General features: G+C 69.8%; 99 protein-coding genes, 1 tRNA gene, 2 rRNA genes and 2 pseudogenes (1 of these 104 running past the window's edge). 57 read left to right on the top strand and 47 right to left on the bottom strand.

Annotated features, from left to right (window positions below; all coding sequences use genetic code 11):
- Positions 1 to 11: 11 nt before the first annotated feature.
- The 3 genes from OV427_RS22020 (at position 12) to rrf (ending at position 3605) form a co-directional block, all read left to right on the top strand.
- Positions 12 to 84, top strand: a tRNA-Ala gene (locus OV427_RS22020).
- A 280-nt stretch (positions 85 to 364) separates the two neighbouring features.
- Positions 365 to 3328: ribosomal RNA gene (locus OV427_RS22025) — 23S ribosomal RNA — on the top strand.
- A gap of 160 nt (positions 3329 to 3488) precedes the next feature.
- Positions 3489 to 3605, top strand: a 5S ribosomal RNA gene (gene rrf, locus OV427_RS22030).
- Positions 3606 to 3755: 150 nt separating this feature from the next.
- On the opposite strand, the pseudogene OV427_RS22035 reads toward rrf, so the two are convergent.
- Positions 3756 to 4700, bottom strand: a pseudogene (locus tag OV427_RS22035) (quinone oxidoreductase family protein); the annotation flags it as partial.
- Positions 4701 to 4987: 287 nt separating this feature from the next.
- On the opposite strand from OV427_RS22035, the gene OV427_RS22040 reads away from it, so the two are divergent.
- Positions 4988 to 5431 (top strand): hypothetical protein, encoded by a 444-nt coding sequence (locus tag OV427_RS22040; RefSeq protein WP_267858112.1) that lies wholly within the window; start codon positions 4988 to 4990, stop codon positions 5429 to 5431.
- 3 nt (positions 5432 to 5434) lie between these two features.
- On the opposite strand, the gene OV427_RS22045 is transcribed toward OV427_RS22040, so the two are convergent.
- Positions 5435 to 5635, bottom strand: a complete 201-nt coding sequence (locus tag OV427_RS22045; protein WP_267858113.1) for a SlyX family protein — start codon at positions 5633 to 5635, stop codon at positions 5435 to 5437.
- A gap of 67 nt (positions 5636 to 5702) precedes the next feature.
- On the opposite strand from OV427_RS22045, the gene OV427_RS22050 reads away from it, so the two are divergent.
- Positions 5703 to 6002 carry a hypothetical protein gene (locus OV427_RS22050; protein ID WP_267858114.1) on the top strand — a complete coding sequence of 100 codons (300 nt, stop codon included), beginning with the start codon at positions 5703 to 5705 and terminating at the stop codon, positions 6000 to 6002.
- 20 nt (positions 6003 to 6022) lie between these two features.
- On the opposite strand, the gene OV427_RS22055 is transcribed toward OV427_RS22050, so the two are convergent.
- The 3 genes from OV427_RS22055 to OV427_RS22065 form a co-directional block, all read right to left on the bottom strand.
- Entirely contained in the window at positions 6023 to 6934 is a 912-nt protein-coding gene (locus OV427_RS22055) for a tetratricopeptide repeat protein (protein WP_267863460.1), read from the bottom strand.
- A 159-nt stretch (positions 6935 to 7093) separates the two neighbouring features.
- Positions 7094 to 7438 (bottom strand): hypothetical protein, encoded by a 345-nt coding sequence (locus tag OV427_RS22060; RefSeq protein WP_267858115.1) that lies wholly within the window; start codon positions 7436 to 7438, stop codon positions 7094 to 7096.
- A gap of 70 nt (positions 7439 to 7508) precedes the next feature.
- Complete coding sequence (locus OV427_RS22065; RefSeq protein ID WP_324289979.1) at positions 7509 to 7925, bottom strand: hypothetical protein; 417 nt, start codon at positions 7923 to 7925, stop codon at positions 7509 to 7511.
- A 205-nt stretch (positions 7926 to 8130) separates the two neighbouring features.
- Here OV427_RS22065 and OV427_RS22070 point away from each other — a divergent pair, with 205 nt between their 5' ends.
- Positions 8131 to 8382: a hypothetical protein gene (locus OV427_RS22070; RefSeq protein ID WP_267858117.1), complete on the top strand. Its 252-nt coding sequence runs from the start codon at positions 8131 to 8133 to the stop codon at positions 8380 to 8382.
- 141 nt (positions 8383 to 8523) lie between these two features.
- On the opposite strand, the gene OV427_RS22075 is transcribed toward OV427_RS22070, so the two are convergent.
- The 4 genes from OV427_RS22075 to OV427_RS22090 form a co-directional block, all read right to left on the bottom strand.
- Positions 8524 to 9363, bottom strand: a complete 840-nt coding sequence (locus OV427_RS22075) for a hypothetical protein (protein WP_267858118.1) — start codon at positions 9361 to 9363, stop codon at positions 8524 to 8526.
- Complete coding sequence (locus OV427_RS22080) at positions 9360 to 10112, bottom strand: hypothetical protein (RefSeq protein WP_267858119.1); 753 nt, start codon at positions 10110 to 10112, stop codon at positions 9360 to 9362. Before OV427_RS22080 ends, OV427_RS22075 begins: the two co-directional genes overlap by 4 nt.
- A complete protein-coding gene (locus OV427_RS22085) occupies positions 10109 to 12319 on the bottom strand; it encodes a TonB-dependent receptor domain-containing protein (RefSeq protein ID WP_267858120.1) in 2211 nt (736 codons plus the stop codon). The genes OV427_RS22080 and OV427_RS22085 overlap by 4 nt, the downstream gene beginning before the upstream one ends.
- Positions 12320 to 12527: 208 nt before the next feature.
- On the bottom strand, positions 12528 to 12923 hold the full coding sequence (locus OV427_RS22090; protein ID WP_267858121.1) for a hypothetical protein: 396 nt from the start codon (positions 12921 to 12923) through the stop codon (positions 12528 to 12530).
- A 197-nt stretch (positions 12924 to 13120) separates the two neighbouring features.
- On the opposite strand from OV427_RS22090, the gene glpD reads away from it, so the two are divergent.
- Positions 13121 to 14818 carry a glycerol-3-phosphate dehydrogenase gene (gene glpD / locus OV427_RS22095; RefSeq protein ID WP_267858122.1) on the top strand — a complete coding sequence of 566 codons (1698 nt, stop codon included), beginning with the start codon at positions 13121 to 13123 and terminating at the stop codon, positions 14816 to 14818.
- A gap of 228 nt (positions 14819 to 15046) precedes the next feature.
- Positions 15047 to 16834 carry a S8 family serine peptidase gene (locus OV427_RS50585; RefSeq protein WP_324289980.1) on the top strand — a complete coding sequence of 596 codons (1788 nt, stop codon included), beginning with the start codon at positions 15047 to 15049 and terminating at the stop codon, positions 16832 to 16834.
- 92 nt (positions 16835 to 16926) lie between these two features.
- Here OV427_RS50585 and OV427_RS22110 read toward each other — a convergent pair whose 3' ends face one another.
- Entirely contained in the window at positions 16927 to 17406 is a 480-nt protein-coding gene (locus OV427_RS22110; protein ID WP_267858123.1) for an anti-sigma factor family protein, read from the bottom strand.
- A complete protein-coding gene (locus tag OV427_RS22115; RefSeq protein ID WP_267858124.1) occupies positions 17403 to 18017 on the bottom strand; it encodes an RNA polymerase sigma factor in 615 nt (204 codons plus the stop codon). The genes OV427_RS22110 and OV427_RS22115 overlap by 4 nt, the downstream gene beginning before the upstream one ends.
- A gap of 275 nt (positions 18018 to 18292) precedes the next feature.
- On the opposite strand from OV427_RS22115, the gene OV427_RS22120 reads away from it, so the two are divergent.
- Together OV427_RS22120 and OV427_RS22125 are read left to right on the top strand one after the other, a co-directional pair.
- On the top strand, positions 18293 to 18787 hold the full coding sequence (locus tag OV427_RS22120) for a hypothetical protein (RefSeq protein ID WP_267858125.1): 495 nt from the start codon (positions 18293 to 18295) through the stop codon (positions 18785 to 18787).
- Positions 18788 to 18996: 209 nt separating this feature from the next.
- On the top strand, positions 18997 to 20226 hold the full coding sequence (locus tag OV427_RS22125) for an acyltransferase family protein (RefSeq protein ID WP_267858126.1): 1230 nt from the start codon (positions 18997 to 18999) through the stop codon (positions 20224 to 20226).
- 85 nt (positions 20227 to 20311) lie between these two features.
- On the opposite strand, the gene OV427_RS22130 is transcribed toward OV427_RS22125, so the two are convergent.
- Complete coding sequence (locus OV427_RS22130) at positions 20312 to 20605, bottom strand: FruA-associating protein, FapA (protein ID WP_267858127.1); 294 nt, start codon at positions 20603 to 20605, stop codon at positions 20312 to 20314.
- 117 nt (positions 20606 to 20722) lie between these two features.
- Entirely contained in the window at positions 20723 to 22795 is a 2073-nt protein-coding gene (locus OV427_RS22135; RefSeq protein WP_267858128.1) for an ATP-binding protein, read from the bottom strand.
- A gap of 241 nt (positions 22796 to 23036) precedes the next feature.
- Between OV427_RS22135 and OV427_RS22140 the strand changes: the two genes are divergently transcribed.
- The 4 genes from OV427_RS22140 (at position 23037) to OV427_RS22155 (ending at position 28596) form a co-directional block, all read left to right on the top strand.
- Positions 23037 to 24599, top strand: a complete 1563-nt coding sequence (locus OV427_RS22140) for a bifunctional 3-(3-hydroxy-phenyl)propionate/3-hydroxycinnamic acid hydroxylase (protein ID WP_267858129.1) — start codon at positions 23037 to 23039, stop codon at positions 24597 to 24599.
- Positions 24600 to 24695: 96 nt separating this feature from the next.
- Entirely contained in the window at positions 24696 to 25094 is a 399-nt protein-coding gene (locus OV427_RS22145) for a BlaI/MecI/CopY family transcriptional regulator (protein ID WP_267858130.1), read from the top strand.
- Complete coding sequence (locus OV427_RS22150; protein WP_267858131.1) at positions 25091 to 26707, top strand: M56 and MltD domain-containing protein; 1617 nt, start codon at positions 25091 to 25093, stop codon at positions 26705 to 26707. The genes OV427_RS22145 and OV427_RS22150 overlap by 4 nt, the downstream gene beginning before the upstream one ends.
- Positions 26708 to 26922: 215 nt before the next feature.
- Positions 26923 to 28596: a metallophosphoesterase gene (locus OV427_RS22155; protein WP_267858132.1), complete on the top strand. Its 1674-nt coding sequence runs from the start codon at positions 26923 to 26925 to the stop codon at positions 28594 to 28596.
- A gap of 4 nt (positions 28597 to 28600) precedes the next feature.
- On the opposite strand, the gene OV427_RS22160 is transcribed toward OV427_RS22155, so the two are convergent.
- Both OV427_RS22160 and OV427_RS22165 read right to left on the bottom strand, forming a co-directional pair.
- A complete protein-coding gene (locus tag OV427_RS22160) occupies positions 28601 to 29950 on the bottom strand; it encodes a S41 family peptidase (protein ID WP_267858133.1) in 1350 nt (449 codons plus the stop codon).
- A gap of 85 nt (positions 29951 to 30035) precedes the next feature.
- Positions 30036 to 30536 (bottom strand): MarR family winged helix-turn-helix transcriptional regulator, encoded by a 501-nt coding sequence (locus OV427_RS22165; RefSeq protein WP_267858134.1) that lies wholly within the window; start codon positions 30534 to 30536, stop codon positions 30036 to 30038.
- Positions 30537 to 30665: 129 nt separating this feature from the next.
- Between OV427_RS22165 and OV427_RS22170 the strand changes: the two genes are divergently transcribed.
- Entirely contained in the window at positions 30666 to 32102 is a 1437-nt protein-coding gene (locus tag OV427_RS22170; protein ID WP_267858135.1) for a glycoside hydrolase family 43 protein, read from the top strand.
- 87 nt (positions 32103 to 32189) lie between these two features.
- Here OV427_RS22170 and OV427_RS22175 read toward each other — a convergent pair whose 3' ends face one another.
- Positions 32190 to 33080, bottom strand: a complete 891-nt coding sequence (locus OV427_RS22175; RefSeq protein WP_267858136.1) for a LysR family transcriptional regulator — start codon at positions 33078 to 33080, stop codon at positions 32190 to 32192.
- 76 nt (positions 33081 to 33156) lie between these two features.
- On the opposite strand from OV427_RS22175, the gene OV427_RS22180 reads away from it, so the two are divergent.
- The 10 genes from OV427_RS22180 (at position 33157) to OV427_RS22225 (ending at position 45297) form a co-directional block, all read left to right on the top strand.
- On the top strand, positions 33157 to 35370 hold the full coding sequence (locus tag OV427_RS22180; RefSeq protein WP_420718273.1) for a DPP IV N-terminal domain-containing protein: 2214 nt from the start codon (positions 33157 to 33159) through the stop codon (positions 35368 to 35370).
- A gap of 387 nt (positions 35371 to 35757) precedes the next feature.
- Complete coding sequence (locus OV427_RS22185) at positions 35758 to 35883, top strand: hypothetical protein (RefSeq protein WP_267858138.1); 126 nt, start codon at positions 35758 to 35760, stop codon at positions 35881 to 35883.
- A 544-nt stretch (positions 35884 to 36427) separates the two neighbouring features.
- Positions 36428 to 36652 (top strand): hypothetical protein, encoded by a 225-nt coding sequence (locus tag OV427_RS22190; protein ID WP_267858139.1) that lies wholly within the window; start codon positions 36428 to 36430, stop codon positions 36650 to 36652.
- A gap of 100 nt (positions 36653 to 36752) precedes the next feature.
- The gene (locus OV427_RS22195) at positions 36753 to 37574 is read left to right on the top strand and encodes a vWA domain-containing protein (RefSeq protein ID WP_267858140.1); all 822 of its coding nucleotides are present in this window, start codon (positions 36753 to 36755) and stop codon (positions 37572 to 37574) included.
- A 66-nt stretch (positions 37575 to 37640) separates the two neighbouring features.
- On the top strand, positions 37641 to 38141 hold the full coding sequence (locus OV427_RS22200; RefSeq protein WP_267858141.1) for a sigma-70 family RNA polymerase sigma factor: 501 nt from the start codon (positions 37641 to 37643) through the stop codon (positions 38139 to 38141).
- Entirely contained in the window at positions 38138 to 38890 is a 753-nt protein-coding gene (locus tag OV427_RS22205) for a hypothetical protein (protein ID WP_267858142.1), read from the top strand. Before OV427_RS22200 ends, OV427_RS22205 begins: the two co-directional genes overlap by 4 nt.
- On the top strand, positions 38887 to 40419 hold the full coding sequence (locus OV427_RS22210; RefSeq protein WP_267858143.1) for a caspase family protein: 1533 nt from the start codon (positions 38887 to 38889) through the stop codon (positions 40417 to 40419). Before OV427_RS22205 ends, OV427_RS22210 begins: the two co-directional genes overlap by 4 nt.
- A gap of 67 nt (positions 40420 to 40486) precedes the next feature.
- Positions 40487 to 42304 carry an Ig-like domain-containing protein gene (locus tag OV427_RS22215; protein WP_267858144.1) on the top strand — a complete coding sequence of 606 codons (1818 nt, stop codon included), beginning with the start codon at positions 40487 to 40489 and terminating at the stop codon, positions 42302 to 42304.
- Between the two features lie 111 nt (positions 42305 to 42415).
- Positions 42416 to 44230, top strand: a complete 1815-nt coding sequence (locus OV427_RS22220; protein ID WP_267858145.1) for an Ig-like domain-containing protein — start codon at positions 42416 to 42418, stop codon at positions 44228 to 44230.
- A gap of 146 nt (positions 44231 to 44376) precedes the next feature.
- Positions 44377 to 45297: a hypothetical protein gene (locus OV427_RS22225; protein ID WP_267858146.1), complete on the top strand. Its 921-nt coding sequence runs from the start codon at positions 44377 to 44379 to the stop codon at positions 45295 to 45297.
- Positions 45298 to 45347: 50 nt separating this feature from the next.
- On the opposite strand, the gene OV427_RS22230 is transcribed toward OV427_RS22225, so the two are convergent.
- Positions 45348 to 46301 carry an MBL fold metallo-hydrolase gene (locus OV427_RS22230; protein WP_267858147.1) on the bottom strand — a complete coding sequence of 318 codons (954 nt, stop codon included), beginning with the start codon at positions 46299 to 46301 and terminating at the stop codon, positions 45348 to 45350.
- An 89-nt stretch (positions 46302 to 46390) separates the two neighbouring features.
- On the opposite strand from OV427_RS22230, the gene OV427_RS22235 reads away from it, so the two are divergent.
- The gene (locus OV427_RS22235; protein ID WP_267858148.1) at positions 46391 to 47275 is read left to right on the top strand and encodes a LysR family transcriptional regulator; all 885 of its coding nucleotides are present in this window, start codon (positions 46391 to 46393) and stop codon (positions 47273 to 47275) included.
- Between the two features lie 6 nt (positions 47276 to 47281).
- On the opposite strand, the gene OV427_RS22240 is transcribed toward OV427_RS22235, so the two are convergent.
- Entirely contained in the window at positions 47282 to 47614 is a 333-nt protein-coding gene (locus OV427_RS22240) for an ArsR/SmtB family transcription factor (protein WP_267858149.1), read from the bottom strand.
- Between the two features lie 56 nt (positions 47615 to 47670).
- Here OV427_RS22240 and OV427_RS22245 point away from each other — a divergent pair, with 56 nt between their 5' ends.
- Complete coding sequence (locus OV427_RS22245; RefSeq protein ID WP_267858150.1) at positions 47671 to 48153, top strand: SRPBCC domain-containing protein; 483 nt, start codon at positions 47671 to 47673, stop codon at positions 48151 to 48153.
- A 66-nt stretch (positions 48154 to 48219) separates the two neighbouring features.
- Entirely contained in the window at positions 48220 to 49041 is an 822-nt protein-coding gene (locus OV427_RS22250; RefSeq protein ID WP_267858151.1) for an SDR family oxidoreductase, read from the top strand.
- Here the strand turns inward: OV427_RS22250 and OV427_RS22255 are convergent.
- From OV427_RS22255 to OV427_RS22265, 3 genes are all read right to left on the bottom strand, one after another.
- A complete protein-coding gene (locus OV427_RS22255; RefSeq protein WP_267858152.1) occupies positions 49029 to 50240 on the bottom strand; it encodes a hypothetical protein in 1212 nt (403 codons plus the stop codon). The two genes, OV427_RS22250 and OV427_RS22255, sit on opposite strands and share 13 nt — an antisense overlap.
- A 2-nt stretch (positions 50241 to 50242) precedes the next feature.
- On the bottom strand, positions 50243 to 52879 hold the full coding sequence (locus OV427_RS22260) for a TonB-dependent receptor (protein WP_267858153.1): 2637 nt from the start codon (positions 52877 to 52879) through the stop codon (positions 50243 to 50245).
- A 65-nt stretch (positions 52880 to 52944) separates the two neighbouring features.
- Positions 52945 to 53346 (bottom strand): hypothetical protein, encoded by a 402-nt coding sequence (locus tag OV427_RS22265; protein ID WP_267858154.1) that lies wholly within the window; start codon positions 53344 to 53346, stop codon positions 52945 to 52947.
- Positions 53347 to 53504: 158 nt separating this feature from the next.
- Between OV427_RS22265 and OV427_RS22270 the strand changes: the two genes are divergently transcribed.
- Positions 53505 to 54710, top strand: coding sequence for a murein transglycosylase A (locus tag OV427_RS22270; protein WP_267858155.1), 1206 nt, complete (start codon positions 53505 to 53507; stop codon positions 54708 to 54710).
- On the opposite strand, the gene OV427_RS22275 is transcribed toward OV427_RS22270, so the two are convergent.
- Positions 54697 to 55149 (bottom strand): OsmC family protein, encoded by a 453-nt coding sequence (locus OV427_RS22275; protein WP_267858156.1) that lies wholly within the window; start codon positions 55147 to 55149, stop codon positions 54697 to 54699. The genes OV427_RS22270 and OV427_RS22275 overlap by 14 nt on opposite strands.
- 268 nt (positions 55150 to 55417) lie before the next feature.
- Here OV427_RS22275 and OV427_RS22280 point away from each other — a divergent pair, with 268 nt between their 5' ends.
- Both OV427_RS22280 and OV427_RS22285 read left to right on the top strand, forming a co-directional pair.
- Positions 55418 to 56497: a 2-oxoglutarate and iron-dependent oxygenase domain-containing protein gene (locus OV427_RS22280; protein WP_267858157.1), complete on the top strand. Its 1080-nt coding sequence runs from the start codon at positions 55418 to 55420 to the stop codon at positions 56495 to 56497.
- A gap of 45 nt (positions 56498 to 56542) precedes the next feature.
- Complete coding sequence (locus OV427_RS22285; protein ID WP_267858158.1) at positions 56543 to 56872, top strand: DUF2845 domain-containing protein; 330 nt, start codon at positions 56543 to 56545, stop codon at positions 56870 to 56872.
- 13 nt (positions 56873 to 56885) lie between these two features.
- Here the strand turns inward: OV427_RS22285 and OV427_RS22290 are convergent, their stop codons facing one another.
- Both OV427_RS22290 and OV427_RS22295 read right to left on the bottom strand, forming a co-directional pair.
- Complete coding sequence (locus tag OV427_RS22290; RefSeq protein WP_267858159.1) at positions 56886 to 57572, bottom strand: hypothetical protein; 687 nt, start codon at positions 57570 to 57572, stop codon at positions 56886 to 56888.
- The gene (locus OV427_RS22295) at positions 57562 to 58812 is read right to left on the bottom strand and encodes a hypothetical protein (protein WP_267858160.1); all 1251 of its coding nucleotides are present in this window, start codon (positions 58810 to 58812) and stop codon (positions 57562 to 57564) included. The genes OV427_RS22290 and OV427_RS22295 overlap by 11 nt, the downstream gene beginning before the upstream one ends.
- Before the next feature lie 88 nt (positions 58813 to 58900).
- Between OV427_RS22295 and OV427_RS22300 the strand changes: the two genes are divergently transcribed.
- The 4 genes from OV427_RS22300 (at position 58901) to OV427_RS22315 (ending at position 64393) form a co-directional block, all read left to right on the top strand.
- A complete protein-coding gene (locus OV427_RS22300; protein ID WP_267858161.1) occupies positions 58901 to 60103 on the top strand; it encodes an FAD-dependent monooxygenase in 1203 nt (400 codons plus the stop codon).
- A gap of 157 nt (positions 60104 to 60260) precedes the next feature.
- Complete coding sequence (locus OV427_RS22305) at positions 60261 to 62921, top strand: ADOP family duplicated permease (RefSeq protein ID WP_267858162.1); 2661 nt, start codon at positions 60261 to 60263, stop codon at positions 62919 to 62921.
- Positions 62922 to 62963: 42 nt separating this feature from the next.
- Positions 62964 to 63332 carry a PadR family transcriptional regulator gene (locus tag OV427_RS22310; RefSeq protein ID WP_267858163.1) on the top strand — a complete coding sequence of 123 codons (369 nt, stop codon included), beginning with the start codon at positions 62964 to 62966 and terminating at the stop codon, positions 63330 to 63332.
- Between the two features lie 68 nt (positions 63333 to 63400).
- Complete coding sequence (locus OV427_RS22315) at positions 63401 to 64393, top strand: hypothetical protein (RefSeq protein ID WP_267858164.1); 993 nt, start codon at positions 63401 to 63403, stop codon at positions 64391 to 64393.
- An 11-nt stretch (positions 64394 to 64404) separates the two neighbouring features.
- Here the strand turns inward: OV427_RS22315 and OV427_RS22320 are convergent, their stop codons facing one another.
- The 5 genes from OV427_RS22320 to OV427_RS22340 all read right to left on the bottom strand — a co-directional run bounded on the left by OV427_RS22320 (position 64405) and on the right by OV427_RS22340 (position 70419).
- The gene (locus OV427_RS22320; RefSeq protein ID WP_267858165.1) at positions 64405 to 65973 is read right to left on the bottom strand and encodes a serine hydrolase; all 1569 of its coding nucleotides are present in this window, start codon (positions 65971 to 65973) and stop codon (positions 64405 to 64407) included.
- Between the two features lie 138 nt (positions 65974 to 66111).
- Complete coding sequence (locus tag OV427_RS22325) at positions 66112 to 67605, bottom strand: hypothetical protein (RefSeq protein ID WP_267858166.1); 1494 nt, start codon at positions 67603 to 67605, stop codon at positions 66112 to 66114.
- A gap of 120 nt (positions 67606 to 67725) precedes the next feature.
- Complete coding sequence (locus OV427_RS22330) at positions 67726 to 69060, bottom strand: thioredoxin domain-containing protein (RefSeq protein ID WP_267858167.1); 1335 nt, start codon at positions 69058 to 69060, stop codon at positions 67726 to 67728.
- Positions 69061 to 69163: 103 nt separating this feature from the next.
- The gene (locus OV427_RS22335; protein WP_267858168.1) at positions 69164 to 69940 is read right to left on the bottom strand and encodes a zf-HC2 domain-containing protein; all 777 of its coding nucleotides are present in this window, start codon (positions 69938 to 69940) and stop codon (positions 69164 to 69166) included.
- Positions 69937 to 70419 (bottom strand): RNA polymerase sigma factor, encoded by a 483-nt coding sequence (locus OV427_RS22340; RefSeq protein WP_267858169.1) that lies wholly within the window; start codon positions 70417 to 70419, stop codon positions 69937 to 69939. Before OV427_RS22340 ends, OV427_RS22335 begins: the two co-directional genes overlap by 4 nt.
- A 270-nt stretch (positions 70420 to 70689) precedes the next feature.
- On the opposite strand from OV427_RS22340, the gene OV427_RS22345 reads away from it, so the two are divergent.
- The 4 genes and pseudogenes from OV427_RS22345 (at position 70690) to OV427_RS50810 (ending at position 73884) form a co-directional block, all read left to right on the top strand.
- Complete coding sequence (locus OV427_RS22345) at positions 70690 to 71952, top strand: caspase family protein (protein ID WP_267858170.1); 1263 nt, start codon at positions 70690 to 70692, stop codon at positions 71950 to 71952.
- Positions 71949 to 72728, top strand: a complete 780-nt coding sequence (locus OV427_RS22350; protein ID WP_267858171.1) for a hypothetical protein — start codon at positions 71949 to 71951, stop codon at positions 72726 to 72728. Before OV427_RS22345 ends, OV427_RS22350 begins: the two co-directional genes overlap by 4 nt.
- Positions 72725 to 73549: pseudogene (locus OV427_RS22355) on the top strand (putative Ig domain-containing protein); the annotation flags it as partial. The gene OV427_RS22350 and the pseudogene OV427_RS22355, both read left to right, overlap by 4 nt.
- Before the next feature lie 182 nt (positions 73550 to 73731).
- Positions 73732 to 73884, top strand: coding sequence for a putative Ig domain-containing protein (locus OV427_RS50810; RefSeq protein WP_420718274.1), 153 nt, complete (start codon positions 73732 to 73734; stop codon positions 73882 to 73884).
- Between the two features lie 13 nt (positions 73885 to 73897).
- On the opposite strand, the gene OV427_RS22360 is transcribed toward OV427_RS50810, so the two are convergent.
- Positions 73898 to 75256 carry a hypothetical protein gene (locus OV427_RS22360; RefSeq protein WP_267858173.1) on the bottom strand — a complete coding sequence of 453 codons (1359 nt, stop codon included), beginning with the start codon at positions 75254 to 75256 and terminating at the stop codon, positions 73898 to 73900.
- Positions 75257 to 75443: 187 nt separating this feature from the next.
- Here OV427_RS22360 and OV427_RS22365 point away from each other — a divergent pair, with 187 nt between their 5' ends.
- Positions 75444 to 76040 carry a hypothetical protein gene (locus tag OV427_RS22365; RefSeq protein WP_267858174.1) on the top strand — a complete coding sequence of 199 codons (597 nt, stop codon included), beginning with the start codon at positions 75444 to 75446 and terminating at the stop codon, positions 76038 to 76040.
- Positions 76041 to 76110: 70 nt separating this feature from the next.
- A complete protein-coding gene (locus OV427_RS22370; protein ID WP_267858175.1) occupies positions 76111 to 76338 on the top strand; it encodes a hypothetical protein in 228 nt (75 codons plus the stop codon).
- A gap of 14 nt (positions 76339 to 76352) precedes the next feature.
- Here the strand turns inward: OV427_RS22370 and OV427_RS22375 are convergent, their stop codons facing one another.
- Complete coding sequence (locus OV427_RS22375) at positions 76353 to 76955, bottom strand: CDP-alcohol phosphatidyltransferase family protein (RefSeq protein WP_267863462.1); 603 nt, start codon at positions 76953 to 76955, stop codon at positions 76353 to 76355.
- 404 nt (positions 76956 to 77359) lie between these two features.
- On the opposite strand from OV427_RS22375, the gene OV427_RS22380 reads away from it, so the two are divergent.
- The gene (locus OV427_RS22380; RefSeq protein WP_267858176.1) at positions 77360 to 78364 is read left to right on the top strand and encodes a DUF4846 domain-containing protein; all 1005 of its coding nucleotides are present in this window, start codon (positions 77360 to 77362) and stop codon (positions 78362 to 78364) included.
- A 114-nt stretch (positions 78365 to 78478) separates the two neighbouring features.
- Here OV427_RS22380 and OV427_RS22385 read toward each other — a convergent pair whose 3' ends face one another.
- The 4 genes from OV427_RS22385 to OV427_RS22400 all read right to left on the bottom strand — a co-directional run bounded on the left by OV427_RS22385 (position 78479) and on the right by OV427_RS22400 (position 82522).
- Entirely contained in the window at positions 78479 to 79534 is a 1056-nt protein-coding gene (locus OV427_RS22385; RefSeq protein WP_267858177.1) for a fatty acid desaturase family protein, read from the bottom strand.
- Positions 79535 to 79838: 304 nt separating this feature from the next.
- Complete coding sequence (locus OV427_RS22390) at positions 79839 to 81134, bottom strand: cytochrome P450 (RefSeq protein WP_267858178.1); 1296 nt, start codon at positions 81132 to 81134, stop codon at positions 79839 to 79841.
- A gap of 456 nt (positions 81135 to 81590) precedes the next feature.
- Positions 81591 to 82001 carry an STAS/SEC14 domain-containing protein gene (locus OV427_RS22395; protein ID WP_267858179.1) on the bottom strand — a complete coding sequence of 137 codons (411 nt, stop codon included), beginning with the start codon at positions 81999 to 82001 and terminating at the stop codon, positions 81591 to 81593.
- 104 nt (positions 82002 to 82105) lie between these two features.
- Positions 82106 to 82522 (bottom strand): STAS/SEC14 domain-containing protein, encoded by a 417-nt coding sequence (locus OV427_RS22400; RefSeq protein WP_267858180.1) that lies wholly within the window; start codon positions 82520 to 82522, stop codon positions 82106 to 82108.
- A gap of 159 nt (positions 82523 to 82681) precedes the next feature.
- Between OV427_RS22400 and OV427_RS22405 the strand changes: the two genes are divergently transcribed.
- The 3 genes from OV427_RS22405 to OV427_RS22415 all read left to right on the top strand — a co-directional run bounded on the left by OV427_RS22405 (position 82682) and on the right by OV427_RS22415 (position 85849).
- On the top strand, positions 82682 to 83968 hold the full coding sequence (locus tag OV427_RS22405) for an ABC transporter substrate-binding protein (RefSeq protein WP_267858181.1): 1287 nt from the start codon (positions 82682 to 82684) through the stop codon (positions 83966 to 83968).
- Positions 83969 to 84164: 196 nt separating this feature from the next.
- On the top strand, positions 84165 to 85043 hold the full coding sequence (locus tag OV427_RS22410) for a carbohydrate ABC transporter permease (protein WP_267858182.1): 879 nt from the start codon (positions 84165 to 84167) through the stop codon (positions 85041 to 85043).
- On the top strand, positions 85040 to 85849 hold the full coding sequence (locus OV427_RS22415) for a carbohydrate ABC transporter permease (RefSeq protein ID WP_267858183.1): 810 nt from the start codon (positions 85040 to 85042) through the stop codon (positions 85847 to 85849). The genes OV427_RS22410 and OV427_RS22415 overlap by 4 nt, the downstream gene beginning before the upstream one ends.
- Before the next feature lie 4 nt (positions 85850 to 85853).
- Here the strand turns inward: OV427_RS22415 and OV427_RS22420 are convergent, their stop codons facing one another.
- The gene (locus OV427_RS22420) at positions 85854 to 86321 is read right to left on the bottom strand and encodes a hypothetical protein (protein ID WP_267858184.1); all 468 of its coding nucleotides are present in this window, start codon (positions 86319 to 86321) and stop codon (positions 85854 to 85856) included.
- 3 nt (positions 86322 to 86324) lie between these two features.
- Positions 86325 to 86717, bottom strand: a complete 393-nt coding sequence (locus tag OV427_RS22425; protein WP_267858185.1) for a hypothetical protein — start codon at positions 86715 to 86717, stop codon at positions 86325 to 86327.
- Between the two features lie 159 nt (positions 86718 to 86876).
- On the opposite strand from OV427_RS22425, the gene OV427_RS22430 reads away from it, so the two are divergent.
- The 3 genes from OV427_RS22430 to OV427_RS22440 all read left to right on the top strand — a co-directional run bounded on the left by OV427_RS22430 (position 86877) and on the right by OV427_RS22440 (position 89817).
- Positions 86877 to 88415, top strand: a complete 1539-nt coding sequence (locus OV427_RS22430) for an endo-1,3-alpha-glucanase family glycosylhydrolase (RefSeq protein WP_267858186.1) — start codon at positions 86877 to 86879, stop codon at positions 88413 to 88415.
- A gap of 132 nt (positions 88416 to 88547) precedes the next feature.
- Entirely contained in the window at positions 88548 to 89228 is a 681-nt protein-coding gene (locus OV427_RS22435) for a class I SAM-dependent methyltransferase (protein ID WP_267858187.1), read from the top strand.
- 163 nt (positions 89229 to 89391) lie between these two features.
- Complete coding sequence (locus OV427_RS22440; protein ID WP_267858188.1) at positions 89392 to 89817, top strand: hypothetical protein; 426 nt, start codon at positions 89392 to 89394, stop codon at positions 89815 to 89817.
- Here OV427_RS22440 and OV427_RS22445 read toward each other — a convergent pair.
- Together OV427_RS22445 and OV427_RS22450 are read right to left on the bottom strand one after the other, a co-directional pair.
- Positions 89807 to 90478 carry an SDR family oxidoreductase gene (locus OV427_RS22445; RefSeq protein ID WP_267858189.1) on the bottom strand — a complete coding sequence of 224 codons (672 nt, stop codon included), beginning with the start codon at positions 90476 to 90478 and terminating at the stop codon, positions 89807 to 89809. The two genes, OV427_RS22440 and OV427_RS22445, sit on opposite strands and share 11 nt — an antisense overlap.
- Positions 90479 to 90509: 31 nt before the next feature.
- Positions 90510 to 91718 (bottom strand): phospholipase D-like domain-containing protein, encoded by a 1209-nt coding sequence (locus OV427_RS22450; RefSeq protein ID WP_267858190.1) that lies wholly within the window; start codon positions 91716 to 91718, stop codon positions 90510 to 90512.
- A 165-nt stretch (positions 91719 to 91883) separates the two neighbouring features.
- On the opposite strand from OV427_RS22450, the gene OV427_RS22455 reads away from it, so the two are divergent.
- The 3 genes from OV427_RS22455 to OV427_RS22465 all read left to right on the top strand — a co-directional run bounded on the left by OV427_RS22455 (position 91884) and on the right by OV427_RS22465 (position 96922).
- Complete coding sequence (locus tag OV427_RS22455; RefSeq protein ID WP_267858191.1) at positions 91884 to 92405, top strand: DUF2378 family protein; 522 nt, start codon at positions 91884 to 91886, stop codon at positions 92403 to 92405.
- Positions 92406 to 92492: 87 nt separating this feature from the next.
- Entirely contained in the window at positions 92493 to 96035 is a 3543-nt protein-coding gene (locus OV427_RS22460) for a serine/threonine-protein kinase (protein WP_267858192.1), read from the top strand.
- Positions 96032 to 96922 (top strand): methyltransferase domain-containing protein, encoded by an 891-nt coding sequence (locus OV427_RS22465; protein WP_267863463.1) that lies wholly within the window; start codon positions 96032 to 96034, stop codon positions 96920 to 96922. The genes OV427_RS22460 and OV427_RS22465 overlap by 4 nt, the downstream gene beginning before the upstream one ends.
- Here OV427_RS22465 and OV427_RS22470 read toward each other — a convergent pair.
- The gene (locus OV427_RS22470) at positions 96859 to 97284 is read right to left on the bottom strand and encodes a DUF4267 domain-containing protein (protein ID WP_267858193.1); all 426 of its coding nucleotides are present in this window, start codon (positions 97282 to 97284) and stop codon (positions 96859 to 96861) included. The two genes, OV427_RS22465 and OV427_RS22470, sit on opposite strands and share 64 nt — an antisense overlap.
- Before the next feature lie 145 nt (positions 97285 to 97429).
- On the opposite strand from OV427_RS22470, the gene OV427_RS22475 reads away from it, so the two are divergent.
- On the top strand, positions 97430 to 98356 hold the full coding sequence (locus tag OV427_RS22475; RefSeq protein WP_267858194.1) for an AraC family transcriptional regulator: 927 nt from the start codon (positions 97430 to 97432) through the stop codon (positions 98354 to 98356).
- On the opposite strand, the gene dapB is transcribed toward OV427_RS22475, so the two are convergent.
- Entirely contained in the window at positions 98353 to 99111 is a 759-nt protein-coding gene (gene dapB, locus OV427_RS22480; protein WP_267858195.1) for a 4-hydroxy-tetrahydrodipicolinate reductase, read from the bottom strand. The genes OV427_RS22475 and dapB overlap by 4 nt on opposite strands.
- Positions 99112 to 99373: 262 nt before the next feature.
- On the opposite strand from dapB, the gene OV427_RS22485 reads away from it, so the two are divergent.
- From OV427_RS22485 to OV427_RS22495, 3 genes are read left to right on the top strand one after another with little or no spacing between them, the layout of a single operon-like run.
- A complete protein-coding gene (locus OV427_RS22485; RefSeq protein ID WP_267858196.1) occupies positions 99374 to 100756 on the top strand; it encodes an SAF domain-containing protein in 1383 nt (460 codons plus the stop codon).
- Between the two features lie 52 nt (positions 100757 to 100808).
- Positions 100809 to 101546, top strand: a complete 738-nt coding sequence (locus tag OV427_RS22490; RefSeq protein WP_267858197.1) for a 2OG-Fe(II) oxygenase — start codon at positions 100809 to 100811, stop codon at positions 101544 to 101546.
- 53 nt (positions 101547 to 101599) lie between these two features.
- Positions 101600 to 102511, top strand: coding sequence for a glutaminase (locus tag OV427_RS22495; RefSeq protein WP_267858198.1), 912 nt, complete (start codon positions 101600 to 101602; stop codon positions 102509 to 102511).
- Between the two features lie 9 nt (positions 102512 to 102520).
- On the opposite strand, the gene OV427_RS22500 is transcribed toward OV427_RS22495, so the two are convergent.
- The gene (locus OV427_RS22500; RefSeq protein WP_267858199.1) at positions 102521 to 103888 is read right to left on the bottom strand and encodes a hypothetical protein; all 1368 of its coding nucleotides are present in this window, start codon (positions 103886 to 103888) and stop codon (positions 102521 to 102523) included.
- 366 nt (positions 103889 to 104254) lie between these two features.
- Here OV427_RS22500 and OV427_RS22505 point away from each other — a divergent pair, with 366 nt between their 5' ends.
- A complete protein-coding gene (locus OV427_RS22505) occupies positions 104255 to 104635 on the top strand; it encodes a hypothetical protein (RefSeq protein ID WP_267858200.1) in 381 nt (126 codons plus the stop codon).
- A gap of 17 nt (positions 104636 to 104652) precedes the next feature.
- The gene (locus OV427_RS22510) at positions 104653 to 105180 is read left to right on the top strand and encodes a hypothetical protein (RefSeq protein ID WP_267858201.1); all 528 of its coding nucleotides are present in this window, start codon (positions 104653 to 104655) and stop codon (positions 105178 to 105180) included.
- Between the two features lie 27 nt (positions 105181 to 105207).
- Here the strand turns inward: OV427_RS22510 and OV427_RS22515 are convergent, their stop codons facing one another.
- From OV427_RS22515 to OV427_RS22535, 5 genes are all read right to left on the bottom strand, one after another.
- The gene (locus OV427_RS22515; protein ID WP_267863464.1) at positions 105208 to 106035 is read right to left on the bottom strand and encodes an SDR family NAD(P)-dependent oxidoreductase; all 828 of its coding nucleotides are present in this window, start codon (positions 106033 to 106035) and stop codon (positions 105208 to 105210) included.
- A gap of 15 nt (positions 106036 to 106050) precedes the next feature.
- Complete coding sequence (locus tag OV427_RS22520; protein WP_267858202.1) at positions 106051 to 106821, bottom strand: lysophospholipid acyltransferase family protein; 771 nt, start codon at positions 106819 to 106821, stop codon at positions 106051 to 106053.
- Entirely contained in the window at positions 106818 to 107786 is a 969-nt protein-coding gene (locus OV427_RS22525) for a 3-oxoacyl-ACP synthase III family protein (protein WP_267858203.1), read from the bottom strand. The genes OV427_RS22520 and OV427_RS22525 overlap by 4 nt, the downstream gene beginning before the upstream one ends.
- Positions 107783 to 109696, bottom strand: coding sequence for a cyclic nucleotide-binding and patatin-like phospholipase domain-containing protein (locus OV427_RS22530; RefSeq protein ID WP_267858204.1), 1914 nt, complete (start codon positions 109694 to 109696; stop codon positions 107783 to 107785). The genes OV427_RS22525 and OV427_RS22530 overlap by 4 nt, the downstream gene beginning before the upstream one ends.
- 98 nt (positions 109697 to 109794) lie before the next feature.
- Positions 109795 to 112120, bottom strand: partial view of an efflux RND transporter permease subunit gene (locus tag OV427_RS22535; protein WP_267858205.1) — the 3' portion only. The gene runs 836 nt beyond the window's last position; 2326 of the gene's 3162 nt are visible here — the last part of the coding sequence; the start codon falls outside the window, past its right edge; the stop codon is at positions 109795 to 109797.

Consider the following 112120-nt stretch of genomic DNA (forward strand, 5'->3'; position numbering starts at 1 on the left):
GGTGGTTTTCCGGGGCTGTAGCTCAGCTGGGAGAGCGCCAGCTTTGCAAGCTGGATGTCGTCGGTTCGATCCCGATCAGCTCCACACGTTTTTTCCCAGTCAGTAACGGGAAGCGTTCTTTGACAAGTGCATACGAAGGGTAAGTTCAATTTCTGCTGAGAGAAGTTCTCGCAGAGGATTGGCCATGCCAGGTGCGATGGAGCCGGGAGGCTTCGACGTACCGACAGAGCGGGCCAGTCCCATCAAGTGCTGAATCAAATTAGAAGAAGAAGTCTTCCGGGCCTGCTGCGAAGAGCAGGGGTCTGGGCCTTGGTTTCGAGTTTCAACAAGTCCGCCGAGAGGTGGGCCTGAAAGAGATCAGGGCAAGTAAGCTACTAAGGGCGTGCGGTGGATGCCTAGGTGCCAAGAGGCGATGAAGGACGTGGGTGGCTGCGAAAAGCTCCGGGGAGCTGTCAACCGAGCGTTGATCCGGAGATGTCCGAATGGGGAAACCCAGCACTGCGAATAGCGGTGTTACCTCCAACTGAATAAATAGGTTGGCAGGAGCTAACCAGGGGAAGTGAAACATCTCAGTACCCTGAGGAAGAGAAAACAACGAGTGATTCCCAAAGTAGCGGCGAGCGAAATGGGAGAAGCCCAAACCGTTGCCACGCAAGTGGCTGCGGGGTAGTGGGTCCACGGTAGGACTTTGACTTGCTAGCGGAAGCCTCTGGAAAGGGGCACCAAAGAGCGTGATAGTCGCGTACGCGAAAGCGAGTTGGAGCTGAGTGGGTTACCCAAGTAAGACGGGACACGTGCAATCCTGTCTGAATCCGCCGGGACCATCCGGTAAGGCTAAATACTCCTTGGCGACCGATAGTGAACTAGTACCGCGAGGGAAAGGTGAAAAGAACCCCGGTAAGGGGAGTCCAAAGAACCTGAAACCGCATGTCTACAAGCAGTCCGAGCACTACGGCGCAAGCCAGTGCGAGGGCGTACCTTTTGCATCATGATTCGGCGACTTAATATACGTAGCGAGGCTAAGCCGATAGGTGGAGCCGGAGCGAAAGCGAGTCCTAAAAGGGCGATTCAGTTGCGTGTATTATAACCCGAAGCGGGGTGATCTACACATGGCCAGGTTGAAGTGCGGGTAACACCGCATGGAGGACCGAACTCATGAAAGTTGAAAATTTCTGGGATGAGCTGTGTGTAGGGGTGAAAGGCCAATCAAACTCCGTGATAGCTGGTTCTCCCCGAAAGATATTTAGGTATCGGCTCGGGCAATTCAATGCCGGAGGTAGAGCACTGGAACGGCTAGGGGTCTCACCAGATTACCAAACCGTACCAAACTCCGAATGCCGGCAATTGTTATCCCGGGACGCAGTCAGTGGGTGATAACGTCCATTGGCAAGAGGGGAATAACCCAGACCGACAGCTAAGGCCCCCAAATCTAGTCTAAGTGAACACTAGAAAGGATGTGGCAGGTCATTGACAACCAGGAGGTTGGCTTAGAAGCAGCCATCCTTTAAAGAAAGCGTAATAGCTCACTGGTCAAGACAGGCCGCGCCGAAAATGTAACGGGGCTCAAGACTAGTGCCGAAGCTTCGGGTCATGCGTAAAGCGCATGGCGGTAGGGGAGCGTCCCAGTTGCAGCGAAGGTCGACTGTAAAGGCGGCTGGAGCGACTGGGAGTGCTGATGCCGAAATGAGTAGCGATAAAGGGGGTGAGAAACCCCCTCGCCGTAAACCCAAGGTTTCCTGGGTCAAGTTAATCTTCCCAGGGTTAGCCGGAACCTAAGCCGAGGCCGAAAGGCGTAGGTGATGGAAAGCAGGTTAATATTCCTGCGCCATCTTGTGAGCGTTGAACTAAGGGAGGACGGAGAAAGCTAGGCGAGCTGACCGGTGGTTGTGTCAGTCTAAAGGCGTAGGGGTGTCGCGTACGATTAAAGGCGCGGCAGCTATCCCCGAGACCCCATGGCGCCCCGTAAGGGGTAAGTCGCTGATGCTCTGCTTCCAAGAAAAGTCCCGTAGGGAGCTCATAGGGTGTCCGTACCGCAAACCGACACAGGTGGGTGAGGAGAAAATCCTAAGGCGCTTGAGAGAACTCTCCTCCAAGGAACTAGGCAAATTTCCACCGTAACTTCGGAAGAAGGTGGGCCTCTGGTAGGTGTAGGCGTACAGCCGAAGCCGAGAGAGGTTGCAGAGAAATGGCGGTAGCGACTGTTTACCAAAAACACAGGACTCTGCGAAGGCGACAAGCCGACGTATAGGGTCTGACTCCTGCCCGGTGCTGGAAGGTTAAGGGGATTCGTCAGCCGCAAGGCGAAGCGATGATCCGAAGCCCCAGTAAACGGCGGCCGTAACTATAACGGTCCTAAGGTAGCGAAATTCCTTGTCGGGTAAGTTCCGACCTGCACGAATGGAGTAACGACTTCCGCGCTGTCTCGGAGAGGGACTCAGCGAAATTGAAATAGCTGTGCCGATGCAGTTTACCCGCAGCAAGACGGAAAGACCCCGTGAACCTTTACTATAACTTGACAGTGACACTAGGGATTGACTGTGTAGGATAGGTGGGAGCCTTTGAAGCCGGGCCGCTAGGTTCGGTGGAGGCAACGGTGAAATACCACCCTGTTGATTTCTGGTGTCTAACCATGTCCCGTCATCCGGGATTGGGACACTGTCTGGTGGGTAGTTTGACTGGGGCGGTCGCCTCCCAAAAAGTAACGGAGGCGCGCGATGGTTCCCTCAGCCCGATTGGAAACCGGGCGGCGAGTGCAATGGCATAAGGGAGCTTGACTGCGAGAGAGACATCTCGAGCAGGTGCGAAAGCAGGTCATAGTGATCCGGTGGTCCTGAATGGAAGGGCCATCGCTCAACGGATAAAAGGTACTCCGGGGATAACAGGCTTATCTCCCCCAAGAGTTCACATCGACGGGGAGGTTTGGCACCTCGATGTCGGCTCATCGCATCCTGGGGCTGGAGCAGGTCCCAAGGGTTTGGCTGTTCGCCAATTAAAGCGGTACGCGAGCTGGGTTCAAAACGTCGTGAGACAGTTTGGTCCCTATCTGCTGTGGGCGTAGGATACTTGAGAGGCTCTGACCTTAGTACGAGAGGACCGGGTTGGAGGCACCGCTGGTGTACCAGTTATCTCGCCAGAGGTATCGCTGGGTAGCCATGTGCCGATTGGATAACCGCTGAAAGCATCTAAGCGGGAAACCGACCTCAAGACCAGGTATCCCGGGCGCAAGCCCCTGAAGACCCGTCGAAGACTACGACGTTGATAGGCCGGGTGTGTAAGCGTGGTAACACGTTGAGCTAACCGGTACTAATGGGTCGAGCGGCTTACTTTCCCCGTTCTCTTCCATGCCTCCTTTTGGGGCGTAAGGGACTCGGGGCCAAGGCCGAGGCTCGAGTGCGAAAGCACTCGCCCGGAAGACGCTTCTAAACAGGCACGGCGAGACTTCTCGCAGAGAATTGAAACTTACCCTTTGTATGCACTGTCGCTTGTTTTCCGGTGGCTATGTCGGAGGGGTCCCACCCGTTCCCATCCCGAACACGGAAGTTAAGCCCTCCAGAGCCGATGGTACTTCGCGGGAAACCGCGCGGGAGAGTAGGTCGCTGCCGGATTCTTTTTGAGAACCCCCGTTGCCCTCGTGGCAACGGGGGTTTTCTTTTTTTGGCGCGTCCGCCTTCCGGCTCTCCGCGCCGGCCGGGGCCCGCGGACCTGCCGCGAGCCCCTGGGCCCCACCGCGCCTGCGGCACGCGGAGCACCACCTTGCCCACCGTGCTCCGGCCTTCCAACTGGCGGTGGGCCTCGGCGGCGTCGGCCAGGTCCAGCACCAGGCCCGCGCGCACCCGCAGCCGGCCTTCCGTCAGCTCCGCTCGCAAAGCCTCACGGGCGTGGCGCTGCAGCTCCGGCGGGTGGTTCGTGCGCAGCCAATAGGCGCTCACCTTCAGGGATTTCTCATACAGCGACTCCACGTCCACCGGAGGCGGCGCACCACTCGCGCTGCCGTAGCTCACCAGGTGGCCGAAGACCGCCAATGAATCCAGGCTGCTCTTCCAGGTGTTCGCGCCCACGGAGTCGAGCACCAGCTCCACCCCGCGGCCTCCCGTCAGGGCGTGTACCCGCTCCGAGACATTGCTTTCGCCATACAGGATGACTTCGTCGGCTCCGAGCTCTCTTGCGAGCCGGGCCTTGGCCTCCGTCGACACCGTTCCAATCACCCGGGCTCCCACGCCCTTCGCGAGCTGCACCGCGAGCAGGCCCACTCCGCCCGCGGCCGCGTGGATGAGCACGGACTGCCCCGCGGACAGGTGCCCCATCGTGTGGATGAGGTGCCACGCCGTCAGTCCCTGCACGAGGAGTCCGGCGCCTTCCTCGAAGGACACGCGCTCGGGAAGCACGAGCAATTCCTGCTCTGGCACCGTCACCCGCTCCGCGTAGCTTCTCGCCGCCAGGGCCACCACGCGCCGACCCAGCCAGGCCGAGTCCACTCCCGGGCCCACAGACTCCACCACGCCCGCTGCTTCGCTCCCGAGGATTCGCGGCAGGGGCACCTTCGCGTCGTACAGCCCCCGCCGGCGCTCGGTGTCCGCGAAGTTCACTCCCGCCGCGTGGACCCGGATGCGCACTTCCCCGGGGCCTGCCACCGGCTCCGGCACTTCCTCGAGACGAAGGACCTCGGGCCCGCCCACCTGATGATAACGAATGGCTTTCATGCGACGTCTCCTGATGGCGTCCCGCTGCCTAACGTCCGACGGTGGCACTCGCCCTGCTCGTGCGGCACGTCGCTGACACCTCGCGAACCTGCACCGCGCCGACGAAGAGCCGCGCTGTTTCTCGCGGCTCGAAGCCACGCTGTCCGTTGAGAGTGTCCCCCTTCCGTTGCGACTGGGTGTCCGCCGCGGAAGTTCGCGTTTCACACATGCTGAAGCCACTGTGTGGCTGGCCTCGCTGCTCGCGGCTTGATTGAGTGGCGCTCCCCCGTCACTCAGGAGCCTCTTGCATGAAGCTGCTTCGTCCCTGCCTCGGCGGCCTGCTCGCGGTCGGTCTGTTCTTCGCCCCCATGACTTCCGAGGCCGCTGCCGTCCGCGTCGGGCTCGGCGCCGACTACTGGATTGATGAGAGCGCCGCCTTCAGCTTCACCCTCGGCGTCGAGGGACGCATCACGGGCCCGCTCTCCGTTGGCGCGCGGTTCGGCGCGACGCTCATCACGGACGGCAATGACGTCGGCATTCCGCTCGACCTCTACCTGCGCGCCAACGTTGCCAGAAGCGTCTACATCGAGGGCATGGCCGGACCGTGGATTGTCTTCGGCCGCAACGACGAGTTCCGCGCCCACGCCGCCTTCGGCTTCGGCCTGCAGGGCAAGGCCGCGAGCATCGGCATCGAGGTCGGCTACCTCGAACCCAATCCCGTCATCGGCCTGCGCCTGGGCTACAAGTTCTGAGCCTCAGTAGTGCGGTGGACGCTCCTGCTGCCGGGCGTCCACCAGCCCGGGGTCTCCCGCCAGCTTCTGCTTGAGCACCTCCACCTCCGCCTTCAGCGCGGAGATGACCTTCTGCTGGTCGTACAGCACGTCGCTCAGCTCCTGCAGCAGGTCCTGCTGCTGCATGTAGCGAAGCTCCAGCTCGGCAATGCGCTTCTCGTCCATGGGTGGCTACCCTTAACCCGGAGCGGCCCCTTGCGTCCCCTCCCCGCGCCACCCATCTGTCCATGCCATGAACGTCCAGGAATACCTCCAGCGTGCGCGTGAGCTCCTCGCCCGGGGACAGCCCGAGCTGGCCGAGTCCGCCCTCAGCGATGCCATCGACGCCGCGGTCGCCGCCGAGGACATCGTCCTCCTCACCCGGGCCCGCTTCGCCCTCGGTGAGCTGCTCTTCCAGCAGGAGCGCGACGACGAGGCGCTCCCCTACCTGCAGGCAGTCGTCCGCACGGAGCGCGTGGATGGCTCCGTCGACACCGAGGTGAAGGCCTCCGCGCGGATGCTCCGGCAGATTCGCGGCACCGAGCCTCGCTGAGCCGGCTCAGGCGCGTCGAATCAGGGGATGCTGCAGGACTGACGGATGAGCTCCGTCCTTCCCGAGAAGCGACGCTCCAGGTCCATCCGTGTGAGCCGTGCGTCGTTGATGCGCCGCTGCTCGAGCTGCATCGCGCACAGGGCCGCGAGTGCCTTGGGGTCGCTCAAGTCCAGCCGGTCCGCCTGGCGCAGGGACTCCTCGGCCGCCTCCGTGTTTCCCTGCCGGTACAGCGCGAGCCCCAGCTCGAAGTAGCCGATGCCCAGCCTCGGGTCTTCCTCCACCGCCTTGCGGAAGAGCTTCACCGCGTCCGCGTCCCGCCCCTCGCGCGTCCACACCCGGCCCTGCTCCACCAGCAGCCGGCCTCGCGGGAGCTGTCCCGCGAGCTCCTTCAGCACGGACATCGCCTCGTCCCCGTGCTTCGAGGCACTCAGCAGCCTCACGTAGCGCAGGCCGATGACCGCATCCCCCGGCGCCTTGCCGTACGCCTGTCTCAGTGACTCAGCCGCTCCCGCCACGTCGCCGTCCTGCTCCTGGAAGTCGGCTCGCAGCAGGTCCGGCCGGGCGTCCTTCGGTGCCACCTGTGCCGCCCGCTCCAGCGAGGTGCTCACGCAGCGCTCCATCCGCTCCACGTCACAGATGCGCGCCAGCAACAGCTGCGTCTCCAGGGCGCTGGGGTCCCTGCGCTCCGCCTCCTGCGCGAGCTCGTGGGCTTCGGCCGGCGCTCCGTCCAGCAGCAATTCCGCGGCCTCGCGCAGCTCCGCGGGCGTGGCCTTCGGGTGTTGCCGAAGCGGCATCAGGAACTGCACCCGCTCCTCCGCGCTCGTCGCCGCGCGGGCGATGGCCAGCTCCTGCTCGGGCATGTTCCTGGGCAGGAAGAGCGGGATGAGGTGGATGAGCAGGGCGACGCCACACACCACCAGGATGCTGCGCATCCCCCGGTCCAGCCTGCGCCGGTGCTGCTCTCCGGAGCCTCGCGGGTCGGCCCCTGTCGTCATCGACGGATTGTCCACGCGGCCCCTCCTCCCTCGCTGCCAGACCTCTTCCATGCCTCACCGAAGAGGCCTCCGCCATCGCTTCCCGGGCGGGCCTGTCTACACCGCCCGCAGCCGCGGCCGCAGCCCCGAGGGCAGCTCCAGGCCGCAGCTCCAGCACAGCTCGAAGTTCCCCGGGTTCTCCTCACGGCACTTCGGGCACTCCACGGAGCGCTCCGACGCCTCCTGGTTCTCCCGCAGCTCGGCGAGCAGGCCGCGCGCCTGCTCCAGCTCGTGCGGCCACAGCCACAGCTCCACCCACGTCTCGCCGCTGGGAATCTCCCCACTCAGCGGAGCGAGCGATTCGCCGCGCACCTCCACCGACACCCCCACGGCCTCCAGCGCTCCCGCCAGCAGCCGCGCTTCTCCCACCGTGCGATGCACGGAGAACTGCACGCGCTTCATCCCCCTCTCATCACAGAACACCGCGCCCCCGGCAACCCCACCTGGACCTACGTCCAGGCTCGTCCGCCGGCTACTCCTCCTCGCGCAGCTCGTGCGGCCAGACGACGTGCGCATGCCTGGGCGCTCGCGTGTGGAGCTCCGCCGTCAGCAGCGCGTCCATCTCCGCGAGTAGCGCGTCGTACACGGGGCCTGCTCCGCGCGCGGGGAGCTGCTCCGTCGCCAGGCGCACGCGGGGGGCCTCGTCCTCGAAGGCGAGCGTCACGGCCAGCCCCTCCGGTTCGCCTTGCGGCACCATGACCGCGGGGACCGGGTCTCGTCCGGCCGCCTCGAGCAGCGGGCCCAGTCTCCGGGCCTCGTCCTCGGTCAGGGCGCGCTCGGTCACCACCTCGCCCTGCTCCAGCACCTTCAGCAGCTTCAGTCCTTCCAGCCGCAGCGCCTGGGCGCCCGTGTTGGTCCGGCCATTGCGTTCATAGGTCACCATCCTCACGCGTCCATCACCTCCTCGGGCACGAGGTAGGCACCCCGGCTCGCGGCGGCATCCGGGCCCACCTCCGTCACGTCGCGCCCGCACCCGCCGGGCGTGCGTTTCCCGACAAGCGCGCGGGCCCTCCGGCCGAGTGTGCCTCCCTCGCGCGCTCCCTAGTTTGCGGCCCTCCCCTGGCACTCTCGCCAGGGGCTCCCGAGGTAGGTCCATGAGCAAGGACAGCGGCAAGACCCCCAACGATCAGCGTTCCGACAGCAAGAACCCCAACAACCCCGCGCAGAAGGCGTCGCAGGACAATCGCTCCAACCAGATGAACCCGAACAACCCCCGCCACTCGGGCAACACGTCCGACGGCAGCGGCTCGGGCGGCTCGGGCGGCTCCGGTGGCTCCGGTGGCTCGGGCGGCTCCGGTGGGACGCCGGGCCAGGGCAACAACTGGGGCGGCAACAAGAAGAGCTGAGGTCCGCTCCGTCTCTCCGCAACAACCCCAGGACCGGGGAGGTCGGCCCCAGGTCCTGGCTCCTGGCGCGGTGAGGCTCGCGGCGCTCCCTGCCGCGCTCACCGCGCCAGCGTGTTTCCTCCCGCTCCTGTCAGGGGCGGCTCAGCGGGCTCGGGGGCTGCACTCGCCCTCGCCGCGGTAGTGGCCCACCGTCCGCACCAGCGCCGTCACGAAGTCGCGCAGGTTGCGCACGCTGCCCACGCCGCCGGTGCCGTACCGGTCCGACGGCAGCTCGGTCAGGTCCACCGCGGCCAGCTCCTCCAGCGTGATGTCCCCGTCCGCACCGACGATGCCCAGCTTGTCCGCGTCGGCCAGCGCATCGAAGCGCATCTTCGCGCTCGGCGACTGCAGGTCGTCGAAGAAGAGGTGGTCACCGTGGATGGTGAGCTCCACCTTCTCCTCGCCGCCGTCCGGCACCGTGACGCCCTCGCCGAGGTCCGGATTCTCACAGTGCTCGTACACGGTGTTCGTGGGGAAACCCCAGGCGAAGCGCTTCGTCACCGAGCCCTTCGTCGCCGTGCCCTGCACGAAGACGGAGTAGCCGCCCGTCTTCATCATCGTCACGTCCTGCGCGTCCGCGTTGCCCGCCACCGCCTCCGGCCAGGGCGCAATCGCATAGCTGACGTGGTCCCAGTCCTTCGACGCCAGGTCGGTGAAGGTCTCCACCACCACCGGTCCGGGCTTGTGCACGTCGAACACCTTCGACTGCCCCTGCTGCGCGGCCGTCTCCTCCTCCGTGGCCACCTTCACCTCGCCGAGCATCACCAGGAACTTGTCGTACTTCACCGTCCAGCCGTCCACGAAGCCGGCCCCGCCTCCCGTGGCCGCGGGGATTTGCTTCTCGATGTAGTCCTCGCCGTACGTGGTGAACGTGACGGTGCCCTTGCCCTCGCCACACGCGGCCAGCCCGAGGAACGACAACCCCAGCATCCAGTTCTTCATTGCGCGGCTCCTTCTTCCCACGTCACGACGTAGGTGGTGGTGTCCTCCACGCCGCGCACCAGCGCGTTCTGCGCCTGGCTGCCAGCGGGGAACGTGTAGACGCCGTCCGCGTCCGGGTCGGTCGCGGTGGCGAAGTCGATACGGCCCAGCCACGTCCCCAGGTCCACGGCGATGCGCACCCGCCCGGCCTCCATCCCCAGGGACTTCTCGAAGCGGACCCCCGCCACGGGCGCCGGCAGGTCCGCCACCGCGTCGAAGCGCACCGCGCCTCCGTCCGCGTTGCGCGCCGTACCCCGCACCCGCACCGCGTGGCCACCCAGCGCACCCGCCGCATCCGTCGACGCAGTGGGCGTTGCGAGCGTCAGCTCCAGGGAACCGTACTCGCCCGTCACCGCGCTCGCGTCTCCGAGCGGCGCTCCTGTCAGCAGGTCGACGGTGGCGGTGGTCAGCACCTCGCCCAGCGCGTCTCCCGCCACGTAGTGCCCCGGGTGCGCCTGCGCCGTGCCGCCGATGAGCGAGTACCAGTCGAAGCGCGGCGCGCGCCGGGACAGCAGCACACGGCCATTGAAGAAGCGCACCGGACCCACGGACGCGTGCGCGGACTCCAGCGTCACCGTCCAGCCCCGCTCGTTGGCGCCGCTGGGAAGCGTCCCCGTCAGCTCGACGGGAAAGGTGCGGCGCTCTGCTTCGCTGCCGCAGCCGCTCAGGGCGAGGGCGAGCGCGCCCATCAGCACGTGTCTGCGAATCACAGGTGGACCTCCAGGGTGAGCGAGGCCATCCGTGGCGACCCCGCGGTGAAATGTCTCGCCGGCACGAGGCTCGGCACGGACTCCGGGGCGAAGCGGGAGCTGTAGACGAACTCGCCGTCGCGCCAGCGCGCGTCGAGCAGGTTCTTCACCTCCAGCCGCAGGCCCAGTTCGCCGCGCCTCACCGCCGTGTACGCGTCCGCGAGGAACACGGTGCGGCTGCGCTCGTCGAAGGGCAGCGGACGCGGGCCGAGGAACGTGAGCCCCGTGCCCACGGAGAACGTCGCATTCGTGCCGCCCAGCCAGGCCCACGTCACTGGCCGCTCCCAGCCCACGTCCGCGCGCGCCACCAGCGGCGCGAAGTAGGGGAGCAGCGTGTCCGTCGCCGTCACGTATGCGTGCGCCACCGTGGCACTCAGCGCCGTGACGAGGCCGCGCACCGGCCTCGCCTGCACCGCCGCGGAGACGCCCGAGCGCAGCGTCTCGCCCGTGTACACGGTGCTGCCCACCGCGTGGTCGAAGAAGAAGTCGTTGGCCACCTGCGAGCCGAAGAGGCTGACCTGCGCGGCCCAGTGCTCGCCGTCGCGGCGCGCGCCCAGTTCCGCGCCCTTCACGGAGACGAACGGGGTTCGCTCTCCTTCCGCCAGGCTCCGTGCCTGCGGGGAGCGGAAGCCGTCACCGTAGCTGGCGAAGAGGCGCCACGTGTCCGGGTCGTCCCCGAGGGCGTACTCCACGCCCGCCTTCGCGCCCAGGTGCATGCCGAAGGCGCTGCGAGCGTAGCCGCGCCCGTCGTAGAAGCGCGGGTCGCTGAAGGCGAGCGCGTCGAAGACCTCCACGCCCAGCGCGTCGGCGCGTCCGCCCAGGCGCAGCGCCCAGTGGCCCAGGGCCATGCGCGCCTCCGCCCAGCCCCACACGTCCGTCTGGGTGATGCGCGCGTCCACCTCGTCCGAGAAGAAGGTGCCGTCCGACTCACGGTAACGCCGTTGCGTCTGCTCCACGCCGTCGCGCCGGGCTCCGAGGCCCAGCTCGAGCGCGACGGGGCGGCCGAACGCCGTCACGTTGCGGCGGTGCTCGGCGCGCGCGCCCAGGGTGGTGCCGTCGTTCGTCTGCTCCAGCCCGTCTCCGCGGTCGTCCACGCGGTAGCCGGTGAAGTTGTTGCGCAGCCGCACGTCCGAGAGGATTCCGAAGACCTCCAGCTTCGTGCGCCCCTTGCCCGTGCGCGGCAGCTCGAAGCCCAGCAGGAGCTGATGCCGCGTCACGGTGCCGCCCTGCCTCGTGGTGGAGGGCGAGAAGAAGGTGCTGCGGCCCGCGAGCAGGTCGTCCTCGCGCACCACACCCGGCGAGTCGAAGCGCGTGACGTAGCTGCCACCGAGCGCCCTCACCATGAGCCCGTCACCCAGCTTCGTCGTCGCCTGCGCGAGGAGGGACGCGCGCCCGTAGCCGCGCTGCGCGCCGTAGCCGTTGCCCTCGCCCAGCTCCACCGCGGCGAAGGTGCCCTCGTCGTCTCCCGGGCGCACGGTGACGACGAGCCTCCGCTGGCCGTACTGCCCCAGCGTGCCCGCGAGGTGGACGCCGGGCTCCTCGACGCCCAGGTCCATGCGCACCGTGCCGGCGACGGCGAAGTCTCCCTGTGAAGCGCGGTAGGAGCCCTCCGTGACTTCGAGCGCGCGGACGACCTCGGGGATGACGAAGTTGGTGTCCGCGTAGCCGAGCGCGTGGATGTGGCTCACCTCGTTCACCGGCAGGCCGCCCACGTCCAACTCCACGTCCTGGCCGTGCAGTGCATCGAAGCCGCGCAGGAAGAGCTGGTGCGCCTTGCCCTCTCCGCTGTGCTGAGAGGCCACGAGGCCCGGCACCGCGCGGAGCAGGTCCACGGCGCTCGTCCTGGGCGCCGCGTCCAGGATGTCCCGGCCGAGCGTCACTTCGGAGGCGCTCTGCGTGGGACGGGTGCCTCGCACCACCGTGGAGGGGGCCTCCGGGGACTTCGCGGTGGAGGACTGCGGCGGAGGCTCGGAGCCCGCGGGTGGCGGCTCCGAGGGCGTTGGCCCGCTGTTGTCGGAAGCCCCGGTGTCAGCCGCCTGCACGCCCACGGGGGGCTCGGCCCCGGGTCGCTCCGCCGGAGGCGGGGCCTCGGAGGCACGTCCTCCCTCCGGGGGAACGACAGGGGACACGGCGAGGACACACGCCGACAACGCGGTAACGAAGAGCACGGGCACGCAATGACAGACAGCGGCGCAAAGACACGTCCCGGGGACTCACGCGCCCGTGGACACACCACGGGGCACGCGTCTCCCCGGTGGACGGCTCCACCGGCAGGACGGATACACGGCACGGACGAAGGCACAGGCCCGCAGGCGCCGCTTCGACCGCGCGACACCTACGCTCCTGGATGCACTTTGGATGTCTGGCCCCGCGCGACTACGGGCCCTGCGGCATCGCCGTCAGGCGCGGCGCCGAGCCCGGTGCTCGCGACGGCCCTCGCGAGACTTCCGCGAACCACGACACCCCCCGGACGCGCGGCGCTTCCACCACCGTCCAGGAGGCCGCCAGCGCGTGCAGGTGCTCCACCGCGCCCGCCGCGTGCTGGTGCCCGCCCGGCCCATGGCCCTTGCCCGGTGCCCGGTCCTCCGGCACGTCCCGCTTCGGGCCGTGCGAGTGCGCCCGCTCACCCGAGCCATGCACGTGGACGTGCGGCCGGCCGCCACCGCCACCGTGCCCCACCACCGCGTGCACCACCGGCGCGACGGCGAGCCCGTACACCAGGACCATCAGTCCCAGGCACGCCAGGTCTCGTCGGTCATGACGGTTCAGCACGGGGCTCGGGCGGGGAGGGAAGGGGTGGGGCGGCCGCCTCCTAGCCGTCTTCCCCAGGACACGCAAGGCCGCCTCCCCCGTGAGCTGACCCTTCTTCAACACCCGCAAGCCCTCGCGAGCCATACGCGGTGTATCACTCTTGACGCGGCGCATTGAATTCCACTGCCGTGTCGGTGCCGTGGCATTAAACTCTCTCCGTGCGTTCCGAATCCGCCGCGCTCCTCGAACCTTCATCCGAGGCCGAAGTCCCTTCGCCTCCGCCCCGCGCGGACCGCCTGCGCGCCCTGGGCACGCAGGAGTTCGACCTCCTCATCATCGGCGGAGGCGTCACCGGCTCCGGCTCGGCTCGCGACGCCGCGCTGCGCGGGCTCAAGGTCGCCCTCATCGAGCGCGAGGACTTCGCGAGCGGCACGTCCAGCCGCTCGTCGCGCCTCATCCACGGCGGCCTTCGCTACCTGGAGCACGGCCACCTCGGGCTCGTCTTCGAGTCCAGCATCGAGCGCCGGCGGCTGCTCCAACTGGCACCGCACCTGGTGCGGCCCCTGGCCTTCATCTGGCCCGTCTACGAGGGCGCGCGTGTGCCCCGGTGGAAGCTCAACGCGGGCCTCATGCTCTACGACGCCCTGTCCCTGTTCCGGAACGTGAAGGGCTACCAGCGCCTCAGCCTGCGTCAGGTGCAGGAGATGGAGCCGGGCCTGCGCTCGGATGGACTCAAGGGCGGCGCCCGCTACTACGACGCCGCCACCGACGATGCGCGTCTCACCCTGGCCAACGCAGTGGGCGCGTCCGAGGCCGGTGCCACCGTGCTCAACCATGCCTCCGTGCGCAGCCTGGTCCTGCACGAGGGGCAGGCGCGTGGCGCCGTGGTGGTGGACCATCTCACCGGCCAGGAAGTCACCGTGCGCGCCCGCGCCATCGTCAATGCCACCGGGCCGTGGAGCGATGAAATCCGCAAGCTCGACGCTCCGGACCACAAGAGCTCCGCGGTGCGCGGCAGCAAGGGCGTCCACCTCGCCGTGCCGCGCGAGCGCCTGGGTCACCGCGACGCGCTCACGCTGCTGTCGCCCAAGGACGGGCGCGTCATGTTCGTGCTGCCCGCCGAGGGCTTCACCATCATCGGCACCACGGAGACGTCCACGCGCGCCCACCCCGCCGAGGTGCGCGCCAGCGAGGCCGACGTGGCCTACCTGCTGGAGTCCGCCAACGCCTTCTTCCCCGAGGCGCGCCTCACCCGCGAGGACGTGGTGAGCGCATGGGCCGGCATCCGGCCCCTCGTCGCCAGCGGCTACCACGGTGCCCCGTCGGACGCGGGCAGCGCGAGCCGCGAGCACGCCATCGACGTGAGCCCCTCGGGCGTGCTGGCCATCAGCGGTGGCAAGCTCACCACGTACCGGGTCATGGCCCGCGACGTGGTGGACGCGGTGGAGCGCCACCTGGGCCAGGCCCGCCGCAAGTCGCCCACCGAGACGCTGCCCCTGCCCGGCGGAGACATCCCCAGCATGGACGCGGAGTTCGCCGCCGCTCGCGCGGAGGTGGGCGACGACGCCACCGCCGTGCACCTGGTGCGCGCCTACGGCAGCCGCTGGCGCCGCGTGTGGGCCCTCACCCGCGAGGAGCCCGCGCTGGCCCGGCCTCTCGCCGAGGGGCTGCCCTACCGCGCCGCCGAGGCCGCGTGGGGCGTTACCCATGAGCTCGCGCATACCTTGTCCGACCTGCTCGTCCGCCGTCTCAAGGTCGCCTTCGAGACGCGAGACCTGGGCCGTGCCGCCGCCCGCGTGGCCGCCGAGGTGATGGCGCCGCGCCTGGGCTGGGATGCCGCCGAGACGCAGCGTCAGCTCGCCACGTACGACGCTGACGCGCTGCGCATCTTCGGAGTGGACAGCGCGGACGCCTGAAGTCCTCCGTCCGGGGGCTACAACGTCCGCCGCTCCACGCATGCGCGGCAGAAGCCGTCAAACGCCCGTTGTCCGGCGGACAAGCACCCGAGCGGACGGCCGTCATGCGTGCTTAACTTGCGCGCCGGGAACGGGACAGGCTGTCCTCTCGTCTCATCCGGCCCCGGTTGAGTGCCGGAAAGGGAAGCCGCACACCACCCGCTGGCCGGGGCGTGTAAGGAGAACGACATGAAGCGTTGGGTCTGGCTGGGTCTGGTCGGAGGACTGGTGGCCTGTACAGAGAAGCCGCCGCCGTCCCAGGTGGAGCCCCAGGTCTGTCCGGGCACCGAACAGGAGTCGCTGCCGAACCCGGCCCAGGCCCAGGCGCTGAAGGTGGAGGATGGGCTGGAGGACGTGCTCATCACCTTCCGGCCCCGCGTGTCCGCCAGCGCCAAGGCTCGCGCCGACGCGTTCGCCACCGACGTGGCACGCGTGGGCGGTCAGGTGAAGCGCCGCTTCCCCAACCTCAACCTCGTGTCCGCGCGGCTGTCGGCCGAGGCGCGCGAGGCGCTGGCGAAGAATCCGGACGTGGTGTCGGTGCGGCCCAACCGCACGGTGCACGCCTTCGGGATGCCCCGGCTCCCCACCAGCACCTGGCTGCACGGCACTCCCAACACCGCCGGCTCCGTGGGCGAGTACACCCCGGGCCTGAAGATGATCCAGGCGACCGAGGTCTGGGATGCCAACAACGACGGTGTGCTGGACACGGGGAGCGCGTCGGGCACGAACGTCAAGGTGTGCGTCATCGACAGCGGCTGGGATGACCGGCACCCCGAGCTGAAGGCGGCCTACATCGGCGGCATGGACTTCATCGACCACGAAGACACCATTCCAGGCGACGGACCGCTGGACCGCGCCCTGCAGGATGGCGTCTACGTGTATGGCGGCGGCCATGGCACGCACACCGCGGCCACCATTGCGGCGCAGCTCGGCGTGGGTGGCAAGGTGCGCCCGGGCAAGGAGCCCAACGGCGTGGCGGGCGTGGCGCCCACCGTGTCGCTGCTGATTGCCCGCGTGCTGGATGTGACGGGCAGTGGCAAGACGGACGACGTCGTCGCCGCCGTCGAATGGTGCAGCTCGCAGGGCGCGGACATCGCCTCGCTGTCGCTGGGCTCGAACTCGCCGGATGAGGACGAGAAGCTGGCCTTCGAGAAGGCGCTGGAGGGCGGCATGCTGTCCTTCGCGGCCACCGGCAACTCCGGCGCGGACAGGGTCGCGTATCCCGCCGCCTATCCGTCCGTGGTGGCCGTGGGCGCGGTGAACTTCAGCGGCGAGTGGGCTCCCTTCTCCCAGTTCGGCCCGCAGGTGTCGCTGGTGGGGCCGGGAGTGGACGTGCTGAGCGCGAGCATCGTCGGCGCCTCGCCGTTCGCGGATGTCCAGGCGGGGGGGACGCACTTCACGTCCGACCCGCTGGAGTACTCGGCCATCAACACCTACACGGGCCGGCTGATCAACTGCGGCCTGGGGGACAGCGTCACCTCGTGCGGCGAGGAGGCCAACTGCTCGGGCTTCGTGGCGTATGTGGACCGCGGCGGCGGCCTCTACTTCGAGGAGAAGGCGCGCCATGTCATCCAGGCGGGTGCCAAGGCCGTCATCGTCGGCAACAACGTCGCGGAGGACCCGGAAGGCGGCTTCACGCTCGGCGCGTCGTCCCCCATCTGGGTGCCCACGACGTGGGTGCCCCTGGATATCGCCAACACCATCAAGGGACTCGTCGGGCAGCAGGTGACGGTGGACGTCACCGGCTCGGATTACCTGGTGCAGTCGGGGACCTCCATGGCCACGCCCCACGTGGCGGGCGCGGCCGCCCTCCTGATGAGCGCGCGCCCGGACCTCAAGCCCGCCCAGGTGCGCGACGTGCTGGAGAAGAGCGCCAGGCCCCTGGGCCCCGAAGGGCGGGACAATCAGTACGGCTTCGGTCTGGTGCAGGCCGCCGACGCCATCAAGTACGCGAACGCGAACATCCCCGTGCCCTGAGGCGGGTGCGCGAGCGCTGAAGTGAGAAGACCCCCGGCGCCGCTCCAGGCTCCGGGGGTCTTTCTTATTTCAGGGCCCGAGGCCCGTGGCCCTCAGCGGGAGGAGATGACGGGCGAGGCCACGAGGCACGCGCCCAGGGCGGCCTCGAGCGCGGCCACGGCCTCTCCCGACGGGTCCTCACACGCCTCACCCAGCATGCGCACGTCGCGGCCGCGGGGCTCGTCGCCGAGGAGCGCGGGCCCGCCCTGCATCAGGCTGAGGCCCACGAAGGCCACCGTGGCGGCGGCGGCCATCATCATCTTCCCCCAGTTGGCCCAGTTGCCCGGCAGGGGCACCCAGGGCGGAATGGCGGGCCGCGCGAGGCGGGCCTCCAGCGCGGAGAAGCTCAGCGCGGGGCGCGCGGGTGTGCGGCGCGCGCGCTGTGCCATCCATCCGCGCTCCAGGCGCAGCCACGTCAGGGCATGCCGGCACGCGGGGCAGGTGTCCACGTGGGCGTCCACGCGCGCGGCGTCCTCGGGGGACAGCTCTCCGGCCAGCAGCGCGTCCAGCTCTCCTTCACGGCATGCGCTCATGGCCGGCCTCCCACGTGGGCGGCCAGTTGCTCGCGGAGCTGCAGCCGGGCGCGGTGGATTTCGTTCTTCACCTTCTGCGGGGACCAGCCCATGACCGACGCAATCTCCTCGTAGGGAAGGCCGTGGTCGATGCGCAGCAGCAGCGCCGCGCGTCGCTCCTCGCGCAGCATGCCGAGTGCGTCGGCCAGCAGTCCCTCCAGCTCGCGGTCCAGCAGCAGGTCCTCCGGCGTGGGCGTGGGGAGCACGGCCTCCACGCGGCTGGCGTGCTCCTCGTCGTCCACGTCCACATGCACGCCGCGGCTGCGACGGGACTCCAGGTACACGTGCCGGGCGATGCCCAGCAGCCACGCACCCAACCGGTCCTCGTCGCGCAGCGCGCCGAGCCGCCCGTGGGCGCGGACGAAGGTCTCCTGCGTCGCCTCGTCGGCGGCGGCCTCGTCGCGGAGCAAGTCCCGCAGGAAGCGCCACACGCCGGGGGCATGGCGCTCGAAGAGCGTCCGGAAGGCGGCGGGGTCGCCGGCACGCGCACGGCGCAGCAGGGCCCGCTCCCGGTCCATGTCGGACGGGGGCGCACCTGCCAGCACCATCTTCACCGCGGAAAGAAGGGCCACGGCCCCTCCGTGTCACGAGCCGGCCCGGAGTTTCACCGGGTCGTGTCTTTTTCCCAAGCCCGGCGGTTTCGGGGCGTATCGGCCGGTGGGTGGCGGTCGTTTCCGCCGGCTGGTGTGGCGGTGATTGACTGGCGACGGCGCTCGCGCGCCTGGGCCCGGGGGGCCAGGTTGAGTGGCATGATGGTCGGCTGGCTGGAATCTCCGTTCTTCCCGGTCCGCGTGTATGTATTTGTTTTGAGTCGTTGCCGGCCTACACGGAGAAGGAGCAGGTACCCATGTCCCATCCTCCCAGGCTCATGACCCGTTCAACGCCACGTCTCTGGAACCTCGCCGTGGTGGTCGCTGCCTGCGGGGGACTCCTCGGCTGTGATGAGCTGGAGGGCCTCAACCGCACCGTGTCGGTCCGGGCGGAAGTCACTGACGCCTGCATCCGTCAGGCGCTGGAGGGAATCCCCGGCGCCGTGCTCTCCGGAGAGAGCGAGCGGTGGTCGGTCCAGTTGCCCGGGAGCTCAGATGGAAAGCAGGACCTGACCGTGGTGCTAACGCGGAAAACGGCTGACACGGAGCTCACCGTGTTCGTGCAGCAAATCGTCTCGGGCCGCCTCAGGTACACGCCCTCGGAGATTGCCACCGCCGACAAGGCGACCGCGGAGGTCATGAAGGCGCTGGTCTCCGCGTGCCTGCCCGCGGGGAAGCCGCTTTCTGCATCCTGTGAAGTCCGGGCCCGCGTTGTTCCGGACGGGAAGTGCCAGCACAACAACGGGCCCTGAGGCCGGCCCGGCCGTGGAGAGGTCCGCGCAATCACGGTGAAGGCGCGCGTGCGCTCCGGAAGAGGGAGCGGAGCGCACGCCTGCCCGGTCGCTGACCCACGTGTCCCAGAGTCCCGGTCTTGTTGGAAATTTCACGCGTTGGTAAGAGTCGGGGCGTCGTGCGCGAGGAGAGGGGCCGCGCACGGAACCTCCGAGGAGAGCCCACCGTCATGTCCGCCAACCTCGCCCGCCCGGATGCCGCGGCGGCGCACGCTCCGCGCCTGCAGGGCCACCTGCCGGTGCTCGACGGTGTGCGAGGCCTCGCCGTCCTCCTGGTGGTCTTCTTCCACACCACCCACCTGAGCGACCAGAGTGCCGTGGGCCGCGCGACGTGGTGGCTGGCTGGCGCTGGCTGGACGGGCGTGGACCTCTTCTTCGTCCTCTCCGGCTTCCTCATCACCGGAATCCTCTGGGAGGCGAAGGGCCAGCCGTACTTCTTCCGCAACTTCTACATGCGCCGCTTCCTGCGCATCTTCCCGCTCTACTACCTGGCCCTCGCCGTCTCCTTCCTGGTGCTGCCGTCGCTCGCCGGACGCCTCAACCTGGACCAGCGCATCACCACCGAGGGGGCGACGTGGTACCTGCTCTACCTCTCCAACTTCTACCAACTGTGGGTGGACACCACGCACCCCATCCTCGGCGTGGTGTGGTCGCTGGCGATTGAAGAGCAGTTCTACATCGTCTGGCCCTTCCTCATCGCCGCGGTGTCCTATCGCGGCGCCATCCGCCTGTGTCTCGGCACCATCGCCATGGCCATGCTCGTGCGCGTGGGGCTCACCCTCTCCGGTGCCAGCGTCGAGAGCACCTACGTGGTGACGTTCTGCCGCGTGGACTCGCTGGCCGTCGGCGCGCTCCTGTCCCTGGCGCTGCGCCACCCGGAGGGTGTGGGGCTGAAGGCGTTCCCCTGGATGCGCTACGCGGTGTGGGCCGCGGTGCCGGTGGTGCTCACCCTCGTGGTGCTGCCCGTCGGCCCGGCCTTCCACACGGTGAACCGCACCGTCGGCTACACCGCCATCGCCGTCCTCTTCGGGGCCGTGGTCCACCGGGCCGTGGCCGTCGCGCCGGGCCACCCGCTCAACCGCTTCTTCTCCTCGAAGCTGCTGCGCACCTACGGCAAGTACAGCTACGCCATCTACCTCATCCACTCGCCGCTGGACGCCATCCTCCGGAGGACGTCCTTCCTGCGCACGCCGCTCAAGCCGGTGCTCGGTTCCGACTTCCCCATGCAGGTGGTCTTCTACGTCGTGGCCGCCGGCCTCTCCCTGGGCATCGCGCTGGTGAGCTGGAACCTCTTCGAGAAGCACCTGCTCAAGCTCAAGGACCGCTTCCCCTACGGCGAGCGCCCCAAGGCCGCCGAGCCCGCGCCGCTCGCGGGTGGCTCTTCGGGCGCCACCCGCTGACCTCGCCCCACGCTGTCTGTCTTTGCGCCAGAGGTGGCATCAGGTGGGGCGTCAGGCCCCACCTGGGCGTTACGCCCCGCCGCCCTCAGTCCCGCTGCTGGCTGACGGCCTCTGCCACGCGCAGGGCCCAGGCCTCCGCCGAGTCCAGCTCCGCGCGTGCGCTCGCGTAGCGGTCCAGCCCCTCGTCGGAGCCGTCGCGCGCGAAGACGGCGTCATGGAACTCCTTCTGTGCGCGGGTGAGCCACTGGCTCGCCTTCTGTCGCAGCCGCGCCACGTTCTGCGGCGTGAGGGCCACCTGTTCAGGAGCCAACAGCTCATGCTCTTCCGGGTACAGCGACGTCACCTTGTTGAAACCAACATGTTCAAGGGTCGTAGTCATGCTCTGAGAATTTGCACCGCAGGGCGGGCGGGCACCTGACCGATTGGGCAAGTCGAAGTGTGATTTCGAGCAGACCGTTGGCCCGGACCATGAAGGCTCCGGGCCCGGGACGCTGCGTCAGGCGCTGGGGATGCCCCGGGCCCGGGCCCTGACGCGCGCGGCCTCCTCTGCATGGCCCGTCTCCTCCAGGAGCGCGGCCGCGCGGTGGTACAGCACGGCCGCCTCCAGGTGGCGCAGGGCCGCGGCCTCCGCGTTGGCGGCGGCCACCAGGAAGGGCGCGGCCCGGCGCGGCTCGTTGCCTTCCATCCAGTGTTGCGCCACCACCGCCGGCGCGGCCTGGCGCACTTCCAGCGCAGCCGCGAGCCTCCGGTGGAGCAGGGCCTCCAGCGAGCGCGGCACGCCCTGGCGCACCACCTCGAAGAGCAAGTCGTGGGTGAAGCGCTCACCCCGGAAGATTTGCGCCGCCTCCAGCTCCGCCACGTGCGTGGCGAGCGAGAGCGCCGGCATCTCCAGCACCTCGCTGGCCAGCTCCAGCCCGAAGTCCGTGCGCGCCAGCGCCGCCAGCCGCGCCACCTGGAGCGCCGGTGGGGACAGCCGCTCCAGGCGCTGCTGGATGAGCTGCCGCAGTCGGACGGAGGGCGTGACGTGCTCGGGCCAACCGCGCTCCAGCCCACCCGTCTCCAGCAAATCCTTGAGCGTCTCGGTGATGAAGAGCGGGTTGCCGCCGGTGTGCCGCGTCACGTCTCGTGTGAGTCGCTCGGCGCCGGGCAAATCCAGGCTGCCCAGCAGCGCGCCCACCGCGTCCGCGCCCAGTGGCTCCAGCTCGATGACGACGGCCAGTCCCGCCACCACCAGTTGCTGCACGCAGGCGACGGCCCCGGGGGACAGCTCGTCGCTGCGGTAGGTGTCGATGAAGCGCGGGAAGCGGCCTCCCGGCCCGGGCGGATGGCGGCGCGACAGCATCAGCACCGCGAACTCGGCGGTGGCGGAGTCCATGAACTGCAAGTCATCCGCGACGAGCGCGTCCACGCCGGAGCACAGCTCGTAGATGAGCTGGCAGTGCGCTTCGAGGAAGCGGCTGCGGTCTGCCTCGTCCGCCATGGGCGGGGGTGGCCCCTCATGACCGGCCAGGTCCGGTAACAGCCGCGCCAGCTCGCGCCGCACCCAGGGCTCCAGCTTCGGGTCCGGCACCCGGGCCAAGAGCTGCCGCATCAGCCTCACGTGGGACGCGTACGGCACGTTCTGCTCGCCGGGTCGCGCCTCCAGCATGAAGTGCGTGCCGCGCGACGCGGCGAAGTCATGCGCCAGGCGCGTCTTGCCCACGCCGGGCTCGCCGGCGAGGAAGATGGTCTGCCCCGCCTCCCACGCCGCCTCCATGCGTGCCCACTCGCGCTCGCGTCCCACCAGCACCGGCGGGCGCAGCACGGACAGTGGCAGTTTCGGCTTCGGCGGCGGGCCGGGCTTCGCGGCCGTCGGGCCGCGCTCGATTTCGCGCGCCAGTGCCACCGTCTCCGGCAGCGGCGTGGTGTCCAGCTCCTCGCGCAGCAGGCGGCGGCAGCGCTCGAAGGCGTTGAGCGCGGCCATCCTGTCTCCGGCCACGTAGTGCAGCCGCATCAGCCGGCGCCACGCCTCTTCCGAGTACGGGTCCATGCCCAGCAGCCGCTCCGCGAGCAGGAGCGCTCCGGACAAATCCCCCCGGCGCTCGGACGCGTCGGACTCCAGCGCCGCGGCCCGGCGGCGCAGCTTGTCCAGCCGCTCCCGCGCGCCCTCCAGCCACGCCTGGAACTCGGTGCAGTCCTCGTACTCCAGCGCGCCCAGCAGCACGCCATCCAGTTGCAGGGCCTGGGCGTGACGCCCCGCGAGCACGTGCGCCTGCAGCTCCGACGCGTCCGCGACGACGCGCTCGCAGAGGGAGAGCACGTCCGCGCCCTGGACCAATTCCGCGCCGCACGCGAGCCGCAGCCGGCGCAGCAGCTGTCGCATGTTGTTTCGCGCCGTCGTCTCGCTGGACTCGGCCCACAGCAGGCCCGCGAGCCGATACTTGGGGTGCGGCCCTTCGAGCGCGAGCCACGCCAGCACTCCGGCCGTGCGCCGCTCCAGGGGAATGAGTCCCTCTCCGCTCCGAAGCCGGGCTTCGCCCAGCAGCTCCAGGCGGTAGTCCTGCGTGCCTGCCGCGTCGTCTCCTGCCATGTCCTCCCCGGCCCCCCGAGGTTGGGAGAGGCGCCAACGTAACACGGTGAGCCGGGGCCGCCGTCACGGGTAGGGATTGCCCCAGCACTGACCCCAGCACTGACAATCCTTGTCATGTGGGTTTCCCGCTATACGGCAGCTCGCCACTCTGGGCGGAAGCCGTAAAAACCCGTGAAGGCCGTCACAGCGTGGTCACACCCTTTGGTTAATCAATATGCTTGAGATTACCCCAGGAGGCGCCATGGGTTGTGACAGCCAGCAGTCCGACATGCAGGTCGATGTCATCATTAGCGGCTGCGGTCCGGTGGGGGCGCTCACGGGCAACCTGCTCGGACTGATGGGTGTGAAGACGCTGCTGCTGGAGCGGGACACCGCGCCGCACGGCGAGCCGCGGGCCTTCTCGTGCGACGACGAGGGGCTGCGCATCTACCAGGCCACGGGGCTCCTGGAGCTGCTCCAGAAGGACATGCGGGAGACGCGCTTCGCCGAGTACGTGGGCGGCTCCGGCAAGCGCTTCGCCGAGATTCACACGGGCGAGGCGGACTTCGGCTTCGGGCACACGCCGCTGTGGTTCTTCCACCAGCCGCTGCTGGAGGGCGCGCTGCGCGACGGGCTGCGCCGCTTCCCGCACGTGGAGCTGCGCACGGGCGTGGCCTTCGAGAGCGCGGACCAGCGCCCCGACGGGGTGACGGTGCGCTACCGCGAGGTGGCCAGCGGCGAGGAGCGCACGGTGCGCGCGCGGTACCTGCTGGCGTGTGACGGCGCGCGCAGCGCGGTGCGCAAGTCGCTGGGCATCCCCATGTCGGGCAAGGCCTACGGCGAGCCCTGGCTGGCGGTGTCCGGCACCATCGACGGGGAGGCGCCCGACATCTGCCGCTTCGTGTGCGACCCGAAGCGCCCCGCCTTCGTGGCGACGGGCGCGGTGAATCAGCTCCGCTGGGAGTTCATGATGCTGCCCGGCGAGACGCGCGAGGAGCTGGAGAAGCCGGAGACGATTGGGAAGCTCATCGCGCCGTACATCGACCCGAAGCGCGTCCACATCGAGCGCGCGCAGGTGTACACGTTCCACTGCCTCAGCGCGGCGCGCTGGCGCGAGGGCAACATCTTCCTGCTGGGCGACGCGGCGCACACCATGCCGCCCTTCATGGGCCAGGGGCTGGTGTCCGGCCTGCGCGACGCGGCGAACCTCGCCTGGAAGCTGAAGCGGGTGATTCACGGGCAGGCGCCCGCGACGCTGCTGGACACCTACGAGGCGGAGCGCCGCCCGCACGTGGCGGAGGTGCAGAAGCTGTGCGTGCGTGTGGGGCACCTGTTCCTGGCGCGCAACCCCGTGCTGGCCGCGGCCCGCGACGCGCTGATGCGCACGCTGCAGCGGATTCCGAGCGTGCGCGACTTCATCCAGGGCTTCAAGTTCAAGCAGCCCCCGCTCCACGAGAACGGCTTCTACTTCGGGGGCAAGGGCACGTACTTCATCCAGCCCCGCGTGCGGCTGGAGTCGGGGGAGGAGGTGCTCCTCGACGACGCCCTGGGAAACGACTTCACGGTGATGTGCCGGTGGGACGCTCCCCAGGCGGAGCTGACCGCGGCGCGCGAGCTGGCCGAGTCCCTGGGGGGCCGGCTGGTGACGTTCCGCCCCGAGGCCGCGAAGTCCGAGGCCTCCGCCGTGGTGGACGTCACCGGGAAGCTGACGGAGTGGTTCTCCCGCCAGGCCGCCGACGTGGTGGTGCTGCGTCCGGACCGCTTCGTCTTCGGCGCGGTGAAGGCCGCGCGCCTCCCGGAGCTGCGCGAGGCGCTGGGCGTCTGAGGCCTCCGCGCCGTGACTCTCCGCGGAGAATCAACTAAGGGCTTAGTTGACGAACAACTAAGGACTTAGTAGTTTGCTGGCCACGGAGGAACTCACGTGGCCAGCAAACCCGAGCCCGAAGCGCCCCGGCCGTTGACGCCGGTGGAGCTCGAGCTGATGCAATTCGTGTGGAAGCAGGGTGAGGTGAGCGTGGCGGACGTGCTCGCCGCGCTGCCGCCGGAGCGCGCGCTCGCGTACACCTCGGTGTCCACCGTCCTTCGGATTCTGGAGCAGAAGGGCGTGGTGCGAAGCCGCAAGCAGGGGCGGGGGCACCTGTACTCGGCGGTACTGCCGCGCGAGGCGTACGAGGCACAGAGCGTGCGCCACCTGGTGGACACGCTCTTCTCGGGCACGCCGTCCGCGCTCGTGGCCCGGCTGGTGGAGGCCGTGCCGCTGGCGCCCGACGAGGTGGAGCAGATCCGCAAGCTGCTCAAGGCGAAGGGGGACAAGTCATGAGCGCCGTCCTCCGGGAGCTCGCCTCCCTCTATCTGGCCGTGGCGCTGCTGCTGCCGGTGGCACTGCTGCTCTCGCGGGTGGCGCTGGCCGTCCTCGCGCGGCTGGGGGCGCCGCTGTCCGCGCGGCAGTCCCTGGGCGTGGGGCGGGGCGCGCTGCTGCTGGCGCTCGTCCTGCCGCTCGTGGCGACGGTGGCGCACGCGGTGTCCCCGGCCGGGCCCCTCTTCGACTTCGAGCGCTCGGTGGCGCGGCACGCGGGACGCCTGCCCGGACCCGCCTGGGATGCACCCCCGCCCCGGCCCGTCGCGAGCCCTCGCGAGTCCTTGCCCACGTCCTTTCCCGTGTTGCCCGCCGCCACGCTCGTGATTGTCATTGGCGCGTCTGTCTTTACCGCCCGGGCCCTGATTCGTCACCAGCGCCTGCTGCGGAAGCTGGAGTCCTGGCCCCACGTGCGCGGCGTGGGCCGCGTCCGCGTGGTGCTGGGCGAGGAGGGCACGCCCGCCTTCTCCGCGTGGTTCCCGCGCCTGGGCGGCGGGCCTTCCGCATGGGTGGTGGTGCCTCCTGCCGTGCTCGGTGACGCGGAGTCGCTGCGCCTCACGGTGCTGCACGAATTGCAGCACCACCGCCAGCGCGACACGCATCTGGCCTTCGCGCGCCTGGTCCTCACTGGCGCCTTCTTCTGGCATCCCGCCGCGCACATGTTGTCGCGCTGGCTCGTCTCGCTGCAGGAACTGGCGTGTGACGAGGCGCTGGTGGCGGGCGGCCGGGCCCAGGCGCACGCGTATGCCCGCTGTCTGCTTCAAGCGGCGCTCACCCTTCCGGGAGCGCCGCCGCTTCCCGCCGGAGCCACCGGCATGTCCCATCCCACCGCGAGGAGAATCGAAATGCTGTTCCAACCCCGTCCCCTGCGCACCCACGGCGCCGCGGCGCTGCTATCCGCGCTCTTCCTGGTCCTCCTTCCCCTGGCGACGCTGGCCCAGGGCGCGGCGCGCGGCCGCACGGTGACGCTCGCGGAGGCGAAGGCGCTCGCCGAGTCCAGCCAGCCCGCCGGAGACCTGCCAGTGGTGGTGGACGCGAAGGTGGTGGAGCAGCTCAACCGGCTCATCGGCACGGAGAAGGGCCGCGCCTTCATGAAGCGCGCGCTGGCGAACCTGGGGACGCACCGCGAGGCCCTGCTGACGGGCCTGCGCGCCAGGAACCTGCCCGAGGGGCTGCTGGCCGTGGCGGTGGTGGAGTCCGCGGTGACGAACATGTCCGAGACGGACGGACGCCCGTCGCTGGCCCCCGGCATGCGCGGCGCGGGCGTGTGGATGTTCATCCCCGAGACGGCGCGCCGCTACGGGCTGGAGGTGAGCGCCACCAAGGACGAGCGGCTGGACGTGACGCGCGAGACGCAGGCCGCCGCGGCCCTGCTGTCGGACCTGCACGCGCAGTACAGCGACTGGCGGCTGGCGCTCGCGGCCTACAACCAGGGCGACAAGAAGGTGGCCGAGGCGCTCGCCCAGGGCGGCAGCCGCGACGTGAGCGCGCTCATGGCCTCCGGCCGGCTCAACGACTACACGGCCACCGTGCAGGCCGGTCTGCTCATCGTCCGCAATCCGCACCTGCTGGACTGAAGTCGCGGGGATTCACCTCCCCCGCCACACGGGCAGCAAGGCCGCGCCCGTCCCGCCAGGACGCGCCCGCGTTCACCCTGAACGCCTGGGCCTGGAGCTCCGCTTCCGTCCCGTGCCGTCCCCCTCTGAAAGTTCATGCAGGAGCGTCGTGGCTCGCGGCTTGCTGTGGGGCCACGCCATACCTGCAACTCCTTTCCGAGGGGGAAGACAGCCACATGCGTTCCTCACATGAAGTGCGCGCTGTTTGGATTCACGGCCTGCTCCTGGCGGCCGTGCTGGTGCTGCCGTCGGCGGCGTGGGCGGACTCGAAGAGCAGCGCGTGGGTGAGCTCCACCGGCCGGACACTCGAGAACCCACGGTTCCGGTTGGAGCTGTCGGCGCCCGCGACGGTGACGCTCGACCTGATGTCCTCCGTCGACACCTATCTCTACCTGCTCAACCAGGACGGCTCGCAGCTCATCGCCCAGGATGACGACAGCGGCGGCAACTTCAACAGCCGGCTGACGGTGTCGCTGGGAGCCGGCAGGTACATGCTCGTCGCGGCGACCTATTCAGCGGGCCAGCGCGGGGACTTCACACTCAACAGCAGCCAGGGCGGCCTGGCCTATTGCTTCCAGGCGTACGCGGACACGAACTACTCCGGCGCCTCCAACACCTTCTGCGAGGGCGGAAGCCAGCCCTTCATGAACGACGCGTACTCGTCCATCCGCGTCCCCAAGGGCATGCGCGTGCGCGCCTATGAGCACGGCGGCGGCGTGGGGCTGGCGCGGACGTACTTCCAGGACGTGCCGAACGTGGGCGGGCTCTACAACGACATGATTTCGAGCTTCTCGTGGTCCAACTTCCAGACGAACGACTTCTTCATGGTCTTCGCCTCGGACCCGCAGTTCTCCTGGAAGCACTGCAACGACGGGCCGGGCCCGCTCTGTGACAGGGAGAACCAGGTCTTCGCGGGATGGAACGACGACGACCTGGCGCGCTACTACAACACCAACGTCGTCAATGGCATCAACCAGGTGAAGAACCTGCTGGGCGAGTACCGGTTCGGCGGCACCGTGGTGAACGGCGACCTGACGGAGTTCGGAAACCAGGACGTGGACCTGGGCGACTACATCAACATCTACGAGCACGGCGTGCAGTCCAACGTCTACCTGGGCCTGGGCAATCACGACTACGCCAACAACGTGAATGACTGCTACGAGAACCAGTGCGCCACGGGCATGGTCTGGTACTTCAAGGACCAGGTCTGGACGCTCAACGCCACGCGCTTCGACTACTCGGAGAGCGGCGTCTATTACGAGTTCCCCAGCAACCGGAAGAACCACACGGGCAGCCTGGGGTACTCGTGGGACATCGGCAAGGTCCACTTCGCCCAGCTCAACAACTACCCCACGTACACGCGCGACTGGAACGGCTGGAACTTCAGCGCGGCGCGCCGCGACTACTTCTACATCCAGTCCGCCATCAACTGGCTGCGAAGCGACCTGCAGGACGCCGTCAATCGCGGGCAGGAAATCGTCGTCAACATGCACGACTGGGGCTCCGGCGCGAGCACGGAGATGATGTCGGTGCTGAACGACTTCCCTGTCTCCGCCGTCTACGCGGGCCACTATCACGGCAGCTATGGCCGGTATGACACGCGGTGGATGAACGACGGCAAGCCGCTGCCCGTGTTCCTCAGCGGCTCGGCCCACCTGGGCACCTTCCTGGTGACCCGCTTCGTGAACGGCAAGACGTACACGTGGGTCATGGCCGTGGACCAGTTCAACGGCGGCCAGCTGCGCGTGCTCTACAACGGCACCTACTACCCCGCGGCCTCCACGCCCGGCCTCTTCGACACCTGCGCCGGGTGCTCGCGCTACTACCAGGAAGTGTTCGACATGCGCTGAGGCTTCAGCTCCGCGGATACACCCGCGGAGCCGGGTCTCCCCGCCACAGCGTCTCCAGCGTCTTCGGCGTGAATCTCACGCGCAGCCTGTCGGAGCCGTCGACGGCGAACAGTCCGTCCGCCGTCAGCGGTGACAGGCGGCGGGTGGGGCGGTCGGGCCGTGCCATCCAGAGCGCGCCCTCGCGCACGCTCACCTCGACCTCGCCGTAGCGTCCGGCGAGCGACTTCAGCCGGGCCGCCGCGACAGAGATGGGCTTCAGGCGTGCCTCCACGTCGAGCCGCGCCCACTCGTAGTCGGCCAGGGCATCGGGTGACACGCCCGGTGCCGCCGCCAGGCGCTTGAAGGCCAGCAACTGGGCGACCTCCAGCGCCTGGGCGGGCGGCGTCTCCACGGTGGGCGGGACGCCGACGCCCTCCCAGTTGGTGCCGCTGACCGGATGCACCGGGCGGCCGAAGGAGACGCTCAGCATGAAGCCGGGGGAGATGGGGACGAAGCGGTTGTTGTTGGCCGCGCCTGCCGTCTTCGTGCCGACCAGTTCGCCCAGCTTGAACTGCGCCACGTCGTAGGCGAAGGCCTCGCCCGCGGAGGCCACGCCGCCGTCGATGAGCACGTACAACGGCTTGCCCTTCAGTCGCCCCGCCGGGACGTGCTCCAGGGTGCGCGACTGCGCCGGTGGCTTCGAGCCCTCCAGGAAGGTCATCTCCAGGACGTCCTCGTCCAGGAAGTGGCTGACCAGGTAGCGCACGGCCGCGTGCGAGCCGCCGCCGTTGCCGCGCAGGTCGATGACCACCGCGTCGCCGTCCCGCAGGAAGCGCAGCGCTTCGTCGTAGACCGCGCCCGTCTCGTCGCGGACCCATTCGAAGCCGGTGATGCGCAGGTAGCGGAGGTTGCCGGGCAGGAGCTTCAGCTCCGCGAGGCCGTGGTGGTCCCTGAGGGCCTCCTGGCGGAAGAGCGCGTCGCTGTCCGCGCCCTCGCTCGGTGACGCATGCGAGAGCTTGCGCAGCTCGGCGGCGTACTCGGTGGGGTTGTAGTGGATGTAGAGGTGGCCGTCTCCGCTGGCGGCCCCGAGGTCCGAGGTGATGCGCTCGGCCAGCAGCGCCGCGTCGTCCACGGTGTAGCGCCCGGCCTTCCGGGATTGCTCCAGTCGCTCGGCGATGGCGGGGACCTTCTCGGGCAGGACGTAGGACTCGCGGATGACCGCGATGATGGCTGCCAGCGCTGCGTCTCGGTCGGCGGGGGAGAGGGTGCGCGGCGCGGAGCGCTCGGACGCGGGCGCGACCTGGGCCGCCGCGGGGCCGGGGGACAGCGTGAGCAGCAGCGACGTCAGGGCCGCGGTCAGGCTTCGGGAGTGCATCAAAGGCTCCAGGGGGCGGGGGCTCACGGCCGCCGGGCGAGGCAGGCGCAAGCGCGGGTTCGGGTCATTCGCTCGGGCTCCGTGCTCACTCTCGCGGCCTGCTCTTGCGTGACGGCTTCAGCTTTGCGGCCGCCTTCTCGAGCCGCGCGTCGAAGGGCTCTCGCTCCAGCGCCTGCAGCGCTTCGGCGAGGACTCGAGACAGCGGCGCGGAGAGCTCCTTGTCGAGCTGGTCCGCCGCCGCGTTGGTCGCCGCCCACTGGCGCTCCAGGGCGGGAAGCATGGCCCGGCCCTGGGGCGTCAGGGCGACGATGCGCTCGCGGGCGTCGGAGCCGGGCTGGAGCTCCACCAGTCCGGCGTTGACCATCTGCGAGACGGTCTGGCTGACGGCGGAGTGGCTGACCTGCGCCTGCTGGGCAATGGCGCGGATGGAGACCGGGCCCTGCGCCATCAACGTCCGCACGATGGGCGTGTAGCGCGGGCGGTAGTCCAGCCCCGCGCGCTCGTAGGCCTGCTCCACGGCGCCGTCGAGGTGCTCGATGAGGTGCCGCAACAGCGTGCCGAGGGTGGGGCCTTTGCCGGTGCTCATGCTGGATATGTATAAGCGCTGTTATATCGCGTCAAGGCGATGTGTCGGGCAGGCCCCATGGAAGACTGGTCTGGCTGACTTGTCCGGTATTTCGTGCTACCTCGCGCGCCTCCATCTGGAGGTGTTCCCATGAGGAAGTCCCCCCGCATCCTGGCCCTCGCGTTCGCGAGCGTCCTCTCGACGTTCGTGTCCGGCTGTGGCGACGAGCTTGCCGACACCGAGGCTCCCGTCGACTCCACCCGCGCGGCGCTCGCGTGCAGCACGCGCATCACCTACGGCGACCGGTGGATTCGTCCCTCGGGGCACACGTCGCAGTACGACATCGCGAGCGACCTGGTGACGTGGAATGGCACCTGCGTCAACGAGGGCACCAACTCGTACGCGGTGCTCTCCAACGGCTGGAAGCCGTACTTCACCGGCAACAACGCGTGCGTGCTGGCGCTCGACACTGACTGTGCCGGGGCCACCGCGTGTGCGACGCGCATCACCTACGCCGCGTCCTGGCTGAAGCCCTCGGGGCACACGGCGCAGTACGACGACGCGGGCGGGCGCGTGTTCTGGGACAGGGGCTGCACGAACGAGGGGAGCAACTCCTACGCGGTGCTCTCCAACGGCTGGAAGCCGTACTTCAGCGGCTCCGGCGCGTGCGGCATGTCGTTCCGGTACACGGGCTGCGGCGGGCTGTACCAGAACCCGGTGGTCAACGCGGACTGTGCGGACCCGGGCGTCATCCATGATGGGACGCGGTACGTCGCCGCCTGTACGTCGGGCGGCGCGGCCAACGCCTTTGCCCTGCGCACGTCGACGGACCTGGTGACGTGGACGAGCGCGGGCCACATCTTCCCCTCCGCGAGCAAGCCCACGTGGGCGACGGGCGACTTCTGGGCTCCGGAAATCCACAAGGTGGGCACGCGCTTCATCGCGTACTTCACCGCGCGGCACTCGGACGGGAAGCTGTCCATTGGCGCGGCCACCTCGGCCAGCGCGCTCGGGCCCTTCACGGACCGCGGCCAGCCGCTCGTGCACGACACGGGGATGGGCATGATTGACGCCACCTTCTTCCAGGACACGGCCGGAGTGCCGTACCTGGTGTGGAAGGCGGACGGCAACGCGGTGGGGCAGGCGACGCCCATCTACGGGCAGCAACTGGCGGCGGATGGCCTGTCGCTCGTCGGCACGCGCCGCACGCTGATGAGCAACAACCTCGCCTGGGAGGGCGGCGTCGTCGAGGCGCCGTGGGTCGTCGCGCGGGGCGGCTACTACTACCTCTTCTACAGCGGCAACTCGTACGCCAACAGCACCTACGCCGTGGGCGTCGCGCGCGCCACCAGCCCGCTGGGGCCGTACACGAAGCTGGGCAACCCAATCCTCAAGACGGGCGGCGGCTGGGTGGGGCCGGGACACAACTCCGTCGTCACCGGGCCGGGCGGCGACACGTACATGGTCTACCACGCGTGGAACAGCGCCCACACCGCGCGGGTGATGCTCGTCGACCAGATGACGTGGCCCAACGGCTGGCCCGCGGTGCCGTCGGCGCCGTCGGCGGGCTCGCGGCCCATGCCGTAGCGGCGTGCGCCCTCGTGCAAGTCCAGCGAGGGGCATGATGAAGAAGAGGGCCCCGCACGAGGCTTGTGCGGGGCCGCTTGGGGACGCTCACTGCTGGCGTGCGACGGCCTCATGGGCCACGGCGCGGAAGTGCGCGGCGGCGGGAGAGGGTTGCGGCCCCGCGAAGGCGACGGACAGCTCCGCGTACCCCGAGGCATCGCGCAGGGTCCGGAAGACCACGCCCTTCGGACGCAGCGCCCGGGCGGACATCGGGGCAATGGTGAGCCCGAGTCCCGCTTCCACCATGCCGATGACCGAGGTCCACACGCTGGCCTCCTGGACGATGCGCGGAGAGAAGCCCGCGGAGAGGCACATGCTCGTCACCGTGTCGTGCAGGCCGGGCGCCGAGTGCCGGGGGAACAGCACGAAGGGCTCGTTCGCCAGCGAGGACAGGGCGACCACTTTCTGACGGGCCCGTGGGTGGCGGGCGGGCAGCGCGAGCACGAAGCGTTCTCGCAGCAACCGCTCCACCGTCACCCCGTCATGCTGGAAGGGCGCGCGGACGATGGCCAGGTCCAGCTCTCCGGTGGTGAGCGAGACGCCGACGTTCATCGTCACGCGGTCATCGAGATCCAGCTTCACCGCCGGAAACCGCGTCCGGAACCGCAGCACGATGTCGGGCAGCACGCCGAAGGCCGAGGACGCCGCGAAGCCGACCCGCAGCGTTCCCGTCTCTCCCCGCGCCGCCTGCCGCACGGAGGTGATGACGTCCGCGCGCTTCGTCAGCAGCGCGCGGGCGTCCTCCAGCAGGTGGCTCCCGGCGGGAGTGAGGGCCACGCGCCGGCTCGTCCGGGTGAGGAGCTCGACGCCCAGCTCCGACTCCAACCTGCGAATCTGCTGGCTGAACGGCGGCTGTGCCATGCCCACCCGAGCGGCGGCCCGGCCGAAGTGAAGCTCTTCCGCGACGGCGATGAAGAGCTGGAGCTGGCGGAATTCCATATCCAGACGATATCCGTCTCGATTCGCGTCGAAAGAGATATTGGTCTTACAGAATCCGGCTTCGTACGCTCCTGGCATGCGACGCCTCCTGCTTGCTGTTGGAATCCTGATGACGGCCTTCGCGAGCGTGCCCGCCGTGGCGCAGCCGAGCCCGGACGCGAAGCTCCAGGAGCGGCTGGACCTGGCCGACCGGTTCCTCCGGCTCCATCGGCTCGTCCGCGACAGCCTCGTCCCCCCGAAGTGGTTCCGCGAGGGAGACCGGCTGGTGTTCTGGTCGGAGGACGGGAAGGACGGAGGGACGTGGATGCTCTTCCAGGCCCGGACGGGAGTGGCGACGCCGCTGGTGTCCGGCGCCGAGCTGCGGGCCCAGCTCTCGCAGTTGGCAGGCAAGCCCGTCTCCGCGCTGAAGTTCTTCGAGGTCGCCATCACCGCGGACCAGAAGGGCATCGTCTTCCGGCACGAGGGGAAGGCCTTCAAGCTGGGGCTGACGGATGGCCGCGTCACCGCGCTCGCTCCGGAGGACCGGTCCGCGCTGGAGCTCTCGCGGACGCACGTCCTGGCTCCGGCGGGAGGAGGTGTCGCGGAGCAGCGTGACGGCGGTGGCTTTGCCGTGCGCGGTGCGGACGGGAGCCTGGTGGTGGAGCGCGCCGGGGAGGAGCACCTCGGCTGGCGCATCCCGGAGAACCCCTGGTCGCCGGATGGCCGCTTCCTGGCGGTGCTGCGCGAGGACCTGCGCGGCGTCCACAAGGTGCCGGTGGTGGACTACTCCACCGCGCTGGAGCGGGTGACGTGGGTGCCCTATGCGAAGTCGGGCACGCCGCTGCCGAAGCGGGAGCTCCACATCGTCGAGCTGGCGACGGGCCGCGTGATGGCCATCGCTCCCGCCGAGGGAGAGACGCATGACTTCTTCATCGGCTGGCGGCCGGATGGTGGCGAGGCGCTGAGCCTCCACCTCTCGCGCGACGGCAAGCGGCTGGACCTGACGGGGGTGGAGCCGGTGTCCGGCAAGCGACGGCGCGTGCTGCGCGAGGAGCGGCCGGAGACCTTCGTGGCGGGGCTGGACCTCGAGGCGGGCGGCTTCGCGAAGCAGGTCCGGTTCCTGCCGGACAGCAAGGCCTTCCTCTGGATGTCCGAGCGCGACGGCTGGCGGCACGTGTACCTGTATGACGTGTCGGGACGGCTCATCCGCCAGGTGACACGGGGCGCGTTCCCCGTCCACGAGGTGGTCGGCGTCGCGCCTGGTGGTGACGCAATCTTCGTGGTGGCCTCCGCCGACAGCGGTGCGCCGTACGAGCAGCTCTTCTATCGGGGAAGCTTGAAGGGCGGTGCGCTGAAGCGACTGTCGTCGGGCTCGGGCCTGCACCGAATCACCCTGGCGCCGTCGGGCGGGTACTTCGTCGACACGTGGTCTTCGAGGACGCAGCCCCGGCTGCGGGAGGTGGGCTCCACGGACGGGAAGTCGCGCGTCCGGCTCACGACGTCCGACGTGAGCGCGGTGGAGGCGCTGGGTTTCAAGCCTCCGGAGGCGCTCACCGTCACGGCCGCGGATGGCGTCACGCCGCTGCACGGAGTGCTCTACAAGCCGCGCGACTTCGACCCCACGAAGCGCTACCCGGTCATCGCGTACATCTACGCCGGGCCGTTCATGACGGCGGTGCCCTGGAGCTACCTCGGCAACGGCATGTCGCTCGACAGCGCGTCGATGGCGCAGCTGGGCTTCGTGGTGGTGTTGCTGGACCCCCGGGGGACGCCGGGCCGGAGCAAGGCGTTCCAGGATGCGAACTACGGCCGCGTGGGCCAGACGGAGATTCCCGACTACGTCGCGGGAGTGAAGCAGGCCGCCGCCACCCGTCCGTGGATGGACCTGGAGCGGGTCGGCATTCATGGCCACTCGTGGGGCGGCTACTTCGCGCTGCGCGGCATGCTGACGGCGCCGGAGTTCTTCAAGGCCGGCTACGCGGGGGCGCCCGGAGCGCTGGAGGAGGAGGCAATCATCAACGAGCCGTACCTCGGACTGCCGGGCACGAATCCCGCCGCCTATGAGGCCGGGTCCAACGTCGCCCTCGCGGGCAAGCTGCAGGGGCAGCTCAAGATGATGCACGGGACGAGCGACGTGAATGCGACGCTCTCCACGACGATGCGCATGGCCGAGGCGCTCGTCCGGGAGGGCAAGCACTTCGAGCTGCTCATCATGCCAGGACAGCCCCACAACCCCGAGCCGCCCGCGGACCGCTACTACACCGACGATGTGAACATGTTCTTCGTGCGGACCTTGGGCGGGCCGCGCTGAGCGATGCCAGGAGTCCATGCTCCTTGGCAGGCGCCCCAGCGCCGCCTTTCATGTCGAGAAGTCGCGCGTGGGCGCTTCAGAGAACAGGGGTGGGTGATGCCGATGGGGGACCGAGCAGGTCCAATGGCGGATGGTAGGCTCCTGAAGCTTGCTTGAGCGAAGGAGTGCCGCGTGCTGCAAGATGCGCGAAAGACGCTGACGAGTCTGCTGCTGGGACTCGGCATGCTGGGGGCCTTGCAGTTGCCGACAGCGCATGCGGAGCCTCCTCTGACGAAGGCCCCTGGGTGCATCAAGCGCGGATGGCCCGCGACCGTCGCATGCGGAAGCAAGGCGTGCTTCGTTTCGAGCTGCGGTGAGGGGAAGTGTCCCTACTGCTTCATTGAGGGCATGGAGAACCTCGTCTTCACGGGATGGGCGGTCTACACCTGCATGAGCGGTGACAGCGTGACGGGGAAGGCGCTGCTGTTCAGCACGCTGCCCTTCAACGCTCGCCTGGGGCCCATCTGTGGCTGAGGTTTCGTGGGAGCAGGAGGCGGCCCTGGTGGTTGAGGCACTCAACCTCCTGACCGTACTGGCCGCACCTCGTCTCTACGAGCGATGGTGCACACAAGCCCCGGCTGAGGAACTGCGTACAGTGCTCCAGTCCCGTATGGCGGCGCTCGCGGCTTTCTGCGCGAAGGCGTGGGGGAGCCCGGATGCGGAGCGCTTCCGGGCAGCGGCCCCCAAGGTGCAGACGCTCGCTGATTCACTGGCAGGCGCTCCGACCGGAAGCCTCATGGAACCCGGATGGAATGCCCAGGCCCGCGAGTGCTTGGACACGATGGGAGTCCCGGCACCTCCAGAAGGATGGGAAGCCTTCGAGGGGTGGCGTGCCGGCAGCGAATGAGGAGATTGAGCGGGAATTGATTGCCAACGTTCGCGAGAGCAACTTCATGTTAGACATCGAGAACGTCAATCCCGGGGGAGAAGGGATTGGAGACGCGGATCGGTCGAATTACATCTACGTGCTGGTGGCTGGCAGGCGATTCTGACTGACTGGTTTGGATGGCCGCCTCTCATGGGCTGGGAAGGCCGGCAGGTCTGGACCTCGGGGCCGAGGGTCGTCATCCGGTACTACGAGGCCCACCTGCCAGATAGCGAGAAGCTCTCCATCTGCGCGGTGGCCCGGCTCAGCTACGACCAGATGCGGAAGCTGCCCGAGTCGAAGCCGGGAACGGCCATCCTCGAAGGCCCCGTCGCCTCCGCCTCCGCCTCCGCCTACGTCGAGGAGTCCTTCCGGTAGCGCCGTGTCTGCGTCACGAGTCCCCACGTCAGGCCCGTGACACCCATGGCGTCGGAGCCGTGCCGCTGAGGGCAGGGCGGCCCGTACCCGGGGGTGTCTCATGGACAAGCTTTCGCGGCTGGACCTCGTCTTCTGCGTGGACCTGACCAGCAGCATGACCTCCTTCATCGCGCAGGCGCGGGCGCATGTGCGCCGCATCCTCGATGCGCTGAAGGCCATTCCCGACCTGGACCTGTGCGTCGCGCTCTCCGGCTACCGCGACCACGGCTTCCCGGCGGTGCTCGAGGTCCATCCCTTCACCCGTGACGTCTCCGCGCTCGCGAAGGCGCTCGATGCGGCCCAGGTCTTCAGCCACGCGTCGAACGTCGACGCGGCCGAGGCCGTCTTCGCGGGCCTCGACGCGGCGGCGAAGCTCCCCTGGCGCGAGGGCGCCTTCATGGTCGTCGTGCTCGTGGGCGACGCCCCCCCGCATGCCTGCGGAGGTGATGGCGGCCACGCTCCGGACCGCTTCCGTGAGAAGGACCCGAGCGGCTGGGACCTCGATGGCCTCACCAACCACCTGGAGGCCCAGGGCATCTTCCTGCATGCGCTCGCCATGGTGCCCTCTGTGCACCCGCACTACGACGCCGCGCTGGAGCGTGCCTTCCGCCGCCTGTCCATCTCCACCGGTGGCACCTACCAGTCCGCGCGCGGCCCGGATGCCGCGCTGGCCATCGTGGAGACGCTGGTCCAGCGCACCTCTGTCGAGTTCGCCTTCGACCGCCGCGTGCATGGCGCCATCGAGGCGCTCGCCCTGGACGCGCGCGGCAGCTCCGCGCTCCGCGAGTCCCTGGCGAAGCAGCTTGGGAGCACGGAGGTCATCGTGTCCTCGGCCCTGATGCGCCTGCGCCAGCGGGGGCTCCTGCCCGTGGGTGTGGAGTAACGTTCCACCTCCGATGTCCCAACTTCCGCGGCTCGCGTGTCCAATCCGGTGAAGATGTCCCAAGGGTTGAGCGCCACGGAGCTCCAGGAGCTGTACGACCGGTATGCCCCAGGCATGTACCGGAGGGCCTTCGCCTTGCTCCAGCGGGAGGCGGATGCCTGGGACGCGGTGCAGGAGGCGTGCATCCGCCTCCTCCAGTCCGCCGCCGAGTTCCGGCGCGAGGCCCGGCCGATGACGTTCATCTACCGGGTGACCACCAACGTCTGTCTCAACATGCTCCGCTCCCGCGCCCTGCGGGACGTGGCCCCCGAGGCGGACGGGCCGGAGGGCACGGTGGACGCGCTCGCCTCCACCGAGTGCAGGGACTTCCTGGTGAAGCTGGCGCGCGAGCTGGACGAGCGCGGCCTCACCGTGGCGGCGCTGTACTACCTGGACGGGTTGTCCCAGGAGGAGATTGCCCAGGTGCTGGGGCTCTCCAGGAAGACCATCGTGCGCGAGGTGCAGCGCATCAGCGTCCTGGCCCGCGCCCTGGGCGAGCCCAGGGGCGTGCGTGGAGGTGCCGGATGAGTGAACACCTGTCGGACCTCGTCCTGGACGAGGTGATGGCCGGCGGCGCGAAGCCGCCACACCTGGAGTCCTGTGACACCTGCAATGCGCGTGTCACCCTGCTGCGCGCCCATGTGGAAGGAGTCCGGGCCCGGCCCGACTTCTCCCGCGTCCGTGCCCGCGTCCTCTCGGAGGCGGCACTGCGTCCGTCGCGGCCCGCGGCCTCGTGGTTCTCCGGCTGGCTGCTCGTCCCCGCGCTGGCCACCGTGGCCATGGTGGTGCTGCTCCGAGGCCCGCTGTCGGGGGACACGCCAGGTACGGGGACGCAGCCTGTGATGCCAGGCCTCCGCGTGAAGGGTCCACCCGGGGTGGAGCTGCTGCGGCTGGTGGACGGCCAGGTGAACCCCGTCCTGCGCGAGGGGGACGAGGTGGCGCTGCGGCTGAGGAGCGGAGGTCGCAGGTATGCGCTGGTCGTCTCCGTGGACGCGCAGGGGCAGGTGGAGGCACTGTGGCCGTCGGGGGGCGAGCGCAGCGGCGAGCTGGACGCCGAGCAGCCCGCGCCCCTGTTCCAGGTCACCCGGGGAGACTTCGCGGTGCATGCCATCTATTCGGAGTCGCCGCTGAGCCTCGACGAGGTTCGTGACTGGCTGCCCACGCACGGGACGCAGTGCTCCGGTGTCCCGGACGCGGCCGCATGTCAGGAGCCCGCCGGGCTCCCCTCGGGGGCCGCGCACGCCTCGGTGGTGCTCGTGGTCGAGGTCCAGCAATGACGCTCGCGCTGCTGCTCGCGGCCGTGGTGGCGGCGCAGCCCGTGACTCCGGAAGACACGCCGCGCCGCTTCGCCCTCGCGGTGGGCAACAACCGGGGCACTGGCGCGGACGCTCCGCTGCGGTACGCGGAGCGCGATGCCCGCTCGGTGCTGGGCGTGCTCGAAGAGGTGGGCGGGCTGCGGCGCGAGGACGCCCTGCTGGTGCTTGGCACCGACGCGGACGCGGTGCGCGACGCGCTCGCCCGCTTCGAGCGCCACCTCCAGGCCAACGCACGTCCCGGCGACCAGCTCTTCGTCTACGTCTCCAGCCACGCGGACGCGGGCGAGCTGCACCTGGGCGGCACGCGCCTGCCCCTGGGCGAGGTGGTGCGCTTCATCGAGCACGCCCCGGTGAGCGTCGCCCTGCTGGTGGTGGACTCCTGCCAGTCCGGCGAGGCGGCGCGCCTCAAGGGGCTCAAGCCCATCCCCGGCGTGCTGGTGAATCTGGAGCGGCCGGAGCTCGCCGGGCGCGTCATCATCACCGCATCCGCCGCGGACGAGTCCGCGCAGGAGTCGGACGCGCTCGCGGGCTCCATCTTCACGCACCACCTGGTCGCCGCGCTGCGCGGGGCGGCGGACGTGTCCGGAGACGGCCGCGTCACGCTCGCGGAGGCCTATACGTATTCGTATGCCCGCACGGTGGAGTCCTCGCTCCTGTCCCGCGCGGGCACGCAGCACCCCAGCTTCCACTTCGACCTCCAGGGGAAGGGAGACCTCGTCCTCTCCGCGCCCGCCCGCGCGACGTCACTCTTGACGCTCGCCATCGACGAGCCCGGCGACTGGACGGTGTCCACGCTCGACGGCGAGCCCTTCCTCGGGCACGTGCGCAAGGGCGCGGGCTCGGCCACGCTGGCACTGCCCGCGGGCAGCTACCTCCTCACCACGCGCGGCGAGCACACCGCCCTGGTGGCGCGCGTGCAGGTGCCCGACTCCGGGCGCGCGGAGGTGACGCGCGCCCAGCTCCGTCCGCAGAAGCTGGAGGCGAACGCGCTCAAGGGGCCCCGGGACACGAGGTGGATGGTGCACCTCGGTCCCAGCGTGGGCAGTCCCCTGCTCGAATCCTTTGGGGCGATGGTGGGCGGCACCGTCGCGCTCCAGCACGTCTGGAGGCCCGCCGGGCTGAATCTGGCGACGGCCGTGGTGGAGGTCCGTCATGGCCGGCACGCGTCCGGGGGCCTCGCTCAGAACGACCATGCGCTGCGGCTGGGCCTGGGGCACCTCGTGCGTGACTGGCACGGGCTGCACCTGCAGCTCGCCGTGGAGGCCGGCGCCACCGTGTCCAGCCAGCGGCAGTCCAGCAATGGCGAAACGCGGCTCGCGCTGCAGCCCGCCATCGGAGTGGCGGGCGGCGTGTGGCTGCCGGTGGGTGGGCCGTTCGCGGTGTCGCTGCTCGGCAACGCGGGGCGCACGTGGGTGCGCACGGAGGTGGGTGCTCCGGTTCCGTCCTCGCTGTCCATGGGGGCGAGCCTGGGCATCGGCTGGCTGCGCTGAGTCCCATGCGGGAGGCCTCGCGTGTCCAAGGCACTGCTCACGCCGCATCCACTTCATGAGGTCTCCCATGCACGCCACCCGTTCCCGCCCCTGGAAGTCCGTGCTGCTGTGCACGGCCCTGGGGCTCGCCGCCTGTGACTCCCTGAAGGCGGAACCGGACCCGGGTCCGCCCGTCAAAGAGGAGTCGCCGCCTCCGCCCGAGCTCCGCGTCACCGTGACTCCGGCGGGGCCGGCGCGCTGCCGCGAGGGCACGTGGACGCTCTCTGTCTCCGTCGAGGGCGGCACGCCCGAGAAGGTGGAGCTCATCGCCAACGGGCTGGCTCCCACCACGCTCGACAGCCCGTACCGCCACACCGTCGACTGCGCGACCGCTGAAGAGGGCAGCTACTTCTTCATCGCTCGGGCCACGGCGGAGGGACGGACCTTCGAGAGCCAGAGCGTCTCGATGGTGGTGGACCGGCAGGGGCCCTTCGTCGAGTCCTGGGGCCCGGCGTCGTACTACCCGAGCGTCGACGCGCCGCTGGAGATTGTCTTCTCCGAGCCGCTGCTGCCCGCGTCTCTCCAGTCCGCACCCACGGTGCTCCGGGATGGCAATGGCTTCTCGGTGGCGCACACGGCGGTGCTCAGCGGTGACGGGCGTGTCCTCCGGCTCACGCCGACGGTGCCGCTCCGTGTGCCCGGCACGCTGCGCGCCGAGCTGGTGCAGCGGAACATGACCGACCTCGTCGGCAATCCCTTCACCCTGGAGCGCAGCGTGGTCGAGAAGCGCTTCGACTACTGGCCCTTCGCCCAGGCAGCACCCCGGATGAGCGACACGTCCAAGGGATGGCTTCGCTTCGCCTTGCAGCCCTTCCCATCGCGGCCTGTCGTCGCCTTCATCGAGCAGGGCTCTGATGACAGTGCGGACAAGGTTGTGCTCGGCGTCGAGGTCATGAACGGTGACTCGTGGGAGCGCTTGCCTTCACCCCGTGCCCCGGTGGCGCTCGCGGACGCCCCGGCGAATCTGCAGCTCGAGGTCCACTTTGGAAGCATGGTGCTCGCGTGGGTCGAGCGCACCTCGTTCCAGGACATGATTCATGTATCCCGGTTCGACGGCACGTCCTGGAAGGACCTGGGCGCGCCGCTCGCCACCGGGGCCCCCTACGGCACATACCAGATGGCGCTGGACGAGGAGGGGGACCCGGTCGTGGTCTACCAGGAGAAGCAGGAAGACGGCCTCGACCTGCGCGTCGTCCGGTGGGCCGGGAATGACTGGCAACTGCTCGGAGGCACGCTCAGTGCCAATCCCAAGCCCTGGACCGTTGCGGGGCACCCGGCCATCGCCGTGGACAGCTCCCGGGTGGTGGTGGCCTGGGCGGAGAAGCCTCCGGAGGGGGAGTCCTCCTCCGAGGTCTTCGTGATGGAGTTCAAGGATGGGGGTTGGAGGCAGTTGGGCTCATCGCTCAGTGGCGTGCCGGGAGGCTGGGGTGCGGGGCAGGTCGCCATCGCACTGCGCGGCTACGAGGACAGCCCCGTCGTCGCCTGGACCGAGAGCGCGTCCTTCTCCTACGACGGGTATGTGTTCACCGCGTACTGGAAGCCCAGTCCCTTCGCCGGCATTCCCGGGAGCTGGACGCGTCCGGAGGAGCTGCAGGGAGCAACGCAGTACGCCTTCCTGGACAATCTTCGCCTCCTCATGGACTCCACGAACGAGCCCTGGGTGGTGTGGCAGCGCAAGGACGGGGATGACCTCATCACCTACTACCGCAAGCACCGCCCCACGGGCTGGGAGCCGGAGCAGCTCGTGGTGGGTACCGAGGTGTTCGGGTTCCGGCTGGATGAGAACTCCTTCCCCTGGGTCTTGGCGGGGTACTCGCCGCAAGACGCCATCCTCCGGCCGCAGTAGGCGACTCCCGCGGGTGAGCGCCGGCATGGGCTGGCTGTGCTGTGTCCCATGCGGGCGGCCTCGCGTGTCCAAGGCACTGCTCACACTGCATCCGCTTCACGAGGTCCCCACGTGCAACCCCGTCATCCCCGCGCATGGACGCCCCTGCTGCTCTGCGCGGCCCTGGGGCTCATCGCCTGTGACCCCCTGAAGCTGAATCCGGACCCGCCGCCACCGGTGGAGGAGGAGCCGCCTCCGCTGGAGCTCCAGGTCACCGTGGCGACGGAGGGGCCGGCGTTCTGCCGCGAGGGCACGTGGATGCTGTCCGTCTCCGTGGCGGGTGGGACGCCCGAGAGGGTGGAGCTCAGCACCAACGGGCAGCCCCCCATGAAGCTCGACAGCCCGTACCGCTACAGCGTCGACTGCGCGACCGCCGACGAGGGCAGCTACTCCTTCGTCGCGCGGGCCAGGGCGGAGGGGCGGACGTTCGAGAGCGCGAGCGCCTCCGTGGTGGTGGACCGCACGGCTCCGCGCATCGCGTCCTGGCGGCCGAAGACGTTCTACCCGACGGTGGACACGCCGGTGGAGGTTGTCTTCTCCGAGCCCCTCCTGCCCGAGTCGCTCCAGGCCTCCCCCACGCTGCTGCGGGACGGCAATGGCTTCTCGGTGCCCCACCAGACGGTGCTCACCGAGGAGGGACGCGTCCTCCGCCTGGTGCCGTCCGCGCCGCTCCAGCCGCCCGTCACCCTGTACCTCGAGCTGGTGCAGCGGAGCATGACCGACCGGGCCGGCAATCCGCTCAAGGTGGAGCCCTCCGAGGTCTACTACCAGTCGCAATTCAGTTACTGGCCCTTCGCCCGGGGGGAGGAGGCCCCGATGAGCGAGAAGTCCATCGAAGGGGTTTCCTTCGCCCTGGAGACCTTCCCCCAGACGCGGCCCGCCGTCGCCTTCGTCGAGCGGGAGATTGGGGGACCGGTGGAATCGGGAGAGCTGGTCGTCACGCGCCTGGTGGGTGGCACGTGGGAGCGCCTCCCGCCGCCCCGGGCGATGGACGCGCGAGCGAACAGGCCGGAGCTCCCGCGGCTCGAGGTGAATTGGAAGGGAGACATGGTGCTCGCCTGGCTCGAGACCGACCGCGCGAGCGACATGGAGCGGATTCACGTGTCGCGGTACGACGGCACGTCCTGGACGTTGTTGGGCGAGCCGCTCGACACCCAGTCCCGCATCACCCAATACAAGATGGTGCTGGACACGAACGGGTACCCCGTCCTCGTCTATCTGGAGCGTGAGCTCGACCTGCGCGTCGTGCGCTGGAGCGGCTCCGCCTGGCAGTTCCTCGGGGACCCCCTCAGTGGCAATCCCGGCATCGTGAGCCGCGCGGAGTCCGCGGCCATCGCCGTGGACGTGATGAGTGTGGTGGTGGCCTGGTCGGAGACGCCTCCGGGCAAGGACTCGCCGCATGTCTTCGTGATGGAGTTCCGGGAGGGAAGCTGGAAGAGCGTGGGCACGCCGTTCCGTGGCCTGCCGGGCGGCCGCGCGGGGAAGGTCGCCGTCGCGATGCGGAGCGCCGCGGACAGTCCCGTCGTCGCGTGGATCGAGTCCTCGTCCAACCTCGAGGATGAAACCCTGTTCATCTCATCCTGGAAGGTCACCTCCACGACGCTCGGCTGGACGCCTCCGGAGCAACTGCAGGGGATGACGCAGTACCATCATTCCCTTGGCGTGCCGTGGCTCGTCATCGGCGCCGGGCAGGAGCCCTGGGTCGCGTGGCAACGCCGGGACAGTGCCTCCACCTCGGTCATCTACCGCAAGCACCGCTCCACCGGATGGGAGCCGGAGCAGTTCGTCGCCGGCACGATGCTGTATGGGTTCCAGCTGGACGAGAAGTCCTTTCCCTGGGTGGCAGTGGGCTACCCGCATGAGGAGGCCATCCTGCGGCCGCAGTAGCTATGGGCTCCGGCGGTGAGCCGCGACGGAGCAGGTTCTCGAATTTCGGGGTTTTGAGGAAACTTCGGTTTCCTCCTTCCGACAACCCAGGTGCTCTTGCAGGCCCATTTCCGGCGGCCTGACGAAGACACCTGGAGACGTCACCCATGCACCTGAAGCGGATGCTGTGGAACACCGCGCTGCTGTCGGCGGGCCTCGTGCTGGCCTCGTGCGGCGGCAGCCCCGAGGACACCGCGCGCGACGTGCCGGAGGCGAGCCTCGGCACCGCCACCGCCGAGCTGAACTCGCCCATCTACGACAGGGCGCGCACGTACGCCGCCAACAACCCCAAGCGGGATGGCGGCACGTGGGACCAGTGGTGCGGCTCGCTGATGTGGCGCTTCGGCCAGCTCCCCGAGTCCTCGGCGCGGCCCTCCGCCATCGAGGCCTACCACGCGTCCACCATCGTCTCGCTGGACGCTTCGAAGGCGCTCATCGGTGCCTTCCACTGGTGGGACATCGGCGCGTATGGCCACGTCGGCACCGACCTCAACGGTGCTGGCAGGACGGTGTTCATGGCCACGCGCAACCTCGCCGAGTCGTGGGGCGACGCCATCGGTGTCAACAGCGTGTCCGGCTATTCGAGCCGCACCGGCGCGCGGTACCTCGGCTGGTCGATGGACTACGCGGGCGGCCGCATCGCCGGTGGCGGAGGCCCTCCGGTGGATGGCACGGGCGGGCTGCCCTGGACGACGACGGAGCAGGACGGCATCCCCGGCCCCATCTATTACATGCGCATCCAGACGGTGGGCCGGCGTGACTTCGGCTACACGGGCCCCATCGATGGTGTCACCGGCCCGAACACGGAGAAGGTCCGCGTGAGGATTACCGCGCGTGAGCTCAACCGTCGTGGCAGCCCCCGGACCTCCGCGCAGGAGGATGGGATTCCCGGCAGCATCTATTGGACTCGCGTCCAGACGGTGGGCAGGAGCTTCGGCTACACCGGACCCATCGACGGCATCCCCGGGCCGAACACCTACAAGGCCGAGCACAAGATCTGCGCCTACGCGGTGAACCGGGCCTTCTAGCGGGGGCCTCTGCTCGACGACGGGAGGTTTCGCTTCCCGCCGTCGGACCTTCAGTGCTGGTGTCCCAGCCGCACGTCGACATTCGGGTGCGCCTTCGCGAAGGCGCGCAGCTTCTTGAAGCTCTCCACGCCGCGCGGGCCGTCGGCGGTGAAGGCGCCGGGCTCCACGTCGTGCTCCCAGCCCCAGCGCGTGTGGCTGGCGTCACCCACCAGCAGCACCGGGCCCTTCGTGGAGCGCACCAGGTACGCGGTGCTGCCGGGCGTGTGGCCGGGCACCCAGAGCGCCCACACCGAGCCGTCGCCGAAGATGTCCACCGCGCCGTCGAAGAGGCCACTGGACTCGGCCGCATAGGTCCACTCGGACAGCGCCGGCTTGCCCTCCAGCGCGCGGTCGGTGCTGCCCTGCACGGCGGCGTTGAGGAACTGGCGGGCGGACGCCTCGCCGGGGCCGGTGTACACGGGCGTGCCCGCGGGCACGTCCGCCATGCCGGTGATGTGGTCCAGGTGCAGGTGCGTGAGGAACACGCCCTTGAGCGGCTGCGCCTGCTTCGCCAGCCACTCGCCCAGCGGCACGTTCACCTTCAGCTTCTCCATGTGCATGGCGCCGCGGACCAGCCCGCTCAGCGCGGACTTCTCCGGCGCGTCGCGCAGCGCGTTCTCCACGCCGGTGTCCACGATGAAGAGTCCCTGTGTCGGGTGGCGGAGCGCGTGGAAGTAGACCTGGATGGGCTCGTCGCCGTCCTTCAGGCCCTCGGACTTCGCGGTGGGGTGGCCCAGGTTGATGAGGCCGCTGCGCTCCACGGCCCAGTCCGCGGAGTTGACGGTCTCCAGTTCCACCGGGCCGGGCTGGTCCAGCAGGGCGAGCACGTCCTTCGTCGGTCGGGCCGCGCCGAGCGAGGACTTCTGCGCCTCATGCGAGCTGGCCGCGAAGCCGACGACACCGGCGACGGCGAGGAGGCCGCCGAGGGCGGCGACGATGGAGAGGGCGATGTACCTGGGGCGCATGAAGCGGGCTCCGTGACTTCGAGACATGCGAAAGGTAGCGATGCCAGAATGGATGGAAAATAGCGAATACGGCATGGGGTCATGCATTCATGGATATCTCCTGGGATGACGCGCGGCTGTTCCTGGCCATCGCGGAGACGGGCAGCCTGAGCGAGGCGGCCCGGCGGCTGCGCGTGGGGCAGCCCACGGTGAGCCGGCGGCTGGCGGCGTTGGAGTACACGCTGGGGGCGGCGCTGTTCCGCCGGAGCGTGGACGGCGCGGCGCTGACGGCGGCGGGAGAGCGGCTGGTGCTGCCCGCGAAGAAGATGGCGGAGTGGGCGGGAGAGCTGCACCGCGCCGCGGAGTCGGCGGACAACTCGCCCAGGGGCCTGGTGCGCGTGACGGCGAGCCCCTTCGCCAGCTTCGACTTCCTGGCGCCCTTCGCGGCCTTCGTCGCGCAGAAGCACCCGGGCCTGCGGCTGGAGGTGCTGTCGACGATTCAGTACCTCGACCTGGCGCGAGGCGAGGCGGACCTCGCCCTGCGCGCGAAGCCGCCGACCAACGCGGACCTCAAGCTCGTGTACACGCTGGAGATTCAAAACGCCGTCATGGTCGCCAGGTCCCTGAAGGCGAAGCTGCCGAGGAAGCCCACGCTCCAGCAGCTCCCCTGGGTGGCGTGGTCGCCGCCATTCGAGTCGGTGCCGCCCAACCCGCAGCTCGAAGAGCTCATCCCGGATTTCGCGCCCGTGTTCACCGCCGACAACTACCTGGTGATGCTGGCCGCGGTGGAGGCGGGCGTGGGGGCGATGGTGCTGGGGAAGCTCTCGCACCGCTTCAGCCGCGACAGGGGACTGGTGCCACTGGACCTCGACCTGGGGCCGTATGCGACGAGCGAGGTCCACCTGGTGTGTGCGAGGTCCGCGCTCGACATTCCCCGCGTGAGGAAGGTGTCGGAGCTGCTGGTGGACGAGCTGGAGCGGTTCAAGCGGAAGTGAGCCCGGCTACTCGTCCGGCTCCTCGAGGTCCGCCTTCAGGCGCGCGAGCAGGTGCACCGCACCCTGGGCGTAGCGGCTGATGTACCGGTCGTGAATCTCCTGGATGGGCAACGGATTGAAGTAGTTCCAGCGCTGCCGGCCCTCCTTCTTCGCGATGAGCAGCCCCGCCTTCTCCAGCACGCCCAGGTGCTGCATCACCGTGGTGCGGTCCAGCTCCGGGAAGTGCTCGGTCAGCTCGCCCGTCGTCATCGGCCGCGTCTTCAACAGGTCGAGCATCGCCCGCCGCCGGGCGTCCCCCAGGGCCTTGAAGACCGCGTCGTGGGCGTCACTGCTTGACATGTTATAAATCTATAACATATTGACCTTGAACGCACGAACTTCGGAGGAGGCACGCAATGGCACAGGAGCAGAGCGGGAAGCCGTCGGCGCAGGGGGAGATGGAGCTCAAGTTCCAGGTCCACGCCAAGGTTGCGAAGCCCATCGCCGAGGTCTTCGACGCGGTCTACAACCCGAAGAAGCTGAGCGGCTACTTCACGACCAACGGAGCGAGCGCCCCGCTCGACGAGGGCACCACCGTCACCTGGGACTTCGCGGACTTTCCCGGCGCCTTCCCCGTGTACGTGAAGAAGGTGGAGAAGAACCGCTCCATCGAGCTGGAGTGGAAGGCCGGCGACGGCGACTACAACACCAGGGTCCGCATGGAGTTCGAGCCGCTCGACGGCAACGCGACGCTGGTGCGCATCAGCGAGTCCGGGTGGCAGAAGACGCCGAAGGGGCTGGAGAGCTCCTACGGCAACTGCATGGGCTGGGCACAGATGCTCCTGTGCATGAAGGTGTTCGTCGAGCAGGGGACGAACCTGCGTAGGTTCCTCTATTAGTTAGGGGATGCGCGGAGGGGTCTCCCTGGCGTACATCCGTACCACCTTACGCTCAGGAGACCCCTCATGGCCGACCTCAAGGGAAAGACGCTCTTCATCACCGGCGCCAGCCGCGGTATCGGCAAGGCCATCGCGCTGCGGGCCGCGCGCGACGGCGCGAACATCGTCATCGCCGCGAAGACGACGGAGCCGCACCCCAAGCTCCCCGGCACCATCTACACGGCCGCGGAGGAAATCGAGAAGGCCGGCGGCAAGGCGCTGCCGTGCATGGTGGACATCCGCGACGAGCAGCAGATTGCCGCCGCCGTGGCGAAGGCGGTGGAGACGTTCGGCGGCATCGACATCCTGGTGAACAACGCCAGCGCCATCAGCCTCACCGGCACGCTCGAGACGCCGATGAAGCGCTATGACCTGATGCACGGCATCAACACGCGCGGGACGTTTGCCTGCTCGCAGGCGTGCATCCCGTACCTGAAGAAGTCCAGCAACCCGCACATCCTCAACAACTCGCCGCCGCTCAACATGGAGGCGCGCTGGTTCGGGCCCCACGTCGCGTACACCATGGCGAAGTTCGGGATGAGCATGTGCGTGCTCGGCATGGCGGAGGAGTTCAAGTCGGACGGCATCGCCGTCAACGCCATCTGGCCGCGCACCGTCATCGCCACCGCGGCGGTGCAGAACCTGCTCGGCGGAGATGAGACCATCGCCGGCAGCCGCTCGCCGGAAATCATGGCCGACGCCGCCTACGCCATCCTCACCAAGCCGAGCCGCCAGTTCACCGGCAACTTCTGCATCGACGAGGACGTCTTGCGCGGCGTGGGCGTGACGGACTTCTCGAAGTACCAGATGGTGCCCGGGGCGGAGCTGTTCCCGGACTACTTCATCTGAGGGGCCAGGCCCTCCGCTCCGGAGGGCTCGCCGAACACGGACACCTCGCGCAGGCGTGAGAACTGGCCCATGCCCGAGCTGCCGTCCGTGTAGCGGTCGGTCATCCACAGCCGGATGCGGCCCACCCCGGGCGCATCCGGCGCGAGCGCCACGTCCAGGTACTGCTCGCCAAGGGTCGCCGTGGCCGGGTCGTCCTCGTAGGGGATGGAGGCGACGACGTCGGAGAACGGCGCGCTGTCTCCCAGCGGGAACCACGTCTTCCCGTCCACCGAGCCCTCCACGTGGAGTACGTCGCCGAAGCCGTCCAGCCCCCGCACGATGACGCGCCGGGGCCGCACGGGCTCCTCGAGCAGGATGAACAGCTCGGAGGGCAGGAAGTTCTCGCCAATGGCCGCCCGGGCCAATTCCAGCCTGCCGTCGGTGAAGGGACACGGCGAGAAGGTGCCGGACTTCAGCGCGCAGCCCGCGCCACGGCTGGCGGGGACGACAGCCGCGAAGGGCAGCGGCACCGGGGGCGACTCGGAGACGGCGTCGTAATACAACGAGTTCTTGAACCAGGCGCGCATGCCCCGCGACACGGCCTGCACTCGCGCGGAGTGGGTGAAGTCCTCCACCAGCTCTGGCCTCAACCGGGGCTCGCCGCTGCCCGCGCGGAGCTGCCACGCGATGCCGTCCTCGCCGCGAAGCTGCACGAAGTAGTCCGGCTCCGGGATGTCCGCCGTGGGCACCACCGGCTCCCACGACAGGCGGACGCCGCCCGCCTCGTCCACGGTGCGCACGTGGCCCTCCCAGGGGCGCAGCGGCGGCAGGTCCACGTCGCGGATGAATTCGAACGAGAGGAAGTCCCGCCCTCCGTCCGTGCGCGGCAGGTGGAGCTGGAACTGGTTGACGGACGTCCACGGGTGGGGATGCTCCAGGCCATCCGCGCCCACATCGCGCGCGGAGAGCCGGTGGAGGAAGAGTCCTTGCGCGTCGGGCGTCACCTCGGCCCAGGGCTCGTAACGGGTGGCGTAGACCTCGCCGCCGTATTCGTTGGGCGGGGCGGCCACCTTGCGCGGGCGCATCAGCGTGAGTGGCCCGCCGCGCCAGGGCGTGCCGTCCGCCGCCAGCGCGGTGCCGGACACGTAGATGGGGTCATCCGGCTCCAGCGCGCAGCCGGCCAGGGTGAGGCAGAGCGGAAGCAGTCGCGACAGTCGCATGGTCAGAAGCTCCCCTTCACGCCGAGGGTGGGGAGAACCACCGGCACGCCCACCGACGTCTTCTTCAGTCCACTCGGCTTGCCGTAGCCGTACTCGAAGGTGACGACCTCCTTGCGCGCGGTGATGTTGAAGACGTCCAGGTAGGCCTCGAGCACGAAGCGGTCGAACACCCAGCTCCGCGAGGCGCGCACGTCGAGACGGAAGAAGCCGGGCAGCCGGTCCACCGAGCCGCGGTCCACGGGCATCCACTCGGCGTTGCCGTCCGCGTCGGTGCCCTCGCGCCGGGTGCGGTAGCCGAACTGGCCGCTCTCCGGACGGCCGGTGTTGAAGTGCGCCACCGCGCCCACCGTGGCGAAGGCGAAGCGGTAGCTGAGCGCGGCGTTGACCGAGTGCGCCTGCTCGAAGACGTACGGCAGGTAGTCCTCCGCCTGCCCCAGCTCTTCGCCCTGCGCGCCCAGGCGCGAGTAGCGCTCGAAGCGCCGGCTCTGGTTGAAGCCGTAGGTGAGCCAGCCGAACCAGTGGCGCCCGAGCGGCCGGCGCACCATCAGCTCCAGTCCGTAGGTGTAGCCGTGCCCCTGGACGTCCTCGGCCTCCAGGCCCCGGCGGCGCACGTTGCTCACCACGTCCTCGAAGTTGAACTCCAGCGTGCGCACGAGCGGGTTGAAGTAGGCCTCGGCGGACAGCTCCCAGTCCTGTGACGGCCGCCACTCCGCGCCCGCGGAGAGCTGCACCGCGCGTTGCAGGCCGCGCTCCAGCGCGAGCATCTCCCCCGCGGGCACCGGCAGCAGCACCGTGGCGGGCTGGTGGTAGAGGCCCGCGCCGGCTTTGAGGGTGAGCGCGTCCGTGAGCGCGTGGCGCACCGCGAGCCGGGGCTCCAGCGCGACGTACGTGTCGAGCCCGAAGCCGTGGTAGCTGTCCACGCGCAGGCCCGGCACCAGCGTCCACCGCGCGGCGGGGCGCCACGTGAGCTGCGTGCCCACGCCCGCGAAGGTGGCGAGGATGTCCGGCCGACTGTACGCGTCGCGGCCGTCGACGGGGCCCACGGGACGGAAGAGGCCGGTGGCCACCAGGCCCGCGCTCCGGCGCTCGAGCTGGCCGAAGGCCTCGAAGGTGAGCGAGGGCGACAGCTCGCGCGTGTAGCCGGTGCGCAGCGCCACACTGCCCTGCGTCAGCTCGTAGCTGCCGGGGCTGTTGTAGCCCTCGTCGAAGTTGAGGCCCAGCCGGTCATACCCGAGCGTCAGCCCCACCTCCGCCTCGCCGCCCGCGAGCGGATGGCGGCCGCGCAGGTCCACGCGGTGGAAGAGCAGGCCCACGCCGCCGCTCTCCTGGCCGGGCAGGCGCGCGGTGATGCCCACCGCGTCCGACGAGCCCATGACGAGCAGCCGCAGCCGTCCCTCGTCGCCCACGCGCTGCTCCACGCGAGCGGAGTAGTCCCAGTAGTCCGCGTAGATTTTGGGCTCGCCCCGGTCCGGGTACTGCGTCCCGTCCGGGGCCGTGTAGATGGACGGGGCGGTGATGCTGTTGGCCACGCGCGTGACGATGAGGCCGGTGTAGCTGATGCGCGCGGCGGCGGTGACGGTGGTGCCCGTCTCGGGGAAGGGCACCTCCAGGAAGACACCGCTGTTGATGATGTCGAGGTACGCGCTGCCGCGCACGCCGTCCTCGCGCGGGCGGCTGACGTGCGCATCCACCGCGCCGCCGAGCAGGCTGCCGTACCGCGCCGAGGGCACTCCCACCTGGAAGTCGAGCGTGTCGATGAAGTCTGGATGGACGACGGCGTTGCCCACGAGCAGGTGGTAGAGGAAGGGCACGCGCACGCCGTCCACGAAGAAGGCGCTCGCGGCGGGCTGCACGCCGCGCACCACGGGGTAGGAGAGGCCCGAGGCCAGCGTCGTCACGCCGGGCATCAGCATGATGACGCGGAACGGGTCGCCCATGGTGCCGGGCACCTCGCGCAGTTCCTGGTCGTGGAGGGTGACGCGGGAGACCTCGGTGCGGGGCCTGTCCGCGCGCACCACCGTCTCGTAGGGGTTCACCTCCAGCGGCTCCAGGCCGTAGAGGACCTCCAGGTGCTGGTGTGCCTCCAGCGTCTCGTCGATGTACAGCGGCTGGTGGCCGGGCGCGGAGACCTTGAGCCGGGTGGTGCCGGGAGGCAGCTCCAGACGGAAGAGGCCCTGGGCATCCGTCTCCGCCGTGGCCTCTCCTGCTTGTACGGTGGCACCTGCAATCGGCTTGCGTGTGCCCTTCTGCCGCACGCGGCCGGTGATGAGGGCGCGCAGGGCCGGGGGCTCGAAGCGGTAGGAATAGGGCAGGCGCACCGAGACGGGCGTGCCGCCGGAAGTGGCGGGGTGGAAGCGCAGGCGGTGGGCAGCCTCCAGGGCGGCCGCGGCGAGCTGGGGTGGTGCGTCACCGATGACGGTGGCGTCCGTGACGGCGCCGGCCTCATCGAGCGTGAGCTCCAACCGCACCACCACGGGGGCGGTGAGGGGGAAGCCCTCTGGCACGCGGGCGGGGGCGTCCTCGCTCAGGGTGGGCGGGAGGAGGGGGGCTTCGTCAGGGCCGGATTGTGGGGCCGCGAGCGCCGAGGCGGAGGAGAGGCCAAGGGCGAGCGCGAGGAGGAAGGGACTGAAACGCGTCATCGTCGGGTGCGGGGCGAAGGCAGATGCCTATGACGCCCGTACCCGAATTCTTGATCAAAGTCTTCTCAGGCCTCGGCCCCGCCCGCGCTGTGGCGCGCGTGAGGTTCAGGCGGGCTGCTACCGAGCCGCCGCGCGCAGAAGGCATCCACCGCGGTGGCCGCGAGGACGTTGCTCAAGGCGAAGCCCAGGCTGCCCTTCTTCGGGCTGTGCCTCAGGGCCCTGCCCAGGCCCACGAGGTCCAGGACGTCTCCGGCCACGCGCGCCCAGACCCACGGCGCGACCCGGGCCGGCGAAAGCAGGATGCCGATGCCCACGGCGATTTCCCGCAGCCCGGAGACGCGCAGCAGCGCGGGGCGCGCCTCCTTCACGCCCAGGAAGCGGGCGAGCGCACGAGGCACCATCAGCTCCGTCAGGCCCACGCCGATGCTGAGCCACCCGAGCCCCTTTGCCAGTTGCCTGATGTTCATCGCGGCCGTCCTCCGTCCAGGGGCGCCAGCCCGCCCGCTCTCCCGAGCGGGAGCCCTCCAGGGAAGGTGGTCATGGAGGCAGGGCGGCGCGAGAGGGCTGCTCCCAGGCAGGCAGGCTGTGCAGTCGGTAGGGCAGGTGAGGTAGGTACGAAGGCCTCATGTCCACGTCGTTCGCCCGAGCCCTCCTGCTGGCGGCCTGTGCCCTGTTCGTCACGGCCTGCCCGCGCCCCACGCGCGCCCCGATTACGAAGCCCGAAGAGGCGCTCGTCCCGGTCTCCCGCTCGCTGGAATTGCGTGACGACGGTGAGCCCGCGGCGCTGCGGGCCGCCATCGCGCAGAGCGTGGTGTGGCTGCGGACGCGGCCCGTGGACCAGCGCTTCATCTACGGGGACCGCCAGGTCACCGCCGGCATGCTCCGGGCCGCGCTGGAGCGCCTGCACTCGCGCATCCGCGACGGCATGTCGCCCGGGGAATTGTCGGTGCAGGTGCTCGAGGAGTTCGAGCCGCTGGAGGCCGCTGGCGGCGAGGACGGCCAGGTGCTCTTCACTGGCTATTACGAGCCCACGCTCGACGCGAGCCTCACGCGGACGGCCGAGTACTCGGTGCCCATCCACGGGCTGCCGCAAGATTTGCTCGAAGTCCCGCTGGAGCCGTTCGCGGAGCGCTTCGCGGCGGAGCGCGTCTTCGGGCGGCTCGACGGGCGGAAGGTGGTGCCCTACTGGACGCGCGGAGAGATTCGCGGCGGGCGGCTGGACGGACGGGGGCTGGAATTGGCGTGGGCGAAGGACCCGGTGGCGCTCTTCTTCGTGGAGGTGCAGGGCAGTGGACGGCTGCGGCTGCCGGACGGGAGCGAGCGCCGCATCGGCTACGCGGCGTCGAACGGGAGGCCCTACCGGAGCATCGGCTCGTTGCTCATCCAGGAGGGCACCATTCCCCGCGAGACGATGTCGATGCAGGCACTGCGCTCGTGGCTGGCGGCGAACCCGGCGCAGTGCGGGCGGGTGCTCGACTTCAACGAGTCGTATGTGTTCTTCCGCTACCTGGAGGGCCCGTCGGAGGGCTCGCTGGGGAGACCGGTGACGCCGGGGCGCTCCATTGCCACGGATGCGCGGCTGTTCCCCAAGGGCGGGCTGGCCTTCATCCAGACCGAGCACCCGGTGAAGCGGGCGGATGGGACGGTGGAGTGGAGGCCGCTGACGCGCTTCGTGCTCAACCAGGACACGGGTGGCGCCATCCGTGGCGCGGGCCGCGTGGATGTCTACTGGGGCCCCGGCCCCGAGGCCGAGCTGGCCGCGGGGATGATGAAGCAGAAGGGGCGGCTGCTCTTCCTCGTGCCGCGCGCGGTGCCGGTTACTGCTCGCTGACCTTCATGGTGAGGTGGATGGGCGTGGCGTGGGCGAGGTTGTCGCTCACGGGGCAGCGCGCTTCGACTTCGCTCTTGAGCTTCGCAATCTGGTCCGCGTTGGCGGTGCTCTTCACGTAGATGACGACCTCGAGCGACTGGTAGCCGGCGCGCACGGAGCGGTCGGTGCCGGCGAACTTCGCGGGGTCCAGCGAGCCTCGCACGGTGATGTCGGTGCCGGACACGGGGATGCCCAGCTCCTTCGCGATGAAGAAGGTCATGTAGTTCAGGCAGCCGGCGTGTGCGGCGAGGATGAAGTCGAGCGGGCTGGGCGCGCCGTTGCGGCCTCCGAGCTCCACGGGCTCGTCCATGAAGATTCTGAAGGCGTGGGCCTCGGTGGTGCTGCGGGCCATGCTCTCGCCCAGCGTGCGGACCTCTCCGGTGTAGAGCTGCTTTTCCATGGCGGCGTTCTCCTTGTGAGAGGGATACGCGCCTGGTGGAGATTCTTGGCTATCCCGTGTCTGGGATTGGCCCGCCGTACGGCCGGACGGTGGAATCGGGGACACACCCGGCGAGGGGGCGGGCAGGGGAGGGGGCCACGCGTAGGTGGCGGGCACACTCCGAAACCGGGCAGTATTGTCACCGTCTCCAGAGGCGGGGGTGCCTGGGCACCTCGGCTCGCGCGTGTGGCGCCGTGAGGGGACAGAGGCATTCGGGATGAGCAGCGAAGTGGCTGAGACGAAAGACGGAGTGGTCCTTCTCGACTACGCGAAGCTCGCGGCGGGCGTGGACATGTCGGCCGCCATCGAGCGCGCCTATGGGCCGGACGGCATCGGCCTGCTGGTGGTCCGGGGCATCCCGGGGCTGGTGGAGCTGCGCAACGGCCTGTTGCCGCTGGGGTTCCGCTTCGCGGCGCTCCCCAACGCGGTGAAGGACAAGTACGTCCATCAGCGGAGCAGCTACTCGTTCGGCTGGAGCCACGGGAAGGAGCTGCTCAAGCCCGGTCAGTTCGATGAGTTCAAGGGCTCGTACTACAACAACCCCCAGTACGACGTGCCGCAGGCGGACGCGTCACTGGTGGAGAAGTACCCGGAGAACTACCACCCGAACGTGTGGCCGGACGCGGACTTCCCGGAGCTGCGCCCCGCCTTCATGACGCTGGGGCAGCGGATGGTGGACGTGGGCGTGCTGGTCGCGGAGCAGTGCGACACGTACGTGCGCTCGCGGCTGGGGGAGCGGTTGTCGCCGGACGCGCAATTGGCGAAGACGATTCGCGAGTCGCGCGCGTGCAAGGCGCGGCTGCTCTACTACTTCGCCATCAACGAAGACGCGACGCCGCGCACGCGGGACTCGTGGTGTGGCTGGCACAGCGACCACGGCTCGCTCACGGCGCTGTGCCCGGCGATGTACTTCGAGGCGGAGCCCGGAGCGCACGAGCCGGCGAAGTCGGACATCCCGCTGCCGGACCCGGAGGCGGGGCTGTACGTCCGCACCCGTGGCGGCGAGGAGCGGAAGGTCATCATCCCGAAGGACTGCCTGGCGTTCCAGATTGGCGAGAGCTCGCAGGTCGTCACGGGCGGGCTGTTGAGGGCGACGCCGCACGCGGTGCAGGCGCTGGCGCATCCGGCGAGCCGGAACATCTCGCGCTCCACGTTCGCGGTGTTCATGCAGCCGGACAACGACGCGCACCTGCGGGCGCCGGCGGGCACGGACCCGAAGGAGCAGCGGGTGGGGGCGTTCCAGCCGGGGATGACCTTCGGCGACTTCGCCCGGGCGACGTTCGCGAAGTTCTACAACCCGTACGCGTGAATATTGGCCGGGCTTTTACGTCGGAGCCCGGACGGAGGAGGTTCGATGCGTACGCTCTTGCTGGCAGTGGCCGTGGCAGTGGTGTGGGTCCCCGTGGTTGGACAGGCAGCTTCGCTGCGCTGCGGCACGGGGCTCGTGTCGGACGGGGCGTCGAAGTCGGACGTGGCGGCGAAGTGTGGTGAGCCCACGTCGAAGGAGTCCCGCACGGAGTCGGAAGAGGTGAAGACGAAGGACGGGGACACCTCGACGAAGCGCGTGGTTCAGAAGACGTTCGAGGAGTGGACGTACAACTTCGGCGCCAACCGGCTGCAGCAGGTGGTGGTGTTCGAGAACGGCAAGCTCATCGAGGTGAAGAGCGCGGGGTACGGGCGGTAGCGGGCCCGTGGCGCTAACCGCCGCTCGGCTGCGGCCGCGGCGGTAGGAGGCCCAGCGGGTCCCAGACGTATTTCTCGATGGGCACCATGGCCATGTGGCTCATGGCGTGTCGCTCGGCGAAGCGCTTGAAGCGCTCGGAGACGATGATGTCGCCCCACATGCCGCGCGGCCGGAACACGTCCTCGCCGTTCCAGGTGCCTTCCTCCAGGGCGAGGCCATCGATGGCGTCGGGGCCGGCATAGCGGCACCAGGTGCACGTCGGGGGCTTCTTGCGCAGGATGCGGCTGCGCTCCATGTCCAGGGCGGCGTGGCCGTAGGCGAGGGTGACGAAGAGATACCTGGGCGGCGGACCGGGCTTGGGGCCACGGCCCTTGCGGCGGACCCGCTTCACCTCGACGGGGTGGAAGCCGTTGAGGCCCGTCAGTCCCTCCGCCTTGAAGTCCTCGGCGAAGCGCTCGGTGACGAGCAGGCCGCCGCAAGGACCGTCCAAGATGTCCCCGAAGGCCTTGCCGTAGAGCTCCAGGTCGCCCTGGTAGGGCGGTTCCCAGCTTCGTGATCCGACGAAGTCCCCACACTGAGGGCAGCGCAGCCCGGGGCCGGTATTCGAGCTGGTCCTGCTGAACTCCGTGTCGTGCTCACCTTCGCGCAGCTTCTCCAGGACGAAGAAATGTGTCGGGTGCGAGGGAGCATCAGAAGCCATTGGGGAACCTCGCTCGCATGGCTGGGCGACTGTAGATCTGTCGCAAGAACGCCTCGAACTCCTGGGGTGTTGCGTTGTTGTATCTGCGCAGCCAGCCGATGACTTCATCATCCACATCGCGGTGCCACTTCTGGTAGCCGTTGTGGGCCGCCTTGTCGGCGGCTCGCGTGACGAAGCGTGGGTCTCTCGCAGTGTAAAGCCCACTGAGGGTGGAGTGATCTTCAAGTTCTGCCGCGATCCGCTTGGAAATGACGTGATGGAGCTGTCCGGTCGCGGAAGACGCCGCCGGGCCTCCGCTCATGCCCTGGGCCACCATGGCGATTGCGGTAGCAGGCAGGGAGATGACGACGGTGCCTCCCATGACGGCCACCGCGGTCACCTGCCCCACGTTGGCCAGACTGATTCCCATCTGTGATGCTCCCACCGCTGCGGCCTCAGGGAAGCGAGGCAGCATCGACAGCCGCGACGCCAGCAGCGCGGCGCCTCCAGTCATGCCGTGGGTCACCACCACCGTCACCGCGAGGACGACGACGCGTGCCACCTCCGGCCCTACCCGGTTCGCGAAGCGCTGGCCGGCCTCTACCAGTTCCAGGGGTGTGGTGGCCCTGTCGGTGGTCCGCTTCAGCTCCCTGCTCGCCTCCACCACTTCGAGGAAGGTCTCCAGCCCCAGGTAGATGAGGAGGACCGCCGAGACGATGGCCGCCGCCTTGGTGAAGACGGGCTCGGGGTTGGCCGCCATGACGGCCCAGCTGACGAGGCCTGTCGAGATGACCGCGTAGAAGAGCTGGGGCGCGAGGGTGTTCTCCACGGCCTTGGCAATGCTCTCTTTCATGGGGTCGAGCGACAGACCCAGGGCTACCCCCAGCTTGTCCCACTCGCTCATCCCCATCGCATCGTCGAGGAGCGACAGGCAGTCTCCCCTGCGCTGGCCCGCCTTGCAGAGGCCTCCGAAGCTCCTGCCCATGAGGCGCTGCCATGCAGAGGCCCCGTCGTTGGCTGGGTAGGAGACTCGTTGCAGCCACCCCTGGTGGGAGGAGCGGATGGTCATGGGAGCGTTCAGCACCAGTCGCGTCAGTGCGTCCTCGAACGCGTCTGCGTCCACCCTGACGACCTTGTCGGAAGTGGGCGGGCTGTACTCCTGCGGCGCTCCCTGGCCCGTGTCGAGGCGCACGACGCGCGAGGTGGCGCACCCGGACAACAGCGCCAGCAACAGGAACGCGATGCTCCAACGAGCTGCCATGAGAAGGACTCTGGGGTGAGGGAGACTCCCCATCGTACGGGAAATCAACGGCGAGGCCTGAGCCGCCTGTCGAGGTAGAAGAGCCGGCATGAAGGCTCCCCATGTCGTCATCGTCGGCGGTGGACCCGCCGGAATGGTCCTCGCCTATCAGCTCGTCTCGAACGGCGTCCCGGTGCGCGTCCTGGAGCGCCACCCAGACTTCGAGCGCGAGTTTCGCGGCGAGCTCCTACAGGCCTCCGTCGTGGAGGCCCTCGAGCGCGCGGGGCTCTTCTCCGTCCTGCGCGAGCGGGGCCTGGCGCTGCCGGACATCGAGCGGCGCATGTACGTGGGCATGCGCCGCCAGGTCCGCGTGCCCGGGCCCCGGGAGCGTGGCGCGGTGGTGTCGCAGCCCGGGATGCTCGCCCTGCTGCACGAGCTGTGCGGCCGCTACCCCCACTACCAGCTCGACTTCGGCACCACCGTGCTCGACGCCATCCAGGAGGATGGGCGCGTCGTCGCGATGAAGACGCGGCACGACGGAGTGGAGGGCCGCGTCGACGGCGACCTCTTCATCGTCTGCAACGGGCGCAACAGCCACCTGCGCAAGTCGTGCGGTCTGGAGACCGAGGAGTTCGAGACGACCGCCGACGCGCTCTGGCTGCGCTTCGACCTCTCCTCCGCACCCGAGACGCTGCCCGAGTCACTCCAGGTCCACATGTTCGGCAAGGGGCTCGTCGTCGTCTTCCAGCCGTCCACGAACCACCGGCTGCACCTGGCGTACAGCGAGCCGGGCGACCTCAACCGGCTGCGCAAGGACCTCCCGGAGCTGCGCAAACGGCTCCTGCCCACGGTGCCCGAAGCGCTGCGCCCGCACCTGGAGCGCGAGCTCGACGAGAAGACCGAGTGGCAGGTGCTCAAGATTCTCGTCGACCGCGTGCGCCGCTGGCATGCGCCCGGCGTGCTCTTCCTCGGAGACGCCGCGCACACCATGTCGCCGTCGGGAGGGCAGGGTTTGAATCTCGCCATCCGTGACACCTTCGTTGCGGCCAACCGCCTGCTGGATGCCATCCAAGAGGAAAGCCCCCTGGACGAGGCGGTCTTCCAGGCGATTCAGCAGGAGCGCCAGCCCGAAATCGACCGGGTCCAGGCGGGCCAGACGCGTGCGGGGCAGATGGTGCTCAAGCCTCTCGGCGTGCTGCACGTGATGTTCACCATGCTCGGCGCGGTGATGAAGCTCGCGGGCAAGAAGATGCAGGGCACGGGCGGAGTCCCCGCCGTCGAGCCGCGATACCTCACACCGCTCGCACGCTGAGACTCAGCCGGATGAGCCCGGAGAGAACCTCGGGCCCCTGAGGCGTCGGGCGTCGGCGCGGACCCTCCTCCACCCGCGTCAATCCCCATGCAATCGTCCGTCGCGGGCTCCGTATTCTACATTGTAGTAACACCCCAGCCAGCAAGACGAGGTTTGCGTGCCGCCGTTGGAGCCGAGGAGTGGAGGCCCCCAGAAGGTCCCCCGACTGCCTCTGGCCCTGCTGCGGGCATGGCTTCCGTACGCCGAGCGGGACGAGGTGATTGACGAGCTCCGCGCCGAGTTCGCTTCCCGCGAGGCCCGTGAGGGCCGCCGGGCCGCGAGCGGGTGGCTGTGGCGTCAGGTGCTCGGCTCCGTGCCGCCGCTGGTGCGGCGCACGTTCTTCCGCGGATGGACTGGCTTCGAGCCTGCCTCCAGCCGCCTGCGCCCCGGAGGCCCCCCGATGGAGAGCTTCATCATGGACCTGCGCTACGCCGCCCGCCGGCTGCGCACGCGTCCCAGCTACGCGCTGCTGGCCATCCTCACCCTCGCCATTGGTGTCGGCGGGACGGCGGCGGCCTTCGGGCTCGTCCGGGGACTGCTCCTGACGCCGCTGCCGTACCCCAACGAGGAGCGGCTCGGCCTCTTCTGGTCCCCGGGTGACTGGTCCGAGCGCGAGTTCCTCCACCTGTCCTCCGACTGGTCCGGCTTCAGCGCCGTCGCAGCCTTCCGCACCAAGGAGCTTCCGCTGCGCCGAGGCCCCCAGGCCTCGCCCGAGCTGGTGACCTCGGTCTCCACCACGGCCGGCCTCTTCGACGTGCTCGGCGTCCGCCCCGTGCTGGGCCGCGCCTTCGAGCCGGGCGAGGACCGTCTGGGCGCCGCGCCCGCGGTGGTCATCAGTGACGGGCTCTATGCGGACCTCGGCGGGCAGCCGTCGCTCATCGGCAACACGGTGGAGCTCGATGGGACGACGCACACCGTGGTGGGCGTCATGCCCAAGGGCTTCTGGTTCCCGGACCCGACGGTGCGCGCCTGGGTGCTGGAGCCGCTCAATCCAGAGGACGGCTCCGGCAACTACGCGCTCGTGGGACGCCGCGCTCCCGGGACGGATGGGCCCGCGGTCGACCTGGCGCTGAAGCGGTTCGGTGCGCGGCTCAAGGAGCGCTTCCAGTACCCGGCGGCCTGGGACAAGTCCCGTGCGCCCGCGATGACGCCGCTGCGCGAGCACCTGCTCGGGCCGCTGCAGGCGCCGCTGCTCGCGACGCTCGCGGCCATGGCGGTGCTGCTGCTCATCGCCTGCGCCAACGTCGCCGCGCTGATGCTCGGGCAGGTGGACAGCCGCGCCACCGAGCTCGCCGTCCGCATGGCGCTCGGCGCGGACAGCCGCCGGATGACGCAGCAGTTGCTCGCGGAGGCGCTCCTCCTGGGGCTCGCGGCCGCCGGAGTCGGCGCCGTCATCGCGGCCCAGGGCTTCCGGCTGCTCACCGACGCGCTGCCGCTCGGACCCCTCGCGCCGCACGGCTCGCTGGACTGGGGCGTGTTCTTCGCGGCGCTCGTGCTGGCGCTCGTCGCGGCCTTCGCGGTGGCGCTGCTGCCGGCGCGCTCGCTGCGGAGGTCCGACCCGCAGCGCGCGCTCTCGAAGTCGCGCACGGGAGGTGTGGGCGCACGCGGTGGGCGGACGGAGGGCGCGCTGGTGGTGGGGCAGGTGGCGCTCGCGGTGCTGCTGACGGCGGGGGCCGCGCTGCTCGTGCGCTCGGTGACGAACCTGCGCGCCATCGACTCGGGGGTGGACACCGGCCGCGTGGCGGTGCTCGACGTGGTGATGGAAGGCAACGTCGCTCGCGAGGCCCGGCCACGGGTGATGGCGGACCTGGTGGCCTCGCTCGCCACGCTCCCGGGTGTCCGCGCGGTGGGCGCCACGCAGAAGCTGCCGCTGCGCGGCTCGGGCGAGAGCTGGGGGCTCGAAATCGAGGGCAAGTCGGACCTGCCCTCCACCACCACCTTCGTGCGGCTGGTGTCCCCAGACTACTTCGAGACCATTGGCATCCAGTTGCTCGACGGGCGCCTGTTGCTCGAGAGCGACCGGGCGGACACCGAGCGCGCAGTGGTCATCAACCGCGCGCTCGCGAAGAAGTACTTCCCGGGGGAGAACCCCATCGGCCAGCGCATCGACACGGGGCTCGGCGGGCTGGAGCGCATCGTCGGCGTGGTGGAGGACGTGGCGGAGGCGGGCCTCACCGACGGCTCCGTGCCCGCGCGCTACATGCTCCACGCGCAGGTGGCGGACATGATGATGACGCGGCAGGTGCTGGTGCTGCGCGCCCAGCCGGGGCAGGACCCCGCGGCGCTGGTCGATGCCGCCCGGAAGCAGATTGCCGCCACCTCGCCCTCCGTGGCCGTGCAGCGCGGCTCCACGCTGGAGGCGGTGTTCGCGCAGGCCATCGGCCCCGCGCGGCAGGTGATGTCGGTGCTCACGTTCCTCACGGTGCTCGCGGTGGTGCTCGGCGCGGTGGGCGTGTACGGCGTCACGTCGCACTTCGTCCGGCGGCGGCAGCGCGATTTGGGCATCTGCATTGCGCTCGGGCTGCGGCCGTCGCGCGTGGTGGCGCAGGTGGTGGGACGCGGTGGGGCGCTGGTGTTGCTCGGGAGTGTGATTGGCACCATCGCGGCGCTGGCCCTGGCGCGGCTGCTCTCGTCGTTCCTGTATGGAGTGAGCGCGGTGGACCCGCTGTCGCTCGCGGGCGCCACGCTGGGGTTGCTGGCGGTGGGGGTTGGCGCTGCGCTGCTGCCCGCCTGGCGCGCCAGTCGACTGGACCCCGCCGTCGTGTTCCGCGAGGGATAGAGTCCCGCCCGTTTCAAGCTGTCGTTTCGAGAGGAGCAGCCCGTGTCACCCGCTTCCAACACGACGTCCGACGCACCCCTCGGCACCTTCGAAGAGCAGGTGCTGCTCGCGGTGGTCCGCACCGCGCGGGCCCCCGATGAGGGGGGCGCCTACGGGATGGCCGTGCGCCGCGAGCTGGAGGTGGTGGCCGGACGCGAGGTGGCGATTGGCGCGGTGTACGCCACGCTGGACAGGCTCGAAGCGAAGGGGCTGGTTGCGTCCGAGCGGGGTGACAGCTCCCGGCGGGTGTTCGCCGTCACGCCCCGGGGCGCCCGCGCGCTGGTGGACACGCGCGAGATGCGGGAGCGGCTGTGGAGCGGGGTGGACCTCGTGCCGCTGCTCGCGGGTGGGGTGACTCGGCGAGCCACCTGACCCGGGTCGGTGGACGTCACCTCGCGGGCCAGATTGACTTGGTGTTGATGTGACACTAAGTAGAGGAAATGAGCGCTCCGACACCCGTCTGCCTGCTCCGCCGTGAGTACGAACCCGTCGCCCTGCTCGCCGCGCACCCGCCCGTGCTCCGGCATCCGCACAAGAATCTGCTGTTCGAGCTGACGTGTCCCCCTGGCGCCGTCCACGAGGGCAGCATCGTGCTGACCCGGTGGCGTGCCCTGTCGCTGCCCGCGACGGTGGAGCTCGCGGCCACCGAGGTCCTCGCGGTGCCCGGCACCTACGACTACAGCGGAAGCGACGCCGGGGTCTGGCACGTGAACTTCGCCGACCCGCAGTTGTTCATCGGCTACGGCTCCGCGCTGCTGGCTCAGGACGAGACGCAGGCCGCTGAACACCCGGTGCTCGGCTCCTTGCGCGAGGCGCTGCTCGACGAGGGTCTCCCGGCGACGACCGAGGTCGATGACGAAGCGACGCCCGTCCTCGTCGCGGGCGCCGAGCGTCGGTGCGCCATCTCGACCGAGCCGGACCGCGCCGCCGGCCGGCCGCTCGGCCTCTACGGCAACAGGTTCGCCGCGGCGCCGGCCAACGTCATCCGCGCGGCGGTGCGCGTGCTGCGTCCTCCTACCCGGACGAACCTCATCGCCATCGCCGCACCCGCGGGCGGACGCGGGCTGTACTTCCGCCACCAGCTCGAGCGGATCCTGACCACCGCGTACACCGGCTTCAGTGCCGCGGTGGCCGAGTCACACCGGCAGTGGCCCGGGACCCCCGTCGAGGTCCGCACTGGCTTCTGGGGTTGCGGCGCCTTCGGCGGCAACAGACAAGCGATGACGCTGCTCCAGTTGCTCGCGGCGCGGCTCGCTGGCGTCGACCGCCTGCGGTTCTACGCCTTCGACGACGCGGGCCAGACCGACTTCCGCAAGGGCGCCGCTGACTTCGAGCGGGTCCTCGCGGCCGGCACTCCGGGCGAAGCGCTCGCGGAACTCATCGAGCGCATCGGGGACCTCGACTATGCGTGGGGCGTGAGCGACGGGAACTGAGCCGGTGAGACTCAGGGCTTCGTGCCCAGCTTCTCCAGCATCTTCACGGCGTTGGTGTTCTTCGGGTCCAGCGCGAGCGACTTCTTGTAGTTGGCGATGGCCTCCGCATTCTGGCCCGCCTTCATGTAGCACTCGCCGAGGCTGTCATAGGCATTCGAGTCCTCGGGGTAGAGCTCGACGTTCGCCTTGAGCACCTTCATCGCGTCGGCGCCCTGTCCCTCGCTGAGCAGCCGGTAGCCGAGGTTGTTCAGGTCCCCGGGAGTCAGCTTGCCGCCCGTGCCATCTCGCTTCATCGACCGGTACCAGTCGAGCGCCGCATCCGTTCCCTTGAGCCGCGCGAACAGGTCCAACTGGATGAAGGAATTCTCCGGGCGGGGGACATACGACTTCCAGCCGTACTCGGCGGCCACGCTGGAGGCGATGGGGTCAATCAGCAGCCCACCGCTGTCCGAGTTGGTCATGATGGCGACCCCGCTGCCCGAGTCGGCGAACGCAATCAGGGCGCACTGGAAGCCCTCGTTCGAGCCGCCGTGCCCGAAGCGGTCCTTGTCGCCCTCCAACTGGAACCCCAGCCCGAAGGCCTCCGACTGCTTCGTGAGCATCTGCTTCGCCATCGCCTGTGACAGCACGCGCTTGGACTTGCCTGCCCGCGCCTTCGACACCTCGATGGCGATGCGCCCCAGGTCGGACGGCGTCGTCCACAGGCCCGCGGCGGCCATCTCCGGGTAGACGTGCCACTGCCCCTCGACGCTCTCTCCGCCGAAGCGCGTCCCGGAGGCGGCCATCGGCGCGAGGGCGGCGGGCAGCGGCTGCTCGTACGAGCTGTGCTTCAAGCCGAGCGGCGTCAGCACCGTCTCCCGCATGATTTGCGGAAACGGCTTCTTCAACTGATTCACCATCATCAACTGGACGAGCGTGGTGCCGCCGCCGCTGTAGCGCGTCTTCGTCCCGGGGACGGTGTCCACCCGCACCGCCGCGGTGTTGGCGGGCTTCGCCCCGTCGAGAACCTGCTCCACCGTCGGCAGCGGGTCGGTGACGGCGTAGCCAGGGAAGCCGTGCACCGTCGTGCCCGCGCTGTGGCTGAGCAGGCGACGCAGCGTCACCTTCTCCGTCTTCGTGAACTCGTTCTCCGGGAGCTTCCACGTGCCCAGTGCGTCGTTGATGTTCGCGTCGAGCGACCACTTCCCGGCCTCGGCGTAGTGCACCGCCGCGAGGGCCGTCACCGGCTTGCTGATGGACGCGGCCTGGAAGAGCGTGTCAGGCGTGACGGGGTCCGTGCCGCCGGCCTGCTTCACGCCATAGCCCTTGGCCCAGACGAGCGCGTTCTTCTCGAACACGGCGACGCTGACGCCGGGAATCTTGTACAGCTCCATCCAGCGCTCGAGCGACAGGCGCATGGGCTTCTCGCCGGGGAGCGTGACGGTGGGCAGCCCCGCTTCCACCCGCGCGATGCGGGCCGCCTCGGACGGACGGGCCATCCACTCGGTGGAGGGCTTTCGGGTGTCGGCCGCGGTGAGCAGGGCGACAGCCGTGCAGCTCGTGAGGGCAACGAGGGCGAGGCGGTGGAGCGGTGGGCGCATGGGGTTCTCCGAGAGTAGCGGCTCGTACGCCCCGGATGTGCCCCGATTGCATCCCACCGTGTGCGCCGGAAACACGACCGCCGGGCCCCCCTCGCGAGGAGCCCGGCGGCGTGGATACCGCGTCTTCAGTGCGAGGGACTAGCGGCGGCCCTCGAACTCGGTGATGCAGCGCTCGGTCGTCTCGGGCCGGACGAGGAAGGTCTGCGGCGCGACCAGGTTGTTGTTGGAGCCCAGGTTGGCGTCACCGATGGTGCTGGCGCCGTGGTAGATGAGCGCCGTCCAGTCGTTCTGCGACGCGTTGATGAAGTCAGACGTGTCGCCGTCGTTGTTCAGGTCCTGGGCGATGAAGCCGGCCTGGATGACGCCACTGCCGTTGAAGTCGAGGTTGGCGCTCGCGTTGCCGGTGCGCAGGACGGTGCCGATGCGCACGCCGTAGTGGGACAGGTCCGCCTCGGTCGTCGGAGCGATGGGCGAGAAGGCGTTGAGCTCGCTGACGGACGCCTCGCTCGCGGAGGCCAGGCGCACGCGGGAGTAGTCGAGCACGCCGTCCGTGCCGTCCTTCATGAGGCCGCGCAGCTGGTACCCGTAGCTCATGAGGCTCAGGTAGTTGGCCTTGTAGTTCATGCCCTCGTTGCCGCCGTGCTGCAGGCCGATGTTGTGCCCCAGCTCGTGCATGATGGTGCCGGCCTGCTGCTGCTCGGTGCCGCCCGGGGTGGACCAGTTGCCCATGGTCACCATGAAGTCATGGCCGGGGATGCCGCGAGACAGGCCGCTGGAGCCGCTGGCGTCGTACTGGTTGGCGACGAGCGCGTAGTGGAAGAACGGCGCGCGGCGCGCGGGGAAGTACTTGGCCTTGATGACGTCGAAGTCCGCCCACGCCGGGTTCAGGTCCATGTTGGCGTCGGCCGCGGCAATCTGCTGGCTGAGCACCAGGTGCAGGTTGATGCCCGTGGAGCCGTCCGGGTTGCTCACCGGCGCGGCGGCGAAGGCGGCCGTCACGCGGTCCAGCGCGGCCTGGAGGGGCTTGAGGCCGGGGTAGTAGTCCATCTCCACGAAGACGTCCTTCTTCGTCGGGCTGGCGCCGTAGTAGCGCAGGTCGACGCCGCCGGAGCCGTACAGCTCGGCGAAGTCGCTGATGCTGTCGCCATCCGTGTCCGAGCTGAAGGCGTTGGTGCCGTAGCGGTTCTCCGCGGCATCGCAGACGCCGTCCGTGTCGGAGTCCGGGGCGGTCAGCGCGCAGAGGTACACCGTCTGCACGTTGGAGACCTGGTAGGTCTCTCCGTCCTGCTGCACGTTCTCGTAGTTGGGCTTGTGGAAGACGTTGACGGTGCGGTAGCCCGCGCGGCTGTAGACGAGCTTGAGGGCCTCCTCGCCGCCAGCGACCATGAGGTACTGCACCTGGTCTTCGCCGTGCTGGTTCCCGTAGGCGTCGAAGATGTAGACGCCCGACGTGTCGGACTTCTGGATGATGGGGTTGGCGCAGCCGGAGCCGGAGCAGATGCCGGAGGCGACAGTGACTGTCACGTCCTGCATGGCGCTGCCCGTCGCGGCGTCGTTGATGTAACCGTAGACACAACCATTCAGTCCCACGGAGGCCACGGAGGCCACCAGGGTGTTGCGAAGCGCTGACATGAGTCCCCCTCGATTGGGTTCAGGTGCTTGGGGCGGTGCGTGCCCGCTGACACCTGAACGGGAGGGGGACTCAAACTTCCTCACCGACGCCGATTTTTTCCGGAAGGGCCCGGGCCGGGACTATCGCGCGGCCATGCCGGACTTCTTCAGCTCCTCGTCGATGATGCGGCGGAACTGGTCGATGGGCAGCGCGCCCACCAGCGGGCGGCCATTGATGAAGAACGTGGGCGTCCCATTGGCCCCCACGCGCGTGCCCTCGCTCATGTCCGCCGTCAGTTGGCTGTCGAACTTTCCCGAGTCCAGCGCCGCCTTGAAGCGCGCCTCATTCAGGCCGAGCTGCTTCGCGTAGGCCTCCAGCGAGGCCCTGTCCAACTGCCGCTGGTTGGCGAAGAGGATGTCGTGGAACTCCCAGAACTTCCCCTGCTCGTGCGCGGCCAGGGACGCGGCGGCCGCCAGCTTCGCGTGCCGGTGCATGTCCAGCGGCTGGTGCTTGAAGGCCACGCGCAGCTTCCCGGCGTACTCCTGCTCCAGGGCCTTCATCGTCGGCACCGCGCGGGCGCAGAACGGGCACTCGAAGTCGGAGAAGGCCACCAGCGTCACCGGCGCGTTCGCCGGGCCGCGCGCGGGCGCGTTGCCCACCTCCACCTTCTGCACCGGCAGCTCCTGCTGCGCGGCCGCGGGCTGCGACGGCGGCCGGTCCACGCCCTTCTCGATGACGCGCGCGTACACCTCCGCCGCACGCACGCCGCCCTTCACCAGCGCCTCCGCCTTGCCCAGCTCCTCGTCCACCACGCCCGTGAAGACCTCCAGCGGCTGCGCGCCGCTGATGAAGCGCCCATTCACGAAGAAGCCCGGCGTCCCGGTGGCGCCCACCTGCATCGCCAGCGACTCGTCCTTGCGGATGCGCTCGGCCAGCCGCGAGTCGGCCATGTCCTTCTTCCAGCGCTCCACGTCCAGGCCCAGCCCCTGGGCGTAGCGCTCCAAATCCCCCTCGCTCAGCGCGCGTGCGTTGCTGAAGAGAGTGTCGTGCATCTCCCAGAACTTCCCCTGCTCGCCGGCCGCGAGCGCCGCGAGCGCCGCGGGCTTTGCGTGCGGGTGGTTGGGCAGCGGGTGGTGCTTCATCACCACGCGCAGCTTCTTCCCGTACTTCTCCTGGAGCTGCTTCACCGTCCCGTGCGCGCGCGAGCAGAAGGGGCACTCGTAGTCGGAGAACTCCACCAGCGTGACGAGCGCGTCCTCGGGCCCGGCCGCAATCGAGCCATCCAGCGGCACCTTGTAGACGGTGGGCGAAATCGGAGGACGCTGCCGGGCGCCCGGCGCCTTCGCCGCCGCTGCCGGAGCCCCGCGCGCCTCGACGGCGCCAGCGGATGCCTCCGAGGGACGGCCGACCCGACCTCCCACGAAACCCAACACGAGCCCCACGGCGAGGCTCACCCACACGGACGGCTTGGACACGGCGCGACTCCTCGGGAAGAGAGCCCGGGCCTTCAGGGGCCCGGTGTCCGCGTTGTGACGCGAGCCCGTCCGGAGTTTCAGCGCCGCATTTCGAATTCGTCCGTCAGCGCGGCGTGAGCGTCACCCGCGTCTCGGCCAGGGGCTGTCCCCGGGCATCCGTGAAGCGCGCACGCACCTCCAGCGCACCGCTGAGCCACCCCTCCTGCACCGGAGTGCTGAAGGGCAGGATGACATCCACCCCCAGGGCCACGTCCGCCGTCGGGCCTTCGCTGGGGAAGAAGTGCAGCGGCTCTCCGGAAGGGGACGTTGCTTCGATGCTCAGCCGCGCCGCCTGGGGCGCCGTGTAGCTGAACTGCACCGCGCCCCCTTCCGCGCACGCGAGCGTCCCGCCGGGCCGCGCCTCGCCGCGCACCTGCCCGTCCGCGCCGATGCAGAAGGCCCGCACGCCCCACGCCGCGCCCGGCTGCCCCGAGCGCGCCTGCCACGCGGAGTCCTGCGTCTCATCCACCTGCTGTGGCCTCACCACCAGGAGCGCGAGCGCCGCGGTCGCCGCGAGGCCCAGTGACACGCCCATCCAGGGACGAAAAAAGGAGAAGCGCTCCGCGGGCGGCGTGGCCCGCACGGGCGCCCGCGCCGGAGCAGCGGCCGTGCTCTCCGCGAGCCGCGCGAACAGCGCCTGCTCCAGCAGCGCCTTGCGGGCTTGCGGAAGCGCGCGCTTCTCCAGCGAGGACTCCACGCGCGCGAGCCTGTCGTACGTCTCGCGGCAGCTCGGGCAGGTGGCCGCGTGGGCGCGCAGCCAGGTGAAGCCCTCCGCGTCCAGCTCACCATGGAAGAGTGCCTCCAGGGCCCGCTTCGCCTTCGTGTCCGCGCACTCACTCATGAATCGCCTCGCCGTCTGAAGAAGCTCCAGCCCCGGGTCTCCAGTCCTTCCAGGTAGCCGCGCGCCTGGAGGAAGCCGAGCAGCCGCGTCTTGATGCCGTGCTCCCGCCGCCGCACCTGGATGCGGGTGAGTCCCATCCGGCTCGCCGCCGTCTCCTGTGCCAGCCCTTCTCCGAAGCGCAGCTCGAACAGCGCCCGCTCCTCCGCGGAGAGTCCTTCCTTGAATCCCGCCACCAACGCCTCCACCTCCCGGTCCTCCAGCAGCTGGGTCAGCCCACCGCCGTCTTCCGGCAGCTCGCCCTGCGACTCGTAGGGCTCCAGGCCCACCGCGACCTCGCGGTTGCGCGACTGCTCCAGCAGCACGTTGCGGGCGATGCCCATGAGGAAGTGGGCGTACGGCCGCGAGCCGTCATAGGCCGCGCGCGTCCGGGGCTCGAAGGCCCGGGCGAAGGTCTCCAGGATGAGGTTCTCCATTTCCATGGCACCCCTCAGGTGGGAGAACACGCCTCCTCGCCAGGCAGCCGCCCTCAGCATGCGAGCGAGCCCCTCCGCATGCGCGCGGTACACGGCTGCAAGGGCCTCCGGAACACCCTCCCGGAAGCGCCGCAATGTCGGGTCATCCCACTCCATCCCTCACGGGCTTACCGCGCTGTGCGGCCGCCGTCATCTTGTGTTGACGCGAGGGGGCCCGAGTGGATTGCGCCAGTGGACTCGTGGCAGCCTCATGCGTCGCGCCACCCAGCCAACCGCATGAGACTTCTCCTCCGCGCACCCCTCATGGCCCTGTGGGTCGCGCTGCTCTTCTCGGCCTCCGCCCGCGCCGCGTCTTCCGACGGGGCCTATGCCGTCATCGTCGCGCACAACGGCGGGTTGGACAGGAACCAGGCCCCCCTGCGCTACGCGGATGACGACGGCGCGCGGTACTACGAATTGCTGGCACCCCGCGTGCGCGAGGCGGTGCTGCTGAGCGTCCTGGACGACGAGACGCAGGTGCTCCACCCGGGGCTGGCGGCCCTGACGCGTCCGCCCACCCGCGCGGCCCTGAAGGAGTCCCTCGCGCGGCTCAACGCGCGCATGGCGGCGGACAGGGCCCGGGGCGAGCGTCCGATTCTGTACTTCGTCTTCACCGGCCACGGGAAGCGAGGCGCCGCGGGCGAGGGGACGGTGAGCCTGCTGGACGGCCCCTTCACTCGCACGGACCTCTTCCAGGGCGTGCTCGCGCCCAGCCAGGCGTCGTTCATCCACCTCATCGTGGACGCGTGTGACTCGTACTACTTCGTGCACTCGCGCGGCGCGCTGCCGGTGGGGCCCGCGCACACGGAGGCGGTGAAGGGCCTCCTGGCGACGCGCGAGCTGGACCGCTACCCGCAGGTGGGCGTGGTGCTGTCCACGTCGACGGAGCAGGAGAGCCACGAGTGGAGCGCCATCCGCTCGGGGGTGTTCAGCCACCTGGTGCGCTCGGCGCTCACCGGCGCGGCGGACGTCAACGCGGACGGGCGCGTGGAGTACTCGGAGTTGCACGCCTTCGTCGCGGCCGCGAGCCAGGGCGCGGAGGACGTGCGCGGCAAGCTCGCGGCGTTCGTCCGGCCTCCCGCGCTGGACCGCTCGGTGGCGCTGTCGGATTTGAGCACGCAGGCGGCGCTGAGCTACCTGCTGGTGCCCCCGGGCATGGAGGGGCGGCTGTGGGTGGAGGACGCCCGGGGCCTGCGCGTGGCGGAGTTCAACAAGGAGCGCGAGCGCTCGGTGGTGCTGGCGCTGCCGCCGGGGCGCGGCTACTTCCTGCGCACGAACGGACGTGAAGCGGCGTTCACCTTCTCGAAGCCGGGCGCGGTGGTGGATGCGGGCGGGCTGGGGTGGCACGAGACGGCGCTCGCCGCGCGCGGGGCGGTGCAGGACGCGCTGCGCGACAGGCTCTTCTCGGTGCCCTTCGGCTCGCGCTTCTACCGGGGCTACGTGGCCAACCTCGAGCTGCCGCCGGTGGCGCCCGAGGAAGGACCGGACCTGTCGCCATGAGTGCCCTGTCCGTGGCGCTGATGCTCTCGCTGTCGCTCGCGCAGTCGGCGGCGGAGTGCGAGGGGCAGAAGGTGGTGCTCATCCCCTTCGACAGGGTGGCGCTGGCGCGCGAGGAGACGCGCGGGCTGGAGGAGGCCGTGCGCCGCGCGGTGGGCTCCACGCCCGGGGTGTGCCTGGAGGCGCGCGCCGACACGGTGGCCCGGCTGCGCACGCTGGGCCCCGGGGCGACGGCCTGCGAGGGCGCGGCGTGCCTGGGCGCGCGGAGCGTGGCACCGGGCGCGGCGTGGCTGGTGCGCGGCGTGGCGCTGGGCGTGGGTGGCTCGCGCAGCGTGGTGCTGACGTTGGAGGACTCGAAGGACTGGGAGGCGCGGGAGTTGTTCCAGTTGCCCGCGGCGAAGGCGGAGCCCGGCGAGGCCGAGGCGCGGGCCCGTCAGGCGTTCCAGTTGCTGTGGGCGGGGCGTCCCTCGCTGGACGGCGTGGCCCAGACGTCGGCGAGCGTGGAGCGTCCGACGCGCGTGTGGCCCAAGGTGCTGCTGGCGGCGGGAGGCGCGGCGCTCGCGGCGGGCGTGGGCTTCGGTGTGGCCGCGCGCCGGGCGGAGTCGCGCCTGTCGGAGGGGAACGCGGGCTGCTCGGGTGAGGGCGAGGCCTTCCGCGCGTGCCTCGATGACCGGCTGCGGTCGGGCCGCAAGCAGGCGACGACGGCCAACGTGTTGCTGGGGACGGGCGCGCTGCTGGGCGCGGGCGGGGCGTTCTTCCTGGTCTGGGAGCTGCCATGAGGCGCGTGCTTCCGGGCGTGCTGGCCCTGGTGTGCGTGGCCGCGTGCACCTTCGCGCCGGACCTGTCGCGCTACGACTCGTGTGACGCGCAGGGCGCATGCCCCTCGGGCTTCACGTGTCTCGCCTCGGAGTCGCGCTGCGTGCCGGACTGCGGTGAGCTGGACACGTGCGAGCCCGTGGACCCCACACCCGGAGCGGATGCCGGTGACTCGGGTACCGACGCCGGTGCGGACGCGGGTGCAGACGCGGGTGACGACGCGGGGACCGGAGTGGATGCGGGCGAAGACGGCGGCGCGGATGCCGGGGTGGACGCGGGCACGGAGGAAACGGACGCCGGGCCGGTGGTCGCGCTCGCGCTCGATCCGGATGCGCTCGGGACGGCGCAGCAGGGCCGGGCGTACAGCGGCCGGCTGCGCGCGAGGGGCGGCACTCCGCCGTACACCTTCACGGCGACGGTGGCGCTCCCGGCGGGACTCGGTCTCGACGGTGACGGCCAGCTCACCGGCATGCCCGCGGCTGCGGGCGACTTCTTCCTGTCCATCAACGTGACGGACCGGAGCACGCCTTCGCAGCAGGCGAGCGGCAGCATCCCCCTGCGCGTCTATTCCAGGCTGCTCCTCGCCGGGCCGGGAATGCTCGTGGATGGGGTGCAGAACAAGGCCTACTCGGAGCGCCTGTCCGCCATTGGCGGCAAGACGCCCCACCGCTTCACGCTGGCCAACGGCAGCACCCTGCCCGCGGGGTTGCAGCTCGCCGAGGACGGCAGGGTGACGGGCACCTGCGGACCCGTGGGGAGCGCCAGCTTCACGGTGGAGGTGACGGACAGCGACTCGCCCCCGCAGGTCTCCACCCTGGCTGTGTCGATGCGGACGATAAGCGCGGGAGGCCTCAACCTGATTGCGTTGACGCAGGGCGTGCCGGACGGGCGCGTGGGCAGCACGTACAGCTACGCCCTGCGCTCTACGGCGGGACGCCGCCCTTCTCGTGGTCGTGGAAGGGCGCCGTGCCTCCCGGCATCTCCGTCGTCAACGGCGCGGAGGGAGGAGTCCTCACCGGCACGCCTACCCAGCCGGGCACATACACGGTGACGCTCACCGTCTCGGACTCCCTGATTCAAACCGTGAACAGCGACACGCTGATGCTGAAGGTGGACTGACCGCTCCCGCGCCTCAGGTCAGGTTCAGCAGCGGGCTGCCGGCGGGAACGAGCGGCGGTGGCAGCGCCCACAGCGCGGTGGGGTTGCGGTAGCCGAGCGCGAAGGCGGTGAGGATGGCGGGCCACCGGTCCGCGAAGCTCGCCCAGTTGTACTCGGTGGGCTTGGAGGTGAGCGGGTTGTAGTCGCGGTCTCGCTGGGTGGCGGCGTAGTCGGAGAAGTTCCACATCACCGGGCCCAGCCCCAGGCACAGCAGCGGGGTGAGCGCCTGCATCAATTCCGGGCGGGACACCTCGTCCGGCGGGCGCGAGGGCGGGGTGAAGGCTGGCTGCACCGCATCGTGCTGCTCGCGCCACGCCAGGCAGTTGTTGGCGATGGCGATGAGCGCCTCGCGCGCGGCACCTCCCGGGGCCTGGCGCGCCGTCTCGATGAGGGCGAAGCCCGCCACCACCAGGCTGTTGCCCGACACGTCCGGAAGCAGGCGCGCGAAGTCCGACGGGGCTGGCTGCTCGCGGGTGCGGGTGATGAGGACGTCGTAGGCGCGCTTCGCCTGCTGGGGCGTGGCGCCGCGCAGGGTGAAGTCGCGCAGCACACGGTCCGGCGTGACGGCGCCCGCGCCCTGACGCCATGCGAGGTACGTCTGCGCCGAGCCGCCAATGTCGGTGAAGATGGCGACGTTGCCCTCGTTGAGCATGCGCTCCATCGTGCGGGCCATGGCCTCGGCTTTGTCGAGCGGCAGCATGCCGGGGGCCTGGAAGAACAGGCGCGCGATGCGGTGCGCGGTGGACCAGAGCGTGCGCGGGTCGGAGAGCGGCTCCAGGTTCATGGCGCCGGCGAGCGCGCCGAGCGCCGCGGCCGCGTCCTTCGGCAGGCCATGCCACCCGAGCGCGGTGGAGATTTTCTCCGCGCCCACGCGCATGGGGCCGGTGAGGCCCACGCGGTCATAGGCTTGTGCGGCGCCAGGCAGCACCTCTCCCTGGGCGATGTCGATGATGCGCCGGGCGATGGCCGCGCCGAGCATGCCCTTGCCGGCCTCCTGCGAGGCGTGGGGCGTGAAGGCGAACCAGGACGGACGCACGCGGCTGGTGCCGCCCGGCCGGAAGTCCGGGTCCAGCAGCGCCTGGAACGTCTGCGCGATGCCGATGTAGCCCTGGGTGATGAAGCGGTTCTGCGAGAGCGGTGTCCCGGGAGGGACGCCGGTGGGAGCCACCCGGTCCGGCACGGGGGCGCGGAGCGCGTTGAGGTCGCGCAGCACGTTCAATTCGGCGGCGGGCTGCGCTCCGGGGGCGTGGATGCGCAGCGCGGTGCGAGGAGGCTCGGCGGCCGCGAGGGACGGCGCCGCGGTGGGCGGGGGCGGTGGGCGCTTGGTTGCCATGGGCTCCAGGGCGGGAGAGGAGGCCGCACTATCGCCGGAATGCCCCGGGGGATGCGCGGGGCGGCCCGCCTGGGGGCGGGAGGGGGCTCGGTGGGTGGCTCGCAGTCCAGGCGCTGCCCGGCCGAACGGGTGGTTGTCCATGACCCGGCAGTCCCCAACTTTGAATTGGAAAGGGAGGCCGAGAGCCATGTTGCGCAAGGTCACCTGGACGGTGTTGGGCATCGCGGGGCTGTCGCTGCTGATGTGCGGTGGGTGCACGGCGGAGGCGCAGTCCGGGGAAACGGCTCCGCGGCAGCAGGCGGGCGGACAGGCGCAGCCCGCCGGTGAGGACGCGGACCTCCCGAGCACGGAGGCGGAGTTGCGCGCGGAGGTGCTCCGCCTGCGGCAGGAGGTGGCCCGCCTGCGTGCCCAGGTGGACGCGCAGGGTGTCGGAGGTTCGGGGAGCGCGGGCACCTCGGCCATTCCGGAAGGCGCGGGCACCCGGGCTCCCGTGATGAGTGACGTCCCGGCCGCGGGCTCGGGTGTCCGCGCACCGCGGGGCACGGCGGTGGTGAACGCCGTCTACCTGGGCACGGTGCGCTCGGCTTCCGCGAAGCAGGTGGTCATCGACACGGACTACGGCGAGTCGCTGCCGCTGAGCGTGGACGAGAAGACGCAGGTGCGCCGCAACGGGCAGAGCATCGGCGCGCGCCAGCTCGAGAAGGGCGAGCAGGTGCGGGCGGTGGTGGACATGGTGGGCCAGGACCAGACGCTGGAGATTGCCGTGCTGCCGGCGGGGGAATGAGAGAGGAGGCGAGCCACGCTCCGTCAGTCACATGCCTCGGGCTCGTCCCTGGGGCGGAGGTTTTTCCATCATGACGGCCTATGACCGATACCGCGCGCTCCTGCGCAAGCTCCTGCACGTGCGTGCGGGACATCCGGAGGGCGACTCCCCCGAGGAAGACGCCCTGCTGGATGCCATGGACGAGGTCTGGTCGGAGATGACCGACGGCGAGCGCTCCGCCATCGCCTCCGAGCGGGCGCGCGCGCTGGGGCTCCCGGAGTCCCACGGCGCCGACCCCGCGCCTCCGCCCCAGGGCTGAGGCCTGGTCGCGTGCTACTTGCGCGCCGTGGGCATGGAAGACGTGGGCCCCTCTGTGGGGCCGTGGTGCACGTGGGCCTGCGAGGACTCCCGGCCGCGCACCCGCGCATGCAGCACCGCGCGCGAGTAGTCCACCACCGAGGCGAGCGACAGCACGCCAATGAGCGCGACGAGCGGCGACACCGCCGGTGGGAAGAGCAGCACGCACAGCAGGGCCACCAACTGCAGCGAGGTGACGACCTTGCCGAGCAGCCGGGCCTTCAATTCCACCGACCGCAAGCCCGGCACCACGCGGGCGACGATGAAGCCGATGGCGGTGCCGATGTCGCGCACCACCAGTAGCAACACCTCGGGCAGGGCGATGAGCCCGTCGAGGTAGCAGACGAGGATGGCCGTCACCATGAAGCCCCGGTCGGCCACCGGGTCGATGAGCGCGCCGATGCGCGTGGCCAGTCCCCGGTGACGGGCAATCCACCCGTCGAGGAAGTCGGTGAACGCCGCCAGCATCACCAGCACCGCGCGCACCACCGTGTCGGGAATGGCGATGAACGCCACCGCCATCGGCAGCCTCGACAGCGACAGGGTGTTGAGCAGCACGAGGTTCGCCCGGCGTTGCATATGCATTGAAAGTGAGTCCTCAACCCCCGCGGTGCACGGGGACCGGCGGATGACCGTTCAGCGGCGGACCCCACCTCAGGCAGGCAACACGCCAGGGAACGAAGGGGCGGAGCAGCCAGGGGCCGGGAGTCCACGGGGCGACGCCGCCGTGGGACGCGGGTGCAGGGCCTCGCGGGGGATTCCAGGAAACGCGGGTCGGAAAGGCCGCGAGGGAACTCCGGGTCGGTGAGAATGTTCCAAGCAAGGGAGCGTCATCTCCCGAGCACCCCATTCCCTCCGGAGCCTTCCGCGCCGTGCATGAGCCCCACCGTGTCCCCTCCCGCGCAGCCCTGTCTCCCTCGCAGCGGGCGCAGGAGGTGAATCACCATTCATCTCGCGCCGCCGCTCCGGCCCGGAGGCTCACCGTGCCGGGGTTGCTGGTACTGGCGCTCCTGGCTCCCGGCGCGGCGAAGGCCATGGGCCCGTCTCCGGACTCCAGCGCGTCTGGACTCAGCCGCCCCTCGGCCGCCGAGCGCGAAACGGCCCGGGACTCCGTCCTCGGCCTGCGGCGCCAGGTGCTCGAGCTCCGGGGGCAGGAGTCCTCCGACGAGGCCACCACCGCTTCCACCTCCGAGCCCCGGGCCCCCACCCGTGAAGAGCTGGCGCGCTACGCGTGGCTGTCCGCGGACGCGAAGGTCCGTCTGCTGGAATCCGCCTTCGCACCCCCGAAGGGCTACACGCGCGTCGCGGTGGAGGCCGGCTCGTTCGGCGCGTGGCTGCGAGGGCTGCCCCTGCGTCCCGCCGGCACCCCCGTGCGCCACTTCCGGGGCGGCGAGGTGCTGGCTGGCGACGACGCGCGACTGGCGGCGGTGGCGGAAATGGACGTGGGCACGGCGAACCTCCAGCAGTGCGCCGACTCCGTCATCCGCCTCCACGCCGAGTGGCTCTGGTCCAGCAACCAGCGCGAGCGCATCGCCTACCGCTTCACCAGCGGAGACGCCGCCGCCTGGCCCCGCTACGCGGCGGGAGACCGGGCGAAAGTCACGGGCTCGAAGGTGGCGTGGGTGCGCAGCGCGAAGGCGGATTCCTCCCGCGCCGCGTTCCGCGCGTACCTGGACCTGGTCTTCACCTACGCGGGCACGATGTCGCTGGAGCCCCTGAAGAAGCGCCCCTCGCGAGACGACGTGCGGCCCGGGGACTTCTTCGTGCTGGGCGGCAGCCCGGGGCACGCGGTGGTGGTGCTGGACGTGGCGGCCAACCCCGAGGGCCGTCGGGTGGCGCTGCTGGGGCAGGGCTTCATGCCCGCGCAGGACTTCCACGTCCTCTCCCCGGGCGGCGACGACGCGCCCTGGTTCCCGCTGGACGGCGACGCGGTCGCCACGCCCTTCTGGAAGCCGTTCCCGTGGTCCTCGCTGCGCCGCTTCCCGTGAGGTGAGCCGAGAAGCCGACCTTCCAGTCACCGTGGAGCCCCCCAGCCCCATTGCGGTGACCTTGGTGTCGGCCTTCGGCTCACGCGTCCCGGTGGGCGGGCGCACGCGCGGCCATCACGAGTGCAGCGGCTGCCCCAGCTCCTGCTGCGAGGCCGCGGCCACCGCCAGCTCGGCGGAGGGTTCCAGCTCGCGGGTGATGTACTGGCGGATGCTGTTCGTCGACCCGAGGTACGAGTCGAACATGTTCACTCCGTCCTCCAGCATGCCGGCCTTCTCCAACTCCTTGTGCATGACAGGGAGGTTGTAGAAGGGCACGGACGGGAAGGCGTGGTGCGTGAGGTGGTAGTTCACGTTGAGCGGCGCCACGAAGAAGTTCTCCAGCGCGGTGCCCTCCACGTCGCGCGTCTCGCGCGTCTCGTCGCCCTTCGGGTTCGGGTCGATGGGGTGCTCGCCCAGCGCGCGCATCCGGAAGAAGGCCATCATCACCGTCGTCGTGGGCAGCACCCACAGGAACAGCCAGTGCAGCCACGCGCCCGTCGTCACCAGCACGGTGACGAGCGCGGCCACGTACAGCCAGTATCGCACGTGCTCGAAGGCGGAAATCTTCGGGTTCGCCTTGCCCACCAGGCGGCCCCAGTACGTCCAGGGCAGCACCACCTTCAGGTGGTTGGGGGCGTACAGGCCCAGCGCATCCGCCATGAAGACGGCCGCCGCGCGCAGCGGCGTGCGCGGGAAGTGCCAGGAGGAGTCCACCATCTGCCCCGCCCAGTACGGGTCCTGCGGCGTATTCACATAGCGGTGGTGCAGCATGTGCTCGTGGCGGTAGCCCGCCGTCGTCATGTTCAGCGGGAAGGCGCAGAGGAAGTCGCTCACCACGTCGCCCACCGCCCGGTTGGACAGGAAGTGGTAGTGCGCCGCCTCGTGCATCAGCGCCAGCATCGCGTGCTGCCGCGAGGCGATGATGAGCGCGGCGATGGGCCACGCCCACCAGCGGTCCACCAGGACGACGGCGGTAAAGCACGCGGCGATGACCAGCCACTGGCTCGCCAGCGCCCACAGCGCCCGCACGTTGCTCACCTGCGACATCTCACGCGTCACCGATGCCAGCGCCTTGCGGTCAACCCGGCGGGCGAACTGGACATCCGCCTCGTCCACTACTTCGGCGTACATAGTTGGGGGGCTCCTTCTGCTTCACTGGGAAGCAGGGTGTACCTAGACTCTTTCTCCCGAAAGAGGGTGGTCTGGCAAGAATATTCTTTCAACACCGGAAGCCCGCCAGAGTGAAACTACCCTTTAAGGTCAGGAAGTACCCAATGGGGGTTTTCCTTGACTCGGTGATTCACTCCGAGTGCGGTGCGAATCGACCAGGGGTTGTAGGCGTCGTCGGGTCCGGGAGCAGGACTCCAGACATGCGAAGGGCCTGGAGACCGTCTCCGGTCGCCAGGCCCTCGTACATTGCTCTACCGGGGTGTGGCTACACCTGATGTGTCCATTCCACCTTCAGGTGCTTCATCTGGCGCAGGACGATGCTCTGCCACGTGCCGTAGTCCTGGTGGGGGACGAGCTTCAGCTCCGGCAGGCGGTCCAGCAGGACGTTGGTGGTGATTTGGAACTGGAGACGGGCCAGCGGGGCGCCCAGGCAGAAGTGGGTGCCGCGGCCGTAGGTGAGGTGCTGGGGCACCTTCTCGCGGTTGATGTCCAGCTTGTTGGCGTAGGGGCAGAGTGATTCGTCCCGGCTGCCGGCGGCGTAGAGCAGCATCAGGCGCGAGCCCGCCGGAATCTTCACCCCGCCCACCATGACGTCCTCGCGCGCGGTGCGGAGCATGGAGTGCTGGACGGAGTCGAAGCGGCTGGCCTCCTCGCAGAACTTCGGCACCAGCTCGCGGTTGGCGCGGAGCTGCTCCCACAGGCCGTGCTCCAGGGCCAGCTTCCAGGTATTGGCCATCAGCGCGGTGGTGGACTCGTGGCCGGCGGACAGCATGGACGCGCCAATGGCCATGACGAGCTCGTCGATGGTGAGCGCCTCGCCGTCGTCCTCCACGGCCACCAGGTAGCTGGTGAGGTCCTCGCGCGGAGCCTTGCGGCGCTCCTCAATCAGCCGGACGCAGTACTGCTGGAACTCGATGACACCGTTCGCCATCTCCACCTGCTTCTCGGGGGCGATGTGCTCGAAGGTGAGCTGCTGCCAGTCCGCGCTCCAGCGCTTGATCTTCCAGACGTCCTCGGCCGGCACGCCCATGATGCCGAGGATGACGTAGGCCGGCAGGGGGTAGGCGAGCTGCTCCACGAGGTCCGCGCGGCTGTCGCCGGCGAACTTGTCGACGAGCTCGTTGGCCATCTTCTGGATGAAGGGCGCCATGCCGTTGATGCGCTGGGCGGTGAAGCCGCGGTTCATCAGCCGGCGCAGGCGGGTGTGGTCCGGCGGGTCCATGCCCAGGAGCACGTGCCGCGTGTCATGGCCCTTGGCGAGGATGGCCTTCGCCTCCTCCGTCAGGTGGGTGCCGCTGCCCAGCATGTCCTTGTTCGAGAAGCGCGCCGGGTCCTTCAGGATGGCGGTGATGTCCTCGAAGCGGCTGACCAGCCACATGTTCAGCATGGGGCTGAAGGTGACGGGCTCTTCCTTGCGCAGCTTTTCGAAGAAGGGGTGGGGGTTCTCCACGTGGGGGCCCGCGAACGGGTTGTACTGGGCGCCCAGGTGGGGGGAGCGCACCGCTGCTGTGGCGTGGGCGGGGACTCCGGTCTCTTCCTGCTTCTGGACTGTCACGGGCATGGCATGACTCATCAGGTCGAGCGCGCCCCCCCGGCTCGCTCCCCTGGTTACGGGTTGGCTGGCAATGGAGGGGGATTGGGCCCCTTCACGCGGGAACGACTGGGATGTGGGCGAGCCTGAAAGGAACAACCGAGCAGGGTGGGGCTCGCCCTGGACGTCAGCCTATACAACAAATCCCAGAATCTTTACCAGTTAGAGCGAATTTTTCTAGTGACACGGGTTTATGGTGACACCGTGACATTCCGCTACAGGCAGATAAATGCCCGTTCTGGAAGGGTTTTCCACCGCGAGTGACGGGAAGGTGGCCGCCGGGTGCGACCTCCGGGCAGGCCGAATCGACTCGCCTGGACGGGTGGGCCAGGCGGCGGGCGCCGCGTCGCGGAAGGGGAGGCAGGCTTCGGGCGCGCGAGTCGCCGGGCCCCGGAATGGGCCCGGCGGGAGGTCAGCGCGCGAGGCTCAGCCGCTCTTCTTGAGCTGCTTGAGGCGGTGCTGCTCGACCCAGGTGCGAGCCTCGGGGAGCGTCTTCACGAAGACGGTCTCGAAGCGCGTCTTGCCGGTGAAGAGCATGCCCAGGGCAATCACCTTGCCGAAGGTCTGCTGCACCACGTCCGCTCCGACGTAGATGGAGCCCTTGAACCAGTCGGCCTTGCCATTCTCCGAGAGGTACCGCCGCGGCTCCGCCCCCAGCTGGGACTGGCCGATTTCGGCGATCATGTAGTACGGGCCGTTCTTCGCGACTTCGCCGTACACAGCCACGGCCCGCTGGATTTCCTCCAGGCTGATGTTCCCGGAGAAGGTCGCCACCACGACGTCCGGCGGCTCGTAGCGCACCTTGTGTGCGCCGATCTTCCACTCCTGTTGCTGCATGGCACTCCCTTCGGAATCCACGCCAGCATAACGCCAGGAATTGTCCTACGCGACATTCCAGACTTTCCCGGGAGTATGGCCTTCGGATTCCGGGAGGCGGAAGGTCACCCGGCCTTGCGCTGGCGGCCGGCGCGGTGCTGGGTCACCCAGGCGCGGGCGTCGTCGACGGTGGCGACGAAGACGGTCTCGAAGCTCGTCTTGCCGGTGTAGAGCATGGCGAGGGCGATGGCCTTGCCGAAGGTGCGCTGCACGACGTCGGCGCCCACGTAGACGACGGCGTGGAACCACTCGGAGCGGCCATTGTCGGAGAGGTACCTGCGGCCGGCGGTGTCAATCTGGGAGCGGCCGATGTCGGCGATGCAGTAGTACTGGCCGTGGCGCTCGAAGGTCTCCTTGTAGAGCTGGGACGTGCGCTTCACCTCGTCCATGTTGATGAGGCCCGTGAAGGCGACCACCAGCGTGTCGGGCGGTTCGAAGTGCGAATGGTGCTCGCCGAACTTCAACTCTTCCTGCTGCTTCATGGGGCCCCCTCCCGTTGTTCGAACAACACAATAGCGTCTGGCTTTCCCAAGCGCACGAGCCCCCCTCTGCATTCCCGGGCAGACCGATGTTGGGGCGAGGACCCTGAGGCGCGCGGGTGCATTGACGGGTGAAGGTGCGGCTGGACTCATGCCGCGCGTATGGGACGACGCAATGCCACCGTGCTCGCGCTGGGCCTCGCCGTGCTGGCCGTGGCGGTGGGGGCGTGTCGGCGTGCGTCAGAGGGGGCGGGCGCGCCGGCGGGCCGCACGCGGCTCGTCTTCAAGTACCAGCCGCTGTGGGGCGCGCCGGAGCCGTTCCGTGAATTGCTGGCGCGCTTCGAGCGGGAGAACCCGGGAGTGGAGCTCGTCACCGAGGCGCTGCCCAATTCCTCGGACCTGGCGCACCAGTTCTTCCTGACTTCACTGGAAGGCGGAGCGGAGGACTTCGACGTGCTGGTGGCAGACGTTGTCTGGGTTCCCGAGTTTGCCCGTGCTGGGTGGATTGCAGACCTGTCCGAGTACTTCCCGCCCGAGCGCCTGCGCGCGGACTTCTTCCCCGGCCCGGTGGAGGCGGTGGTGGTGGAGGGGCGCACGTACGCGGTGCCCTGGTACCTGGACGTGGGCGTCCTCTATTACCGCAAGGACCTGGTGCCGCGAGCGCCGCGCACGTACGAGGAGCTGCAACGGTTTGCGCGCGAGGCGATGGCGAAGGCGCCCGGAGTGCAGGGCTACGTGTGGCAGGGGCGGCAGTACGAGGGCCTGAGCTGCAACGTGTACGAGGCGCTCTGGGGGCACGGGGGCGAGGCGCTGGGGGAGGGCGGGCGCGTGCTGCTGGACTCGGGGCCCGCGCGCGAGGCGCTCGAGTACCTGCGCGGGCTGGTGGAGAGCGGGGTGTCGCCGGAGACGGTGACGGGGTTCTCCGAGGAGGAGGCGCGGCGCGTGTTCCAGGAGGGGCGCGCGGTGTTCATGCGCAACTGGCCGTATGCGTGGAGCGAGGCGCAGAAGCCGGACTCGCCCATTCGCGGGAAGGTGGGCATCGCGCCATTGCCGACGGTGAGCGGCGAGCCGGGGTGGGGGACGCTGGGAGGGTGGCAGCTCGCGGTGAATGCGCACGTGTCGCCGGAGCGCAGGAGGCTGGCGGCGAAGCTGATTGCGCACCTGACGTCGCCGGAGGCGAACCTGGTGCTGGCGCTGAACTACGCGCGCAACCCGCCGAGGCCGTCTGTGTATGAGGACCCGCGCCTGCGCGCGGCGGACCCGTTCATCGCCAACTTGAAGGAGATGGTGGAGCGCTCGCGGCCGAGGCCGGTGACGCCGTACTACAACCTGATTGCAGACGTGCTGCAGAGCGAGTTCTCCGCGGCGGTGGCGGGGTTGCGGACGCCGGAAGAGGCACTGAAGCGCGCGCAGAAGCAGGTGGACCATCTGACGGGGGTGGGGGAGTGAGGGGCGCGAGTCGGGGGCGGATGGGCCCGAGCCGCCCTCCCTTTCGGTGGAGGACTCGCGGAATGAACGTTCCTTCCGCCGCTGCCGGGCGCCGGGTGGGCCGCCTCGTCAGTTCATTCCGTGCAGGCCGCCCCAGCGTCCTGGATGCACCGCCGAGGCGGACATGCTCTGCCTTCGGTCCACTCGGAGGTGACGCGTGAGCGGCGGCGGCTCGCTGGCGCGGGAGCGGCGGCAGGCGTACCTGCTGGTGGCTCCGGCGGTGGTGGTGCTGGCGGGCGTGGCGCTGTACCCCATCCTGGCGGCGGTGTGGCTGAGCCTGCACCGCTTCATCCTCGTGTTCGGCGAGCGGCGCTTCACCGGGTTGGACAACTACGCCTTCCTGCTGAGTGACGCGCGCTTCTGGTCGGCGCTGGGGAACACGGCGTACTTCACGCTGGTGGCGGTGACGGTGGAGTTGCTGCTGGCGGTGCCGCTGGCGCTGCTGCTCAACCGGGCCTTCCCGGGGCGGGGACTGCTGCGGGCGTCGGTGCTGGTTCCGTGGGCCATTCCCACCGTGGTGAGCGCGAGGCTCTGGGCGTGGATGTTCAACCCCGAGTACGGCGTCATCAACCGCATGCTGCCGGGGAGTGACATCAACTGGCTGGGAGCGCCGGGGTACGCGCTGCACGCGGCCATCCTGGTGGACGTGTGGAAGACGACGCCCTTCGTGGCACTGCTGGTGCTCGCGGGGCTGCAAGGGATTGGCGAGGACCTCTACAAGGCGGCCCGGGTGGACGGCGCGTCGAACTGGCGGATGTTCCGGTCGATTACGCTGCCGCTCTTGAAGCCGGCGCTGCTCTTGGCGCTGCTGTTCCGCTCGCTGGATGCGTTCCGGGTGTTCGACGCGATTTATGTGCTCACGGAGGGCGGGCCGGCGAACACGACGGAGACGCTGAGCATCTACGCGTACAAGACGCTGATGCGCTCGGGAGACTTCGGGTACGGGAGCGCGCTGTCGGTGGCGACGTTCCTGTGTGTGGTGGTGCTGGCGGCGGTGTGGCTGCGGCTGTTGGGCCGCGAGGAGGGAGCGCGATGAAGCGGCCGGGGCTGGGCACGGCGCTGGCGGTGGTGGCGTTCCTCACGTTCTTCCTGGGGCCGTTCTTCTGGCAGGTGCTGACGAGCCTGTGGCCGGACGGTGAGTTGACGCGGCCGTGGCCCTCGCACCTGACGGTGGACAGTTACGTGAGCGTGCTGTGGGGGCGGCCGTTCTTGAGGGTGGTGGCGAACTCGTTGCTGGTGGCGGCGCTGACGACGGGGTTCTGCCTGACGATGGGGGCCGCGGCGGCCTTCGCGCTGGCGAAACTGGAGTTCCGGGGGAGGGGGCTGCTGCTGAGCGCGGCGCTGGCGGTGAGCATGTTCCCGCCGATTGCGACGGTGAGCCCGCTGTACCTGATTCTCCGCGCGGCGGGGTTGCGGGACAGTCTGATTGGACTGGCATTGCCGTATGCGACGTTTGCATTGCCATTGACGCTGTGGGTGTTGACGTCGTTCTTCCGGCAATTGCCAGACGAGCTGTATCGCGCGGCGCGGGTGGACGGGTGCACGCCGTTCCAGGCATTCCGGAGGGTGCTGCTGCCACTGGCGGCGCCGGGACTGGCGACGACGGCGATTCTCGTCTTCATCTTCGCGTGGAACGAGTTCCTCTACGCGCTGACGTTCCTGTCCACGCCGGAGAAGCGCACGGTGCCGGTGGCCATCAGCCTGTTCGCCAGTGAGTACCGTGAGCCGTGGGGCGAGATTGCCGCCGCCTCCGTGGTGGCCACGCTGCCCCTGGTGGTGCTCACGGTGTTGTTCCAGCGGCGGATTGTGTCCGGGCTTACCGCGGGGGCGGTGAAGGAGTAGCGGCTCAGTGCCCGTTGGGCCGGGTGGCTTCGAGGAGCGCCGCAGCGGCTTTGTCGGGCACGGTGACGGCCTGCTCGATGAGCGCTTCCAGGGCGTCGGCATCCAACTGCGCGAGGCGCTGCTCTGCATCGGGCGGGAGCGCAAGTCCCCTTGCCTTGGCGAAGGACATCAGCGTCCGGGTACAGATGCGGATCCGCTCGCGGACGCGCTCCAGCGCTCGTTGCTCTTCCCAGAAAGGTGAGTCCAGCATGATGCTCCTCAAAAACTGGCTGAGCTTCTGGCTGCCGAAGCGGCGGGAGGCCAGGGTTCCCAGGACCACGAGTAAGTCTAGTCGCTCCGCCGACGAAAGGTTCGGCTCCTGGCGGAGGCGGGCCTCGGCCCAGGCAATGCGCTCGGGTCCGGCCCTGTCTTCCATGACCGAGAGGGGCAGGAGGGCTGCGGCTGCCTGCAGGGCGGGCTGGCTGAAGTCCACTTCTCACAGACGCACTACCTGGAAATCAAAGGAAAGTACCTGCCGGCCGGCGCAGGCGAATGTGTAAGGAGGCACCGTGCCTTCGGCCTCGGGTACCAGAAAGACGGCCACAGGCAATACCGGCATGCCTTCTCGCAGGTGGACGCGGACTGTGTAGTCCAACAGCCGCCGCGCGAAGTCAGGATCGGCCTGGGCCTGGAGCTCCACTTCCACTGCGAATCGCTCTCCCCGCGCCTCCACTACGAGGATGGCATCGGCACGGCGTTCGGATTGGGGAAGGCTGGAGTCCGCAGTTCGCACGAACGTAGGAGCATTGGGGCCGAACAGCAGGAGCAGCAGTTGTTCCGGGTGGCCCTGCACCAGCCGGCGGAGAACGAGGTCGAAGACAGAGCCCATGAAGAGCTCCGACCGTAGTGGGTAGGGGTGACATGCAGTTCAGGCCCTCTTCATGAGCCACTCGTCAACCGGGTGGGTCCATCTCATGGAAAGAGAGGGCTCCCCTTGTTCACGACGAAGCCTGGTTTCTTCATCCTTTTGCTTACTGTTGTAACGGAAATGTCGGCCTGCGCTCCTCCCGAGTCTGCAGGAACGGAAGCGGACGCGCGCACAGAAGAATCAGCCCTGGCCACGAAGGCCCCGTTCGAGCTGCCCAACGGCCTCCTGCCGTTCGACCTGCCGGCCCGGGCCGACCTCGCCACCAGCGAGTACAAGGTCTTCGCGCACTGGCACAACTTCCCGCTGCGCAGCTACGGCTCCAGCGGCGGCCAGTACTACGACCAATACACGCGCTGGCTCCAACCCACGGGCACCTACGCGTCCATCGGTGGCTACCTTCGCGACCGCCCCGTCCCCATCCTCGCCATTCCCGCGGTGGAACCGGATTACGGCAAGCGCGACATGAAGCAGGACCTCCAGACCGCCGCCACCGTCGGCGTGGACGGGTTCCTCATCAACCACTGGTTCCGGACCACCGACCCTCGCTGGAAGTGGCTCACCGACCTCTTCAACGCGGCCGACGAGTTCAACACCGAGAACCCCAGCGCCCCCTTCTACGTCATCCCCAACATCGACGCGCACATCCTCTCCACCAACAGCGGCAAGGACGAACCCCGCCAGCGCGCGGACGACCTCGCGACCTTCAAGACCCGCGCGTCCTGGCGGAAGCTCAACGGCAAATACGTCGTCGGCAGCTTCCGGCCCGAGGCCCTGCCCGTCACCTGGTGGCAGCAGTTCTTCGACCAGCTCAAGACGGTCCACGGCATGGACGCGGTGCTCTGGGGAACCCTGCTCGACCCTTCAGAGGCCAACCGCAACGCGCTGAAGCCGTTCATGGTCGGCGCCACCTTCTCGCGCTGGGACAACCTCCCGTACACGTCCAACCCGCTGAGCGGCATCAACACGCTCAAGGCCTGGGGCGACCTCAACGGCGTGCCCTACTCGCCGCCGGTGAGCCACACGGACAACCGGCCCACGGGCTCCATCACCACGGAGACCGCGGGCTTCAAGACCCAGTACAACACCTGGAAGGCAGCCATCGACTCGGGCGTGAAGATGGTTCAAATCCTCACCTGGAATGACCACTACGAAGGTCACGCCCTCCGGCCCAACTCGGCCTTGCAGTACGCGTTCTACGATTTGACGGCGTACTACTCGACCTGGTTCAAGACGCGCCAGCAGCCGGTGCTCGTGCGAGATGTCCTCTACTACTCGCACCGCATGCACCTGGGTGCCGAGCCGTACGACACCGTCCAGCAGCCCAAGCCCACCGCCTCGAAGAACGGCGTGGCCCTGGTGGACAGGGTCTTCCTCCTCGCCATGCTCACGTCGAGCGGGCGCGTTCAAATCACCTCGGGCGGCACGGCCTACACCGCCGACGTCCAGGCGGGCCCACAGTTCTTCGACGCGCCCATGAAGGCGAACAACCAGCCCTCCTTCCAGCTGAGCCGGAGCGGCACGCCAGTCATCAGCCTCACCAGCGCCTTCCGCACCCGCTCGCCGATTGTCTGGCAGGACCTGCTGTACCGCGCCGGGAGCTCTTCACGCCCGGCCGTCACGGGCGTCCAGAACAACCTGCCGCAAGACCGGCTCCCGTAGGCAGTTGGCCCACTGTTCAGCATGCAGCCCGGCTGCTTCATGAGCCGGGTTGCCCTTGGGCCCCATCGCTCGTCGCACATCGGACAGGGTATAGGGTTGCGGTCGCCCACACATGTCCAGGAGCCGTGACCGATGGAGACTCCCTCGCTGGAGTTGTCGCTGTCGCCCGAGGTGCATGCGGGCCAGTCCGCGTACACGTGGTGGACGTTGCGCGTCTTCTACGACGTGGGCGTGCTGGGTTACTCCAACCGCTTCGTCTGGAAATGCCCCACCCCGGTCCAGCTCGGCTGGTACGACACCCACGTCTCCGCCAACCACCTCGACGTGGGCGTGGGCACCGGCTACTACACCGCGTTCTGCCGCTATCCCTCCCCCACGCCGCGTCTGGCATTGATGGACCTCAATGCCAACAGCCTGGAGTACGCCGCCAGCCGCGCCGCGCGCTACGTGCCGGAGACGTACCGGCGCAACGTGCTCGACCCCATCGACTTCGACGCGCCCCGCTTCGACTCCATCGGCCTCAACAACCTGCTGCACTGCCTGCCCGGCTCCATGGACGAGAAGGCCGTCGCCTTCGACCACCTCCGCCCCCTGCTCAACCCGGGCGGTTGCGTCTTCGGCGCCACCCTCCTGCAGGGCGACGTGCCGCGCAGCGCCCAGGCCCGCATGCTGATGAAGACCTACAACCGCAGGGGTCTCTTCTCCAACGAGCAGGACACGCTGGAGTCACTGGAGCGCGCCCTCCGCCAGCGCTTCAAGGAGTCTCAAGTTACCCTGCACGGCTGCATGGCCCTCTTCCGGGCGCAAAGCTGACCCGCTTGGAATCCGGCCCCCCGCCAGGGGACACTGCCGGCCATGTACGACGCGCTCCTGGCACCCGTCCGCGAGGCCCACGCCAAGGCCTCCGGCACCGACAGTCCCGTGACGACGCCGCTCCCGAGCCGGCGCGGCCCGAACCCCACGCGCTGATCGCCCCATGTCCGCTGGCAAGTGGAGCGCCCTCGCCGTCGTTCTCGTGCTGGGCTCGTGTCTGGGAGTCGGTGGCCTGCTGTGGGCCTTCGATGACGTCGACTTCCTCGGCACCGACAAGGACGAGCGGGACTTCTCGGTGGCGGAGCAGCGCAGGCTCTTCGACACCTTCTTCCCGGTGCCCGTGCCCCCGAGCGCCGCCGACGTGCGCATCCGCTACGAGGGCTTCCAGGACTGGCACCTGGAGCTCTCCTTCACGCTGCCGCCGGGGGACTTCGAGTCCTTCGTTTCCCAGCTCACCCCGCACCCGGACCAGCCTGGGAGCTACGTAGGGCGCATCCGGCTGGGGGACGGCGGCTTCCTCGCGGACAACAGCTCCATCACCGTGGACCCCGCTGCCCGGCGCGTGACGCTCAAGGCCTTCACGGTGTGACAGGGGGCTTCACGCCCGTGGCCTTCACCTCGGCCCAGAGGCTGTCTCCCTCCAGCACCGCGTTGAGGGGCCCCCGCTTCTCCGAGACGCGCAGGAGGACGGCGGCGAGCTGCTCCAGGTGGATGGGGCGCAGCTTCCCCAAGAGCGGCAGCCGGGAGAAGACGCGGAGGAGGGAAGGCGGCTCGTGGTACTCGCCCTCGAAGGCCGGGGGCCGCACAATCGTCCAGGGGATGCCGCTGTCGCGCACCAGCCGTTCGGCCTCCGCCTTGGCCTTGAGGTACGCGCCCACCGGCCGGCCCGCGCCCATGCTGCTGAGCAGCACGAAGTGGTCCACGCCCGCGCGCTTCGCCGCCTCCACGAGCTGCCGCGTGGTGCCGATGTCGCTCGTCTCGTAGGTGTCGCCCGCGTCGAAGCGCTTGCGCATGGTGCCGATGAGCTGCAGCACCGTGGTGTAGCCACTCATCATCTCGATGAGCGTCTCGCCGTCGGACAGCTCCACCACCGCCTTGCGCGGCCACTCCTTCGCCAAATCACTGCCCGCGCTCTTCGGCCGCACGTGCGCAATCACGGGCACGCCGCGCGCGAGCGCCTGCCGCATCAGGGTGCGTCCGGTGGCTCCGGTGGCTCCGGCGACGAACAGGTGACGGGACGGCGTTTCCATGGGGCGCTCCAGGGCTGGGGTGCGCTGCAGCCTAGCGCGCGGCCCGCTCGGCGCGGATTTCCTTCGCGTGTTCCAGGTCCTCCAGGAAGAACGCCTCCATGGACTGGGCGGCCACGTCGTCCTGGAGCACCAGCGAGCCCTCCTCCAGCAGGTTGAAGGAGAACGGGTCGTAGTTGATGGAGCCCACCAGCACGAGCCGGTCATCCACCAGCATCGTCTTCGCGTGCATCATCGACGGCTGGTACTCCCAGATGCGCACGCCCGCCTCCAGCAGCGTGTCGTACGCCGCGCGCTGGGCCACGGTGATGACCTTCTGGTCGTTGTAGTCCCCGGGCGCCAGCACCCGCACGTCCACGCCCGCGCGGGCCCGCTCCACCAGTTGCTTCGTCAGCGCGTCGTTCGGCGTGAAGTACGCCTGCGCAATCCACAGCCGCTTCTGCGCCGCGCGCACCATGAGCTGGGTGAGCCGCTCGGCGCGCGTCACCTCGGGGTTCGCCGTGCTGCCCACGAAGGCGGCCCAGCCCTCGCCCGCGCCGTCCAGGCCGGGCACCGCGTCCGCCAGGGCGGGGAAGTCGCTCGCGGGCAGCAATTCGCCGCTGGCCTCCTGCCAGTTCTCCGCGAAGGCCTGCTGCATCTGCGACACCACCGGGCCTCGCACCCACGCGTTGGTGTCGCGGTACTCCTTCTCCTTCAGGCCTTCGCCCAGCCACTCGTCTTGAATGGCCAGGCCGCCGGTGATGGCCGTCTGGCCGTCGACGATGAGCAGCTTGCGGTGGTTGCGCGCCAGGTTCTCATCCGCCGGCAGCGGGCGGAACAGGTGCGCGCGGCAGCCGGCCGCCTCCAGCCGGGGCTTCACCTGCGTCTCGAAGCTGGGGCTGCCCAGCGGGTCCACCAGCACGCGGCACGTGACGCCGTCCTTCGCCCGCGCGGTGAGGGCCTCCAGCACCTGGTCCGACGCACGCCCCGGCCTCCAGATGAACATGACGATGTTGACGGAGACGCGGGCCTTCTTCACCTCCTCGGCCATGGCGTCGAAGACGGTGCCGTTGTTCGCCCAGCGGATGTGATTGGCGGGCACCATCCGCACGCCCACCGTTTGATACAGCGCCACCGCGAGGTCCGGGCCCTGTGAGCCCACCGGCCCCTTGAGCTGGAACGGCCGCGACTTCTCCTTCGAGCAGCCGGCGGCGCACCCCGTCAGCGCCGCCACCGCCATCGCCACCGCCACCCATCGACGCATACGCCGGACGCCCCCTGGACTCTCGGAGGTAGGGAGTCGGACCGGGTGCGTCATCCTGTGGGACAGGGACTCTGTCGACCGCTGAACCGCCCGCGGCTACCTGTCGGATTGAGCCAGCAGGCAGGCGAGCTACCATGCGCCCGCTTGCAAACTCCAGAACCCCTCGTGTTCCAGCAGAGCTTCGAAGGCCTCATCCGAGCGCTGGGAGACCAGCTCGACGAGCGTTGCGCCGGGCGCCTGCAGAAGGTGGGTGTCAACGCGAAGGGCTCGCTCGCGCCGGCCTACCCGCTGGACGTGTGGGTGGGGGCCTTGCGCGTCGCGGCGGACACGCTCGCCCCGCAGGTTCCCCTCGACGAAGGCGCGGCCGTGGTGGGCCGCCGCTTCGTGCAGGGGTTCAGCTCCACGCTCATCGGCAACGCGCTGCTGGCCACCGTGCGCCTGCTCGGGCCGGAGCGGATGCTGGCGCGGATGACGCGCAACCTTCGTACGGGCACCAACTATCTGGAGGCCCAGATGGAGCAGCTCGGGCCCACCCGGTATGCGCTCACCTGCCGGCCCGTGGTGGTGCCCGGCTTCTACGTGGGCCTCTTCCTCGCGGGCCTGGAGGCCAGCGGGGCCCGGCAGCCCACCGTCCAGATTCTCCGGCACGACGGCGAGGAAGCCGTCTACGACATCGCCTGGAACTGAGCAGGAAGACACACGCGGCGTCCGGGTCGCGATACAACCCACTCGGTTTTCCGGGTTGTCTGTATCATGCGGGGCGGGCGGCCCCCCATGCGTCAACACCCTCTCGACACCCAGCTTCGGCCGGAGGATCCGGCTCGTCGTCCCATGGACGGCGAGGTGGTGGGAGGCCGCTACCGCATCCTCGACTTCCTGGGTCGGGGCGGCGCGGGCACCGTGTGGCGGGCGCAGGACCTGCTCGCCGGCCCCGTCGCGGTGAAGCTGCTGCACCGGACGCTGGAGGACCTGGCGCGGCTGCCGCAGAGCCCGGGCACCCCGTCCTCCGCCGCGCGCCATGAGCTGGCGCTGTCGCTGGCGCACGAGTTCCAGACGCTCGCGTCGGTGCGACACCCGCATGTCATCAGCGTGCTCGACTACGGCTTCGACGCCGAGCGCCGGCCGTACCTGGCCATGGACCTGCTGGAGGACGCGAAGCACCTGGTGGAGGCCGGCGCGGGCAGGCCGCTCTCCGTGCAGGTGGACCTGTTGCTCCAGACGCTGGACGCGCTCGCGTACCTGCACCGGCGCGGCATCATCCACCGCGACTTGAAGCCCGCCAACGTGCTGGTGGCCCATGGGCAGGTGAAGGTGGTGGACTTCGGGCTCGCGGTGGGGCGCGAGCACGTGCACCGCGCGCAGCCCGCGGGGACGCCGGGCTACCTCGCGCCGGAGCTGTTCGAGGACCAGCCGCCCTCGGAGGTGACGGACCTCTTCAGCGTGGGCGCCATGGCGTGCCAGATGATGTTCCATCGGCTCCCGCATGCGGGCCGGGTGGACGCGCCGCCGGGCTTTCCTCCCGCGCTCAAGGCGCTGCTGGAGCGGCTGGTGTCGCCGGAGCCGAGGAAGCGCCCGCGCGGCGCGGACGAGGTGATTGCCGCGCTCCGCGCCGCCACCGGCCAGTCCGTGCCGCGGGAGTCCGCCGCCACGCGCGAGAGCTTCCTCCAGGCCGCGCGCTACGTGGGCCGGGCCCGCGAGCAGGTGCGGCTGTCCGGTGTGCTGGAGGATGCGCGCAGGGGCCGCGGCGCCGCGTGGCTCGTGGGCGGCGAGAGCGGCGTGGGCAAGTCGCGGCTCCTGGAGGAGCTGCGTGCGCTCGCGCTGGTGCGGGGCATGGCGGTGCTGCGCGGGCAGGCGGTGGCCGCCGGCAGCAGTCCGTACCAGGAGTGGCGCCCGGTGCTGCGCTGGCTGTCCATCCTCACCACGCTGGAGGAGCGCGAGGCCAGCGTCCTCAAGCCGCTGGTGCCGGACTTGGAGTCGCTGCTCGGCAAGACGGTGGAAGACCCCGCGGAGCTGGGCGCGGAGATGGCGCAGGCGCGGCTGATGCAGGTGGTGGAGGACGTCTTCGCCCGGCTGCCCCAGCCCACCGTCGTCATCCTGGAGGACTTGCAGTGGGCCCGCAGCGAGTCGCTGCTCCTGCTGGCCCGGCTCGCCACGCGCGCGGGCGGGCAGCGGCTGCTGCTGTTGGGCAGCTTCCGTGACGACGAGGCGCCGGAGCTGCCGTCGCAATTGCCGGACATGCAGGTGCTGCGGTTGCCTCGGCTGGACGCGCTGGAAATCGCGGTGCTCAGTCAGTCGATGATTGGCGCGCAGGGGGCGCGGCCGCACCTGGTGGACTGGCTGCGACGGGAGACGGAGGGCAACCCCTTCTTCCTCGTGGAGGTGGTGCGCGCGCTGGCGGAGGAGGCGGGCGGGCTCGACAAGCTGGGTGACATGGCGCTGCCCGAGCGCGTCTTCGCGGGCGGCGTGCGCCGGCTGGTGAGCCGGCGGCTGGAGAAGGTGCCCGCGCCGCACCGCGAGCTGCTGAAGCTGGCCGCCATCCAGGGCCGTCACGTGGACGTCGCGCTGCTCGAGCGCGCGGCGCCCGGCGCGGACGTGGAGCGCTGGTTGAACGAGTGCGCGGGCGCGGCGGTGCTGGACGTGGCGGACGGCCGGTGGCGCTTCGCGCACGACAAGCTGCGTGAGGGCGTGCTGGAGGAGCTGTCCACAGAGGAACGGCCCGGGCTGCACCGGCGCGTGGCGGTGGCGCTGGAGGCGGCGCACGGGAACGGCTCGGAGTGGACGGCGGCGCTCTGCTACCACTGGGGCGCGGCGGGAGACCGGGTGCGCGAGGCGAAGTACGCGCGGCACGCCGGCGAGGACGCGCTGCGGGTGGGCGCGTGCCGCGAGGCGGTGCCCTTCCTGCTGCGCGCGCTGGAGCTCGTGAGTGAGCAGGGCGGAGACGCCGTCAGCCTGGGCCATCTGGAGGCGCTGCTGGCCGAGGCCCGCTTCCAGCTCGGGGAGCTGGCGGAGTTCCGCACCCTGGCGGAGCAGGCGCTGAAGCACTTCGGCTGGCCGGTGCCGTCCAGCAAGGTGGGCTGGGTGCTGGGCACGCTGGGGCAGGTGGCGCTGCGGCTGGCGCAGAGCGCACGGCCGGACGTGTACGACGCGGAGACGGAGGAAAAGCGCCGGGTGCGTCTGGTGGCGGGCCGGCTGCTGATGCGGCTCACCGACGCGTACATCTACGCGCAGGAGGCGCTGCCGGTGCTCTGGTCCGGCCTGCGCATGCTGAACCTGTGCGAGCCCGCGGGCGCGTCGCCGGAGCTGGCGCGCGGCTACACCAACATGGCGGTGGTGGTGGGCACGGTGCCCATCCACCCGGTGGCGGAGGCGTGGGCGGGGCGCGCGCGGGACGTGGCCGAGCGCGTGGGCAGCCCCTCGGACCTGGCCTACGTGCTGGTCCGCAACGCCGTGTACGCAGCGTACGTGGCGCGGTGGGCGGAGGTGGAGGAGTGGGTGCTGCGGGCCATCGGCATCGTCGACTCGACGGGAGACCTGCGGCTGGCGGAGGAGTGTCGCTCGTTCCTGAATGTGACGTACCTCTACCAGGGGAGGTTCTCCCAGAGCCTGCCGCTACTGGCGTGGTTGGAGACCTCGGCGCGGCGGCGCGACGCCGCCCAGTCCCAACATTGGGCGCTGCACTACCAGGCGCATATCCACCTGCGGCTGGGCGACTACGTGAAGGCGCGCGCCCTGCTGGAGCAGACGCTGGAGTGGACGGAGGCGCACGGCGGCATCACGGACCGCATCATCGTGGAGGGCACGCTGGCGCTGCTGCGGCTGCGCGAGGGCAACCCCGGCGGGGCGCGCGAGGCGGCGGAGAAGGCGCTGGCGAAGCTGTCGGCCGGCAAGCCGGTGGCGCACTTCGTCTACTTCGGCGCCATGTCGGTGGCGGAGGTGCTGCTCACGCTGTGGGAGCAGGACGGCGGCGTGGATGCCTCGCTGGCGGCCAGCGCGAAGGCGGCGCGCAAGGCGGTGGATGCGTTCGCGAAGGTGTTCCCCTTCGGCAAGCCGGCGTCCCTGCTGTGGCGGGGGCGCGAGGCCTGGGTGGCGGGAGACGCGCCGCGCGCGTACGAGTCGTGGCGCCGGTGCATCCACGCGGCGGAGAAGAAGGGCACGGCCTTCGAGGCGGCGAGGGCGCGGCTGGAATTGGCGCGCCACCTGCCGTCGGATGACCCCGCGCGGCGGATGCACGCGCAGCGCGCGGCGGAGCTGTTCACGGAGCTGGGCACGCGGGAGGAGCTGGCGTGGACGCGGGCGGAGTCGCTGCGGCGGGTATGACGGGGGCCTTCGTCCGGGACGTGGAGCGGCTGGCCTGTCCGGCCTGTGGTGGGACGCTGGTGTTCCACGGGCAGGAGCGGGACGGGCGCGTCTTCCACGGCTGGTTGCGCTGCGGCGGCTGCGGCGAGGCGTGGGCGGTGGAGCGGGGAATGGCGCGGCTGTACCGCGAGGACGCGGTGCGCGGCACGGACCGGCTGATGCGCGTCATCTACGACGGGCTGCCCGTGCTGCATGATCCGTTGACCGCGGTGCTGACGCCGCTGCTCCAGTCCGTCACCGAGTCGCGGATGCGCGAGCGGTACATGCGCCGGCTGGAATTGGAGATGCTCCGGCCGCGCGAGGACGGGCAGCCGGTGCGGGTGCTGGAGGTGGGCGTGGGCTCGGGGGCGAACCTGCCACTGATTCGCGGGGCGTTGCCGCACGGGCAGGACGTGGAGGTGTGGGGCGTGGACCTGAGCGAGGGCATGCTGAAGCACTGCCGGCGGCGGCTCGTGCGCGGCGGGTATGAGTCCGTGCGGCTGATGATGGCGGACGCGCATGCGCTGCCGTTTCCGGACGGGATGTTCGACCGGGTGTTGCACGTGGGAGGGATTGGCGGGTACCGGGAGCCGGCGAGGGCGCTGGCGGAGATGGCCCGCGTGGCGAGACCCGGGACGCCGCTGGTGGTGGTGGACGAGCAACTGGACCCGGCCTTCCGGCCCTCGCTGCTCCAGCGCGCGGCGTTCCGGGCGATTACGTTCTACTCACGAGACCCGCACTGTCCTCGGGAGTTGTTGCCCCGTGGCGCGGTGTCTGTGATTGAGGAGCAGGTGGCGCCGTTCTACTACTGCCTGTCGTTCCGGATGGCGGACGGGAGCAGCAGCGCCGCGGAGAGGACGACTCCGTAGACCGCGGCGCTGCCGTGGACCGAGAGCGCCAGGGCAAGCGATGCGCCGCCCTTCAGGACGGTCAGCGCGTCCACCACGGGCATCACGATGCTGGCGAGCACGAAGAGTCCCGCCGCGAGCCGTTGCCGGGTCGCGACCAGGGCCACGATGAACAGCCCGATGCCGAGGTCTCGCCCGGACTTGACGCTCAGCCAGGGGAGGGCTTCGGACCCGGAGAGGGGCAGCCCGAAGCCCCGCGCCGCGTTCACCGGGTCCACCATGGTGTTGATGCTGATGTAGAGCATGAACGCCCCCAGCAGCAGGGTCATCACGGCCGTGGGGGAAGTGAGCTTCCAGGACAAGGTATCTCGACGCGGTTCCATGGTGCCTCCGAGCGCGCTGTGGCGCGCTTCACGAGGAGGAATGTGCCCGGCGCGGGCTTCGAGTGCCATTCGCCGGACGCTCAAGGTTTTGTCCGAAGCGCTCATGCGCCGGGCAGGCCGGGCGGGCTGTTGGTAACTTGGGGAGATGGACGTCTCTCGTGCTTCCGACCTCCTCGGGCAGATTCTCGAGCGCACCCGGCTACGGGGGCAGCTCTACTGCCGCACCGTGGCTCGCGCACCCTGGGGCCTGCGCTTCCCGCCGACGGCCGTGGCGACCATGCACCTCGTCACCTCGGGGCGTGGTCACCTGGTGCAGGGACGTGAGGTGATTGCCCTGGAGACGGGGGATGTCGTGCTGCTGCCCCGGGGGGACGGGCATGCCGTGGCGGACTCGCCGCGCACTCCGAAGGTGCCGCTGGAGCAGTGGCTGGCGGGGCGGGGAGACGGGTCCACGTACGTGCTGGGCGGCAGCGGCGCGGAGTCGCGGTTTCTCTGTGGCCACTTCGCATTCGACGAGCCCGGTGCGCACCCGGTGCTGCGCCTGCTGCCCGCGCGGGTGCACCTGCGCGGTGACTCCGAGCCCGTCCGCGCCATGTTGCCCACGGTGGCCCTGCTGGAGCGGGAGTACGAGCGCGGTGAGCGTGGGGCCTCGGTGGTCATCTCCCGGCTGCTCGACATCCTGCTGGTGCAGGTGCTGCGCGCCTGGGCCGACTCGCAGCCGCCGGGCGGGGCGGGGTTGCTGGGCGCGCTCGGGGACAGGACGCTCGCCAGCGCGCTGGGGTGGATGCACTCCGAGCCCGGGCGGGACTGGGACGTGAGCGAGCTGGCGCGTCGCTCTGGGACGTCGAGGGCGACGCTCGCACGGCGCTTCGCGGCCGAGGTGGGAATGGCGCCGCACGCGTACCTCACGCGGCTGCGAATGCAGGAGGCCGCCGTCCTGCTGCGCGAGGGCGAAGATGGGCTCGCGGCGATTGCGGCGCGCGTCGGCTACGACTCCGAGTTCGCATTCAACCGGGCGTTCCGCCGGGTCATGGGCGTGCCTCCCGGGCTGTATCGGCGGCAGGCTCGCTAGAGGATGCGGTCCATTCCACGCACGACTCCGGTGAACTCGCGCACCTTGCGAATCGCGAGCAGCGTTCCCTCGACGTAGGGCGTTGCTCCAGGCCCTCCGTCGTAGGACAGGGTCAGCCGCTCATGCTGCCGTCCGAAGCGGACCTCCACTCCAATCGTATAGCCGGGAAGGCGAATCGAATGGATGCGGGACTGGTTCACCGCGGCTCCTCGCGCGGCGACGTCTCCGACGGTCTTCTCCACGGGGACTTCGACGTCGGGAGCGCGCACCTCCGAGAGTCGCCATGCCAGCTCCCGTGCCGTGCCGCTGGGCGCGTCCATCTTCCCCTCGTAGGCGCTGTCGATGATTTCCCACGACGACAGATGCCGGGCGGCTTCGACGGCGAAGCGCTGCAGCAGCGCGGCGGTAATCGCGAAGTTGCCCACCGCGAGCACGCCCACGTTGGCGCTCCTGGCGGCCGGGTCGATTTCGCGGAAGTCGTCGTCGCTCAGGCCCGAGCTGCCGACGACCACGTGCCGGCCGGCACGGACTGCCGCCAGCACGTGCTCCTTCACGGCCGCGGCGCTGGTGTAGTCAACGAAGACGTCCGAGGGGATGGCCAGCGCCTCCTCGACCGAGCCGCAGATGGTCAGCCCGCCCAGCCGTTCTCCCCGGGCGCGACGTGCCACCGCCGCCACCAGCTCGAGGTCTTCGGCGGCTTCGATTGCCGCCGCGAGCGGCTGTCCCACCCAGCCGGTCGCTCCCGCAAGGCTCACGCGAATCATCCGCCCCGCATACCACGCGGACCTCCTCGGGCCCTGCTCACGCAGGGACTTGGTTCACTGGCTTTCACCGCAACTGTCGGGTCGCTCCGAGGATGCATCTCCCAGTGCGTTCTACTCGGAGGTCCCACCCGCACTGTCCCCGGGGCTGTCGTCCAGAGACGCCGTGTCTGTGATTGATGAACCGGCGTCGTCGTTTCCCTCCTGCCTGTCGTTCCGGATGGCGGGCGCGTTCGACACCTGATGCACTGGCGTCATGCGCCTGTCCTTCACGCTCCTCCTGCTCTGCCTTGCAGCCCACTCCGCACACGCAGGGGAAGACAACGCCGTCGTGGTGGCGGCCAGGGCGCTGCCGGCGGGAACGATGTTGCAGTACGAGTCGCTATCCGAGCGGCGCCTGCCTTCCTCCCTCGTGACGAAGTCCATGGTCCTCCCGAAGGACGTGGCCTTTGTGGTCGACCAGCGTCTGCTCGAGCCCCTCGAGTCGGGCGAGCCGCTCCAGTGGTCGCAGATGGCCACCGTCTACAACAGTCCCACGCAGTATCGGCCCTACTGCGACTGGATGAAGGCGGCGGGGAAACGGAAGCGGGCCTACCCGAGCGCACCGGCTCTCGCGGACGTGGTCCCCGTGCTGACCGCCGCGCGCGCCCTGCCGGAGGGGACCGTGCTGACCCGAGACATGCTGGCGCCCCTTCGTGCTCGCAGTTCGTTCGTCAGCGGCTATTGGGTGCTGGAGAACGCGATGGGCACGGTGGTGGGGCAGCGGCTGCTGACATCGCTCGAACAGGGAGACGTGCTCCGCTACCCGCAGCTGGCCACCTACGCGAGTGAACCCCGGTGCGAGTGGCTCTTCGAAGTAGCGGGCAATGCCTATGAGGAGAAGGGGCCTCCCCAGGCAGAAGGCTTCGCGTGCCCGGCCGGGACGGGCCGCGTCCAGGGCGTGCCCGGAGGCGCGAAGTGGACGCACCTGCTCCCGGGCTGGGTGTCGTTCTGCCAGAAGCCGGACGGCACACGTCACGGTCCGTTGAAGGCCTGGGACCGCCTGGGGCGCGGACTCGTCGAGGAAGGCCAGTACGAGGAGGGGAAGCGCACGGGCGCATGGAAGCATTGGGAGGCGGGACAGGCTCTGCCCATCGTCGAGGCGAGCTACGTGAAGGGCAGGCCCCATGGGCGCTGGGTGCTGCGGAATGCGGGGGCGCTGGTGGCCGAGGGGCGCTACCAGGACGGACTCCGCGAGGGGGCGTGGAGGATTCCCGACGGGACCGAGTCCGCGGAGCTCCAGGCCACGTTCACCGCGGGCCTGCCGGATGGAACCTGGCGCTGGATGAATGCGGATGGCTCCGTGGTGCGGCAGCTCGACTTCGAGAAGGGCCAGCTCAAGAAGACCTTTCGGAAGGCCCGGGCCATTGCCATCGCCGCCCGGGAGCTTGCTCCCGGCACCGTGCTGCAGCCTGCTTTGCTGAAGAAGCTCTCGCTCCCCGAGGAGTTCTGGCCCCCGGTGTTCGTCGGCGAGGACTCAGCCCCGTTCGTCCTCAACCGGCCCGTTGCCTACGGCATGCCCGCTGGCGCCCCGCTCACGTGGATGGACATCGAGGCTCCCCACGAGCTGCCGGCGCCGGCCCCCAGTCCGCAACGCTGATGACCGCAACTACCGGGTCGCCCCGGGGGCGCGGATGCGGCATCTCTCGTCCATGACCGCCGCCCTTCGCCGCCGGAAGCACCCCACGCTCATGGAGCGCGTGGCCGCGCTCGACTGGGAGCGCATCACCCAGGACCTCGACACCCAGGGCTGCGCCACCGTGAGCGCGCTGCTTGCTCCCTCGGAGTGTCTGGCGCTCGCGGACACCTACGCGTCGGACACCGCGTTCCGCAGCCGGGTCGTCATGGCGCGGCACGGCTTCGGGCGCGGTGAGTACAAGTACTTCGCCCACCCGCTCCCGGACACGGTCTCCACCCTCCGCACCGAGCTGTACCCGCCGCTCTCTCGCATCGCCAACCGGTGGAACGAGACGATGGGCATCGACGTGCGCTACCCGGACGCGCATGCGGACTTCCTCACGCGCTGCCACGAGGCCGGGCAGACGCGGCCCACGCCGCTGCTCCTCCAGTACGGTGAGGGCGACTACAACTGCCTCCACCAGGACCTCTACGGCGAGCACGTCTTCCCGCTGCAGGTCGCCTTCCTCCTCTCCGCGCCGGGTCAGGACTTCACCGGCGGAGAGTTCGTGCTCACCGAGCAACGCCCCCGCATGCAGTCCCGCGCGGAGGTGGTGCCCCTGGCCCAGGGTGACGGCGTCATCTTCGCGGTCCATCACCGGCCCGTGAAGGGCACGCGCGGGTACTATCGCGTCAACCTCCGCCATGGTGTGAGCCGGCTGCGCTCCGGACGGCGGCACACGCTCGGCGTCATCTTCCACGACGCGCAATGACGTGAAACCACACGAGCCGCCTATCATGCGCCCCCAAGGTGGACGGGCGCGCAATGGACTACCAGGCGATTCTCGACGAAGTGATGGCAGCGGTACGCCCCGTGATTGGCCAGGGACGTGTCGCCAACTACATCCCCGCGCTCGCGGCGGTGGACCCGGGCCGCTTCGGCATGGCGCTGGCCACCGTGGACGGCGACGTCTACGGCGTCGGCGACTGGCGCATCCCCTTCTCCGTCCAGAGCATCTCCAAGGTCTTCACCCTCGCCCTCACCCTGGCCCGGGACGGTGACGCCGTCTGGCGGCGCGTGGGCAAGGAGCCCTCGGGCAATCCCTTCAACTCCCTGGTCCAGCTCGAATACGAGCAGGGCATCCCTCGCAACCCGTTCATCAACGCGGGCGCGCTCGTCATCACCGACCGGCTCCTGCGCCTCACCGGTGACGCCCGCGGCGTGCTGCGCGACTTCCTCCGCGCGGAGAGCGGCAACCCCGCGCTCGACTTCGACCCCGGCGTCGCCGCTTCCGAGGCCGAGCATGGCCACCGCAACTCCGCCCTGGCCCACTTCATGGCCAGCTACGGCAACATCGAGAACCCCGTCCCCCAGGTGCTGGAGCACTACTTCTGGCAGTGCTCCCTCACCGCGAGCTGCGCGGACCTCGCCCGTGCCTGTGGCTTCCTCGCACGTCACGGCCAGCGCGCCAGCGGGGAACGGCTGCTCACCCGCAGCCAGGCCAAGCAGGTCAACGCGGTGATGCTCACCTGCGGCACCTACGATGCCGCGGGCGAGTTCGCCTACCGCGTCGGCCTGCCCGGCAAGAGCGGCGTGGGTGGCGGCATCATCGCCGTCATCCCCAACCGCTGTGGCCTCTGCGTGTGGAGCCCCGGGCTGGATGCCCGGGGCAACTCCGTGGCCGGTGTGGAGGCGCTGGACCGCTTCACCACCCTCACCGGCCTCTCGGTGTTCTGAGGCTCCGGCTCACGTCATCCGCGACGGATACGGATAGAAGTAGTGCGGCGTGACATCTCCCCGGTGCCGGATGAAGAGCGGGCCCCACGACGGATTCTGGTCGTGCATCTGCTTCAGCAGCCGAATCATCCGGTCGAAGATTCTCTTCACGTCGGCCTCTGCGGCCAGCGCGGCCGTGACGGCCGCCGCCACCAGGTGCGCGGCGTAGACGCCCTCGGTGACGCGCTCGGAGAGCGTCCCCACGCCGGTGACGAGCAGGCGGCGCATGTCCTCCACCTTCAGCTCGTCCCGGTTGCGCCAGTTCTGGATGGACCCCAGGGCATGTCCCTCGAGCGCCGTCAGCTTGTGCATGACAATCGTGTCCGCGACCAGCCGGGCGGACTTGCGTGCATCGTCGGGGGACACCTTCGTTCCCGCCAGCACGAGCTCCGCGGGGACCAGGTCCTTCTCCGTCTCCGCGAGGATGGCTTGGGACCACGCCGCCGCCTGGTCGAAGCGCAGGCGCGCGACGGTGTAGCCCGCCAGGAAGCCCCGGAGGATGTCGGCGGGATGCGGGTCCGCCGAGGGCCCCCGGTTGCGCAGCTTCCCCGGCCCACCGAAGGCGAGGCTCAGCCCCCGGAAGTAGCCGATGAGGCCGATGCCCGCCGCCGGCCCCATGTTGAGGATGCCGAGGACGTCGGACGCCGTCTCGTCGATGCGCTCGCTCCAGTAGTTCCCCAGCGCGGGGAGCCCTTCCGCGGCGAGGCGCTCGTTCACCGCGGCGGAGAGCTCCTCCGGGAGCCCCACGTCGGCGTGCAGGATGTCGTGCCCTCCCACCTCGTGCCCGAGCGCGGCCCAGGCCAGCAGGCCCGACCTCGCGTGCGCCGGCGGAAGGTTGACGATGCCGGCGTCCATGTCCAGCACGGCGGACGTCACGTCCACCGGCCACGTGTACGGTCCGAAGTCAGGGTTGCCCCACTTCACCAGTGGGGGAATGACACCCAGGTCGGGCGGCTCCACACCCCGGCGGTCCTCGGCGCTGAGGAAGCCGTCATACAAGTCACTCACCACCTCCTCGAAGGCGTCCGTCGCGACGAGCAGGTAGTTCTCACCGTTCTGCAGGATGGTGTGCGCCGCGTCGAGCAACAGCCCCGCCTCGCGCTCGCGGTTGGGGTCTCTGAGCAGCACCTCCGCGTAACCCTGGGGCCCGAGCTGGTCCAGGATGGTCAGGAAGGGCACGAGGACCGCCTCGCGGTAGAGCGGCGGCAGGGTGACCCGGGCCGCTTCGATGCGCCCCCGGAGCTGGTGGTAGTCGAGCGGCTCCGGTGGACCCGGGTCGGTGTCCTGGGCGGACAGCACGACGTCCTGGATGCAGGCGGGCAGGTTCCGGAGGTCCACGGCCGGGGGCCCCGCTCCACCGGCCCCGGTCCGTGCGCGACCGGTGGGTACCGGACGGGTGGAGAGGTTCCCACCGAGGACCTTGTTGGGCTTCGCCGCGGTGCGCCCCGCCGGGGAAACACTTCGCCTGCTCTTCCGACCCTTCTCCTGCCTTGCCATGACCACCTCCACGCTCGCGCGAAGGTGGGAAGCGGACCGCCCCCGGCACACTGGCTCGCGGGGCACTCGGAGTGCTTGGGTCCACACGGCCCCCAGCCCGGGGGGACGTGAAGCGCCGCGCGCGTGCGGGCGAAGGAAACCCGTGGGTGCCGTTCTCCCGTGCGAACCGCCTCCGACTTTCCGGGGCGGAGCTGAGAGGTCATGCACATGAAGCTCGCGAAGATGGCGATGATGCTTCCGTTGTTGGCGCTGGCTCCCACGGTGGCGCAGGCCGGGTCGAAGTGCAGCAGTCTCGCGGCGGTGGACGCGACGAACCGGTGGGCGCGCGGCGCGCTGGGCACCGTGCGCAACAGCGCCGACACCGTGTCGAACATCTATTGCATCACCTACTCGTGGGGCTACGCCTTCTGTAGCGCCCGCGATGCCTCGGGCAACACCGGCAGTTGCGGCACCAGCGACCCCGCCTACGTCAACGTCCTCAACTCCATGACGGAGGACGCGTACGTGTACTTCGCGTGGGACACGGCGGGCACGTGCAGCTCCATGGTGGTGGAGAGCATGTCCTGCCTGGACCCCAAGTCGCACTGAGCCCGAGCCTCACGCCCATGCGCCTGTCATTGATGGGAGGCTGGCTGCTCAGCGTCGCCCTCGCGGGCGTGGGCGGGTATGGCCTGGCCCGGAGCACGGACTCCGGGCCAGCGCTCCGGCAGGGCCCCGAAGTCCAGGAGCAATTGGAGCAGCAGCGGGCCCTGCTCGTCTCGCTGCGGGCCCAGGTGGGCGCGCTGGACTCGCGCCTCGCGGACCTGGCCCGCGCTCCGTCCGCCGCGCCGCTGCCCACGCTCTCCGCGCCGCTGCCCGCCGCCACGGCCCTGGCGGCGGCTCCCGAGGAAGAGGTCGACGAAGAGGCCCGGGAGCGCGCGCGCGTGGAAGCAGAGACCCTCGTGTCGCGAGGCGACCGCGTGGTGGAGGCCGCGCTGAGCACGGGGCGCTGGCGACAGGAGGACATGCTCTCGCTGCGAGCCATGCTCCCCGGCATGCCGAAGGCCCAGCGCGAGGCCCTGCTGAGCCGGCTCATCACCGCCTACAACGAGCGGCGGCTCACCCAGGAGGAGGAGGACGGTCCGCTCTTCTGAGCCAGCGACCGCTGGCGGTGGGCCCGGTCATGGATTCAGGACCAGGTCCATCAGCCTCAGCGTCATGCCGCCGGTGAAGTCGATGGTGGCGCCGTTGAACCACGCGGCGTCATCACCGACGAGCACGCTGACGAAGCGGGCCACCTCCTCCACCGTGCACATGCGCCCGGCCGGGTGCATCCGCGTGTGCGCGGCCTCCAGCCGTGCCAGCGCCTCCGGCGAGTACACGTGCCTCAGCGCGGGCGTCATCACCGTGGCGAACTTGAGCAGGTTGACGCGGTGCCCGAGCGGCCCCAGCTCCATCGCCAGGTGCTGCACGTACATCTCCAGCGCCGCCTTGGACGCGCTGATGAGCCCGGTGTTGTGAAGGTGCGTCACGTCCAGCGGGTTCTGCAGGCCGAGCAGCCGGGCCTCCGGCGCCAGCATGTCCGCCGCCACCAGCGCCTGCGCCCAGTAGATGAACGAGTGCGCCATGGTGTCGAAGGTGCGGCGGATGCGGCGCGCGTGCAGCCGGTCCTCGCCCGCCGCCAGGAAGTGTCCCACCGATGCACCTGCAATCGAGTGGACGAAGAGCTTCACGCTGCGAGGGCCGGCCTCCCGCCGCAGGGCCTCCACTCCGGCCTCGGCGGCCTCCGGCGTGGACGCGTCCGCCTGCCAGAGCACCGCGCGGCGCCCCGCCCCTCGCACCGATTGCTCCATGCGCGCGCCGCTGTCCGGGTACCGCCCGCGGTGGACGCCGAAGACGTCCAGCCCGGGCCTGCGCGCCACGGCCTCCGCGATGGCGGCTCCCGTGCCCGATGAGGCTCCCAGGACGAGCGCCCACCGCGAGGCGCCCGCGCCCTCATCCTCCTCCATACCGCTCATGCCCCTCTACCTTCCCAGGCCCCTGCCGAGCTCCGCCGGCCGCTCGCGCGCTCTGTCCAGCAATGACTGCACCGCACCTGCAACCTCGTGGTGGGCCGCCAGCATCGCGGCCCTATCGCCCGCGTCGAAGCCGGGCTCCAGGTGGCGCGTCATCGGCTCGCCCACCCACTGCGTCATCTTCACGGGGAAGGGGAGGGAGAAGGGCCACACGCCCGTCGCTCCCACGCCCAGCCACAGCGGCAGCCGCGCCGGCATCCCCACCCGCCGTCCTAACGCATAGCCGTCGTTGAGGCCCAGGTACGCATCGTCCATCCCGCTTCCACCCACGGGGACAATTGGCAGCCGGTAGCGCACCGCCAGCCGCAGGTAGCCCAGCCGCTCGCCCCAGTCCACGCGGTAGCGATTGCGGAAGCTCCGGCAGCCCTCCCGCGTGCCACCGGGCTGCAAGAGCACGTGCTCGCCATTCGCCACCGCCTCCGCCAGCCGCGGGTCATCCCCCGTGACGAAGCCCAGCCCGTCCGCCACCTCGCGCAGGCCGGGAATCCGCCCGAAGGCGCCGTGGGCCACGCCGTGCGGCAGGTAGCCCAGGCGCTCGTGGAGCGTCACCGTCAGCATGCACAGGTCCACCGCCAGGGGCCGCCCGTGGTAGCCGACGATGAGCTTCGCGCCGGGGCGCAACAGCGGCTCCAGGTTCACCACCTCGTAGCGGTGGTAGCGGCGGAGCAGCCGGAAGGTGGCCAGCCACGCGGCCAGCGGCAGGCCGCCCGCGCGCTTCATCCGCCCACCCGGTACAGCACCGCGCCGTGCGCCACGCCCGCGCCCACGCCCACCAGCAGAATCCGGTCCCCGGGCTTCACCGGCCGCGTGCGCAAGAGCCGGTCCAACCCCACGCCCAGCGACGCCGAGCCCACGCTGCCCACCGTGTCCACCACGCGCACGCTCCGCTCCAGCGTCACGTCCATGGCTCCGAGGATGGCCTCCAGCATGCTCCCGTTGGGCTGGTGCGTGAGCACCCACTCCACTTCGCGCAGGGCCACACCGGCCTCGTTCAGCACCGAGCGCGCCGCCCCCAGCAGCGCGTCCAACGCCACGCGCGTCATCTCCTTGCTGGGCGTGAGGAAGCGCATCCGCTCCGGCTTGCCGGTGGCGTGCGGGTTCTCCAGCACCACGTCCGTGGGCAGCGTGCCGTCGTTGCCCAGGGCCACGCCCAGCACGCCCTCGCCGGGGCGCCCCGCGCCGAGCACCGCCGCCGCCGCCGCGTCGCCCAGCACCAGGTACGGGCGCGGGTCCTCCGGGGTGGTGGTGCGCGACAGCAATTCCACCGAGACGATGCCCACCGGCCCCCAGCCCGTCGCCACCGAGCGCGTCGCCAGGTCGAAGGCGCTGAGGAAGCCCATGCACGCGTTGCTCACGTCCATGGCGTCACAGGTGCCGGAGAGCCCCAGCGCCGCCGCCACGCGGTTGGCCGTGGCGGGCGTGGTGACGTCGCCGCCCATGGAGGTGACGTAGAGGATGCGGCGCAGCGCCCGGGCCTCCAGTCCCGCAACCTCCAGCGCGCCGCGCAGCGCGGTGGCGGCCAGGTCCGCGGCCTTCGTGCCCGGGGGGGCGAAGTGCCGGGTGTGGATGCCCGACTTCTGCTCCACCTCCGCGGCGTCGCGGCCCACGCGCGCGCACAGCTCCGCCGTCGTCACGGCGCGGCCGGGGAGGACGCTCGCGGTGCCGAGGATGCGGACGGGAATCATGCCGCCCGCCTTCCGCCGGGGTGGGGCTCCTGGGGACAGGCGCGCGTCTTGACCCGGTGCCAGTGCGCCTTCAAGTCTTCCAGCTTCCCCGCCAGCGCGCCGTCCGCGGCGGCCCGGTCGAGGATGTCCCGCGCGCGGGCGAAGTCCATGGCCGTGAGCAGCGGCAACTCCGCCGAGGGGATGTCGTAGCTGACGTCCGCCAGCAGCGACTCCGAGTCCCCGCTGCGGTGCAGCAGCAGCACGCCGCTGGCCACCAGGTCCAGCGCCCGCGACACCGGGTTGAGGCCCGCGAGGAAGCGGCCCAGCCCCGTGCGCGGCATGAAGGCCGAGTCGCGCACGCCGAAGGGGAAGATGTTGCTGGAGAAGATGAGGTCCGCGCCCGCGCCCAGCAGCACGTTGGCCGGCACCATGCTGGTGAAGGCGCCGTCCACGTACCGCGCGGGCGGCACCAGCGTGGGCGCGAAGACGCCGGGCGCCGAGCCGCTGGCGCGCACCCCCATCGCCACCGGCCCGTGCTCCAGCGCCACGCAGTGCCCGCTCGCCAGGTCTGTCGCCACCGGCAGGAAGCGGACGGACAGCTCCTCCAGCGAGGTGTCTCCGAAGTCCTGCCGCACGAAGTGCTCCAGGGAATACGACGTCACCATCGCGCCCGTGGCGGCCAGGGAGAGCTGGCGATTCACCGCGCGCTCCTCCAGGCGCAAGAGCCCCTCGAGCCCGCTCTTCCCGTCCAGCGCGCTGCCGCAGAAGTACGCGCCCACCATCGAGCCCATGCTGGCGCTGCTGATGAAGTCGATGGGGATGCCCTGGCCCACCAGCCAGCGCAGGATGAACACGTGGTAGAAGCCCCACACGCCGCCGCCGCTGAGCGCCAGCCCCACGCGCCGGTGGCTGATGGCCCGCGCCCAGCGCGACAGTGCGTCCTGCTCCGCATCACTCAACTCCACGTCCTCCAAGGGCCGCTCGCCCACGGGCAGCCGCACCATCCGCTGGAGTCCCAGCCGAAGCCAGCACGCAGGCAGCACCCGCGTGTCCACGGCCAGCTCCTCGCTCCGCGGCAGCCCGCCCAGCTCCGCGCCCCGGGACGGCTTCTCGGGGTCGATGACCACCGTGGGCAGCACGCGGTGTCCGGGCGTGAGCGGAGGCCGCGCGTGTTGCGGTCCGGGGACCAGCCGCACCGTCTTTCCTGGCAGTGACGTGTCCGTGACGCGGCAGCCGTCCAGGAAGACGTAGTGCGCGTCATGCTCTCGCGCAATCCGCTGGAGCACTTCCGCATCCACCCGGCCGGGCACTCCCGGCGTGGGTGCGCAGGCGCGGAGCACGCCGTCGGCGCCTTCCGACACCCCGGTGGCGGGGCCTTCCGCGCGCAGCAGCAGCACCCGGTCCCCGAAGTCCCGCACGAGCACCTTCGCCACCAGCGCGATGAGCGTGGACAGCGGTGCGTCCGGCACGTCGCTCTCGAAGGCCACCACCTCCGCGCTGGGGTGCAATTCCTCCTGCCGGGGCGCGCCCTTCGCGCGGAGGCCCACGTCCTGCCGCGGCTCCGCGCGGGCCCGCACCCGTTCCCAGACGGTGTCCCGGGGGAAGAAGAGGCCGCGTGACTCGGAGGTGGCCCGCGCGGTGACGGTGTTCTTCCCACCCACCAGCGCCTCCACGCCCAGCGGCGTGCCCGGCCGCAGCGTCAGCAGGTGCTCCCCGCCCCGGCGCACGTCCAGCTCCCCGTCCAGCAGCAGGAAGAAGCCCTCCGCGTCCCGGTCCTCCTCGCATACCACCGCGTCCTTCGCCCAGTGGGCCTCCTGGCCCCGCTCCAGCAATTGCAGCAGCACGGTGTTGCTGGTGTGCCGGAGCGCTGGCGCACGCTTCAGGGCGTAGAGCCTTCGGCGCTGCACATCGAGACGCGTGGAGTTTGCCATTGAGGCTTCAAAGAATAACAAAGCCTCTCTGGTGACGGATACGGGTCGGAACGGCCCCCGTGTCTATTTTTGCATCAGTATTGCTTGTTTTGCTTGTTTCACACGGAGTGTGGCCGCGGGGGGCTTTCCGCTGGGGGTGGAGTGCGCGGCGGGTGGTGCCTGCGGACGCGTGAGCGTGCCGTCTCTACCAGCACATACAGCACGGGGATGAAGATGAGGTTGACAAAGGTGGACAGGAGCATGCCCCCGAAGACGGTGGTGCCCAATGACTTGCGCGCGGAGGCACCTGCCCCGGAGGCCAGCATCAGCGGCACCACGCCCATGAGGAAGGCGAAGGACGTCATCAGGATGGGGCGCAGGCGCGTCTGTGCCGCGTGGATGGCGGAGTCCGCCACGCCGCGGCCCTCGCCGCGCAACTGCTCGGCGAACTCGACGATGAGGATGGCGTTCTTGCTGGCCAGGCCCACCAGCATGACGAGCCCCACCTGGCAGAACACGTCGTTCTGCAGGCCGCGCAGGTTCTGCAGGCCGAGCGCGCCCAGCATGGCCACCGGCACGCCGAGGAGGATGACGGCGGGCAGGGCGAAGCTCTCGTACTGCGCCGACAGCACCAGGAACACGAAGACGATGCCCAGGCCGAAGATGAGCAGCACGCTGCTGCCCGCCTGGCGCTGCTCCTGCGACAGGCCCGTCCACTCGAAGGTGTAGCCCGTGGGGAGGGACGCGCGCGCCACCTTCTCCATGGCGTCCAGCGCCTGCCCGGTGCTGCGACCCGGCGCCGCCTGGCCATTCAGGCCCGCCGAGCGGAAGAGGTTGTAGTGCTGGATGTTCTGCGCGCTGGTAATCGGCTTCACGCTGACGAGCGACTCCAGCGGCACCATCTGCCCCGACATCGCGCGCACGTAGAGCGCGTTGATGTCCTTGGGCTCGTTGCGGAACGGCACGGCCGCCTGCACGTAGACGCGGTACACGCGGCTGGCGAAGGTGAAGTCATTCACGTACTGGCTGCCCAGGTACACCTGCAGGGTGGAGAAGACGGCGTCCAGCGGCACCCCCAGCGCCAGCGCCTTCTCGCGGTCCACCTGCACGTCCAGCAGCGGCGTGCTGGCGGTGAACGAGGAGAAGACGCCTCTCAGGCCCATGTCCTGGCTGGCACGCGCCACCAGCGCATCCGTCGTCTGGGACAGTTCCGCCAGCGAGCGGCCGCCCTGCTGGTCCTCGAGGACGAACTCGAAGCCGCCCACGCTGCCCACGCCACGGATGGCGGGCGGCTCGAAGGGCAGCACGCGCGCGCCGCCGATGCCGAGCAGCGGGCCGCGCAGTCGCTCCACCAGACCCGCCACGCTCTGCTCCTTCTTCGTGCGCTCGTCCCAGGGGTGCAGGTTGATGAAGAGGGTGCCGTAGTTGGCGCCGGTGCCCAGCAGCGAGAAGCCGCCCACGGTGAAGATGTCCTGCACCTCCTTCTGCTGGCGCAGCACCCCTTCCGCCTGGAGGAGCACCTGTCGCGTGTAGTCCAGCGACGTGCCCTCCGGGCCCTGCACCGCGACGATGAGGTAGCCCTGGTCCTCGCCGGGGATGAAGCCGGAGGGCGTGAGGCGGTAGACGAAGAAGGTGCCGGCGAGGCACACGAAGAAGGCGATGGTCACCGGCCACTTCAGCGGCCCGGTGAGCCGCACGAGCAGCCCGCCGTACGCGTCGCGGAACTTGTTCAGCCCCTGGTCGAACAGCCGGAACACCTTCCACTTCTGTCCCTCGTGCGGCTTGAGGAGCAGCGCGCAGAGGGCGGGGGACAGCGTGAGGGCCACGAGGGCCGAGAGGCTGATGGAGAAGGCGAGGGTGAGCGCGAACTGCCGGTAGATGATGCCCGTGGTGCCAGGGAAGAAGGACACGGGGACGAACACGGAGGACAGCACGAGGGCGATGGCCACCAGCGCGCCGGCCACCTGCTTCATGCCGCGGTGGGTGGCCTCGCGGGCGTCCACGTCGTCGTGCTCCATGGTGCGCTCGACGTTCTCGATGACGATGATGGCGTCGTCCACCACGAGGCCCGTGGCCAGGGTGAGGCCGAAGAGCGTCAGCGTGTTGATGGAGAAGCCGAACGCGCTGACGAAGAGGAAGGTACCCACCAGTGACACCGGCAGCGTGGTGGCCACCACCAGCACGCTGCGCCAGCCGTGCAGGAAGATGAACACCACCAGCACCACCAGGAGGATGGCCTCGCCCAGCGTCTGGAGCACCTCCTCAATCGACGCCTGCACTGCGGCGGTGGTGTCGAAGGCGCGCTGGTACGCCATGCCCGGGGGGAAGGTCCCCTTGAGCCGCTCCAGCTCCTGGATGACGCCGTCGCGCACCTCCAGCGCGTTGGAGCCCGGGAGCTGGAAGATGCCCAGGCCCACGGCATCGCGGCCGTTGAAGCGCAACATC

It is taken from the genome of Pyxidicoccus sp. MSG2, from assembly GCF_026626705.1.
Lineage (GTDB): Bacteria > Myxococcota > Myxococcia > Myxococcales > Myxococcaceae > Myxococcus.

Bases quoted from the DNA above. Each gene is read 5' to 3' on its own strand.
- OV427_RS22040 (WP_267858112.1), top strand. From the start codon at position 4,988: ATGAAGCTGCTTCGTCCCTGCCTCGGCGGCCTGCTCGCGGTCGGTCTG.
- OV427_RS22045 (WP_267858113.1), bottom strand. From the start codon at position 5,635: ATGGACGAGAAGCGCATTGCCGAGCTGGAGCTTCGCTACATGCAGCAG.
- OV427_RS22050 (WP_267858114.1), top strand. From the start codon at position 5,703: ATGAACGTCCAGGAATACCTCCAGCGTGCGCGTGAGCTCCTCGCCCGG.
- OV427_RS22055 (WP_267863460.1), bottom strand. From the start codon at position 6,934: ATGCGCAGCATCCTGGTGGTGTGTGGCGTCGCCCTGCTCATCCACCTC.
- OV427_RS22060 (WP_267858115.1), bottom strand. From the start codon at position 7,438: ATGAAGCGCGTGCAGTTCTCCGTGCATCGCACGGTGGGAGAAGCGCGG.
- OV427_RS22070 (WP_267858117.1), top strand. From the start codon at position 8,131: ATGAGCAAGGACAGCGGCAAGACCCCCAACGATCAGCGTTCCGACAGC.
- OV427_RS22075 (WP_267858118.1), bottom strand. From the start codon at position 9,363: ATGAAGAACTGGATGCTGGGGTTGTCGTTCCTCGGGCTGGCCGCGTGT.
- OV427_RS50585 (WP_324289980.1), top strand. From the start codon at position 15,047: ATGAAGCGTTGGGTCTGGCTGGGTCTGGTCGGAGGACTGGTGGCCTGT.
- OV427_RS22110 (WP_267858123.1), bottom strand. From the start codon at position 17,406: ATGAGCGCATGCCGTGAAGGAGAGCTGGACGCGCTGCTGGCCGGAGAG.
- OV427_RS22120 (WP_267858125.1), top strand. From the start codon at position 18,293: ATGTCCCATCCTCCCAGGCTCATGACCCGTTCAACGCCACGTCTCTGG.
- OV427_RS22125 (WP_267858126.1), top strand. From the start codon at position 18,997: ATGTCCGCCAACCTCGCCCGCCCGGATGCCGCGGCGGCGCACGCTCCG.
- OV427_RS22130 (WP_267858127.1), bottom strand. From the start codon at position 20,605: ATGACTACGACCCTTGAACATGTTGGTTTCAACAAGGTGACGTCGCTG.
- OV427_RS22135 (WP_267858128.1), bottom strand. From the start codon at position 22,795: ATGGCAGGAGACGACGCGGCAGGCACGCAGGACTACCGCCTGGAGCTG.
- OV427_RS22140 (WP_267858129.1), top strand. From the start codon at position 23,037: ATGGGTTGTGACAGCCAGCAGTCCGACATGCAGGTCGATGTCATCATT.
- OV427_RS22150 (WP_267858131.1), top strand. From the start codon at position 25,091: ATGAGCGCCGTCCTCCGGGAGCTCGCCTCCCTCTATCTGGCCGTGGCG.
- OV427_RS22155 (WP_267858132.1), top strand. From the start codon at position 26,923: ATGCGTTCCTCACATGAAGTGCGCGCTGTTTGGATTCACGGCCTGCTC.
- OV427_RS22160 (WP_267858133.1), bottom strand. From the start codon at position 29,950: ATGCACTCCCGAAGCCTGACCGCGGCCCTGACGTCGCTGCTGCTCACG.
- OV427_RS22165 (WP_267858134.1), bottom strand. From the start codon at position 30,536: ATGAGCACCGGCAAAGGCCCCACCCTCGGCACGCTGTTGCGGCACCTC.
- OV427_RS22170 (WP_267858135.1), top strand. From the start codon at position 30,666: ATGAGGAAGTCCCCCCGCATCCTGGCCCTCGCGTTCGCGAGCGTCCTC.
- OV427_RS22175 (WP_267858136.1), bottom strand. From the start codon at position 33,080: ATGGAATTCCGCCAGCTCCAGCTCTTCATCGCCGTCGCGGAAGAGCTT.
- OV427_RS22180 (WP_420718273.1), top strand. From the start codon at position 33,157: ATGCGACGCCTCCTGCTTGCTGTTGGAATCCTGATGACGGCCTTCGCG.
- OV427_RS22185 (WP_267858138.1), top strand. From the start codon at position 35,758: ATGGAGAACCTCGTCTTCACGGGATGGGCGGTCTACACCTGCATGAGC.
- OV427_RS22190 (WP_267858139.1), top strand. From the start codon at position 36,428: ATGGGCTGGGAAGGCCGGCAGGTCTGGACCTCGGGGCCGAGGGTCGTC.
- OV427_RS22195 (WP_267858140.1), top strand. From the start codon at position 36,753: ATGGACAAGCTTTCGCGGCTGGACCTCGTCTTCTGCGTGGACCTGACC.
- OV427_RS22205 (WP_267858142.1), top strand. From the start codon at position 38,138: ATGAGTGAACACCTGTCGGACCTCGTCCTGGACGAGGTGATGGCCGGC.
- OV427_RS22210 (WP_267858143.1), top strand. From the start codon at position 38,887: ATGACGCTCGCGCTGCTGCTCGCGGCCGTGGTGGCGGCGCAGCCCGTG.
- OV427_RS22215 (WP_267858144.1), top strand. From the start codon at position 40,487: ATGCACGCCACCCGTTCCCGCCCCTGGAAGTCCGTGCTGCTGTGCACG.
- OV427_RS22225 (WP_267858146.1), top strand. From the start codon at position 44,377: ATGCACCTGAAGCGGATGCTGTGGAACACCGCGCTGCTGTCGGCGGGC.
- OV427_RS22230 (WP_267858147.1), bottom strand. From the start codon at position 46,301: ATGCGCCCCAGGTACATCGCCCTCTCCATCGTCGCCGCCCTCGGCGGC.
- OV427_RS22235 (WP_267858148.1), top strand. From the start codon at position 46,391: ATGGATATCTCCTGGGATGACGCGCGGCTGTTCCTGGCCATCGCGGAG.
- OV427_RS22240 (WP_267858149.1), bottom strand. From the start codon at position 47,614: ATGTCAAGCAGTGACGCCCACGACGCGGTCTTCAAGGCCCTGGGGGAC.
- OV427_RS22245 (WP_267858150.1), top strand. From the start codon at position 47,671: ATGGCACAGGAGCAGAGCGGGAAGCCGTCGGCGCAGGGGGAGATGGAG.
- OV427_RS22250 (WP_267858151.1), top strand. From the start codon at position 48,220: ATGGCCGACCTCAAGGGAAAGACGCTCTTCATCACCGGCGCCAGCCGC.
- OV427_RS22255 (WP_267858152.1), bottom strand. From the start codon at position 50,240: ATGCGACTGTCGCGACTGCTTCCGCTCTGCCTCACCCTGGCCGGCTGC.
- OV427_RS22260 (WP_267858153.1), bottom strand. From the start codon at position 52,879: ATGACGCGTTTCAGTCCCTTCCTCCTCGCGCTCGCCCTTGGCCTCTCC.
- OV427_RS22265 (WP_267858154.1), bottom strand. From the start codon at position 53,346: ATGAACATCAGGCAACTGGCAAAGGGGCTCGGGTGGCTCAGCATCGGC.
- OV427_RS22270 (WP_267858155.1), top strand. From the start codon at position 53,505: ATGTCCACGTCGTTCGCCCGAGCCCTCCTGCTGGCGGCCTGTGCCCTG.
- OV427_RS22275 (WP_267858156.1), bottom strand. From the start codon at position 55,149: ATGGAAAAGCAGCTCTACACCGGAGAGGTCCGCACGCTGGGCGAGAGC.
- OV427_RS22285 (WP_267858158.1), top strand. From the start codon at position 56,543: ATGCGTACGCTCTTGCTGGCAGTGGCCGTGGCAGTGGTGTGGGTCCCC.
- OV427_RS22290 (WP_267858159.1), bottom strand. From the start codon at position 57,572: ATGGCTTCTGATGCTCCCTCGCACCCGACACATTTCTTCGTCCTGGAG.
- OV427_RS22295 (WP_267858160.1), bottom strand. From the start codon at position 58,812: ATGGCAGCTCGTTGGAGCATCGCGTTCCTGTTGCTGGCGCTGTTGTCC.
- OV427_RS22300 (WP_267858161.1), top strand. From the start codon at position 58,901: ATGAAGGCTCCCCATGTCGTCATCGTCGGCGGTGGACCCGCCGGAATG.
- OV427_RS22315 (WP_267858164.1), top strand. From the start codon at position 63,401: ATGAGCGCTCCGACACCCGTCTGCCTGCTCCGCCGTGAGTACGAACCC.
- OV427_RS22320 (WP_267858165.1), bottom strand. From the start codon at position 65,973: ATGCGCCCACCGCTCCACCGCCTCGCCCTCGTTGCCCTCACGAGCTGC.
- OV427_RS22325 (WP_267858166.1), bottom strand. From the start codon at position 67,605: ATGTCAGCGCTTCGCAACACCCTGGTGGCCTCCGTGGCCTCCGTGGGA.
- OV427_RS22335 (WP_267858168.1), bottom strand. From the start codon at position 69,940: ATGAGTGAGTGCGCGGACACGAAGGCGAAGCGGGCCCTGGAGGCACTC.
- OV427_RS22340 (WP_267858169.1), bottom strand. From the start codon at position 70,419: ATGGAAATGGAGAACCTCATCCTGGAGACCTTCGCCCGGGCCTTCGAG.
- OV427_RS22345 (WP_267858170.1), top strand. From the start codon at position 70,690: ATGAGACTTCTCCTCCGCGCACCCCTCATGGCCCTGTGGGTCGCGCTG.
- OV427_RS22350 (WP_267858171.1), top strand. From the start codon at position 71,949: ATGAGTGCCCTGTCCGTGGCGCTGATGCTCTCGCTGTCGCTCGCGCAG.
- OV427_RS22360 (WP_267858173.1), bottom strand. From the start codon at position 75,256: ATGGCAACCAAGCGCCCACCGCCCCCGCCCACCGCGGCGCCGTCCCTC.
- OV427_RS22365 (WP_267858174.1), top strand. From the start codon at position 75,444: ATGTTGCGCAAGGTCACCTGGACGGTGTTGGGCATCGCGGGGCTGTCG.
- OV427_RS22370 (WP_267858175.1), top strand. From the start codon at position 76,111: ATGACGGCCTATGACCGATACCGCGCGCTCCTGCGCAAGCTCCTGCAC.
- OV427_RS22375 (WP_267863462.1), bottom strand. From the start codon at position 76,955: ATGCAACGCCGGGCGAACCTCGTGCTGCTCAACACCCTGTCGCTGTCG.
- OV427_RS22385 (WP_267858177.1), bottom strand. From the start codon at position 79,534: ATGTACGCCGAAGTAGTGGACGAGGCGGATGTCCAGTTCGCCCGCCGG.
- OV427_RS22390 (WP_267858178.1), bottom strand. From the start codon at position 81,134: ATGCCCGTGACAGTCCAGAAGCAGGAAGAGACCGGAGTCCCCGCCCAC.
- OV427_RS22395 (WP_267858179.1), bottom strand. From the start codon at position 82,001: ATGCAGCAACAGGAGTGGAAGATCGGCGCACACAAGGTGCGCTACGAG.
- OV427_RS22400 (WP_267858180.1), bottom strand. From the start codon at position 82,522: ATGAAGCAGCAGGAAGAGTTGAAGTTCGGCGAGCACCATTCGCACTTC.
- OV427_RS22405 (WP_267858181.1), top strand. From the start codon at position 82,682: ATGGGACGACGCAATGCCACCGTGCTCGCGCTGGGCCTCGCCGTGCTG.
- OV427_RS22415 (WP_267858183.1), top strand. From the start codon at position 85,040: ATGAAGCGGCCGGGGCTGGGCACGGCGCTGGCGGTGGTGGCGTTCCTC.
- OV427_RS22425 (WP_267858185.1), bottom strand. From the start codon at position 86,717: ATGGGCTCTGTCTTCGACCTCGTTCTCCGCCGGCTGGTGCAGGGCCAC.
- OV427_RS22430 (WP_267858186.1), top strand. From the start codon at position 86,877: ATGTCGGCCTGCGCTCCTCCCGAGTCTGCAGGAACGGAAGCGGACGCG.
- OV427_RS22435 (WP_267858187.1), top strand. From the start codon at position 88,548: ATGGAGACTCCCTCGCTGGAGTTGTCGCTGTCGCCCGAGGTGCATGCG.
- OV427_RS22440 (WP_267858188.1), top strand. From the start codon at position 89,392: ATGTCCGCTGGCAAGTGGAGCGCCCTCGCCGTCGTTCTCGTGCTGGGC.
- OV427_RS22445 (WP_267858189.1), bottom strand. From the start codon at position 90,478: ATGGAAACGCCGTCCCGTCACCTGTTCGTCGCCGGAGCCACCGGAGCC.
- OV427_RS22450 (WP_267858190.1), bottom strand. From the start codon at position 91,718: ATGCGTCGATGGGTGGCGGTGGCGATGGCGGTGGCGGCGCTGACGGGG.
- OV427_RS22460 (WP_267858192.1), top strand. From the start codon at position 92,493: ATGCGTCAACACCCTCTCGACACCCAGCTTCGGCCGGAGGATCCGGCT.
- OV427_RS22465 (WP_267863463.1), top strand. From the start codon at position 96,032: ATGACGGGGGCCTTCGTCCGGGACGTGGAGCGGCTGGCCTGTCCGGCC.
- OV427_RS22470 (WP_267858193.1), bottom strand. From the start codon at position 97,284: ATGGAACCGCGTCGAGATACCTTGTCCTGGAAGCTCACTTCCCCCACG.
- OV427_RS22475 (WP_267858194.1), top strand. From the start codon at position 97,430: ATGGACGTCTCTCGTGCTTCCGACCTCCTCGGGCAGATTCTCGAGCGC.
- OV427_RS22485 (WP_267858196.1), top strand. From the start codon at position 99,374: ATGCGCCTGTCCTTCACGCTCCTCCTGCTCTGCCTTGCAGCCCACTCC.
- OV427_RS22490 (WP_267858197.1), top strand. From the start codon at position 100,809: ATGACCGCCGCCCTTCGCCGCCGGAAGCACCCCACGCTCATGGAGCGC.
- OV427_RS22495 (WP_267858198.1), top strand. From the start codon at position 101,600: ATGGACTACCAGGCGATTCTCGACGAAGTGATGGCAGCGGTACGCCCC.
- OV427_RS22505 (WP_267858200.1), top strand. From the start codon at position 104,255: ATGAAGCTCGCGAAGATGGCGATGATGCTTCCGTTGTTGGCGCTGGCT.
- OV427_RS22510 (WP_267858201.1), top strand. From the start codon at position 104,653: ATGCGCCTGTCATTGATGGGAGGCTGGCTGCTCAGCGTCGCCCTCGCG.
- OV427_RS22515 (WP_267863464.1), bottom strand. From the start codon at position 106,035: ATGGAGGAGGATGAGGGCGCGGGCGCCTCGCGGTGGGCGCTCGTCCTG.
- OV427_RS22520 (WP_267858202.1), bottom strand. From the start codon at position 106,821: ATGAAGCGCGCGGGCGGCCTGCCGCTGGCCGCGTGGCTGGCCACCTTC.
- OV427_RS22525 (WP_267858203.1), bottom strand. From the start codon at position 107,786: ATGATTCCCGTCCGCATCCTCGGCACCGCGAGCGTCCTCCCCGGCCGC.
- OV427_RS22530 (WP_267858204.1), bottom strand. From the start codon at position 109,696: ATGGCAAACTCCACGCGTCTCGATGTGCAGCGCCGAAGGCTCTACGCC.